At 37.3% G+C, this 115,343-nt stretch carries 101 protein-coding genes and 3 other annotated features (2 of these 104 only partly in view); of the genes, 26 read left to right on the top strand and 75 right to left on the bottom strand.

What is annotated here, in order from left to right; translation table 11 throughout:
* The 5 genes from adhE to IGJ90_RS03265 form a co-directional block, all read right to left on the bottom strand.
* Positions 1–2,595, bottom strand: the 5' portion of a protein-coding gene (gene adhE / locus IGJ90_RS03285) for a bifunctional acetaldehyde-CoA/alcohol dehydrogenase (RefSeq protein ID WP_033626603.1). It extends 3 nt beyond the left edge of the window; only the first 2,595 of its 2,598 coding nucleotides appear in the window; the start codon lies at positions 2,593–2,595; the stop codon falls past the left edge of the window.
* Between the two features lie 156 nt (positions 2,596–2,751).
* On the bottom strand, positions 2,752–3,057 hold the full coding sequence (locus IGJ90_RS03280; protein ID WP_002355774.1) for a post-transcriptional regulator: 306 nt from the start codon (positions 3,055–3,057) through the stop codon (positions 2,752–2,754).
* 261 nt (positions 3,058–3,318) lie between these two features.
* Positions 3,319–3,717, bottom strand: a complete 399-nt coding sequence (yajC, locus tag IGJ90_RS03275; RefSeq protein WP_002383336.1) for a preprotein translocase subunit YajC — start codon at positions 3,715–3,717, stop codon at positions 3,319–3,321.
* Positions 3,718–3,777: 60 nt separating this feature from the next.
* Positions 3,778–4,923: a tRNA guanosine(34) transglycosylase Tgt gene (gene tgt / locus IGJ90_RS03270; protein ID WP_002355772.1), complete on the bottom strand. Its 1,146-nt coding sequence runs from the start codon at positions 4,921–4,923 to the stop codon at positions 3,778–3,780.
* Positions 4,924–5,081: 158 nt separating this feature from the next.
* Positions 5,082–6,188 carry an iron-containing alcohol dehydrogenase family protein gene (locus tag IGJ90_RS03265; RefSeq protein ID WP_002366286.1) on the bottom strand — a complete coding sequence of 369 codons (1,107 nt, stop codon included), beginning with the start codon at positions 6,186–6,188 and terminating at the stop codon, positions 5,082–5,084.
* Positions 6,189–6,358: 170 nt separating this feature from the next.
* Between IGJ90_RS03265 and IGJ90_RS03260 the strand changes: the two genes are divergently transcribed.
* Genes IGJ90_RS03260 through IGJ90_RS03250 form a run of 3 tightly spaced genes read left to right on the top strand, consistent with a single transcriptional unit; the run spans position 6,359 to position 9,707 of the window.
* Complete coding sequence (locus tag IGJ90_RS03260; RefSeq protein WP_002355770.1) at positions 6,359–7,822, top strand: ABC transporter substrate-binding protein/permease; 1,464 nt, start codon at positions 6,359–6,361, stop codon at positions 7,820–7,822.
* Positions 7,815–8,537, top strand: coding sequence for an amino acid ABC transporter ATP-binding protein (locus IGJ90_RS03255; protein ID WP_002355769.1), 723 nt, complete (start codon positions 7,815–7,817; stop codon positions 8,535–8,537). The genes IGJ90_RS03260 and IGJ90_RS03255 overlap by 8 nt, the downstream gene beginning before the upstream one ends.
* Before the next feature lie 15 nt (positions 8,538–8,552).
* A complete protein-coding gene (locus IGJ90_RS03250) occupies positions 8,553–9,707 on the top strand; it encodes a pyridoxal phosphate-dependent aminotransferase (protein WP_002366285.1) in 1,155 nt (384 codons plus the stop codon).
* A gap of 46 nt (positions 9,708–9,753) precedes the next feature.
* On the opposite strand, the gene IGJ90_RS03245 is transcribed toward IGJ90_RS03250, so the two are convergent.
* From IGJ90_RS03245 to IGJ90_RS03170, 16 genes are all read right to left on the bottom strand, one after another.
* On the bottom strand, positions 9,754–10,065 hold the full coding sequence (locus IGJ90_RS03245) for a hypothetical protein (RefSeq protein WP_002366283.1): 312 nt from the start codon (positions 10,063–10,065) through the stop codon (positions 9,754–9,756).
* A gap of 15 nt (positions 10,066–10,080) precedes the next feature.
* Positions 10,081–10,941 carry a hypothetical protein gene (locus tag IGJ90_RS03240; protein WP_002366282.1) on the bottom strand — a complete coding sequence of 287 codons (861 nt, stop codon included), beginning with the start codon at positions 10,939–10,941 and terminating at the stop codon, positions 10,081–10,083.
* Positions 10,931–12,997: a cellulose biosynthesis cyclic di-GMP-binding regulatory protein BcsB gene (locus tag IGJ90_RS03235; RefSeq protein ID WP_002366281.1), complete on the bottom strand. Its 2,067-nt coding sequence runs from the start codon at positions 12,995–12,997 to the stop codon at positions 10,931–10,933. Before IGJ90_RS03235 ends, IGJ90_RS03240 begins: the two co-directional genes overlap by 11 nt.
* A 14-nt stretch (positions 12,998–13,011) precedes the next feature.
* Complete coding sequence (locus tag IGJ90_RS03230) at positions 13,012–14,274, bottom strand: glycosyltransferase (protein ID WP_002355764.1); 1,263 nt, start codon at positions 14,272–14,274, stop codon at positions 13,012–13,014.
* Complete coding sequence (locus IGJ90_RS03225; protein WP_002366280.1) at positions 14,271–15,854, bottom strand: hypothetical protein; 1,584 nt, start codon at positions 15,852–15,854, stop codon at positions 14,271–14,273. The genes IGJ90_RS03230 and IGJ90_RS03225 overlap by 4 nt, the downstream gene beginning before the upstream one ends.
* On the bottom strand, positions 15,844–17,364 hold the full coding sequence (gene wsfD, locus IGJ90_RS03220; RefSeq protein ID WP_025186562.1) for a glycan biosynthesis hexose transferase WsfD: 1,521 nt from the start codon (positions 17,362–17,364) through the stop codon (positions 15,844–15,846). Before wsfD ends, IGJ90_RS03225 begins: the two co-directional genes overlap by 11 nt.
* A 13-nt stretch (positions 17,365–17,377) precedes the next feature.
* The gene (locus IGJ90_RS03215) at positions 17,378–18,586 is read right to left on the bottom strand and encodes a hypothetical protein (RefSeq protein WP_438767567.1); all 1,209 of its coding nucleotides are present in this window, start codon (positions 18,584–18,586) and stop codon (positions 17,378–17,380) included.
* A gap of 81 nt (positions 18,587–18,667) precedes the next feature.
* Complete coding sequence (dnaI, locus tag IGJ90_RS03210; protein WP_002355760.1) at positions 18,668–19,597, bottom strand: primosomal protein DnaI; 930 nt, start codon at positions 19,595–19,597, stop codon at positions 18,668–18,670.
* Positions 19,597–21,006, bottom strand: coding sequence for a replication initiation and membrane attachment family protein (locus tag IGJ90_RS03205; protein ID WP_002366276.1), 1,410 nt, complete (start codon positions 21,004–21,006; stop codon positions 19,597–19,599). Before IGJ90_RS03205 ends, dnaI begins: the two co-directional genes overlap by 1 nt.
* 15 nt (positions 21,007–21,021) lie before the next feature.
* Positions 21,022–21,504, bottom strand: coding sequence for a transcriptional regulator NrdR (gene nrdR, locus IGJ90_RS03200; RefSeq protein ID WP_002381296.1), 483 nt, complete (start codon positions 21,502–21,504; stop codon positions 21,022–21,024).
* Between the two features lie 179 nt (positions 21,505–21,683).
* The gene (gene coaE / locus IGJ90_RS03195) at positions 21,684–22,283 is read right to left on the bottom strand and encodes a dephospho-CoA kinase (protein ID WP_002390402.1); all 600 of its coding nucleotides are present in this window, start codon (positions 22,281–22,283) and stop codon (positions 21,684–21,686) included.
* Entirely contained in the window at positions 22,280–23,122 is an 843-nt protein-coding gene (gene mutM / locus IGJ90_RS03190) for a DNA-formamidopyrimidine glycosylase (RefSeq protein ID WP_002355756.1), read from the bottom strand. The genes coaE and mutM overlap by 4 nt, the downstream gene beginning before the upstream one ends.
* Before the next feature lie 99 nt (positions 23,123–23,221).
* The gene (gene polA, locus IGJ90_RS03185; RefSeq protein WP_002361339.1) at positions 23,222–25,870 is read right to left on the bottom strand and encodes a DNA polymerase I; all 2,649 of its coding nucleotides are present in this window, start codon (positions 25,868–25,870) and stop codon (positions 23,222–23,224) included.
* A gap of 188 nt (positions 25,871–26,058) precedes the next feature.
* Positions 26,059–26,970, bottom strand: coding sequence for an aldo/keto reductase (locus IGJ90_RS03180; RefSeq protein ID WP_002366273.1), 912 nt, complete (start codon positions 26,968–26,970; stop codon positions 26,059–26,061).
* Between the two features lie 68 nt (positions 26,971–27,038).
* Positions 27,039–28,463, bottom strand: coding sequence for a helix-turn-helix domain-containing protein (locus IGJ90_RS03175; protein WP_002366272.1), 1,425 nt, complete (start codon positions 28,461–28,463; stop codon positions 27,039–27,041).
* A 126-nt stretch (positions 28,464–28,589) separates the two neighbouring features.
* The gene (locus IGJ90_RS03170; RefSeq protein WP_002366271.1) at positions 28,590–30,731 is read right to left on the bottom strand and encodes a heavy metal translocating P-type ATPase; all 2,142 of its coding nucleotides are present in this window, start codon (positions 30,729–30,731) and stop codon (positions 28,590–28,592) included.
* A 125-nt stretch (positions 30,732–30,856) separates the two neighbouring features.
* On the opposite strand from IGJ90_RS03170, the gene IGJ90_RS03165 reads away from it, so the two are divergent.
* A complete protein-coding gene (locus tag IGJ90_RS03165; protein WP_025186560.1) occupies positions 30,857–31,555 on the top strand; it encodes a helix-turn-helix domain-containing protein in 699 nt (232 codons plus the stop codon).
* Positions 31,556–31,624: 69 nt separating this feature from the next.
* Here the strand turns inward: IGJ90_RS03165 and IGJ90_RS03160 are convergent, their stop codons facing one another.
* Together IGJ90_RS03160 and IGJ90_RS03155 are read right to left on the bottom strand one after the other, a co-directional pair.
* Positions 31,625–33,631 (bottom strand): KUP/HAK/KT family potassium transporter, encoded by a 2,007-nt coding sequence (locus tag IGJ90_RS03160; RefSeq protein ID WP_002381294.1) that lies wholly within the window; start codon positions 33,629–33,631, stop codon positions 31,625–31,627.
* A 333-nt stretch (positions 33,632–33,964) separates the two neighbouring features.
* Positions 33,965–36,610 (bottom strand): calcium-translocating P-type ATPase, PMCA-type, encoded by a 2,646-nt coding sequence (locus IGJ90_RS03155; protein ID WP_002358801.1) that lies wholly within the window; start codon positions 36,608–36,610, stop codon positions 33,965–33,967.
* 822 nt (positions 36,611–37,432) lie between these two features.
* Between IGJ90_RS03155 and IGJ90_RS03150 the strand changes: the two genes are divergently transcribed.
* Positions 37,433–37,738 (top strand): helix-turn-helix transcriptional regulator, encoded by a 306-nt coding sequence (locus tag IGJ90_RS03150; protein WP_002355748.1) that lies wholly within the window; start codon positions 37,433–37,435, stop codon positions 37,736–37,738.
* Between the two features lie 344 nt (positions 37,739–38,082).
* Here the strand turns inward: IGJ90_RS03150 and queA are convergent, their stop codons facing one another.
* A complete protein-coding gene (gene queA, locus IGJ90_RS03145; protein WP_002366269.1) occupies positions 38,083–39,114 on the bottom strand; it encodes a tRNA preQ1(34) S-adenosylmethionine ribosyltransferase-isomerase QueA in 1,032 nt (343 codons plus the stop codon).
* A gap of 165 nt (positions 39,115–39,279) precedes the next feature.
* Here queA and IGJ90_RS03140 point away from each other — a divergent pair, with 165 nt between their 5' ends.
* The 6 genes from IGJ90_RS03140 to IGJ90_RS03115 all read left to right on the top strand — a co-directional run bounded on the left by IGJ90_RS03140 (position 39,280) and on the right by IGJ90_RS03115 (position 44,754).
* Positions 39,280–40,170, top strand: coding sequence for a ring-cleaving dioxygenase (locus tag IGJ90_RS03140; protein ID WP_002366267.1), 891 nt, complete (start codon positions 39,280–39,282; stop codon positions 40,168–40,170).
* A 626-nt stretch (positions 40,171–40,796) separates the two neighbouring features.
* Positions 40,797–41,990: a betaine/proline/choline family ABC transporter ATP-binding protein gene (locus IGJ90_RS03135; RefSeq protein WP_002355745.1), complete on the top strand. Its 1,194-nt coding sequence runs from the start codon at positions 40,797–40,799 to the stop codon at positions 41,988–41,990.
* A 3-nt stretch (positions 41,991–41,993) separates the two neighbouring features.
* The gene (locus IGJ90_RS03130; RefSeq protein ID WP_002355744.1) at positions 41,994–42,629 is read left to right on the top strand and encodes an ABC transporter permease; all 636 of its coding nucleotides are present in this window, start codon (positions 41,994–41,996) and stop codon (positions 42,627–42,629) included.
* A 2-nt stretch (positions 42,630–42,631) separates the two neighbouring features.
* Positions 42,632–43,552: an osmoprotectant ABC transporter substrate-binding protein gene (locus tag IGJ90_RS03125; RefSeq protein WP_002355743.1), complete on the top strand. Its 921-nt coding sequence runs from the start codon at positions 42,632–42,634 to the stop codon at positions 43,550–43,552.
* Positions 43,553–43,555: 3 nt separating this feature from the next.
* Positions 43,556–44,218: an ABC transporter permease gene (locus IGJ90_RS03120; protein WP_002363261.1), complete on the top strand. Its 663-nt coding sequence runs from the start codon at positions 43,556–43,558 to the stop codon at positions 44,216–44,218.
* Positions 44,219–44,289: 71 nt separating this feature from the next.
* The gene (locus tag IGJ90_RS03115) at positions 44,290–44,754 is read left to right on the top strand and encodes a GNAT family N-acetyltransferase (protein ID WP_174092577.1); all 465 of its coding nucleotides are present in this window, start codon (positions 44,290–44,292) and stop codon (positions 44,752–44,754) included.
* Positions 44,755–44,788: 34 nt separating this feature from the next.
* On the opposite strand, the gene IGJ90_RS03110 is transcribed toward IGJ90_RS03115, so the two are convergent.
* From IGJ90_RS03110 to IGJ90_RS03090, 5 genes are all read right to left on the bottom strand, one after another.
* On the bottom strand, positions 44,789–46,612 hold the full coding sequence (locus IGJ90_RS03110) for an APC family permease (RefSeq protein ID WP_002379167.1): 1,824 nt from the start codon (positions 46,610–46,612) through the stop codon (positions 44,789–44,791).
* Between the two features lie 297 nt (positions 46,613–46,909).
* The gene (locus IGJ90_RS03105) at positions 46,910–48,079 is read right to left on the bottom strand and encodes a cation diffusion facilitator family transporter (protein ID WP_438767562.1); all 1,170 of its coding nucleotides are present in this window, start codon (positions 48,077–48,079) and stop codon (positions 46,910–46,912) included.
* A gap of 220 nt (positions 48,080–48,299) precedes the next feature.
* Positions 48,300–51,005 carry a YhgE/Pip domain-containing protein gene (locus tag IGJ90_RS03100; protein WP_002366264.1) on the bottom strand — a complete coding sequence of 902 codons (2,706 nt, stop codon included), beginning with the start codon at positions 51,003–51,005 and terminating at the stop codon, positions 48,300–48,302.
* A 120-nt stretch (positions 51,006–51,125) separates the two neighbouring features.
* Complete coding sequence (locus IGJ90_RS03095) at positions 51,126–51,356, bottom strand: hypothetical protein (protein WP_002355737.1); 231 nt, start codon at positions 51,354–51,356, stop codon at positions 51,126–51,128.
* Between the two features lie 78 nt (positions 51,357–51,434).
* Positions 51,435–52,187 carry a tyrosine-protein phosphatase gene (locus IGJ90_RS03090; protein ID WP_002366263.1) on the bottom strand — a complete coding sequence of 251 codons (753 nt, stop codon included), beginning with the start codon at positions 52,185–52,187 and terminating at the stop codon, positions 51,435–51,437.
* Between the two features lie 173 nt (positions 52,188–52,360).
* Here IGJ90_RS03090 and IGJ90_RS03085 point away from each other — a divergent pair, with 173 nt between their 5' ends.
* Positions 52,361–53,839 (top strand): helix-turn-helix domain-containing protein, encoded by a 1,479-nt coding sequence (locus IGJ90_RS03085; RefSeq protein ID WP_438767559.1) that lies wholly within the window; start codon positions 52,361–52,363, stop codon positions 53,837–53,839.
* A 52-nt stretch (positions 53,840–53,891) separates the two neighbouring features.
* Here the strand turns inward: IGJ90_RS03085 and lepB are convergent, their stop codons facing one another.
* From lepB to udk, 28 genes are all read right to left on the bottom strand, one after another.
* Positions 53,892–54,641 (bottom strand): signal peptidase I, encoded by a 750-nt coding sequence (gene lepB, locus IGJ90_RS03080; protein ID WP_016630533.1) that lies wholly within the window; start codon positions 54,639–54,641, stop codon positions 53,892–53,894.
* Positions 54,642–54,699: 58 nt separating this feature from the next.
* Positions 54,700–55,026: a hypothetical protein gene (locus tag IGJ90_RS03075; protein WP_002366259.1), complete on the bottom strand. Its 327-nt coding sequence runs from the start codon at positions 55,024–55,026 to the stop codon at positions 54,700–54,702.
* The gene (locus IGJ90_RS03070; protein ID WP_002366258.1) at positions 55,007–56,302 is read right to left on the bottom strand and encodes a hypothetical protein; all 1,296 of its coding nucleotides are present in this window, start codon (positions 56,300–56,302) and stop codon (positions 55,007–55,009) included. Before IGJ90_RS03070 ends, IGJ90_RS03075 begins: the two co-directional genes overlap by 20 nt.
* Before the next feature lie 24 nt (positions 56,303–56,326).
* On the bottom strand, positions 56,327–57,022 hold the full coding sequence (locus tag IGJ90_RS03065) for a hypothetical protein (protein ID WP_002366257.1): 696 nt from the start codon (positions 57,020–57,022) through the stop codon (positions 56,327–56,329).
* Positions 57,023–57,343: 321 nt separating this feature from the next.
* Complete coding sequence (locus tag IGJ90_RS03060) at positions 57,344–57,721, bottom strand: type II toxin-antitoxin system PemK/MazF family toxin (protein ID WP_002355729.1); 378 nt, start codon at positions 57,719–57,721, stop codon at positions 57,344–57,346.
* Positions 57,722–57,736: 15 nt separating this feature from the next.
* Entirely contained in the window at positions 57,737–58,852 is a 1,116-nt protein-coding gene (gene alr / locus IGJ90_RS03055) for an alanine racemase (RefSeq protein WP_002355728.1), read from the bottom strand.
* A gap of 29 nt (positions 58,853–58,881) precedes the next feature.
* Positions 58,882–59,235: a holo-ACP synthase gene (gene acpS, locus IGJ90_RS03050; protein WP_002355727.1), complete on the bottom strand. Its 354-nt coding sequence runs from the start codon at positions 59,233–59,235 to the stop codon at positions 58,882–58,884.
* Positions 59,236–59,865: 630 nt separating this feature from the next.
* Complete coding sequence (gene cshA / locus IGJ90_RS03045) at positions 59,866–61,413, bottom strand: degradosome RNA helicase CshA (protein WP_002355724.1); 1,548 nt, start codon at positions 61,411–61,413, stop codon at positions 59,866–59,868.
* 302 nt (positions 61,414–61,715) lie between these two features.
* Complete coding sequence (locus IGJ90_RS03040) at positions 61,716–63,089, bottom strand: UDP-N-acetylmuramoyl-tripeptide--D-alanyl-D-alanine ligase (protein ID WP_002366255.1); 1,374 nt, start codon at positions 63,087–63,089, stop codon at positions 61,716–61,718.
* A gap of 78 nt (positions 63,090–63,167) precedes the next feature.
* Positions 63,168–64,238 carry a D-alanine--D-alanine ligase gene (locus IGJ90_RS03035; RefSeq protein WP_002355721.1) on the bottom strand — a complete coding sequence of 357 codons (1,071 nt, stop codon included), beginning with the start codon at positions 64,236–64,238 and terminating at the stop codon, positions 63,168–63,170.
* Positions 64,239–64,378: 140 nt separating this feature from the next.
* Positions 64,379–64,825, bottom strand: coding sequence for a YaiI/YqxD family protein (locus tag IGJ90_RS03030; protein ID WP_438767555.1), 447 nt, complete (start codon positions 64,823–64,825; stop codon positions 64,379–64,381).
* On the bottom strand, positions 64,822–65,850 hold the full coding sequence (locus IGJ90_RS03025; protein ID WP_002366252.1) for a hypothetical protein: 1,029 nt from the start codon (positions 65,848–65,850) through the stop codon (positions 64,822–64,824). Before IGJ90_RS03025 ends, IGJ90_RS03030 begins: the two co-directional genes overlap by 4 nt.
* Before the next feature lie 93 nt (positions 65,851–65,943).
* A complete protein-coding gene (locus IGJ90_RS03020) occupies positions 65,944–66,954 on the bottom strand; it encodes a sugar kinase (RefSeq protein WP_002355718.1) in 1,011 nt (336 codons plus the stop codon).
* A 9-nt stretch (positions 66,955–66,963) separates the two neighbouring features.
* Positions 66,964–67,707, bottom strand: coding sequence for a 2-dehydro-3-deoxy-phosphogluconate aldolase (gene dagF, locus IGJ90_RS03015; protein ID WP_002361094.1), 744 nt, complete (start codon positions 67,705–67,707; stop codon positions 66,964–66,966).
* 3 nt (positions 67,708–67,710) lie between these two features.
* Positions 67,711–68,817, bottom strand: coding sequence for a DgaE family pyridoxal phosphate-dependent ammonia lyase (locus tag IGJ90_RS03010; RefSeq protein WP_002366249.1), 1,107 nt, complete (start codon positions 68,815–68,817; stop codon positions 67,711–67,713).
* The gene (locus IGJ90_RS03005) at positions 68,807–69,916 is read right to left on the bottom strand and encodes an amidohydrolase/deacetylase family metallohydrolase (protein ID WP_002366248.1); all 1,110 of its coding nucleotides are present in this window, start codon (positions 69,914–69,916) and stop codon (positions 68,807–68,809) included. Before IGJ90_RS03005 ends, IGJ90_RS03010 begins: the two co-directional genes overlap by 11 nt.
* Positions 69,917–69,924: 8 nt before the next feature.
* Positions 69,925–71,013, bottom strand: coding sequence for a DUF871 domain-containing protein (locus tag IGJ90_RS03000; protein ID WP_002366247.1), 1,089 nt, complete (start codon positions 71,011–71,013; stop codon positions 69,925–69,927).
* A gap of 8 nt (positions 71,014–71,021) precedes the next feature.
* Positions 71,022–71,321, bottom strand: coding sequence for a hypothetical protein (locus tag IGJ90_RS02995; protein ID WP_016633063.1), 300 nt, complete (start codon positions 71,319–71,321; stop codon positions 71,022–71,024).
* A 25-nt stretch (positions 71,322–71,346) separates the two neighbouring features.
* Positions 71,347–72,660: a PTS sugar transporter subunit IIC gene (locus IGJ90_RS02990; RefSeq protein ID WP_002366245.1), complete on the bottom strand. Its 1,314-nt coding sequence runs from the start codon at positions 72,658–72,660 to the stop codon at positions 71,347–71,349.
* A gap of 130 nt (positions 72,661–72,790) precedes the next feature.
* Complete coding sequence (locus IGJ90_RS02985) at positions 72,791–73,486, bottom strand: DUF4310 family protein (RefSeq protein ID WP_002361314.1); 696 nt, start codon at positions 73,484–73,486, stop codon at positions 72,791–72,793.
* 19 nt (positions 73,487–73,505) lie between these two features.
* A complete protein-coding gene (locus tag IGJ90_RS02980; RefSeq protein WP_002355709.1) occupies positions 73,506–74,285 on the bottom strand; it encodes a DUF4311 domain-containing protein in 780 nt (259 codons plus the stop codon).
* Positions 74,286–74,300: 15 nt separating this feature from the next.
* The gene (locus tag IGJ90_RS02975) at positions 74,301–74,657 is read right to left on the bottom strand and encodes a DUF4312 family protein (RefSeq protein ID WP_002355708.1); all 357 of its coding nucleotides are present in this window, start codon (positions 74,655–74,657) and stop codon (positions 74,301–74,303) included.
* A 30-nt stretch (positions 74,658–74,687) separates the two neighbouring features.
* On the bottom strand, positions 74,688–75,044 hold the full coding sequence (locus IGJ90_RS02970) for a glycine-rich SFCGS family protein (protein ID WP_002355707.1): 357 nt from the start codon (positions 75,042–75,044) through the stop codon (positions 74,688–74,690).
* Positions 75,045–75,058: 14 nt separating this feature from the next.
* Complete coding sequence (locus IGJ90_RS02965) at positions 75,059–75,382, bottom strand: PRD domain-containing protein (RefSeq protein WP_025186557.1); 324 nt, start codon at positions 75,380–75,382, stop codon at positions 75,059–75,061.
* Positions 75,348–77,267: a BglG family transcription antiterminator gene (locus IGJ90_RS02960; protein ID WP_104659735.1), complete on the bottom strand. Its 1,920-nt coding sequence runs from the start codon at positions 77,265–77,267 to the stop codon at positions 75,348–75,350. Before IGJ90_RS02960 ends, IGJ90_RS02965 begins: the two co-directional genes overlap by 35 nt.
* 369 nt (positions 77,268–77,636) lie before the next feature.
* Positions 77,637–78,602, bottom strand: a complete 966-nt coding sequence (locus IGJ90_RS02955) for a Gfo/Idh/MocA family protein (RefSeq protein ID WP_002366241.1) — start codon at positions 78,600–78,602, stop codon at positions 77,637–77,639.
* Between the two features lie 101 nt (positions 78,603–78,703).
* A complete protein-coding gene (locus tag IGJ90_RS02950) occupies positions 78,704–79,045 on the bottom strand; it encodes a type II toxin-antitoxin system PemK/MazF family toxin (protein WP_002355703.1) in 342 nt (113 codons plus the stop codon).
* A 168-nt stretch (positions 79,046–79,213) separates the two neighbouring features.
* The gene (udk, locus tag IGJ90_RS02945) at positions 79,214–79,843 is read right to left on the bottom strand and encodes a uridine kinase (protein ID WP_002355702.1); all 630 of its coding nucleotides are present in this window, start codon (positions 79,841–79,843) and stop codon (positions 79,214–79,216) included.
* A 174-nt stretch (positions 79,844–80,017) separates the two neighbouring features.
* On the opposite strand from udk, the gene IGJ90_RS02940 reads away from it, so the two are divergent.
* Positions 80,018–80,473 carry a GNAT family N-acetyltransferase gene (locus IGJ90_RS02940; RefSeq protein WP_002366240.1) on the top strand — a complete coding sequence of 152 codons (456 nt, stop codon included), beginning with the start codon at positions 80,018–80,020 and terminating at the stop codon, positions 80,471–80,473.
* Between the two features lie 36 nt (positions 80,474–80,509).
* Here the strand turns inward: IGJ90_RS02940 and IGJ90_RS02935 are convergent, their stop codons facing one another.
* Together IGJ90_RS02935 and IGJ90_RS02930 are read right to left on the bottom strand one after the other, a co-directional pair.
* Positions 80,510–81,190, bottom strand: coding sequence for a YjjG family noncanonical pyrimidine nucleotidase (locus tag IGJ90_RS02935; protein WP_002366238.1), 681 nt, complete (start codon positions 81,188–81,190; stop codon positions 80,510–80,512).
* The gene (locus IGJ90_RS02930) at positions 81,187–81,969 is read right to left on the bottom strand and encodes a pseudouridine synthase (RefSeq protein ID WP_438767550.1); all 783 of its coding nucleotides are present in this window, start codon (positions 81,967–81,969) and stop codon (positions 81,187–81,189) included. The genes IGJ90_RS02935 and IGJ90_RS02930 overlap by 4 nt, the downstream gene beginning before the upstream one ends.
* Positions 81,970–82,299: 330 nt before the next feature.
* Here IGJ90_RS02930 and IGJ90_RS02925 point away from each other — a divergent pair, with 330 nt between their 5' ends.
* Both IGJ90_RS02925 and IGJ90_RS02920 read left to right on the top strand, forming a co-directional pair.
* Positions 82,300–82,908 (top strand): 50S ribosomal protein L25/general stress protein Ctc, encoded by a 609-nt coding sequence (locus IGJ90_RS02925; RefSeq protein ID WP_002358773.1) that lies wholly within the window; start codon positions 82,300–82,302, stop codon positions 82,906–82,908.
* Positions 82,909–83,159: 251 nt separating this feature from the next.
* Complete coding sequence (locus IGJ90_RS02920; protein WP_002355697.1) at positions 83,160–83,483, top strand: DUF960 domain-containing protein; 324 nt, start codon at positions 83,160–83,162, stop codon at positions 83,481–83,483.
* Between the two features lie 69 nt (positions 83,484–83,552).
* On the opposite strand, the gene IGJ90_RS02915 is transcribed toward IGJ90_RS02920, so the two are convergent.
* From IGJ90_RS02915 to IGJ90_RS02900, 4 genes are all read right to left on the bottom strand, one after another.
* Positions 83,553–86,567: a polysaccharide lyase 8 family protein gene (locus IGJ90_RS02915; RefSeq protein WP_438767548.1), complete on the bottom strand. Its 3,015-nt coding sequence runs from the start codon at positions 86,565–86,567 to the stop codon at positions 83,553–83,555.
* A gap of 114 nt (positions 86,568–86,681) precedes the next feature.
* Positions 86,682–87,482: a PTS system mannose/fructose/sorbose family transporter subunit IID gene (locus IGJ90_RS02910; RefSeq protein ID WP_185946377.1), complete on the bottom strand. Its 801-nt coding sequence runs from the start codon at positions 87,480–87,482 to the stop codon at positions 86,682–86,684.
* Complete coding sequence (locus IGJ90_RS02905; RefSeq protein ID WP_002358771.1) at positions 87,475–88,266, bottom strand: PTS mannose/fructose/sorbose/N-acetylgalactosamine transporter subunit IIC; 792 nt, start codon at positions 88,264–88,266, stop codon at positions 87,475–87,477. The genes IGJ90_RS02910 and IGJ90_RS02905 overlap by 8 nt, the downstream gene beginning before the upstream one ends.
* Before the next feature lie 48 nt (positions 88,267–88,314).
* On the bottom strand, positions 88,315–89,208 hold the full coding sequence (locus IGJ90_RS02900) for a PTS mannose/fructose/sorbose transporter subunit IIAB (RefSeq protein WP_002383065.1): 894 nt from the start codon (positions 89,206–89,208) through the stop codon (positions 88,315–88,317).
* 259 nt (positions 89,209–89,467) lie between these two features.
* Here IGJ90_RS02900 and IGJ90_RS02895 point away from each other — a divergent pair, with 259 nt between their 5' ends.
* On the top strand, positions 89,468–90,175 hold the full coding sequence (locus IGJ90_RS02895; RefSeq protein WP_002366233.1) for a GntR family transcriptional regulator: 708 nt from the start codon (positions 89,468–89,470) through the stop codon (positions 90,173–90,175).
* A 24-nt stretch (positions 90,176–90,199) separates the two neighbouring features.
* On the opposite strand, the gene IGJ90_RS02890 is transcribed toward IGJ90_RS02895, so the two are convergent.
* The 6 genes from IGJ90_RS02890 to IGJ90_RS02865 form a co-directional block, all read right to left on the bottom strand.
* A complete protein-coding gene (locus IGJ90_RS02890) occupies positions 90,200–91,978 on the bottom strand; it encodes a glycoside hydrolase family 35 protein (RefSeq protein ID WP_033626598.1) in 1,779 nt (592 codons plus the stop codon).
* 12 nt (positions 91,979–91,990) lie between these two features.
* A complete protein-coding gene (locus IGJ90_RS02885; RefSeq protein WP_002390979.1) occupies positions 91,991–93,154 on the bottom strand; it encodes a glycoside hydrolase family 88 protein in 1,164 nt (387 codons plus the stop codon).
* Between the two features lie 382 nt (positions 93,155–93,536).
* The gene (locus IGJ90_RS02880) at positions 93,537–94,364 is read right to left on the bottom strand and encodes a hypothetical protein (protein WP_002389771.1); all 828 of its coding nucleotides are present in this window, start codon (positions 94,362–94,364) and stop codon (positions 93,537–93,539) included.
* Positions 94,365–94,367: 3 nt separating this feature from the next.
* Positions 94,368–96,107 (bottom strand): DUF2264 domain-containing protein, encoded by a 1,740-nt coding sequence (locus tag IGJ90_RS02875; RefSeq protein ID WP_163326384.1) that lies wholly within the window; start codon positions 96,105–96,107, stop codon positions 94,368–94,370.
* Between the two features lie 380 nt (positions 96,108–96,487).
* A complete protein-coding gene (locus IGJ90_RS02870; RefSeq protein ID WP_002355684.1) occupies positions 96,488–96,736 on the bottom strand; it encodes a GlsB/YeaQ/YmgE family stress response membrane protein in 249 nt (82 codons plus the stop codon).
* A 106-nt stretch (positions 96,737–96,842) separates the two neighbouring features.
* Positions 96,843–98,474, bottom strand: a complete 1,632-nt coding sequence (locus IGJ90_RS02865; RefSeq protein WP_438767545.1) for a peptide ABC transporter substrate-binding protein — start codon at positions 98,472–98,474, stop codon at positions 96,843–96,845.
* Between the two features lie 147 nt (positions 98,475–98,621).
* Positions 98,622–98,854 (top strand) — a binding site (T-box leader).
* 155 nt (positions 98,855–99,009) lie between these two features.
* Positions 99,010–99,252 (top strand) — a binding site (T-box leader).
* 53 nt (positions 99,253–99,305) lie between these two features.
* On the opposite strand from IGJ90_RS02865, the gene IGJ90_RS02860 reads away from it, so the two are divergent.
* From IGJ90_RS02860 to IGJ90_RS02840, 5 genes are all read left to right on the top strand, one after another.
* The gene (locus IGJ90_RS02860) at positions 99,306–99,950 is read left to right on the top strand and encodes an amino acid ABC transporter permease (RefSeq protein WP_002383057.1); all 645 of its coding nucleotides are present in this window, start codon (positions 99,306–99,308) and stop codon (positions 99,948–99,950) included.
* 12 nt (positions 99,951–99,962) lie between these two features.
* Positions 99,963–100,598, top strand: a complete 636-nt coding sequence (locus tag IGJ90_RS02855; protein WP_438767543.1) for an amino acid ABC transporter ATP-binding protein — start codon at positions 99,963–99,965, stop codon at positions 100,596–100,598.
* 10 nt (positions 100,599–100,608) lie between these two features.
* Entirely contained in the window at positions 100,609–101,442 is an 834-nt protein-coding gene (locus IGJ90_RS02850) for an amino acid ABC transporter substrate-binding protein (protein ID WP_438767541.1), read from the top strand.
* A gap of 175 nt (positions 101,443–101,617) precedes the next feature.
* A complete protein-coding gene (locus IGJ90_RS02845) occupies positions 101,618–102,061 on the top strand; it encodes a DUF2798 domain-containing protein (RefSeq protein WP_438767539.1) in 444 nt (147 codons plus the stop codon).
* Between the two features lie 96 nt (positions 102,062–102,157).
* Positions 102,158–102,382 (top strand): DUF3955 domain-containing protein, encoded by a 225-nt coding sequence (locus IGJ90_RS02840; RefSeq protein WP_002383054.1) that lies wholly within the window; start codon positions 102,158–102,160, stop codon positions 102,380–102,382.
* Positions 102,383–102,436: 54 nt separating this feature from the next.
* On the opposite strand, the gene leuS is transcribed toward IGJ90_RS02840, so the two are convergent.
* Together leuS and IGJ90_RS02830 are read right to left on the bottom strand one after the other, a co-directional pair.
* Positions 102,437–104,851, bottom strand: coding sequence for a leucine--tRNA ligase (gene leuS / locus IGJ90_RS02835; protein WP_438767537.1), 2,415 nt, complete (start codon positions 104,849–104,851; stop codon positions 102,437–102,439).
* A 121-nt stretch (positions 104,852–104,972) separates the two neighbouring features.
* Positions 104,973–105,205 (bottom strand) — a binding site (T-box leader).
* 50 nt (positions 105,206–105,255) lie between these two features.
* Complete coding sequence (locus IGJ90_RS02830; protein WP_438767535.1) at positions 105,256–107,469, bottom strand: autolysin; 2,214 nt, start codon at positions 107,467–107,469, stop codon at positions 105,256–105,258.
* Between the two features lie 316 nt (positions 107,470–107,785).
* On the opposite strand from IGJ90_RS02830, the gene IGJ90_RS02825 reads away from it, so the two are divergent.
* The 5 genes from IGJ90_RS02825 to IGJ90_RS02805 all read left to right on the top strand — a co-directional run bounded on the left by IGJ90_RS02825 (position 107,786) and on the right by IGJ90_RS02805 (position 111,836).
* A complete protein-coding gene (locus IGJ90_RS02825) occupies positions 107,786–108,445 on the top strand; it encodes a DUF1700 domain-containing protein (RefSeq protein ID WP_002381265.1) in 660 nt (219 codons plus the stop codon).
* Positions 108,445–109,470, top strand: a complete 1,026-nt coding sequence (locus IGJ90_RS02820) for a DUF4097 family beta strand repeat-containing protein (RefSeq protein WP_002366219.1) — start codon at positions 108,445–108,447, stop codon at positions 109,468–109,470. The genes IGJ90_RS02825 and IGJ90_RS02820 overlap by 1 nt, the downstream gene beginning before the upstream one ends.
* A 168-nt stretch (positions 109,471–109,638) precedes the next feature.
* Entirely contained in the window at positions 109,639–110,289 is a 651-nt protein-coding gene (locus tag IGJ90_RS02815) for a phosphatase PAP2 family protein (RefSeq protein WP_002355669.1), read from the top strand.
* Between the two features lie 15 nt (positions 110,290–110,304).
* Positions 110,305–111,273: a TIGR01212 family radical SAM protein gene (locus IGJ90_RS02810; protein ID WP_002355668.1), complete on the top strand. Its 969-nt coding sequence runs from the start codon at positions 110,305–110,307 to the stop codon at positions 111,271–111,273.
* Positions 111,273–111,836 carry a class I SAM-dependent methyltransferase gene (locus IGJ90_RS02805; RefSeq protein WP_002366216.1) on the top strand — a complete coding sequence of 188 codons (564 nt, stop codon included), beginning with the start codon at positions 111,273–111,275 and terminating at the stop codon, positions 111,834–111,836. Before IGJ90_RS02810 ends, IGJ90_RS02805 begins: the two co-directional genes overlap by 1 nt.
* A gap of 57 nt (positions 111,837–111,893) precedes the next feature.
* On the opposite strand, the gene IGJ90_RS02800 is transcribed toward IGJ90_RS02805, so the two are convergent.
* From IGJ90_RS02800 to erfD, 4 genes are all read right to left on the bottom strand, one after another.
* The gene (locus tag IGJ90_RS02800; RefSeq protein ID WP_002363221.1) at positions 111,894–112,562 is read right to left on the bottom strand and encodes an ABC transporter ATP-binding protein; all 669 of its coding nucleotides are present in this window, start codon (positions 112,560–112,562) and stop codon (positions 111,894–111,896) included.
* A gap of 4 nt (positions 112,563–112,566) precedes the next feature.
* The gene (locus IGJ90_RS02795) at positions 112,567–113,646 is read right to left on the bottom strand and encodes an ABC transporter permease (protein ID WP_002355665.1); all 1,080 of its coding nucleotides are present in this window, start codon (positions 113,644–113,646) and stop codon (positions 112,567–112,569) included.
* Between the two features lie 138 nt (positions 113,647–113,784).
* On the bottom strand, positions 113,785–114,390 hold the full coding sequence (locus IGJ90_RS02790; RefSeq protein WP_002355664.1) for a TetR/AcrR family transcriptional regulator: 606 nt from the start codon (positions 114,388–114,390) through the stop codon (positions 113,785–113,787).
* Positions 114,391–114,799: 409 nt separating this feature from the next.
* Positions 114,800–115,343, bottom strand: partial view of a multidrug ABC transporter ATP-binding protein/permease ErfD gene (gene erfD / locus IGJ90_RS02785; protein WP_002358756.1) — the final stretch only. It continues 1,226 nt past the right edge of the window; the window shows 544 of its 1,770 coding nt (coding positions 1,227–1,770); the start codon falls outside the window, past its right edge; the stop codon is at positions 114,800–114,802.

The raw sequence follows: 115,343 nt of genomic DNA, 5'->3' as shown, positions 1-115,343 counted from the left end.
TCCTACATAAGCATCTAAGATAATTTGTTTTAGTTCACTAATTAATGGTTCTTTCGGATTTGCAGTTGTACATTGGTCTTCATATGCAAGTTCTGCCATACGATTAACTGTTGTGTCTAATGTTTCTTGTGAGACACCTTGGGCTTTCAAGTTCATGTCAATTCCGACTGATTTACCTAAGTCTGCTACTGCTGTTGCTAAAGCTTCTACTAATTCTGCGGTAGTATTTCCTTTTAAGCCTAAGAATTTTGCAATGTCTGCATAATCAGTATCGGCGCGGAAGTAATCATATTTAGGGAACATTGCGTGTTTTGATGGATCTTTCGCATTGTAACGAATAATATGTGGTAATAAAATCGCATTTGTACGACCATGTGGAATGCCATATTCCCCACCAATTTTATGAGCAATAGAGTGACAAATACCTAAGAATGCATTGGCAAATGCCATCCCTGCCATGGTTGATGCATTATGCATTTTTTCGCGAGATTCCATATCTGGACGTTTCACTGAATTTTCTAAATGATCGAAAACTAACTTGATTGCTTGTAAACTTAAACCACGTGTGTAATCTGAAGCCATCACGGAAACATAAGATTCAATAGCATGTGTTAAAACATCCATACCTGTATCTGCAGTGACTGAAGCTGGCACAGACATTACGAACTGTGGATCAACAATCGCTACATCTGGTGTTAACGCATAGTCTGCTAACGGATATTTCACGTGTGTTTCACTATCAGTAATAACGGCAAATGGTGTAACTTCTGAACCAGTTCCTGAAGTAGTTGGGATACAAACAAATTGTGTTTTTTCTGGTTTGGCAATTTTATATGTCCGTTTGCGGATATCTAAGAATTTTTGTTTTGCACCAAAGAACTCTGTATCTGGGTGTTCATAGAACATCCACATGCCTTTCGCCGCATCCATTGCAGAACCGCCACCCAAGGCAATCACTGTATCTGGTTGGAAATCAACCATCATTTTGGTACCTGCATAAACAGTATTTGTTGATGGGTTTGGTTCAACATCAGAAAATACTTCGATTTTCACATCATTTTTACGTTTTTGTAGCTCTTTACGTACGATATCTGCATAGCCAAATTGAACCATACCTGGGTCACAAACTAACATGACACGTTCAACATTTTCCATTTTTTGTAGATATTGTAAAGAATTTTTTTCAAAGAAAATTTTTGGAGGTAATTTAAACCATTGCATATTATTTCTCCGTTTCGCTACCGTTTTAATATTAATTAAGTTAATGGCTGATACGTTTTTAGAAACAGAGTTTTTCCCGTATGAACCACAACCAAGTGTTAAAGATGGAATCATTTCGTTATAAATGTTACCGATACCGCCTTCTGCTGATGGAGTATTCACTAAAATACGACAAGCTTTCATACGTAAACCAAAAGCAACTTGTAACTCTTCATCTTCTGTATGAATTACTGCTGTATGTCCTAAACCACCTAAGTTTAACATCGCTTCACATAGTTCAAAAGCATGCTCTGCATTGTTTGATTTCATCATTGCTAAAACTGGCGATAATTTTTCTCTTGATAATGGATATTCTGGACCTGCACCTTCTAATTCAGCGACTAAAATTTTTGTGCCTTTTGGTACGCTAATTCCTGCTAATTCAGCAATTTTTTCTGCAGAGTTACCGACAATCGCTGGATTTACTGCGTATTTGCCTTCATTCATCACTGCATCTTCTAGTTTTTGTAATTCATTCGGTTTCACGAAGTAAACATTGTGTGCTTCAAACTCAGCTTTGACAGAAGCATAAATTTCTTTATCCACAATGACCGCTTGCTCAGAAGCACAAATCATTCCATTATCAAATGATTTTGAAACAATTAAATCATTAACCGCACGTTTTACTTTAGCCGTTTTTTCAATATAAGCTGGTACGTTCCCAGGACCAACGCCTAGTGCTGGTTTACCTGTTGAGTACGCAGATTTTACCATGCCTGCGCCACCAGTTGCTAAAACAATGGCAATCCCTGGATGATTCATCAAAGCAGATGTTGCATCAATCGATGGTTGTTCAATCCATTGAATACAATTTTCTGGTGCACCTGCTGCAATCGCCGCATCCCGTACAATACGTGCCGCTTCTGCCGAACATTTTTGTGCGCTAGGATGGAAAGCAAAAACAATTGGATTTCTTGTTTTTAAGGCAATTAGTGATTTAAAAATAGTTGTTGACGTTGGGTTTGTTGTTGGTGTGACCCCACATACCACGCCAACTGGCTCAGCAATTTCCATTAAACCGGTTTGTTCGTCTTTGTTAATTACACCCACTGTTTTATCATGTTTAATATTATTCCAAATGTATTCAGATGCATACATATTTTTGATTGCTTTATCTTCATAGATTCCACGGCCAGTTTCTTCGACAGCCATTTTTGCTAAAGGCATATGTTGGTCTAACGCCGCCATCGCCATTTGATGGACAATGTGATCTACTTGTTCTTGTGTAAAATCTTCCATTGCTTTTAAAGCGACATTCGCTTTTGTTGCTAATTCATCAATCATTGATGAAACATCAACTGTTTCTGTCTTTTCTTTTTTTACTGTTTTAACCATGTTCATCCTCCTAAGAGTTTCATTTTAAAAAAACTTTGTTAACTATTTCACATTCACATCATACAACATAAAACGAATCTTGTAAATAGTTTTTGTGATTTTTTTCACAACTATTTATAATTTTTTTTATCTCAAAAAAAAGACCTATTCTTTTTTCTAGAATAAGTCTTCAATATCATGCCAGTCCCTTAAAGGATTTTTTGATGTCTGTGCCAATAATTGTTGATAGTCAAAAAATTCATTCGGCTTAACCTTCTGAATGTCTTTGCGACAGTCTTTGACAGATAAATGGGTTTGTTTTTTCCAACGATAGGTGAGTAAATAAGTCAATAAATCTTCTTCGTTGATGGAAGAATAACCTAGTTCACGAAAATTTTGGCACTTCTTTTTAATACTTTTATTGAGCATTTTTTGTTGTAACCAACTTAATTTTTCCTTTGTCATGGGCTCTTCTCCTTCCAACCAAGCGAAAGATTGCTCACTTTTTAACTATCTTCCAACACTATAAAAAGGAACCTTTTTTGTAAACTTAATAGTTAAAAAGGACTTAGGACGTAAGTCCAAATGACCTACCTTCCTAGTCCTACATTTTAAGATAAACGACACGAGCGGAATAGGAATTATCTCTTCTTATTGGCTTTCTCGTGTGACTACTGGTCACAGTTTCGCCTTTGAAAAGCCTGTTCCGCTCTCTTTAACCATTAAATGAATCAGTTGATTCGTTTAGTCTTTCTTTTCTTTTGAAGGATCTGATGTTTCAGGAACTTCAGTTACTTCTTCTGTGACTGTCTCTTCAACTTCTGTGACTGGTACACTAGTTACTGCTGAATCATTTGTAACAGCAGTTCCAGGTGTTACAGTTCGAATTGCTGCACGGTCAAATTCTAAGACAATACCTTCGCAATCGATTAAAACTGTTTTTTCGTTGATTTCACTTAAAACACCATGTAAACCACCAATTGTGACAACACTATCGCCAGTTTTCATTGCGTTTAGTTGTTTTTGACGTTCTTGTTGTTGTTTCTTTTGAGAACGTGTCATGAAAAACATCATTCCTCCTAAAAGGACTAATGTAAAAATCATTGTAAATCCGCCACCCATTTGTTTCACCTCACTCTGCATTATTCACACTACTAACTGTATCAAAAAAATGCTTGAAGAACTAGTTTTTTCCTCTAATTTTTAGAAACTTTTTGCATTCGCTTTATTAAAGCCATATTCTTCAAAAAACGCTTGTCGGAATTCTAATAAATTGTCGTCCATAATTGCTTGACGGACATTTTTCATTAAGTCTAACAAGAAGTATAAATTATGATACGATGTTAAACGGATTCCGAATGTTTCATCACATTTAATCAAATGACGAATATAGGCCCGCGTATAATTACGACAAACATAACAATCACATTTTTCATCAAGCGGACGAAAATCTCTTGCATATTGGGCATTTTTAACAACCAAGCGACCTTGTGAAGTCATACAAGTACCATTGCGCGCAATACGTGTTGGTAACACACAATCAAACATGTCAATCCCACGAATCACTCCATCAATTAATGAATCAGGGGCACCTACACCCATTAAGTAACGTGGTTTATTTTCAGGAATTAACGGTGTCGTAAAGTCTAAGACTCGGTTCATTTCTTCCTTAGACTCACCAACAGATAGGCCACCAATCGAATAGCCAGGAAAATCCATACTCACTAAATCTTTAGCACTTTGACGACGTAAATCTTCAAATCCCGCACCTTGAACAATACCGAACAATCCCTGTCTATCAGGATTCGCATGGGCTTTTAAGCCACGCTCAGCCCAACGAGAAGTCCGTTCAATCGAGCGTTTGACATACTCATAGCTTTCATCAAATGGTGGACATTCATCAAAGCTCATCATAATATCTGATCCTAATTTATTTTGAATATTGATCGCTTTTTCTGGAGAAAGGAACATTTTTGAACCATTTAAATGATTTCTAAAATGCACACCTTCTTCTTCGATTTTCCGCATATCACTTAATGAGAAGACTTGGAAGCCACCTGAATCAGTTAAAATAGGTTGATCCCAGTTCATAAATTTGTGTAAACCGCCTGCTTCTTCGACTAAATCTTCACCTGGGCGTAACCATAAATGGTAAGTATTACTTAAAATAACACCGGCACCCATTTCTTTTAATTCTTCTGGTGACATTGTTTTAACTGTCGCAAGTGTACCTACCGGCATAAACATTGGTGTTGGAAATGTGCCGTGAGGAGTAATTAATTCACCTAAACGCGCACCTGTGTGTTTATCTTTTTTTATTAAACGATAACGAATGGCTGGTTCCGTCATTCATTTCCCTACTTTCTACTATAATTTGTCCTCCCATCATCATACTTTTTTTTTATTGAATTTGCAAGGATTTCTCAAGGTTTCTTTTTTCAAAAAAGGATCCTTAAAAAACAGCAACTAGTTCAAATAATTCAAATGAACTAGTTGCTGTTTGGCACTTATTTTGTCGCTGTATATTTTTCTAAATCTTGCATCGCTGTTTTCACAATTTCAGGGGTAATTTTTTGTTTCATATAATGAATCGTTTCGCCTTCTATACAAGCACGTTCTGCTACTTCTTGATACTCGGCTTCAGTTAAGTCCATCTCCATTTCTTTTAAAGAAATAGGCAAACCTAGTTGGTGATAGAAAGGAATCAATTCATCGATTTCTTGCCATTTCTCTTCAATGGCTAATTGAACAAACACACCATACGCCACTTTGTTTCCATGCAATTGTCGATGGCTAGCTGGCAGCAAAGTTAGTGCATCATGAATGGAATGGGCACCCGCTGTCCGACCATAATCATCGCCAAAGCCACCCACCATTCCACCAATAATTAAATTCGTTTCGATGACATCAATAAACGATTGATTTAATTGTTGCTCTTCCATCGCTTTTAAAGCATTGATACTTTCATTTAACAAAATATCGCGACATTTTTCCGCGGCAAAATGAGAAACTTGAATAGGTAACACTTGGACATCTAACTGCGAAATAATCGCATCTGCTTCGTACCATTTAGCTAATGTATCCCCAATACCTGCCACCATTAAGGACCGAGGCGAATGCAATAACACTCTTGGTTCTACCAACACCAAAGCGTTTGCTTGCGGAAAAACGTCATACCGTTCCATTGCTCCATCTTCTCGATACATTACGCTCAATGGCGTGCACGGTGCACAAGTAGCTGCTAAAGTGGGTAAAATAATTACCGGTAACGCCATTTTGTGTGCTATGGCTTTGCCCAAATCGGCCACTTTTCCTCCACCGACAGCGACGATGGCCTCTAAATGATTGTCCAGCACTTGCGCTTCTAACTCTTGCACACGTTGATCTGTACAAACACCTCCATAGTTTTCAAAAACAGCTGTTACTTTTTGAAACGTCGGAAAATACGGTTTTGCCGCTTGCCATGACTCAGTCCCGTGTAAAATGAATACACGATGAATATTTCTGCATAATAGTTGTCCTTCTAATAATTCCCACGAACCAATTTCGCAAAGATACTCTTGTGGTGTCCCTCTCACAATTAATGATTGTTCCATCTTGAAAATCCCCTTCATTTTTGACTTTTGAAAATTTTTTTGAAAAAGTTGTATTTTTTCAACTCTACTACTTTTCCTTTTACATATTCTATGATATGATAAACCACATCATAACACAATAAATTTTTATACATTTATTCGCTTTTTTTGAATATTTATAAAAATAATACAAAAAGGAGTTTACGCAAATGACCAAATGTAAAAAATGGCTACAGACGATTTTACCAATTTTATTCTTGTTGCTCTCATTATTACCTATTAAAGAAACTTTTGCAGCCGAAAACGATCCAGTCTATGACAAAATCATCCAAAAGGGAGAACTAGTTGTCGGCCTATCCGCAGACTATGCCCCTTATGAATTTCATGCAAAAGTAGATGGTGAAGATAAAATTGTCGGTTTTGATATTTCTATTGCTCAAAAAATTGCCGACGATTTAGGCGTTAAATTAAAAATCGAAGAACTAGGCTTCGATGCTCTGTTAGGGGCCTTAAAAACTGGCAAGATTGACATGGTCATCTCTGGCATGTCGCCAACGCCTGAACGATTAAAAGAAGTAGCTTTTTCTCAACCATATATGAACGTTCAACAAAGAGTCATTGTTCGGAAAGAAGACAAAGATAAATTTCATTCCACTAAAGATTTCGAAGGCGTTCGTGCAGGTGCCCAAAAGCAAACGACACAAGAAGAATTAATTAAAACCGAATTAACCGGTGCTGTCCCTACTTCTCTTCAAAAAATTCCAGATTTAATTATGAATCTAAAAAATAATAAATTAGATGCAGTCGTTATGGAAGAACCGGTTGGCGAAGCCTATGTTTCTCAAAATGAGGATTTAGCTTTTGCTGATGTTACCTTTGAAAAAGGCTCAAAAGATACTGCCGTTGCTTTTCCTAAAGATGCGCCCGTTTTGACGGAAAAAGTAAATGCCTCTATTAAACAAATTAATGATCAAAAATTAATGGACGGTTATAAAAAAGAAGCCAATCAATTAATGTTCCAAAAAGATCAAAGCTTTTTACAAAAGTATGGAAAGTTCTACCTTAACGGTGCAGGCTATACCATTTTCCTAGCTTTCATTGGTGTTTTGTTTGGTGCCATTTTAGGGGCATTACTTGCCTTAATGAAGTTAGCCAATTCCAAAATTTTACGTGGCATTGCCATTGCTTATATTGAATATGTTCGTGGCACTCCTTTGCTTGTTCAAATTTTTATTGTCTATTTTGGGACAGGCGTTCTTGGTTTAGACTTATCAAAAGTAGCAGCTGGTTGTATTGCTCTTTCTTTAAACAGTGGTGCATATGTAGCAGAAATTATTCGTGCTGGTATTCAGGCAGTTAATAAAGGACAATTGGAAGCTGCTCGTTCTTTGGGAATGAATCAAAACCAAGCAATGCGATACATCATTTTCCCACAAGCTATTAAAAATATTTTACCAGCGTTAGGCAATGAATTTGTTACAGTAATTAAAGAATCTTCCGTTGTTTCAGTCATTGGTGTTTCAGAACTAATTTTCCAAGCTGGCAACGTTCAAGGAGCAAGTTTTAAACCCTTCCTACCTTACTTAATTGTATCGTTGATTTATTTCGTCCTAACCTTTACTATCTCACGTCTATTAGGTGTTGCTGAAAGGAGAATGAGTACTAGTGATTAACATTAAAAACTTACAGAAAACATTCGGAAAAAATGAAGTACTTAAAGGAATTGACTTAGAAATTGAAGCTGGTGAAGTTGTCGTAATTATTGGCCCTTCTGGTAGTGGTAAAAGTACTTTTTTACGTTGCTTGAACTTATTAGAAACACCAACTGGTGGCAGCGTTGAATTTGAAGGAAAAAATTTATTAGATAAAAATACCAACATTGATCAACTTCGTCAAAAAATGGGCATGGTATTCCAAAATTTCAATCTTTTCCCGCATAAAAATGTCTTGGAAAACTTAACGATTAGTCCTGTTAAAGTAAAAAAAGAAGCCGCTGCCGAAGCCACAGAACATGCTCTTTCTTTACTGGAACAAGTTGGTTTATCAGATAAAAAAGAAAATTATCCCGCTCAACTTTCTGGTGGGCAACAACAACGGGTAGCGATTGCTCGTGCTTTAGCCATGCGCCCTGACGTGATGCTGTTCGATGAACCAACTTCTGCCTTAGACCCTGAAATGGTGGGCGAAGTGCTATCCGTTATGAAAAATTTAGCTATTGAAGGGATGACAATGGTGGTGGTTACCCACGAAATGGGCTTCGCAAAAGAAGTTGCGGACCGTGTCATTTTTATGGATGCAGGAATTATTCAAGAAGAAGGCACACCTGAAGAAATTTTTGATGCGCCACAAAACCCAAGAACACAAGATTTTCTAAGAAAAGTTTTATAAAAAGGAGCACCTGGTATGGATCGCAAGAATATCGCAACACGTTACCAACAACCTACTGAAAATTTACTCATGGATATTGCAACATTGGCGAAAAAGACCCCAAATTTAATCGATTTATCGATTGGTGACCCTGACTTAATTACCGATGAGCGGATTATCGAACAAGCAGCTAACGATGCCAAAAATGGGCATACAAAATATACCGCTTCTGATGGTAGCGAGGCATTCATTGAGGCGGTCATTCAGTTTTATCAGTCACATTATCAATTATCTTTTCAACCGAATCAAGTCCGGGCCACAGTTGGCGCTCTGCACGGAATGTACCTTGCCTTACAAGTGATTCTAAATCCTGGAGATGAAGTGATTATTCATGAACCTTATTTCTCTCCTTATAAAGACCAAGTCCTTTTAGCAGATGGCGTTCCGGTCTTTTTGCCAACCTATGAAGAAGATGGTTTCCAAATTGATGTAGCTCTTTTGAAAGAAAAAATCACGCCTAAAACCAAAGCGATTATTCTAAATTCACCGAATAACCCGACAGGCGCTGTTTTCTCTGAAGAAACTTTCAGAGAAATCGCACAGGTAGCGATTGAACACAATTTATACATTCTTTCAGATGAAGTTTATGAAGCCTTTTGTTTCCAAGAAACGTTTACTCCCATGGCTACGTTTGCTCCAGAAAATACTATCACTTTTGGTAGCTTTTCAAAAGCCTTTGCAATGACTGGTTGGCGTATTGGTTATATGATTGCCCCAGACTATATTAACGAAGTAGCCAAATTAATTAATGAAGGCGTTACGTATTCTGCGCCTACGTTGTCACAGCAAGCAGGAATCTATGCGTTACAACATTTTGACGAATTTGTAAACCCAATCGTTGAAGTGTTCCAAACACGTTTAGAGTATGTGGCCCAACGAGTAGCAAAGATTCCTTTCCTTTCGCTTCATCCAGTCAAAGGAAGTATTTACGCCTTCATTAACATTCAAAAAACCGGACTAACTTCCGTTCCTTTTGTGGAAAAGCTTTTAAAAGAGACACAAGTATTAGTGATTCCTGGAAAAGCATTTGGTGAAACAACGGGCGATGAGTACATTCGTTTAGCCGCAACACAAAATTTAGATTTATTAAAGGAAGCGTTCGATCGAATTGAAAGAATGACCTTTGAATAAAAAAGCTTCTGCATTAGCTAATAATCATAGCTAATGCAGAAGCTTTTTAGATTTCTTCTATCAATTCAATCGCTTGCCCACCAACATGCGGTGGAATCGACATAGTCATCGGTGGCAAGCCCACGACTGTGAAACGGACTTTGGTCCCTTTTTTCAAGTGAGACAGTGGGATACTTTCCTCTAACTGTTCAACAAGTATGTTTAAAATTACCCCATGAGAAAATAAGGGCACAATGGATTCTGGATCACTTTCTGCTTGGATATTTTCTAAATGTAATCGCATTGACAATGGCTGCGTCTCATTTAACACACCAGCCTCTGCTAATTTCCCTGTAAAAACAGCAATTTTTTCAGTCATTTGTTTGCCTCCTTTTTAAACATCATATTGAAGAGAATTAATTCCATCCCCTAAAAATTCTGAAGCGTTGTTAAATTCGGCAGGATCATATTTGGTATAGGAAACTTGTAATGTCAAAGTAATATTCCTTAAGGTTTCAGAATGGGCAAATTTCTCTTGAGCTTGTTGTTTGAATTCTTTTCTAGTAGTGTATCCGTCATCCCCATCGCGGAAAATTAATAACGCCCAAGTTGGCGGTGTGCCGTCGATAAAGTATGGTAAGAAGCGATCATCCGTTGTCTCTTTAATCGCCGCTGTCACGATTTGTAGCAATTCATTTTTTTGTTCAGGACTTAATAAGTTACGAATACTTTCCCAATAGGCCACTCGGATCACGACTAAATATAACGGCGCTTCATAACGTGTAGAAATGTCAGAAAATAAATCGAATCCTTCCTCGTACATTTTTGCTGTTCTTAAATTAGTTACTGCATCTAACGCATTTAACCGTGAAGTTTCTTTACGTAAGCGAATATTTTCTTCTTCAATCGTACGAATTTGATAAGTCACTGCATAGATTGTTAAACAGTAGAGCGGCGGCATGATTAGCCAAAATAATGAGCCATAGCTAAACAAATCATGATAGACATACTGATATACAACATAAGTCAATTGTAGAAAAATAAATATAAGCGAAAATGTTAACCCCGCTGTAATTCCTACAAAATAGGTAACAATAATTAAGATAACTGAAATTAATAGACAACTTAAGTCCACAAAGAAATCATTCGTTCCTAAGGCCATAAAGATGGTTGTGCCGACAACCAAAACAATTCCTGCCAACAAAGTTAAATCCAAAAGTAAGGTCACTCGTTTTTGATTCACTCTATTCCCCACCTTTCAAATTCTTCTTCACGATGAAGAACGCACTTAATCCAATAATGGTCATACCAATTAAGAAGACAAATAGATAAATCATTAATTTATGATTATTGACAATTCGTTTACCTAATGATTCGTTGCTAACGTTGCTTACACGTTTTTTGAAACGATAATCATAGCGACGATAGTTCGGATCAACCACAATGGCATCTCCTTTGTACATAGAAGTATTCTTCTCTGTATTTACTTGTGTAGAGGCTAAAAAGACACCTTGTGATTTAGCTCCTGTTAAGATTAACGCCGCAGCTTTCGCATTATATGGAGAAAACATTAACTGCGCCGTACCGATTTGTTTGCCATAATCTTTTTCAATGCTCAGTTTCTCGTTTGAAACAAAACGTGTGAAGTCCTTATCATAATGGAAATACAACTGATCGTTTAACTTACGAATCATCGGATTATCCTTAGGCGTACCAAAAATAATCAAGTTATGATTTTCTAATGCCGCATTTTTAGGCGCTTTTTTATAATACGTAATCTCACCGACATTACTTTCAGCATAATTACCAATTAAGTTAAATAAATTAGTCAACACTTTAAAATAGTTGTCGTCCATTTTTTCTGGTAATAAAATCGCTAAATCAGCAAAAGAACGGCTTCTGATAAAAATGTTCGGATAGTTATTAAATAATATGTCATTCAGTTCTTCTGTTTGAATAAACGCATTCGAATTATTTTCAATAAAGGCCCATGGAGTCTGCCCATTTCGTAAAACTTCTGGTGATTTAACATTCAAATCAAAAGCAACTTTTAAAACAAAACTATCGGCAATTTCTAAGTTCTTTGGAAATTCGAGATTTAATTCATCACCATTCGCACGAGCAGCGCTTAATTTCTTGCTGCCAATTGGTTTATCATTGGCATAGACCGTCACTAAAGAAGAATCAAAATCTAAGTTTTCAGCGTATTTAAAATGTAAATGCACGCGACTGCCATTGGCATTGTTTCGATCCACTGGTAAATTGACAAAGTACGTTTGTTCTTGGTGATAGGCTCCTTCTAGCTTGTCCCCCGTTGAGGTTAATGGATAATTTCCATCAAATTCTAAAGTTGAACTAAACGTATCGGTATTCTCATCAACTGTTGTCTCTTCTTTATCTGTTTGGGTCATTAATTCATAATTGGCTAAATAACGTCCCGCACGAACAAGTAAGTCCTCATCTTTAGAAGTAGCTACTAAAACATGCTTATCTGGTTGATTGAAAAATTTTAAGACAGCCTGGTCCTCCACACGTTTGCTATCAATTTGACTTTTATACTGATCTGGTAATTTATCATAGCTGGCAATAATCAACTGATAGGGTGCTGACTGTTCTTTGTTCAAAGAAGCCATTGGCAACAATTCTTCTGAGGTAGTAATCAAACGAGCAGCACCAGCTAACGCATGGGTCGCTGCAGCTAATTCTTTTTCCGATGCATTTTCTGGTGTCAAAATAACACTGTGTTTATTTGCAATCGTGTCTGCTCCCACAAAATGATTATAAAAAGAATGAATTGTATTCTCTGGTAATTGTAAATCGTATTGGAAGTTTACGTTAGATCCTTCATACATCGTTAACCAATTTGCCGGAGTTTCAATTAAATTATACATATCGTTTCCTGCCTGATTAATAATTTGGCCCTCAACAGTCAATGTATTTGTCTCTTTAATCAGTTCCAAAGGGATTTCAATCGTCTTTTGTTGAATACCAGTTGTATTTTCAGGACGCCAAGAATAAAACTTCACACCATTCACTGCCACAGTTAAATCTGAAGTCTGATTATTTTTTAATTGTGTGATTTGGTAGGTCATATTGAATGATGCTTTTTTAACGTTCCAATAATCAATTTTTGTAAAATACATGGTGTTACGGACAGAAGTACCTGTTAAAGAGATTGTTTTATTTTGAAAAGGTTGTGTAAAGGTATGGTTGTCTTGTTCTTTGTTTTCGGCGTATACGTTCGGACTTGCGACACCAATCAGAATTGCCAGAAAGAACAACCCTATTAAAGTGACTGTTTTTTGTTTCATTGCACGTTTCCTCCTTATTTAAATCGTTCAGTTTTGTACCATTTTGTTTGTGTTTGTTTATGAAAAACATTTTCTTTAATATACATCACCATGCCATAAGCGGCGACTACTAGCCACATCTGACTGTATGTAATATACATCAAGGCAATAATTAAGATATTCTCTAAAGTCATTTCGCCTTTTTCGGTTGTAATACTGACAAAAGTACTGAAAATAAATAACAAAATCGCTAACAACCATAAGGAATTGCTAAATCCTTGTAAGGTCGTTGTTAAGTAACCAGACATTGATAAAACTAACATGATGTCAGACAAAACGAGCGATGTCATTAAGAGAAAATAAATGGACAAGAAATATAAAATATCAAAACGAATCCGACTCGCTTTAGGATTAAACAATAACTTAGCATTTTTAACAATCACATAAATATTGCCTTTGACCCATCGCGTCCGTTGCCGGAACCAAACAGACAAAGTTTGCGGCTCTTGCTCCCACGTCACTGCTTTTGGTTGAAACTTAATTTTATAGCCCATCATATAGATGCGAAAACTGATTTCTGTATCTTCGGCTAACGCTTTGTCATCCCAGCCGCCAATGGCTTCAATAATACTGCGACGAACAATGAAATTTGTGCCAGGAATCGTGCATAACTTAAATAATTGAAAACGACCGGCTTGTGCCATCCATTGAAAGGCAAGTGTTTCGATATTAATAAAGCGTGTCAACAGGCTTGCATTGCGATTTCTCGTTCTAAATTTACCAATAACCGCGCCGTATTCCTCACTAGCGATTAACTCTCCAACTAAATAACGGAGTGCATTCGGTTCAGGTGTATTGTCCGCATCATAAATGGCAATCACGTCCCCCTTGGCTTGCTTGAAACCAATATTTAAGGCATTAGACTTACCTTTCCCACCTGTTATATTGTCTGTATTAATAATCTGCAAATTTCGATTAACCGCCTTTTTTTGGACGTTAGCTAAAAGTTCAGCACTATTATCACTTGAGTTATCATTAATCACAATAATTTCATAGCGATCTTGCGGATAATTAAAATTCAATAACGCTTCAACTGTCCGCACAATGACAATTCCTTCATTATGGGCCGGCACCATAATTGAAACAAACGGTGCATCTTCGTCCTCTACAGGTGGCGGTGCGACAGGATCTGTTTTTAAATAATAAACATAGCCAAAAATAACTAAGAGAATATTTACAATTAGTAGACTCCAAATAATGATAGTTGCTGTTAACATTACAATGTCAGCAATGGTCATTTGTCTTCCTCCTTATTAATATATTTCGACCGATAATTCTTTCGTCCAATCATAAACAAAATAATCAGGATGATTAAAGTCAGTGTAACAACGCCAATCAAAATATTGTTTGTGATACTGAAAAAGAATGAAAATAACCCTGTAAATCGTTGTTTTTCAACTGTTGAGGCCCCTGTATCAGCCAAACCATTGACAATTTGATTGTTTAAGAAGAACCGATTATTCCGAAATTCGATTTTCTGCGTTTGTGTTTGAACAGTGAAATGTTGATCCGCTTCTGAAACACTAAACACTATTGGTGCTTCTTTGACTTCTTGAATTAGATGATCCACTTCTTTTTTAGAATTTGGAAATGAAAAACTAATGGTGGTCGGCATTGGAAATCGATAGTCATTCGGATTATCTTTATCCGTCCATTCAATCCCCGATAAATAATCATACGGTAAATCAAACAAAGCATTCTTATAAGTGATTGATTCTCCCGTTTGGTTCCGATAAAAAACACGTTCAATCGGCGGATTTTCTCTTAGAATCACTGTATCACTAATTGCTAGACCATCCTCTTGGTATTGAAGGTCTTGATTCCAATATCCTGGAGCAGAAATGCCTACTGGATAGACATGTCTGTCGACCAATAAACTAATCTGCTGCGCCATCAATTGTTTCAAGGCACGTTGGTCATTTAAATCAACATTATTAACGACCGGTGTTTCTAAGAAAATAACCCCCGTCGAAGCAAATGCACGTAACGCATTCGTAAATAGTTTATAAGGTAAAATCGTATTGTTTTGTGAAACGCTCGTACTGGATAAAATATAAGGATACGTGGTTTTAACTAATTCTTCTTGCAAATAGGTTGCCACAGACATATCTCTTAACGGGTTAAAATCAGAAATCGTCAAAAACGGCCGTGACATTTTTTCACTTTCCAGCCATTGACTAATCACGTCCAAGCTTTCTAAAAAAACAGCGCCTTTGCGTTCAAACATTGGGAGAAAAGCATGCCCATTCTCAATTACACCAAATGGATATTCTTCTGGTGCTAATTCTTGTGTTTTTAATCGACCAACTGTCTGACCTTGCGTATTTTCCAGCACAACTGATTGATCTTGAAAAGGCAATACTTGAGAAAAGCGGTTTTTTTCATCTTCTAACCGATATTGACGATGACTTAATTCTTTCCACGTACCGCTAAAATATTGTTTTTCATCGTCACGCATGTTTCGACCAATGTGTAATTGTTTGCCTTTGAAATGAACTCGATCTGCTAGAAAATCAGAGGCAATAACGCCGGCTTGTTCAGGCCAATTCACCATTGAAATCAAACTGTCATAGCCATCATTTAGCAATTCGCCAGGCACATAATCTGACACCGCCACACTCTGAACTTCTACTCCAAAACTCGTCAACACTCGTTGTAAAGCATCCACATCATTTTCTTTTTTCCCAGCAATATTCAAGCTGTCATAGACAAGTAAGACATGTTTACTTGGTGCAGCCAGCGCCGGTTTGGCAAAGCCACAAAAAACGAAAAAGAGTAAGAAACACACCCAGCCAATAAGATATTGTTTATTTTTCAATTCCCTCTACCTCCCCAATGACTTGTGGTGTTGTATCTTGCCACATTCGTTTACCAATAACATCAGAAACAATTTGTAACAAGAGAAAATCTAAAAATACTGAGACTAAAAACAAATGACGTACTAAGTCACTATCCCCATCAATAATAATTGTTGAAATGAAAACAACTAATAAATTAAGATAAATCCCTGTCATTAAAAAAAAGCGAAAAATTAATCTGGGTTCGTTTCTCTTGAGTCCTCTGTATAAACCAATGCCATATAAACCAAACAGGATCACGCCTAATAATAGATAGAAAGCAAAGTTTTTAGGAAAAAAACTGGCTTTAATACGGTTATACACCATAAAAAATTTAGATTGTTCCAGCGGTGCACGCCCCGTCGTTTTCTCAAAATTCCCCACATTATTAGGCTTTACTAAGTAAACATTTGGGACCGCTGAATTCAGTCCGTGCCATAATTCAGATGGATAATTTAAATAATTCAATAACACCCATCCAAAACTCGTTTTATCAAAAAAATCTTTTTTCATTTGTTCAGAAGTTGGTGACACAGGACTGTATTCTTCAAAGTAGGAACGTCCCTTTTGTAACCCATATTGCGGGTTGATTCCGCCCTCTGACATCCGTTTATCTGGAACCTTACTATCCTTCATTACACCGCGCGTCATACTGTGGTAGACATCACGTTCATAGATATCGTTAGGAACGATAAAAGCCGCTAATGTTGTAAAACCAATCAACGCAATTAAAAAGGCCGTCATTGACAATCGTTGGTAACGTTGTGACAAGTAGACAAAAAATCCTAATCCAGCAATAATTACGCCAATAATCAGCAAATATTCTTGGCGTGTTGTTCCTATTAAAAGTACTACTGCTTGTGCCAAGATAACTAAAACTATTCTTCTGAGCCAAGTTCGTGGTTTCGTCACCCGATAAAAATAGACTGAAAATGCTAAGACACTCACAGAAAGTAAAAAACTCGTCGCTTCTGTATAAAAGGAATTAAAATAAATCGTATAGGAGGTATCCCCCAAGATGAAAATAACCAACAAAGAGATAAGATAACTTTTTTTCAAAGACACGCCTTCGGTTAAGCCTCGTACCAGAATATAAATTGACACTAAAAAACAACTAAGATAAACGAAACCTAAGAAACGAATATCGAAAAGTGTCTGACTATAAAAAAGTTTATTAAGCCAAATGGCAACGGTAATGAAAAATTGTTGAGTGGAAACAAAGTGCGTCGTTGTTTCATTAAAATAACGCATAATTGAAAAGTCCTTAACAAAATAGGCCACATTGTCGTAGCTATCACCATTGACACGATAAAGACTATTTGAATTTAACACACGAAAATACTCGCCATTATCTCCCAAGCCATTAATCGGATAAACAAATAACAAAATGCTTGTCACTAACCCAATCCCTAAAACGGCCAAAAGACTTGGAGAAATATAACGACTCAACCATTCAAAAGCCGAGTTCATGTGTTTTTTGATCTTTTCCATGCTTTCACCTCATCTAGAAATCATAGGCCAAAAGAGCCATTAAGTTATTATAGGAATAGACTTGTTTCGTAACTTTATCACCAAATCCTCCATAAATCGGACTGCTTGAATCCATAATTTGAAAATTATTAAGTACTGTAATTGCCGCACGATACAACTCTTTGTCATTTTCGGCAACACCAATTAAAGCCGCTATCGCATAACTGGCTGCAGATTGATTTTTATCCACGGGCGATCCATTTAAATCATACGAGTTAAAAAGCGTTCCTTGCTGAACTTGTTTTCGCACAAAATCAATACTAGTCTGCTTCGCCATACCCACTTCACTTAAATGGACAATCGTTAATAAAGATTCAATAATATTAAGTGTTCCGTTGTTTTCGTATTTATTTGTTTGATGATTAAACTTCGTTTGATAAAGAGGTAAATCATCAGAAATATAGCCATCGTCTATTAATTGGTAATGATACTGCAAGTAGTCTGCTGAAATCCCAAATTCTTTGTATAGATAACCCAACGTAATTAAGTCAATATAAAACAAAGAAGTTTCTGAAGACTGTTGTTTTGATTTACTATCGTAAAAATCAATTAGAATATTATCTTTCATAGAGGTTTTCATAAAACTCTTGCCTAATTTTTTAATTTCTTGATCATACTGATCTGTTTTAAAATGCCCCCCTGCTTCAATTAATGAACGAATGATCCGTAAATCATCAATCGAGGCATTGACATTGTACTTATTGCCTTGCTCGTCAATTCGGTAACTAAATTGGACGCCGTCGTAAAAGGTGCCTTTCGTCTGCTTGTAAAAATTATCAAAACGTCCCTGCGTATCAAAAGCTAAATTACGCAAATATAGACCCGAAGACTCACTTAGCAACTCATGTCCTGTGGCGACATCTTTGCGTTCAGCATCTGGTAAATAATTGGTTAAAAAACCGCCGTCTGTTTTGAGCCGGGTTTCAATAAAAAACTTCAACAAATCTTTGCGTTCAGCTGTTTCTTTTGTGTGAAATTCATGTTTTGTTAAAAAATGTTGTTTGTCTGTCGACATTAAGCGTTGAATTTTTGGATTCACTTTTTCCACCTCTACTTTATAGGATTTTTCTCTAAACAAAAGAAAATATCCTCCCAGAAGCACCACGAATACCCCAATAAAAATCCAAAGTTTTCTCTTCATTGTTACGCCTCTTTTCCTCACTTCTTTATTGTCAGTGTACACAAAAGTACTTGTTTTTGCGAAACTTACGCTACCTCTTCAAGCGCAAGAAAAAAAGCAATCCATAAAAATAAAAGGATTGCTTTAACCGTTTCGTCGATCATTTCCTGTCATCGTAATCTCTTTTGACAGATAACGCACACGTTCCATAATTCGTCTGGCTTTTAGCGGCTCTTGTTCTCCTCGTTGCGTCACGGTTAAATGCTCTTCTAAAGCTTTTAAATCTAGATTGGAAGAGAAAAAAGTAACTAATTGTTCTTGCATTCGGTATTGCAAGATTACGCTTAAAACGTCGTCACGAATCCAACTAGTCATGGATTCCGCACCAATGTCATCAATCATTAATATAGGGGATTTTTTTACTGCATCGAGCTTTTCACCAACTTGATCGCGACCAATGGCTTGTTTCATTTCTACTGTAAATGTTGGAAAATGAACAATTGTCGTAGTAAATCCACGTTCTGCTAAAGCATTAGCCATCGCACCTAATAAGAAAGATTTTCCTACACCGAAGGGGCCTTGTAAATAAAGCCCTTTATGAAACTCTTTTGGTGTCGCAGGATATTCTCTTAAAAATTGCATTGCTTCTGCTAACGCTTTGGCTCGACCTTGAGAAGATGGATCGAAATCTCGTAAATTTGCTTCTCGGACATCTTTTGGCATGTCCATTGCCCTTACTCGATTGCGAATTTCTTCTTCCTTCTGACGGGCGATTAAATCAGCCGTTGGGACATATGTTACATCAATGTAATGAAAATTCAACATTAATCTTGGCTCATAGCCGGGGGCAATCATTGCCGGATCGTTTAATTGAAATTTCTTTTTTTCTTGAACAAATTCATACAGCTTAGCATAACTTTTACGAATATCTTCATCGGTTAAACGCTCTCGGTTTGCTTGTATAAAGGCTTGAACATCTTGATCTTTCAATACTTCGTTAACCAGCTCTTCATATCGTTCATTGATGTCACGCTTCTGGATAATTTTTGACATTTCTTTTCCTACGTCTTCCATCATTGGTCACCTCCTTGGTTTAAAAATTCTTGAATTTGGCGATCTAACTCGGCTTGTTCTTCTGGGGAAAGTTTTGTTTCATCGTTTGGCTGATCAGCCCATTCTGGCAATCGCTCTTGTCGAACAGTTTGGCGTTTCCCTGAATAATTTTGTTGTCGCTGTTTTTGTTTGGTTTGGCTTTGTTTTGCCAATTCTCTGACATGTTCAATTGCTTTTTCTGGTGAATGAATGCCACTTTGTCCCCATTCATTCGCAATTCGATTCACATACTCCGCTTTTAAAGTCGGTTGTTGTTGAATGTTGTAAACATAGTTAATCAAAATATTAATCACACTAGTCGGTAAGCCTGATTTGGCAACCAAATATTTCACTAATGAACGTTCTTGTGGTGTCGTATAGCCGCCTCGACTATTTTTTAAAGCTTCTAAATATTGAATAGGCGGATTCTTTTCACTATCCATAATCATTTGAATATCCAGTTCAGAAAAACCATTCATTTTTAATGAGTTATATCGATACGTTTGTTGCTCTTCCACCGTCAATTGTGCTTGCTTGTTTGTCACTACGTTTGTTGGTTGTGGTTTTTTATCAGGATCAAACGCTTGATGAATCGTTCGCACTAATTCCTTAGGCAAAATTCGACTTGTATAATAGTCAAATGATTTCGAAGCAAAGTCTACCATATCTAACTCATTGATGCCATATAATTGATGAAAAACATAGACTTCTTCTTGAAAACTAGCCTCATCTTCAGGCAGTTGTAAACCTAAACGGTGCAAACCTTCCACAAAATAGTGCCAATCAAAAGAATCCGTTGATACAGAAATTTTCTTCGATTTTTCTTGTTGAGAAAAAGTTTCTTGAATCGTTGTCAATCGGTTCGCTTCGGAAACAATTTGTTCTTCTTTAAAGGCATAAACCTCTTGAAAGCTAGCGGAAACATTTTGATAGCCCTCTGTTTTAGTAGGATGCGGTTGGAACTTTTGCACTAATTGATCAAATTTCCGTTGTCCAACCCGATTAAATAACACTAAAGCTAACACTTCATCTTTAAAAAAACGAGCGGCTGTTTCAGGTGCTTTTAAATAATATAAATAACAATCTCCTAATTCCCGATCTGTTTTTTTATACGTTTCTAGCAACCCAATGCCTTCTAATTTGTAGCAAGCTTCTTCTAATTGTTGGCAACTCAAGTCCAGCAAACTAATTAAATCTGCATGAAACAGCGAGCCATTCTCCTCTGAGTCTGTTGTTTCAGATAACAAAAGCCAATATAAACTAAACGCATTGGCGCCGACAATTGGTTGATATAAAAAGGTTAAAACCTCTTTCTCTTGATCAGAAAGCGGTGAATCAATAACTGCTTGAAAAATATTTTTTGGTTGGATTCTTTGCCGATTTCCTTTCAAAGAAAGACCTCCTTTTTAATTTTCTGAGTCAGGAGAAGAAGATTTTGCTTTGTCGACAATGTCCTGTAACTCTTTCAAAAACACGCTCATATCTTTGAATTGTCGATAAACACTCGCAAAGCGGATGTAGGCAATTTCATCTAGATTGACTAAATCTTCCATCACATATTCACCGATAAGCGTTGTAGAGACTTCATTTTCCCCTAAACTACGCACTCGATTTTCAACATTATCGACAATTTGAACCATTTGTTCCATAGCAACGGGTCTTTTTTCCGCAGAGCGAATGAGCCCCCGCAAAATTTTATCACGATTAAATTCTTCACGATCCCCATTTTTCTTGATCACAAGTAATGGCGCCGCTTCAATTCTTTCAAATGTAGTGAACCGATAACTGCAATTTTCACATTCACGACGACGGCGAATTGCACGTCCATCATCTGCTTGACGGCTATCAATAACACGGGAATTATTATGATGACATCTTGGACAACGCATAACGTTCACCTCTTCTATTCTGTATAATTTTTGTTGCCTATATTATAACATGAAATTGCGCTATTACTAGGTCTTTAGAACTGGTTCTTCGTTGAATCTTTGCCATTTTTTAATAAAAACAAAGACTTTCACTGTTTTTTCTGAAATTTTCAAAATATTTTACGCCATTAAAAAAATATTCACTTCTCTTCAGTTTGTTCCTCTAGCCACTTCTTCACTTGTTGTTCCGTTTCTTCTCTAGTTCCTTGATTATCAAACACGATATCTGCTCGTTCTTTTTTCATTTCAATCGGCCATTGGCTAGCAATTCGTTGTTGTGCTTCTTCTTCTGTTAATTGGTTTCGGGCCATCAGACGCTCTTTTTGAATCTTTTCTGGTACATATACCACAGCAACTTGATCCATGATCGCCTCATAATGAGCTTCATAAAGGAGAGGAATATCAACAATAACAAGGGCGGCTTTCTTTTTAGCTTCTTCAATTTGACGTAAAATTTCTTTTCTTAAAAAAGGTTTCAACGTTTCATTTAATAGCTCTCTTTTTTGAGGATTAGCGAAAATTAATTGTCCTAATTTTTTCCGATCCAATTCACCAGTTGTTAATACTATTTCTGGTCCGAAAGTTTCAACGATTGCGGCTAAGGCTGGTTGCCCTTTTGCAACAATTTCGCGGGCGATAATGTCGCCGTCAACAATTGGATAACCTGCTTTTTTAAAAAGAGCAACAACCGTACTTTTACCTGTCGCAATCCCTCCTGTAATGCCTAAAACTTTTGTCATTTCAATCGACGACCTTTCAATTGTTGGCATTGTGGACAATAATGCGTACCACGTTGTGCCACTTTTGTTTTAACAATTGGCGTACCACAACGATTGCAAGGTAAGCCTGTTTGCCCATAGACATTCAACGCTACTTGAAAAGTCCCTGCTTCTCCTAACGCGTTTAGATAGGTGCGAATGGTGGTTCCACCTGCTTCAACAGCGCGTGCCAAGACGTCAATGATTGCTTGATACAACGTAGCAACTTCCGCAGGTTTTAAGGAATCTGCTGGTTGCTCTGGATGGATTTGCGCTTGCCAAAGTGCTTCATCTACATAAATATTCCCCAAGCCCGTCACTAGCTTTTGATCTAATAGCAATGGCTTAATTGCTTTATGATGCTTTTTCAAGCCTTGTTGAAAAGTAGCTAATTGGAAAACATCTGGTGTTGGCTCTGGGCCCAAAGCTAAAATCCCTTTATATTGATGACCTTGATTCTTAGGAACCAATGTCATACGCCCAAATTTGCGTACATCTAAATAACGTAATTGCGTGCCATCTGTAAAAGTAAACATTACATGGGTATGTTTGGCAATTTCATCATCAGCCTGATGAAATTCATATTTACCTTCCATTCGTAAGTGAGAAATCATATCATTATCAGACAATTTAAAAATCAGAAATTTTCCTCTTCGCTCAATCCCTTCAATCGTTTGACCAGCTAATTGACCTTGAAATACATCAACTTCTGGTGATTCAATAATTCTTGGCCAAAAAACAATGACTTCTTGAATGGTTTTTCCTACAACAAGTTTTTCAAGTCCTTTTCGCACTGTTTCTACTTCTGGTAATTCTGGCATTATTTTTGCTCCTTTATATAAAGAGGTCTGAACGCTTAGATATCAACGTCCAGATCCTACTTATCCTTATTTTATTCATCGTTCTTAATGGGTAAGCTATTATTTTGCTTCATACCATGTTTTTCCCCAACTGCTATCGGTGATAAGTGGCACATGTAAGGAAACTGCGTGCTCCATCACTTCTTTGACGAGTTGATTTAATTGTTCTAATTCTGATTCTGGTACTTCAAAAACTAATTCATCGTGCACTTGTAATAACATTGTCGCTTGTAATTTTTCTTCTTTTAAACGACGCGCCATTTCAATCATCGCAATTTTTAAAATATCTGCGGCACTTCCCTGAATCGGTGTATTAATCGCTGTACGTTCAGCGAACGAACGTAGATTAAAGTTTCTTGAATTAATATCACTTAAATAACGACGGCGATGATACAATGTTTCCACATAGCCTTTGTCTTTGGCATCGCGGACAATCTCTTCCATGTACTGTTTCACGCCTGGATATTTTTCAAAATAGGTGTCAATATATTGTTGCGCTTGCTTTCTAGTAATGCCTAAGTTTTGAGACAAGCCATAATCACTGATACCATAGACAATTCCAAAATTCACCGCTTTAGCTTGACGACGCATGTTAGGTGTGACATCTTCTGCTTTTTCAACACCGAAAACTCGCATTGCAGTGCTGGCATGGATATCTTGTCCTTCCACAAACGCTTCTTTTAAATGTTCATCATTAGAAATATGCGCGAGCACACGTAACTCAATTTGAGAGTAATCAGAAGAGAAAATCAACCAATTATCCTCTCTTGGTACGAAGGCTTCTCTAATTTTTCGGCCTTCTTCTAAACGGATAGGAATGTTTTGTAAATTAGGATCTACTGAGCTTAGTCGTCCTGTTTGTGTCAGTGTTTGTACATACCGAGTATGAATTTTATTATCTGGCTGAATTACTTTTAAGAGTCCTTCAACATAGGTTGATTGAATTTTGGCAATTTGACGATAAGTTAAAATATCTGCCACAATTGGTGCTTGTTCTTTTAGTTGTTCTAAAACATCTACCGCTGTTGAATAGCCAGTTTTCGTCTTTTTGATCACAGGTAAACCCATTTTTTCAAATAAAATAACGCCTAATTGTTTAGGTGAGTTCAAGTTAAATTCTTCGCCAGCTTCTGCATAGATTTTTTCTTCGATTTCTTTCAAGCGTTCTGAAAATTCTACTTGCATTTCTTTTAAGCGCGTGGCATCAACACGGATCCCAGTTATTTCCATATCGCCTAAAATACGAGAAAGTGGTAATTCCATTTTATAGAATAAATCAGCTTGATTCTTTTCTGTTAATTCGCTATCTAATTTGCTTGTTAAAAATTGAATTGCTTTAATCTTACGTGCTAAATGACCAAAGAAAACTTCTTCGTCCTCTGGCAAGCCTTTTTTGGCCCCTTTTCCATAAATGGCTTCATCAGATTGAATCGCATCATATCCGTAATGTTGTGCTACACCTTCAATATCAGCGTTATTGTCATTGGTATCAAGTAAATAAGCAGCCAATAAAACATCAAAGGCAATCCCTGTCATTTTTCCTACATAGCGATTTAACGCAACGTACGTCCGTTTAGCATCGTAGACATTTTTTTTACGTGTCTCATCCATCAACCAATCAATAAATGGCTGACTTTCAAAAACAGCTAAATTATTCGTGGTATAAATCTTCTTGTCGTTGCCCCAAGCAAGGCCGACAATCGGTGACGTGTGATAGTTATCTTCCATCATCTCAACATAAAGAGCCATATCGTCTGTAAACATTTCATTGGTTAACTGATCTTCGACTACTTCAAATAAAATATCTTCCATTTCAACAGGTTCTTCTGTAATGTCCAACTTAGCTAAAAATTGTTTAAAGTCCATTTCTTTATAAAAAGGAACCAATTTTTCTAAGTTTTTCCCTTCATATGCCAAGTCTTCCACATTGACTTCGACTGGTGCATTGACTTCAATTGTCGCTAAACGTTTAGAAAGAAAGGCTTGCTCTTTATCATTAATCAAGTTTTCTTTCATTTTGCTTTTTTTCATTTCATCGATATTCTCATAAACCCCTTCAACTGAGCCATATTGTTTTAACAGCTTAATCGCGGTTTTCTCACCGATTTTCGTTACACCTGGAATGTTATCCGACGTGTCGCCAGCCAACCCTTTCATATCAATAATTTGCTTAGGCGTTAATCCATCATATTTTTCAGCAATATGCTCAGGCGTATATGATTCAATATCGCTAACTCCTTTAACAGTGATATCTACTTTGACAGTGTCCGTCGCTAATTGTGTCAAATCTCGGTCCCCTGATAACACAACAACATCAAATTCATCTTTATCAACTTTGTTGGCTAATGTACCAATAATATCATCTGCTTCATAGTTAGGTAGTTCATAATATTTTACGCCTAAACCTTCTAAAAGTTCACGAATATACGGCATTTGTTCTTTAAATTCCCCCGGTGTTTTTGAACGTCCGGCTTTATATTCTGAATAAAATTCTGTTCTGAATGTGGTTTTCCCTGCATCAAAAGCGACTAAAACATGAGTAGGCATTTCTTTTTGCATTACATTTTCAAACATATTGTTAAATGCATAAATAGCATTTGTATGCAAGCCGTTCTTATTTTTGAATCGTTCTAATGAGTTATGTAGCGCAAAAAATGCACGAAAGGCTACACTGTTTCCATCAACGAGTAATAATTTTTTTTTGGTCATTTTTTTCCCCTCATCTTTAGCAAACTAGTTTCCTTTCTATTTTAACAAAAAACTACAGAATTTGCAGTAGACGGCGATTGCAGAATGAAAGAAAAAGGTATTTGATATAGTTCCTTAGTGACAACTATATCAAATACCAAAATCAATCAGCAATACACGCTGGATCTTCACAAGTATGAGAATCTTTTTTACGGCAAAACATTTCCCGCTGCACGATAAATATCGTACCAATCTTCGCGACTAATCACAATGTCTGCTGCTTTAGCAATTTCTTCAATTCTACCAAGATTCATACTTCCTGCGATGACTTGCATATTAGCAGGGTGGCGCAGAATCCAGCTGCTGGCTAAGCCAGTTGGCGTTGTTTGATATTTTTCAGCCAATTCGCTTAATTTTTGATTTAACTCAGGGAATTTTTCATTTCCAATAAAGACACCTTCAAAATAACCATATTGGTACGGTGACCATGCTTGAATAGTCATTTGTTTCAACCGTGAATAATCTAAAATACCATGATCATAATCAATGCTTCCTGATATTTCCATATTTGTTTGTAAGCCTTGATCCACCATGCCAGTATGCTTGATGCCAAATTGTAATTGATTGGCTAATAATGGTTGTTTAACAGCTGTTTTTAAAAGTTCAATTTGTCCTGGCGTTTGGTTACTTACACCAAAATAGCGAACTTTCCCTTGTTTTTCTAATAAATGAAAAGCTTCAGCTACTTCTTCTGGTTCCACTAAAGTATCTGGACGATGCAACAATAATGCATCGACTGAATCTACACCTAAACGCTGTAAACTCCCTTCGACCGCTTCTAAAATATGTGCTTTCGAAAAGTCAAAAAAGCCTTGGCGAATCCCACATTTCGTTTGTATAAAAATATCTTCACGACGAATGGCACTTTCTTTTAAGGCCTTACCAAAAATGGTTTCGCAGTCGCCGCCACCATAAATGTCGGCGTGATCAAAAAATGTAATGCCATGATCATAAGCAGTTTCAATTACCTGTTGAGGATTTTCAGCACCATTTAAGCGCATACATCCTAAGATAACCGAAGAAACAGTTTCGTCACTTGTACCAAATTGCAGTTGTTTCATTTTAATATCCTCCTCATCCATTCCTCTTACTTCTTCATTTTAACACTATTTAGACAAAATTGGACTTCTTACGGTAGATTCGCTTCGACTTTTTCAAAAAAAGCAGGAGATAATTCCTCTGGCAAATAAACAACTGTCTCAGAAGAAAGCGCTACGTTCATCTGAAACAAATGATTGACAATTAAGAGGTGTGCTTGGTGAAGTTGATACGCTGGTTTTCCATGAATAATTGTAATATTCTTTTTTTCACTGAAATAGCTTTTTATAGATTGCCCCAACGCTTGTTCCTTTTCTGGAGGAAAGTCCGTCAATAGGCAAATAATATATTTTTTTTCATATAAAATCGGGTTAAATAAATCTAGGATGTGATAAAAATAGCAACTCGTCAATTCCCGTTCTTTTACTGAAGTAAAGACTGGATATAGGCGTTTTAAAAGCCTAATAAGTTTTTGTAATCTGTGCCAGGTTTGTTGATAACGAGCAGCGAGTGTTTGTTCCTGTTTATGAGCTGGCAACCATGCTTGTCCGTCTAATAAACTATTCATATGCGTACTTAAAAATCGACATAAATGAATTTCTTGATAATTAAAATGATGTTGTGTAAAATTTCTCCTAATTTCTTTCATAATAAAAATAGCTGTTTTTAAGCATAAACTTTCTATTTTCATTTGCTCATGAATAAAATACTTTCGCGCTTTCTTGCCAAAGCAACCACCAAAATGTGCTTCAAGAATCACAAATAACGCTTTTTGTTCTTTAAGAGACATAAAAGAAGTGCTCAACACTTCCACACGAAATAAATAAAAAAAAGCACTTGTTTGTTGAAATAAATTAGCATTTGGCACTGAAATTCCATGCCCGTCTCGGTACCGTCTCTCCCAAATATAAATTAGCCAACTAAGATGATTCTGTTGTGCCACATTTAAATCCAACTCAAAAAAGGTGATGATTTTCCGAGTCATTTCTCTGTTTTCTTCCAGACAGCTTTCTTGAAAAAACAAATAAAAACAAAGGATTAACTGTCGAATTTGCCATTCATTGCCAGTTAAATCGTAATGTTTTTGACGTACAATAATATCAAAATTAACTAGCCAACGTCGAATATTAGACAGTTTCTTCCGAAGAGTTGATTCCTGTAATCCCAATACCTGGGTCAATTGCGCATAATTGATTCGCTCTTCAATTAGACAACGTAAAATATAAAATTCGGGAATAAAATAACAAAATTTTTGTCTAAATCGAGCCAAGCCACAAACGCATAATTCACGATATTTTACAATTCCTTTGGTCGTTGTATAAATCTTACAAAGCCCTTCTATCTTAAACGTTTCCTGCTTTTTTTCAAAACGTTGAATGTAACAATGGATGGTTTTGTCGCTCACCTTTAGTTTTTCTGCAGCCATCAAAACAGAAAATGTCTGCTCTTGTTGCAGTAAATCCAACAATTCCAACATATTTTTATGTTCAAAAGACAATAATTCCTTGAAATCCATATATCGTCCCCTTTCACTCCCTTGTTATAAGAATACGTCAAATAAGGCAAAAATTTTTTTAAGAAGAAAAAAATAGAGAACAAAAAGTATTGATTACTTTCCGCTCTCTACAATTATATCGAATTATTATTCTGAAATATGCAGTGTCATAGCATTTGCTGCTACAATAATTGTACTTAATGACATCAAGACAGCACCTACAGCTGGATTTAAAACAATCCCAATTGGTGCAAGAACCCCAGCCGCTAAAGGAATAGCGACAATATTGTACCCAGCTCCCCACCAAAGATTTTGGATCATTTTACGTCGTGTTTGTTTGGCTAAATCTAAGAACCTTAAAATATCTTTAGGATCACTATCCGTCAGTACAACATCTGCCGAATCAATTGCTACATCGGTACCAGCGCCTATCGCAATGCCGATTGAAGCACGGGCTAAACTTGGTGCATCATTAATACCGTCTCCTACCATCATGACCTGATGTCCCTCAGTAAGATATTGTTGCACAATTTTTTCTTTATCTTCTGGTAAGAGCTCTGCGTAGTATTCCTTCATTCCTAAATAATTAGCAACTGCACTGGCGGCTGTTTGATTATCCCCTGTTAACATGACTGGCGTAATTCCTTGCGCTTGTAACTCTGCAATAAATGTTTTAGCTTCTGGTTTGACTTTATCTCCTAAAGCAAGCAGTGCGACTAATTGACCAGCGATGATTAAATAACTCAAGGTATTTCCTTGCTCTTGATAGTTTGTTTTAATTGTTTCATCGAAGGTTAACTGTAACCGTGCAACTTCTTTTTCATTGACTATTTTGACTTCTTGGTTTTGAACAGTAGCAACCAGTCCTACGCCTGATAAAGCTTGCAGATTATGGGCTTCATAAGGTTGAACGGCTTGTTTATTTAAATAGTTCATGATCCCAATTGCCAACGGATGATTTGCATTTTTTTCCAATGCCCCAATATATTTAAGTGCTTCTTCTCTAGTAAACTGCTTACTCATTAATTCTAAGCCAGTAACTGTAAATTGTCCTTCTGTTAAAGTACCAGTTTTATCCAGCAACACATATTCAACCTTATTGGCTTGTTCTAATGCATTCCGATTTTTTAAAAGTAAGCCATTTTTAGCAGCAATGGAGGTACTTCTAGCAATCACTAAAGGAATTGCTAAGCCTAACGCATGGGGACAGGCAATAATAAAAACTGTAACCATTCGTTCAAATGCTAGAGACAAATCTTTCGTTACGAGTAACCAACCGATAAATGCTAACACACCTACGAATAAGGCAATATAGAATAACCACTTGGCTACACGGTCTGAAATGGATTCTAGTTTTGATTTTTCCGACTGCGCTTGTTTAACCATCTCCATAACTTTTGACAGGTAACTATTTTCACCCGTGCCAGTTACTGAAATTTCAATCATTCCGTTGCCATTGACTGCTCCACCAATCACGGAGTCACCAATGTTTTTTTCTACTGTTTTTGATTCCCCTGTAACCATCGATTCGTCGACTGTTGTGCTTCCTTTCAAAATTTTACCATCTGTCGGAATTTTATCTCCCGAACGAACAATCAAGCGATCGCCTTCTTGAACATCTTGCAAAGGAATTTCTTCTTCCCCATGTTCAGTCATTCGCTTGACTGTGTCAGGTAACAGTTCAGCCATTTTTTTCAAGGCATCACCAGCATTAGAAATAGCATTCATTTCAATCCAATGGCCTAAAAGCATAATAACAATCAGAGTGGCTAATTCCCAGAAAAAGTCCATCACGTGGGCCTGATTCGTAAAATGATTCATGTAAAACGCATATAGGCTGTAAAAATATGATACCGAAATCCCCATCGCAATTAACGTCATCATTGCTGGACTCTTTTGCTGTAATTCCATTTTAGCGCCACTTAAAAATGGTTGTCCACCATAAAAAAATAGCACTGTTGCTAAAATTAAGACCAACCAATCAGAACCTGGAAAAGTAAATTGAAAAGGTAATTGAAAACCCATCATTGGTGAAAGAACAATAATCGGAATAGCTAAAATCAATGACAGCCAGAATTTTTGTTTAAAATTCCCCATATGCATTGAATGGTCCATTCCCTTCATTCCTTCATGTTGGTGTGACATAGCCATTTGTTCATGCGCCATATCATGATTCATGTGATTCATTTTATCGTGGGACATTGTTGGCTGTTTTTCCTGAGGTTGTTCATGATTATGTTTTGCTGACATATGATCCCTTCTCTTCTTAAGTATTTTCATCTTAAGCATAGCACAAGATGAAAATTGTTAGAAATAATTACTTTTTTTAGTTTAGAAAAAAAAAGAGCCGAATTTTGCGTATGTATATTTTAAGAACACCTTATCCTCATATTTATTACAAAAGGAGTGTTTCAATGAAAATTACTACAAAGCAAGTCGGGGCGCGCATGCGTGAAGCTCGAAAAAAGAAGAAGTACACTTTACGTTATTTAGCCAATAAAATTGGTTTATCTAGTGGAAGTACAATTAGTAACTGGGAATTAGGTTTGAATTTACCCAATAAACGATACTTAAAAAAAATCGCTAAAGCCTGTGACACAACAGGAGATTGGCTACTTTATGGTGATTTCGATCGATTTGTGCGCCAGCTATTAAAAGAAAATTTTCAAAATAAACAACTGCTAAAACCACCTTTTTTTACTCAGTTGATGGTACGTTTATCTGAAGAACAGCTATCCTATCACGATTCCTTAAAAATTATGATTCAAGCGCAAAAGTTACAGCAGTCCTTTTATGCTTTTCCTTTAACAGTAGAAGCCCCCTCTCATTCCCGAGAGAGTATTTCTATTTATGAACCAACAACTGCAGAAGAACAGTCTGACCAATCTTATTATCATCCGTTTATTTTGTCAGAACTCCATGAATTATTTACACATTCTCAAAATCCAGAATTGGATTATTCTCTGATTATCGCTTTTCTTCCTTTGTTAAAAGTAGATCAATTAACTGAACCACAAAAAGAAGTCTTACTGGCCATCTTTAAGCGAATGAATTCCTTTAAAGACCAAACACTTTTAAATGAATTCTTTGTGGAATTACAGTATTTACTCTGATTCTACAAAAAAGATTGAGCCATGTATCTCAAGGACTTAGGCTCAATCTTTTAGTTAAATTTCTTCTATTTATGAACGATTCTTTCGTTCGACTAAGTGCGTTTTCCGTTGTGGGCCAATGATTAAAGGAACGGATTCATATTTGACTTCACTGTATTCCAAGCCAAACCAACTTTCAGGAGAGGTAGTTAAGTTTTTGATAGCTAATTTTGCCTGCATAATTTGTCGATCCCATTTTTTCAGTTCAGAAACGTTAGATAATTCTTCTTGAATTAATACAAATTGGAAATCGCCAACTTCTCTCCCTGGCGTTAATGAATAACGTTGTGGCTGTTTTGGCAAGCGGCCTGTTTTCATCAAGTCATGAACAATTTGTCTTAAATATACATTCACTTCTTGAGAAATATGGAAACCTAAATATAGCTGAACTTGCACAATAAAATCAGTTCCTAACATATCAACAGAATACTCTTGAGTAAAGGGTTCATCTGTTACCTGAACATTAACAAACCAATAAACATTCGCTCGTTTTGGTTGTTTGTCCAAAATCGAATAAATAATATTACGATTAATTTCGCCGTCCACTCGATCGGAGGTTAAAAAGACCACGTTGGTTTGATACATAGGTACAGATGTATCTTCTTTCAAAGCTTTAAGTTGTGGTACATATTTTTCCAACGACACTTGTTCCGCCGTCGCTTCCTTAATCTCGTTGCCGCGTTCCCAAATAATCATGATGCATAACAAGAAGACTGCCATTCCCACAGCAACATATCCACCATGGAAAAACTTCGCAGCACTTGAAAAGAAAAAGACAACTTCAATGGCAGCAAAGAACAAGGAAATTAGATACGCAGACCAAGCTGGAATTTTATCCAAAAGATAAAACAACAATAAAATGGTTGTCATCAACATCGTAATCGTAATCGATAGACCATACGCAGCTTCCATGTGTGTCGATGTTCTAAAAGCCAGCACGATTGCTGAACAAGCTAACCACAAAATTAAATTTACCGCTGGAATATACATTTGACCGATATTGCTCCCAGGATAAATAATTTTAAGTCTTGGTAATAACTTCAATTTAATCGCTTCAGAAACTAAAGTATACGAACCTGATATTAACGCTTGCGAAGCAATCACTGCGGCGATTGTTGCAAAAACAACGCCAAATACGAGAATACCTCGTGGAATCATTTGGAAAAATGGGTTAATTTCAGCTAATGCCTGCATTTCAGGGTTTTCTTTGACCGTTAATAACCACGCAGCTTGCCCTAAATAATTAAGAATCAAACAAATCTTAATATACGGCCAGCTAATGCGGATATTCATTTTTCCTACATGCCCTAAATCAGAATATAAAGCTTCAGCACCAGTTGTAGCCAAGAAAATATTCCCTAAAATAAATAGACCTAATTTATTTTCTGGACTGACTAGTAATTGCAAAGCATAATATGGATTTAATGCACGAATAACCGTCCAATCTTGGCTAAAATTCATTAAACCAATGATGCCTAAAAAAGTAAACCACAAGAACATAATCGGCCCAAAAGCTTTCCCGACCAATTCTGTTCCAAATCGTTGAACAGAAAAAAGAATTAAAATAATCGTCAACGTAATAACCACTATAATCGTTTGGTCATTGCCAAAACGTTCAAAAAATGCCGGAATCCCCCGTAAGCCTTCAATCGCTGTCGTCACTGTCACAGCTGGGGTCAAAACGCCATCAGCCAGTAAAGCGGCGCCGCCAATCATTGCGGGAATAATCAAATACTTACTTTTTTTACGAACCAATGTATAAAGAGAGAAAATCCCACCTTCTCCATGGTTATCAGCATTTAAAGCAATAACAACATATTTAATCGTGGTTAAGATAGTCAATGTCCAAAAAATTAATGAGACCGAACCTAAAATAAACGATTCAGAAACCCGTGCCAAGCCACCATTATCTCCTACAATGGCTTTCATTACATATAAAGGGCTCGTTCCAATATCTCCATAGACAACGCCCATGGCAACTAAGATCCCTGCCATCGTAAATTTCCGACGATCAAACCCCTCTGCTTTGTGTAACACAATACTTTCCTCCTACAAAAGAAATGACTTCGTTTAGTTTAACCAACAGCTCCATAAAAACTTTTAAAACTCTTTATTATATAACGTTTTATATATCTTTTTCATTAGTCAAAAAGCGCTTTTTGACTAACGATGCTACTCACTATAATACGTTTTAAATCGTTTAGCAAGTCTTTTTATTAGAGAATGTTCATCTTAGATAAGAAACCCACCTATTTTGAAAAAAGGAAAATCAAAAATAAGTGGGGCAGCAGTCGAAACGACTGCTGCCCCACTTGCTAACTATTAAGATAATTTTCTGAACAAAGGTAGCTCCTTTTATTCCTGTTAAATTTAAATCACTTCTTCTTCCTCTTCGACTTCAGAGAAATGGAACTTAATCATTTCATTGACGAAAATTGGCACAAAGGATAGGAAAATTGCTAACATCCAATGATTTAAACTAATATGCACTAATCCAAATAGTTCTTGTGTGAATGGTAATAAAGCAATGGTTGTAGTAATTAGTAATGCTAAAACGACCATTTCAAAGAGGGACTTGTTGCTTGATAATTTTACACGGAAAACAGAGTTCGCACTACGAACATTAAAGACATGTAAGATAGAGGAATAAGCTAAGATTAAAAATGCCACTGTTTGTCCAACTTCATAGCTGTTTGAAACATAGGCTGAAACACCTGGTACAAAAGCACCTAGGTAAAAACCAAACAAAGTAATGACTGTGAACACTGCTGCATTAATCCCAATCTTTTGCCACAAGCCTCGTGCAAAAATCCCTTCATTTTTAGGGATTGGTGCCTCATCCATAATTCCTTTTTCTGCTGGTTCTTTTCCTAATGCAAAACCAGGTAACCCATCTGCGACCACGTTAACAAACAACAGTTGAACTGCAGTAAATGGCGCACCCCAACCAAGTAACATGGCAATTAAAACAATAAAAATCTCAGAAATATTACAGCTTAACAAGAAGTTAATGGCTTTACGAATATTTCGGTACACGGCACGTCCTTGCGCAACCGCATCAACAATAGTTGCAAAGTTATCGTCCGTCAAAATCATATCTGAAGCGCCTTGGGCCACATCTGTTCCAGTAATCCCCATTGCGCAACCGACATCACTAGCTTTCAAGGCTGGCGCATCATTCACGCCATCTCCGGTCATTGCTACAACAGCGCCAGAACGTTGCCATGATTGAACAATTCGAATTTTATCTTCAGGGGTTACACGTGCATAAACGGATAAATCTTTAACCCGTTTATCTAATTCTTCATCACTCATTTTTTTCAGTTCTGAACCAGATAAGGCTTCACTTTTATCTTTTAAAATTCCTAATTCTTTAGCAATTGCACTGGCTGTTACCACGTGATCACCAGTAATCATGACTGTTTTAATTCCAGCTTTTTTCGCACGAGCAATGGCGCCCTTACTTTCTGGACGTGGTGGATCAATCATGCCAATTAAGCCTAACAAGCGAAGATTTTTTTCTAAAGCCTCCGATGTAATTTCCTTGGGTGGTTCATCATATACGGCATAACCGACAGCAATAACTCGTAACGCTCGTTTTCCGAAACGATCATTAACAATAGCCGCTTGATCGACATCTCCGAAACCAAAACGAGGTAGTAACACATCAAAGGCTCCTTTAGTAATTGAGATGTACTTTTTCCCCCATTGATGGACCGTAGTCATCATTTTACGTTCTGAATCAAAGGGAATTTCACCAATACGAGGATATTTTTCTTCAAGTTCTTCTTTCGTATGATAATTCTCTTCGACAGCACGAACAATTGCCGCTTCTGTCGGATTCCCTGTAACAGTTAGTTCATCGCCTTCTTTTTCCACAATGACATCTGTACATAAAGCAGCCATTTTCAGTACTTCCATGGCTTCATCGGTCATGGCATCTTCCGTATCCGTTACTTCATCACCACGATGCCATACTCGGCGGACACGCATTTTATTTTGTGTCAGCGTTCCTGTCTTATCAGAACAGATAACATTCGCAGTTCCTAGCGTTTCTACTGCTGGCAATCGGCGAATAATCGCATGTTTTTTAGCCATTTTTTGAACACCATATGCTAAGGTTAACGTTACAATCACGGTTAGTGTTTCTGGTACAGCTGCCACCGCTAAGGAAACGGCTGTCATAAACATTTCAAGAAGCGGTTCTCCTTGCAGTTCACCAATAATGAAAACAATTGCCGCAGCCCCTAAGGCTAACAAACTAATACGTTTGCCTAATTGATTCAAGCGTTTTTGTAATGGTGTTTTTTGCTGATCGCTGTTATTCAGTAACCCAGCAATTTTACCCATTTCCGTATTCATTCCTGTTGCAGTTACTACTGCTCGTCCGCGGCCATTCACGACGGTACAGCCTTTGAAAATCATATTTATTTGATCTCCTAAGCCATCATCGTCATGCCCCACGTATGTAGGATCTTTTTCAACAGGTTCACTTTCTCCTGTTAGTGCTGACTCTTCTACGCGCATTTGAGAAGCTTGAATAAGTCGTGCATCGGCTGTAATCATAGAACCAGCTTCAAGAACTAGAACATCTCCTACTACTAGTTCTTCAGCATCGACTTCGATTACCTTGCCATCTCGTAAGACTGCACTACTTTGCTTGTTCATGTCTTGTAAAGCCGCCAGAGATTTTTCAGCATTTCCTTCTTGAACAATGGCTAAAACAGCATTGATAATCACAATTGCAATAATTAAGATTCCTTCAAAATATTCGCCATGTTCTGTTACGATTGCTGTATAAAACGAAATTGCCGCAGCAACTAATAAAATAATCGTTGTAAAATCAGATAAACTGTGAATAAATTTCTTTAACACAGAATCCTTCTTAGCCTCTTCAAATTGATTGCGGCCATTTTCTTTCAGCCGTTGTTGGGCCTCTTGTTGTGTTAACCCAGTTTCAGTATTGACTGAAACTTCTTTTGTGACAGTATCGACAGTTTGCTTGTAAGCTTCCATCCTATTCCCCCTCTAATTTTTTCTTCCTATATAATAGTGTCTCTATTAAATATAACATGATTTTTTTTGAACACGCAACTTTTTTCATCTTTGGCTTAGCGTTCTCTCATATGTCCAGAAAAAACTGGTATTTTCGTTGTTGCTACAGCAATGTTTCTATTTGATTATGGGAATTTTATGAAAAAGGAAACGAATTCAGCCAAAAAGCAATGGACATTTTTTTCATTTTGTCTGATAAAAAAATAGTTTATTTCTATATATTCAACACAAAAACAACAAAAAATACAATGTTATTTGGTTCACACGATTATTTATTTTACATGTTATAAAATAACCAGAAAAATATTATATTTAATCTTATTAATAAGTGTTATAACTTGCAAACGCTTTCAAAAAGTGCTATCCTTTAAGTGTAAGGAGGACATGCTAATCAATTGGTTGAAGATTTTCTCAGTAGATAAAAATCGGTAAACTCAAAGTTGTTAGAATTGCAAGATTCACCTGTAAACAATACGTGTAGAGTAATTGTTAGTGATAACTCGTATCGGAAAATAGGGAAAGGTTATAGAAGGATGGAGTTTCTATAAAGCATTTACCCTATCTGTTATCACCTAACGCAAGTTATCCACCATCCAAGCGTCGAAACTGTATGAAAACAAGGTTTTAGTTTCACCACATCACGTTCACCTTTTGCTTTACATGTATCGCGAAATGTAAACACTTATTCAACCAATTGATGTCTTCCCGTTAACAAGGCCGAGCTTAAATTTAAGCTCGGTTTTTTCTTTTAGGCAATAAAATATATTTGTATCAAATAATCATATGTGTTATATTCAAGGTGCACATTCTATTTTATCTTCTTTTAAAGGAGGGAATGCTATGCGAAAAAAGAAAAAATCTTCGTTTGAAAGTTCAATTCATGTTTATCGTGCTATGGCTCGTATGACCCAGCAAGATTTGGCTAATCGAGTCGGTGTCTCTCGACAAACAATTATTCAACTGGAACGAAACAAGTACAATCCTTCATTACTTCTTGCGCATGACATCGCGAACGTCTTTGGCGTAACCATTGATGATGTGTTCACCTTCAAAGAAACACTGAATGACGATGTAGAACAAGAAGCCTAAACAGTATAAGCTGTACTTAACAAGACAATTTTTCTGATTGTACTTGGAGTTGCCGAGGTACAACTTAGTACCGGCAATACGAAGAAAGCATTTCTTCGTATTGTTGTTTCAATAATTAATCTTTTCTTACATAAAAAAAGAACGGCGCAACCGTGGTTGCGTCGTTCTTTTTATTCTAAGATTGTCTACTAAGCATTTTTGCTCTAGTAGCGTTTTGGTTTCTAACTTTATTATTTACAGGGGAAGAAAAAATAAAGCACACCTTTACTGTGATTCCAAAAATCACGTGTTTATCATAATATATTTTTGTTTCAATCCCAAGTATTCTGCTCACAAAGTGTCGCTTATTTAATAAACATTGCATCGCCAAAACTAAAGAAACGATATTTTTCCTCAATAGCATGTTGGTAAGCAGCCAATGTTAAGTCTTTTCCTGCAAAGGCACTCACAAGCATCACTAACGTAGATTTTGGTAAATGAAAGTTCGTTGAAAAAGCCTCTACGACTTTAAATTGATACCCTGGTGTGATAAAAATATCGGTCCAGCCACTGTCAGCCTGGATTTCACCATTAAATTTTGTGCCAATTGTTTCCAACGTACGAATAGAAGTTGTTCCAACGGCAACAATCCGACCGCCTGCTTGGCGCACTTCATTTAATTGCTTAGCCGCTTCTTCAGTTAAACGATAGAATTCGCTATGCATATGATGTTCTTCTATATTATCAACGCTCACGGGACGGAATGTTCCTAAACCGACATGTAAAGTTAAATAAACGAGATGAACACCTTTTGCTTTGATCTCTTCTAATAGTTCTTTTGTAAAATGCAAACCCGCTGTTGGTGCTGCAGCTGAACCATTTTCTTCAGCATAAACCGTTTGATAACGATCTGGGTCATCTAGACGTTCTTTGATATATGGCGGCAATGGCATTTCTCCTAACGATTCTAAAATTTCTAAGAAAATACCATCATATTTAAATTCAATGATTCGACCACCATGTTCCAACTCTTCTTTAACCACCGCTTTTAGGCGACCATCGCCAAATTGAATTTCCGTGCCGACTTTTGCACGTTTCGCGGGTTTAATCAAGGTTTCCCATGTATCGCCTTCTGTATTTGTTAAAAGTAAAACTTCCAAATGACCGCCTGTTTCAGGTTTTTCTCCATATAAACGGGCCGGCAGTACCCGTGTATTATTCATGACTAATGCATCCCCAGGCTGTAATTCATCAAGAATATCATGGAAATGTTTATCCTCCATGGCCCCTGTTTCTTTATTTACAACTAATAATCGTGAACTAGCGCGATCTTTTAGTGGGGTTTGAGCAATTAATTCTTCTGGTAAATCAAAATCAAAATCTTCTGTACTTAGCATTTCCGTCACTCTTTCTACTAGTTTTTATCTTGGTTATTCTAACACTTTTTCTTGTTTCTGGCTATGTCAGCCTTCTGAATCAAACTAAATAGTTGTCAAAAAATGTCAGAAGCACTATACTTACTTTAAGTAAGTATACATAGTTATTTAGAGGAGGAACTCAAAATGCATGCTCAATTTCATCATGTTTCACTATTAGCGCGTCATGGTCAAGAAAACCAATCATTCTATACAAAATTGTTAGGCTTACGCTTTGTCAAAAATACCGTCAATCAAGACAACAATCGCATGCCTCATTATTTTTATGGCGATTATCAAGGCACACCGGGAAGCTTAGTAACTTTTTTTATCGTACCCTTATTAGGCAACCGCTATGAAGAAAAAAATTATTTAGCCACGATTGGCTTAAAAATTCCCCAAAACAGCCTTTCCTTTTGGGAACAACGTTTAACAGAAAACAAAATTCCATTTAACAAAAAAGAAAAGAGCCTCCATTTCAGTGATCCAGATGATACGCATATTATCCTGACAGAAGTTCCTGAAAATCCATTAAAAGAAACACTCGTTGTTTCTAACGACATTCCAGCAGCGGTTCAAATTATCGGTTTGACCTCTACGGAATTTCATGTGCCAGATTCTGAAAAAACCTTGGCCTTTTTTGAAACATTTCTTGGTTGGCAAGCAGTTGGCAATACGATTATTTTAAGTGAGACGGAAAGCTTTTCTGTTCATCAAACAACGTCGGATAAAACAAGCCGAATGGGGCGTGGCAGTATGGATCATATTGCTTTTTCTGTGGCTGATGATGAAGCATTACAAGAACTACACACGCGCGCTTTAGCACAAGGCTGGGAAATTGAAATGTATGTAAGTCGTGGATATTTTAAAAGTTTATACATTCGTGAACCAGGCGGGAATCGGGTTGAATTTGCTACTTTGACTCCTGGTTTTACATTGGATGAGCCTCTGGAACATTTAGGGGAAACATTGGCTTTACCGCCTTTTTTAGAACCAAAACGGACTGCAATTGAAGCCAACCTCTACAAAGACATGTAACCAACGCTTTAGAAAACAACGGAAGACGGACGTAATAATCGGTGACAAAGTTACGTCCGTCTCTCTTCCCCTATGTTTGAATGTTTGAACAAGAGAATAAAAAATGACCTTCAGATTTTTCTGAACGTCATTGCACATTCCATAAAAAGCATCCTTCGTTCTTCCACTTCTTACTTCTAAAAAAAACTGGTAATTTTTTCAAAAATTCAGTAAAATAAAAGTGATCAATGGTTTCCATTGATTGAACGGGCAACTTGATGGTCCACTTGCACAGGTGACTATTCAAGGCTTCGTGATTTAGTTGCCGCTAAATCATGAAGCGCCTTTTTTTATTTTATTCCCTTGTTCTCTTTCCATTCTAATGAAAAACTCAGCTCCCGTCAACTTGCTACAAAGGATACTTTTCTTTGTTATAGCGGCTTTTTCCCCTTCTCAGAACACTCTTTTTAACATCTTGTTTCGTTCAGACAACTTTTACTAAACAATAGTTGTCTTTTCTTTTTTTTAGAACGAATTAAAAAATTTTTACCGCCTTCTTTTTCCCATTAAAAATAGATTACATTTGTCGAAATCGCATTTTTATAGCATACTAGTAATAAGATACATTTTCAAAATATTTAGTTGAGGTGAGTAAGTTGATAGAATTTCAGCATGTATCAAAATTTTATAAAGGCGGAAAAGTCGCCGTTGATGACATTAATTTGTCTTTCGATAAAGGTGAATTTATCTGCTTCATCGGAACAAGTGGTAGTGGAAAAACGACATCAATGCGGATGCTTAACCGCATGACTGACCCTTCAAAAGGAAAAATTTTAATTGATGGCCAAGATATTCAAAAAATCAATCCTGTAGAGCTACGTCGCCAAATTGGCTATGTCATTCAAAATATCGGCTTGATGCCTCACATGACCATTCGTGAAAATATCGTTTTAGTGCCTAAATTATTAAAAGTACCTGTGGAAGAACGCAATAAGATAGCCGAAAAAATGATTGATTTGGTTGAGTTACCACGAGAAATGTTAGACCGCTATCCCAATGAACTTTCTGGGGGACAACAACAAAGAATCGGCGTTGTGCGGGCTTTAGCTGCCAATCAAGATATTATTCTAATGGATGAACCTTTTGGTGCTTTAGATCCTATCACCCGTGATTCATTACAAGATTTAGTGAAAGATTTACAAGAACGTTTAGGAAAAACGATCGTCTTTGTTACTCATGATATGGATGAAGCGTTGAAATTAGCAAATAAAATTGCCATTATGAGCGAAGGCAAAGTAATTCAATTTGACACACCAGATAATATTTTACGTCATCCAGCCAATGAATTTGTAGAAGAACTCATCGGAGAAGATCGCCTATTACAAGCCAAACCTGATTTCACCACTGTTGATGAAGTCATGTTAAATTCAGCTATTACTATCACGCCGGAAAAATCTTTACAAGAAGCGATTAAATTGATGCGTGAAAAACGGGTTGATACCTTATTAGTTGTTGATAATTCCCATGTGCTTAAAGGCTTTATCGATGTTGAAACATTAGATCAGCAACGTGGCAAAGCTTCTAGTGTCGGTGATATCTTGAATAAAGATGTCTTCTTTGTTCAAAAAACCGCTCTTTTACGTGATGCTTTACAAAGAATCTTAAAACGTGGCTTAAAATATGTGCCAGTCGTTGATGAACAAAAACGAGTGGTGGGCATCTTAACACGTGCTTCCCTTGTTGACATTGTTTATGATGTTATCTGGGGCGATGAAACAACGATTAGTGAAGCTGTAGAAGCAAAACAAAGCGAGTCCGAAACTGATAAAGAGGAGGCGTAAGCAATGAGTAGCTTCTTTCAAGAATATGGATCAGAAATGATTTCAAAAAGTATTGAACATATTTATATTTCATTCTTTGCACTTTTATTAGGGGTCGCTATCGCTGTGCCCGTTGGCGTTTGGTTAACACGTTTGCCCAAAGTAGCCAATATTGTCATTGGTTTAACAAGTGCCTTACAAACGGTTCCTTCGTTGGCTTTATTAGCTTTGATGATTCCAATTTTTGGTGTCGGCAAAACACCCGCTATTATCGCGCTATTCATCTATTCCCTTCTACCTATTTTAAGAAACACGTATATCGGAATGAAAAATGTCGATGAAAATTACCGAGATGTTGCTAAAGGCATGGGCATGACCAATTTACAGTCTATTTTTAGTGTTGAATTACCCATTGCCATGCCAACAATTATGGCCGGCATTCGTTTAGCTGCTGTCTATGTCATAGCTTGGGCTACACTGGCTTCTTATATTGGTGCAGGCGGTCTTGGTGATATGATTTTCAGTGGATTAAATAACTATCAGCCAGAATTAATCTTTGGCGGGACTATTCCGGTAACTATTTTAGCGCTTTTAGCAGATGTTCTTCTTGGATTATTAGAAAATCGTTTAACGCCAAAAGCTTTAAGGGAGGGCGAATAATGATGAAAAAGAAACTCAAGTTAAGCTTACTCTTCTTAAGCAGTTTACTTTTATTGGCAGGTTGTTCTTTACCTGGTCTCGCTTCAACTTCTGATGATAACACTGTCGCCATTACAGGTGGGATTACTTCAGAAGCGCAGATTTTAGGGAGCATTGTAGCGGATATGGTTGAGCATTACACAGATAAAAAAACAAATGTGATTAACAACTTAGCCACTACTACCATCAATCACCAAGCAATGTTAAACGGAGATGCCTCAATTTCTGCAGCTCGTTATACTGGTACTGACGTGACTACTACGCTGGGCTTACCAGCGGAAAAAGACCCTAAAAAAGCGTTCAATCTAGTTCAATCAGAATTCGAAAAACGTTATCAACAAACTTGGTTCCCTTCATATGGGTTTGAAAATACTTATGTATTCTTAGTTACAAAAGAAACGGCTGAGAAATACAATTTAAAAACAGTCAGTGATTTAGGGAAAGTCGCAGACAAATTAGTTGCTGGTGTCGATACTGCGTGGATCACACGTGAAGGCGACGGTTATGAAGGCTTTAAAAAGGAATACAACTTCCAATTTAAATCTATTTTACCAATGCAAATTGGCTTGGTGTACGATGCAGTCAACGCTGGAAAAATGGACGTTATCTTAGGTTACTCAACAGATGGCCGGATTGGTAGTTACGATTTAGTCATGTTAAAAGATGACAAGCGCTTCTTCCCGCCTTATGATGCCGCTCCTGTGGTTAGTGACAAATTATTAAAAGAAACGCCGGAAATTAAAGATGTCTTAAATCGCTTAGATGGTAAAATTTCTACCAAAAAAATGCAAGAATTGAACTATCAAGCAGATAATGATTTAATTGAACCTGCTGTCGTAGCCGAACGTTTCTTAAAAGAAAATAACTATTTTGAGGGGGAGTAACAGATGAATAATATGAATTTATTCCAACAATTTATCTACTATTTCCAACAAAATGGCGGCTACGTCTTTCAACAATTTTTACGTCACTTTTTAATTTCGATTTATGGCGTAATCTTTGCTGCAATTGTCGGGATTCCTATTGGGATTATGATTTCACGTAAACGTAGCTTAGCCAACTGGATTATCCGTTTAGCGAACATTATCCAAACAGTACCAGCTTTGGCAATGCTTTCGATTTTAATGTTGGGGATGGGCTTAGGTGTCAACACGGTGGTTGTAACGGTCTTCCTTTATTCTCTCCTGCCAATTATCAAGAATACGTACACTGGCATGATTCAAGTGGATCGCAATATTTTAGATGTTGGTAAAGGAATGGGTATGACAAAAGTACAACTTCTTTATATGGTCGAGTTACCTTTATCTGTTTCAGTAATCATGGCAGGTATTCGAAATGCGTTAGTCGTCGCAATCGGGATTACTGCGATTGGTGCTTTCGTTGGTGCTGGTGGTTTAGGGGATATTATTATTCGTGGAACCAATGCCACAGATGGTGCTTCTATCATTTTAGTCGGTGCCTTACCAACAGCCTTTATGGCGATTATCACAGATTGGGTTCTAGGGATTATTGAACGTCGTTTAGACCCAGCTAGCAAACATTCCAATTAATAAAAAATACAGAGCAGATCCAACATTGTTTCTTTTCAATGGGATCTGTTCTTTTATCTAGGAGATTAATAATGTCTAACTATACTATTATCGATTTAAACCAACAACCACACTTAATTCCGTCAGCTGCTCAATGGTTTAGCCAAAAGTGGCAAAACCCCGCTGAAGCGTATCAAGCAAGTATGCAGGAAATGCTAACTAGCGAAAACCACGTACCACATTGGTGGGTCTGCTTGAATAAACAGCAGGACATCGTTGCAGGCGTGGGCGTAATTGATAATGACTTCCACAATCGTGCAGACCTTACACCAAACCTTTGTGCATTGTATGTCGAACCAACATTTCGTCACCAAGGCTTAGCAGGAATTCTTTTAACAACAGTTGGTGATTTTCTAGCTAATTCTGGATTTAAAAAGCTTTATTTGCTCACAGACCATACTACTTTTTATGAAAGATATGACTGGGAATTTTTGACCATGGTAACCACCGAAGAGCAGTCTTGCGCTAGAATTTATCAAAAACAATTACGTCAATAAAAAAATCTGCCATCAAAAGATGGCAGACTTTTATTTATTTTTTCAAGTGATAACTATAGGTAGCCACAATAATATTTTCCCGCCACGCTAAACGAATCCGCAAGCGTAAACTTGTTTGGTTATGCAAAATATTTTGCCAACGTTTATTTGGTACAAATTGTGGTACTAAAACTGTTGTACTGTAGTTATGCTTCGTGGCATTTTTACTAACCAAATCAACATAACGTAAGATAGGATTTTGCAGTGAACGATACGAAGAATGGACAATTGATAGACGAACGTCCGGGAAGTGTTTTTTAAACTCTTCCTGAATTTCTTTTTCCTTCTCAACATTTTCATCCATTGAGACATGCATGGCAACAACATAATCGCCAATGGAACGCGCATAATTCAAGGCGCCGACATTTGCCTTGGTTACGTTCCCTACTAGAACAATAACTGTATTCCCATCAAACTCATGCAACTGTGCCCCGTCTTCTAAACGTAGCTGTTCCGCCACATTTTTATAGTGAGTGTTGACCCGATAAAATGCATAAATCAACACTGGCATAATAATAAAGAACGGCCAGATGTCCCCTAATCGATAAATAAACAAAATGGCGATAATCGCGAAAGAGATAAAGGCGCCGACAATGTTAGCAATTGATTTTGGCAACCAATTTTTAGTTTCTTTTCGCCATTTTACAACCATCCCCGATTGAGACAAAGCAAACGGAATAAACACACCAATTGAATACAATGGGATTAAACGTTCTGTGGAACCTTGGAAAATCAATAATAAAACAATGGAACCAGCAGCTAAAGTTAAAATACCATTTGAATAGCCTAAACGGTCGCCACGATCCATATACATATGCGGCATAAACTTATCTTTGGCTAAGTTATAAGCCAAAACTGGAAAGGCTGAGAATCCTGTGTTAGCGGCAACCGCTAAAATTAAGGCTGTCGCAAACTGTAATAAATAATATAAAATATTTTGACCAAAGACCGCTTTCCCAATTTGTGAAAGAACTGTCACTTCTTCTTTGGGCACAATCCCATACCAATAGTTAATAAACGTAATCCCCACGAAGAAGAACCCTAAAATCGTTGCCATTAACGCTAACGTCCCAGCAGCATTTTTTGCTCGTGGTTTCTTAAAGAATGGCACTGCATTACTGATTGCTTCGACCCCTGTTAAGGAAGAAGAACCAGATGAAAAAGCCCGTAAAACTAAGGCAATAGAAATTCCTGGAACCACGGCTCCTGGTAAAGCTGTCGCATTCAATGGCTGTGCGCCAGTCACAATTTTAAATAGCCCAACAACAATCAGTAAGGTAATAATTGCGATAAAACTATACACTGGCAACATTAAGAACGAAGCTGATTCTCTCAGGCCCCTCAAGTTCATTAAGGTAATCAATATCACAATCCCAATAGAAATTGCTACTTGATGACCATATAACGCTGGAATCGCCGATATAATCGCCTCTGCACCCGCTGAAACTGAAACGGCTACTGTTAGCATATAATCGACTAACAACGACCCACCAGCCAATAAACCGGCATTTCTGCCAAGGTTTTCACTACTAACAACGTATGCGCCGCCGCCATGCGGATAAGCATGAATAATTTGTCGGTACGACAATGTTAAAGAAATAAGTAAAATAATAACAAATGCAGCAATTGGTAATGAATACCAAATCGCAGCCGCCGACAAAGTAACCAGAACCACCACTATTTGTTCTGTACCATACGCAATGGATGAAAGTGCATCAGAAGATAACAACGCAAGCGCTGCAAATCTGCTTAATTTATGTTCATCATTTTCGGCTGATTTCAATGGTTTCCCAATGAACAGTCGTTTTAAATCCGCCATTTTTTTCTACTCCTTTTCTCTAGAGTGACCCGCTCACTTTTTTCATTATTTTTTATCAAACAAATCCATATGCTACGCTTCTCACAATGAAAAGTCAATTGATTTTTGTTACTGAAAAAGATAAAAAAATCACCATCTTTTTTTAATCAGACACTCATTTAAAGTCCCCCGCTTCCTTTATCTTATCAAGAGAATCCAGATAACAAAAGGATTTGCATTCTCTAAACAAAAAAGCGAGAGCTAAAAGTCTATTTGACCTTTTGGCTCACGCTTAAAAACTTAGTTAATTATTCCCTTTTATTGTAACAAGTACGTATGATCGAAGGTAATTTCCACTTTATAACGACCAATTTTTTCATAAACTTGCCGCTGAATTTCCACACCCAGTTCAAATTCAGATAATTTTGATTCTGTAGGCAAAACCAAGTCGAACAAAATCTTCGGCTCTTCGCCATGGGTAACTAAGCGGATATCATGGACTTTTAAAGACGCATCAAAAGAACGAATAATCTTTTTGATTGTTTGATGAACAAATTGTTGTGTTGGGTCATACAAATTCACTGGATCAATATGACAAACAAGGTTAACATCTAATTCTTCTTTAAACTTCGCTTCAATCGCATCGATTGTCTGATGGGCTTTATTTAAATCCCAGCGATCATCAATTTCAATGTGAACAGACGCAAACGTTTGGCTGGGACCATAATTATGAATCAGTAAATCGTGATATCCTACAATTGTTTCTATTTTTGATAAGACATTCTTCATTTCATCAATTTCTGTTTGGCTCGGACGCATGCCCATCAACTCATTAATAAATTCGCGAATTAACTGCAGCCCACTATAAATAATATATGCAGCAATTAAAAAACCAATATATCCATCAATTCGCAAACCAGTGACGCCTTCAATAAATGCAGAAATCAAAACAGCTAATGTAGTATAAACATCATTGAAGCTATCCTTAGCAGAAGCAACTAATGCTTGAGAATCAATTTTTGCTGATACTTTTTTGTAAAACAGCCCTTGCCAAATTTTAATCCCAATTGACAAAGCTAAAACAGCAAATAAAATGGGTGTCACCCTGATTGATTCTGGATGCAGGATACGATCAACGGAGGTCGTTAGAAACTCAAACCCAATAAACGTAATCACTAATGATACAAGCATTCCACTAATATATTCAAAACGTTCATGGCCATAGGGATGTTCTTTATCCGCTGGCTTACCAGCAATATAAAAACCGACTAATGTTAAAACTGAAGAAATAGTATCGGACAAGCTATTAATGGCATCTGCCATGATTGAAACACTACCTGAAAGCAAGCCAATCATAAATTTACTAACGAATAAAAATAAATTAGAAACAAGCCCAATCCGCCCGGCAAAAGCACCGAATGCTGTTCGTTTTTCCAATTTACGACGTTCAATTTTTTTCTCATATCGTTGAAGCAATGCTTGAATCATTTTACAACCCCTACCCACTTTTTATTTCTTAAAAAAATACTATAAAACCTTTTTATGTATTTGTACACAAAAAACCTCACTTTCTGAGGGAGATTTTATTATTTAGCATTGCCAAAAAGTCAAAAGCAAGAGCCCCCAAAACTTCTTTGTTAGGGTTGCCTTGAAAATAAAGAAAAACAAAAAGCCGAAAACGCTAGAGACGTTTTCAGCTTTTTGTTTTTTAATGGAATAAATGGCTCTTTTGTGCTAAAGCCGCAAATTTTTTCGATCTGTGTTCCAGATGTGGATAAAGAATTGCACCGCCAATACTAAATACGACTGAAATCCCCACCATAATCCAAATTGCAAACCAAGCATTTGGCCAGTAAATGCCTCCTGCTGATTCCCTTAGCAAGTTCACGGCATGCGTAAACGGCAAGAACGGATTAATCATTTGGAAGAATTTACCTGAGACTTGAATTGGGTAGTTCCCACCCCCACCAGAGATAGATAGTACCAAGATTATTATCGCAATTCCTTTCCCTACATTGCCAAAGAGAGCAACAAGCACATAAACCATTATCATAAACGTAATGGCAATCAATACCGCAAACCAGACGCTATACGCTGGATTACGAACATCTACGCCTAACGCAAAGTAATTACCTAAGGTTACAATCAGTGCTTGACCAATCCCCATGACAATGAAGGTAAACATCCGTGCTGAAAATTGTTCCCGTTTAGAAAAGCGTTTTTTATCTTTTCCTTCAAGATAAACATCCGTTGTCGCAACACTTGAGAATAATACAGCGCCAACCCATAAACACAAAGCTGTATAGAATGGGGTACTTGCCGAACCATTATTAGCAATCGGATAAACAGCATGTTCTTTGACTTCAACTGGTTGTGTAAAGAAGTCACTTTCTTTATTGGCATCTAATTTTAGTAATTTAAGAATTTCGCCTAAGTCAACTTCTTTTTCACCTTTACGGATTGCATTCGCTGCTTTGTGTAATCCTGTTTTGATATTTGGCCAATCATTAATAATTAGTTCGTTGGCTTTGTCTAAGGCCGCTTCAACATCTGGCATTTTCTCATTGACTGTTTTCAAGGTATTCGTTAAATCTTTTCGGATACCTGGATAGTCATTTTGCATAAAGGCTGCCGCTTTGCTGACTTTGTCTTGAATGACTGGTAAATCGTTTTTATACAAATCAGCACCACGATTAATGCCATTGACAATGGTTTCCATATTACCATTCAACATCGTATTCGCATCATGAATTTCTTGTTTAATTGCCGGCATTTCGGCTTGATATTTTTCTAATAAAGAAATCGCATTAGTGACCGTTTGACTTGTTGAGCTCAATAATCCTTCAAAGTCAATTTGTTGCGCTTTGTTTAGTTGGCCTTGAGCGTTTTGGATGGTACTAATTAGTTTGTTTAAAATGGTTGAAACGGTATTACTAATTCCGTTTACATCAACACTGCCCACAATACTAGAAATATTAGTTGCCATTTCGTCAATCTCATTTAAATAATTTTGTACTCCAGAGATATCACCCGCTTGGACTAAAGCATTTAATTGATTCAAGCGATTGCTAAAATCTGTTAATAAATCATTTACATGGCTTAATTGAGCAATCGCACCATCTAAGTCATGATTACCAGCATTTTCTTGGAGTTGTTTCATAAACGCAATAATGTCGTTAATTGCTTGCTGTTGCCGTTGGATATTAGTTGTGAAATCTTGTACTACTTCATTAATATGTTGTTTTTCTTCTGGCGTTAACTGTCCATCATCTAACGCTTGACGAATAGTCGCGACTACAGAAGTTGTTGTTGTAGCAACTTGCTGGATAGATTTCAAAGTCACTTCAACGCTATTCGTAATGCTTGGTAACGCCTCTTGCAATTTATTAGCGCCATCTAATGTGACATTCCCTAAATCATTGGCTTGATCACCTAGTTTACGAATATCTGGTAACGCCGTTTGGACTTGTTGAATGATTTCTAATCCTTGTTTTGCTTCTTGGATTCCTTCGCTCATTGTTTGTTCCACAGAGGCAAAGTCTTCATCAATCATAGCAATTTGTCGGCCAGCGTTTTGAATTTCTGGAATTTTTTCTTGTAACGTCAAAATAACACTAGCTTGTTCTTTGATGCTTGGCATTTTGCCATTTAGCTCAACAATCTTCTCTCCTAAAGCATCAACTTCAGGTAAATATTTCATCGCATCGTTGGCTTTCGCTAATTTTTCTTTTAGCTCAGGCATCTTACCATGTAAGTCTGTGACTTGTTTTGCGTACGTATCAATGGTTCCAATGTTGGCATCTGTATCTAAAATCATGCTCTTAACTTTTTGAATGCTAACCATGTTTTTATCAATATCATAGCCAATATCATTGAATGTTTTGATTAACGTACTACTTGCCGTTTTAATGAATTCTTCCGAAATTTGTGACTGAATGGAAGAAGCGCCTTTTGACGTAATTTTCGGCGCAATTGCATTAATTTTTTCGTTAATTGAGTATTCAATTTTAGGTTTATTGATATCACCAGAAGTAAAACTTAGCAAATCTTTGGAAAAATCTTTAGGTAAATAAATCCCGGCAAAATATTTTCCTGATTGGACCCCTTTGTCTAATTCCTTTTTCGAATCAACAAAACGCCAACCTAATTGCTTGTTTTTCTTCAAGTTTTTCAAGACTTCATCACCAATATTGACCGATTTATCTTGAAAAGTTGCTGTTTGGTCATCACTATAGACCGCTATTGGTAACTCTCCTGTATTTGAATACGGATCCCATAGTGCTTTAATGTTAAACCATGCATATAATGATGGAATAATCATTAAGGCAACAATCAAAAATGTTGCTACTGGGTTTTTAAAAATTCTTTTCCAATCTAAAATAAATAGTTCCCATGTATTTTTTATATGTTTCATAAAATCACCTGCTTTTTTTTGTGCCTGAATAACTTTAGCATAAAATACAAGAGAATAACAAACAAAAGCTTGAATGTTACGACACATTTTTAAAATGTCGTAAGTTCAAGCTAAGATTGTTTATTTCATATTTTTAGAAAATTCCGAAACGACTTGTTTAACTTCATCAATGGCTTCTGGTTTTAAATAAGCCAAAAGTTTTGGTGCTTTTGTCATCAAGTACATTTTATCTAGTTTGCCTGTTTGTTGGCGTTCAAACATTTCTGCAAGTAGCGCTTGCATTTTTTCTTTTTTATCTTCTTTTGTTCGATCTAGTATGAACGTTAAGAATTGTTCTTGTCCTTCTTTCATTCCCTATCCCTCCTTACAAACAGATTCTTTTCTATTATAAAACTTCTTTTTTAGAAAGGATAGTCCTTTTTTTAGGATCTATGATTTTGTATACAGACTTAGCATGTCTTTTTTGGCGGATAAAGGTAAGCCGAGTCCCTCTTTTAAATAGCCCTCTACCGAACCAAATTCTTTTTCAATCGCCTGTAAAGCGGTCGCTAAGTACTCTTTTTTCACATAAAGCAGCGTTTCTAATTGTTGAATTTCTGCTGGAGGTGTTCCATTTGCTTGGTACTGTGCAATAATTTGCTCGTTAGCAGCTTTTCTTTGCTCGTTCGTCTTTAAATAATCTTCTAAAATATAAGAATGTTCCACACCTAAAGCACTTAATATCAAGGCTGCGCCGATTCCTGTTCGATCTTTTCCTGCGAAACAATGAAATAAAATAGCTTCCTGTGGATAACTTAAAAAGTTTTCAAAAAATGTTTGGTAACCTTTGCGCCCCGAATTGGAAAGAACCATTTCTTTATAAGCCATGTCCATTGCTGCATCGGGTGAACCAACCGTTTTAAGCATTCCTTCTAATGAAGCGGTCTGCGCCTGAATATCGGCCAAAATGTCTATATGTAAATAGTTGGTTCCTTGAATTGAATCATCTGGTCGTTCTTGCGTTTCTGCTGCACTTCTAAAATCATAGATTCGTTTAATTTGATAGTCCTCTACCAGTTTCTGTTGATCCGCTTGTGCAATATTGACGAGTTCACCACTCCGAAAAAAATGCCCTGTCTTGACGGATGTACCTTGTTGCGTTGGAAATCCTCCAATATCTCTAAAATTTACTACGCTGTTCATGTTCTGTCACTCCTTCATTTTAATTATTTTGTTGTCATTTAAATACTTTGTTTTTTCTTTTTATTTCTTTTTCTAAATGATAATAAAAAACACTTCAAAAAACAATCTTTTTATCAGTTGTTTATTGCCATTTTATCATAGATACAGTATTCTTAAAAGAGAGGTGAGCAACGATGTTAAAACGAGATTTTTTAGAAAAACCGTATGATTATATGAATGATATTCTATTGTTCCTATATAATAATAAAGGCCAAGCGACACGAAATGAATTAGTAGATTTTTTCAATATTAGTTTACCAACATTGAATGAGTATCTTTCTTTTTTAGAACAATTTTTGAAAGAAGAGCAACTTCAAGAAAGCCTCACCGTGACTGTACTAGGTGATACCCTTTATCTAAATAAAGCACCAACCTTTTCCATGAAAGCAATGATCATGTTGTTCTTGAATAAATCTATTAAGTTTCACATGGTTCAGCAACTCTTTCATAAAAATAAAATAAATGGCGGGTATTTTCAACAGAATTATGCCATCAGCTCTGCTACCTATTATCGAAAAATCGTTGAATTAAATGACTTACTCAATGAGTTTAATTTATGTATCAAACGAGGAAAACTTATCGGCGAAGAAAAACAAATTCGCTTTTTCTTTTTTAATTTTTTCTGGTTTATCTTTGAAGAAAAAACAGATTTAGAAAAAGAACTGGCCAATCAATACCTAGGATTAATCGAGATATTACAAGAAATCCCCAGAATTACCTTTGACCATACAGAAATTCTTCAAATTAAGCTTTGGATGAAAATTTCTTTTCGTCGTATGGTTTTAGAACCTCTGCCAACGATTAGTCCGCATGATGTCCAACTCGATCGACCTTTATTTGAAGAAATTAATTTATCTATACATACATATATGAAAAGAATCGACCGTCCATATACAATCAATGAAGCCTATATGTTTTATGACTTTTTTTGTTCCATGCATAATTATTCTGCGAATGCTGCTTTCGCCTTTCGTTTAGCAAAACAACAACGAATTGAAAAAACGTATCTTAACGAAATGAACCGGGTCATTTTAACGTACCTTAAAGCACGTGGTTATTTATCCCATTACGTGCTGCCTATTCGGCTATTTTATATTGAAAATTTACTTTTCCAATTACATGCGCAACTCTATTATTTTTCAGGATTTATTTTACCCTTTGATTATTGGACGATTCAGTCACTTTTGAAAGTCTTACGTCATCCTTTTAGCGAAAGTGAAGTTTACGAATTAGTGGAGATCGCTACAACGAACTTTGCCACAGAAGCCACTACTTCTAAGTACCAAAATCAATTTACTGAAATTAATTATACGCTTATTTTGAATCACATTGCTGAATTAAATGAAAAAAAAATAACCATTGGCGTTTATCACTCACTGAGCAGTGCTTATAGCGAGTTGGTAGCACAAAAAATACAACAGAGTATCGTTGGAAAATATCCGCTGAAAATTGAGCCTTACAACGCAGAAAACCATTATGATTTGCTTTTAATGAATACCAATAATGAACCGCTCGTTGCCCAGTATGACCATTACTATATTTTTTCGGATATTAGTAATCGTTATGACCTGCAATCAATTGAAAAAATCATTCAATTGTTATTGGGCAAATAATCTCCAAAAAAAAGCTTAAGTACCCTACTCTCAGATGGCTGACTTAAGCTTTTTATTTTACTTTCCCTATTTCCTTAAATGGCGCCATTTTAAATACCACGATTCCTTCAATCGCTTGTATCTCGACAAAGCCGAACGTACGACTATCACTTGAATGCGTACGATTGTCCCCTAAGACAAAGTAATGACCGGCTGGAATCTTCTGAAACAGGCGAAGTTGGGCTGCTGCTTCTTCTGATAAGTCAAAACGACTGGCATTCTCAGGCAGTGCCTCATTATCGCTTGCTATAGGTTCTTCTGAAAGATAAAGTTTTCCCTCATTTACCCAAATTCGATCACCAGGAACCCCGATAATTCGCTTGACGTACGTACCTTTGCTAGCTAGCGGTGCTTTAAATGCAATCACATCGTACCTTGTTACTTGCTTCGTCCGTTGTACTAAGACTCGTTCCCCTGCATTAAGTGTCGGCTTCATGGATTGCCCAGCAATTGGGTAGCTAGATGTCTTTAACACAAAAAAGAACACAAAAATGGCGAAAAGAATAGCTGGCATAAAAAATTTAACGACTTGGATGCGTTGTTTCTTTTGGTAGGCTTGCCGCTTTTTTTTAATCTCTTCAGCAGTCATTTTTCTTTTTGGTCCTCTTATTGATTGATGGTTATCTGTTTGCTCAAGCAAATATTCCATTGCTGTGTTAGCATTTTGCTTTTTTAGCTGATATGTCGCAGGCAACTTTTGCTTCAAGAAGGCGCGCTTAATGTGGCGAATTGTTCGCATAACTGGCTTTATCCATTCTTCCATCGTTTTCTTAAAAGGAAAAGCTTCTTAAATAAACTTTTCCTTTCTTTACTCCTTTTTTCTATTTGACTAATTGCGTTCCTTTTTTTATATAACTACTACGTAACTGGTTCTCCTTCATAAACTGATTCAGTGGTTTCTGCGCATCTTGTGCCAGCTCCCAGATACTTTGATTTGCTTGTACAAGATATTCGCTCTTCTCTGTTACTATGTTTTTCCTGATAAGCGGTTGCCTTAGTGACTGCTCTTCCTTTGAGACAACAGCAGCCTGTAATCGTTCTGCAGAGCCACTTAGTGTAACAGCTAAAAAAAGGACCCCGAGACAATGTAGTTTCCTTGCTCCCATTAACTTTTTACTGACCATTTTATTAATAGTTATCTTGTTCAAGACGTGTCAGTTTAGTTAAGCGTTCCTCTAATTCGCGATAAATCTCAAGTACTTCTACTTTTGACGCTTCGACTTCATTCGAAATACTTTTCGCTCGATTACCAATATTTAACATTTCTAATTCTGCAGAATTGATTAGGTGTTTTGCTTCTACTTTCGCTTCATTAACAATCCGATTAGCTTCTTTTTTGGCAGAAACCATCACTTCGCCAATTTCTTGTTGCGATTTTAAAGCCTCTTCTTGTAATTGCTGATTTTTCATTAATAAATCGTTAATTTGCTGTTTTGCGCGTAGCAGTTCTGTTAACTGCTCACTACTCGGTTCAATATTTTTTGAAACGGCTTTTAGCGTCTTCAATTCTTTTTGAACTTGTTCTAAATTGTCTTCTTTGGCCTCTACTTCTTTTCTTAGAGCAGCTAATTCTCCTTCGTAAACTTGCTTTTCAGCAAGATGTTTGTCATTGACACCTTGTAGTCGACCTAGTTTTACTTCTGCTTCATTTTTTTGTTGTAAACTATTTTGAAGCTCATTCTTTAACTCCTCCATGCGTTGTTTCACAATCACTTCTTGTTGGGCAGCCTCTTGTAAGGTTTGTTTTTCGGCTTCTACTTTTTGTAATTGTACAGTTAGTTTTTCAATTTGTTCCTGCAATGCTTGTTGAGTCGTTGTGCTTTCTTCTAATTCTGTCGTTAACGTTTCTACTTGCTTTTCCATTCCTGTAATATCTCCTTTTTTCTCCAACTTTCCTTTTTCTTCTGCTAACTGGTTGTGTAATGTCTGGATATGTTGTTGCTGTTCAGCCGATTCTTTTTCTAATTCTGCCACTTGCTGCGTTAATTCACTTTCTAAACGTTCCATTTGATTATGTACAGTGGTTAATTGTTTTTCTGCGTTTTGCAGATTTGTTTGAAGAGTGGTAGCCTCTGTCGTGGTTTCACTGTTCGTTTCCAGTTGCTCTTCCAATTCAAAAATTTCATGTTCCTTTTGATTTAGTGTTTCAAGTAATGCCTGATTTTTTTCTTCTAATGCTTGTTTTTCCGTTTCTTGTTGGTTCTTTAATTGCTCATTTTCTTCTTGAAGTTTTTTAAAGGCTGTTTCTTTTTTCTGATAGTAGGCGAGCCTTTCTCTTAACGTCGCCATTTCTTTTTCCTGTTGTTCCGGTTTGATTCCGCTAATTATTTTTTCTGGTTCGAATCCTGGCTGAAAAAAGACTTCTTTTTCAAGCGTATCATCCGAAATATCTTTAATTTTTTTGATTAAACGTCTTTTTGTCATATATATGTCCTTTCTCTCGTCCTTTTAACTAATCACGACAGGCTCCAAATTTGTTTCCAACGTCTCACGAGCATACGTATCAATGGATTTGACAAGGGTTTGCTCTTGATCTCGATAAGTAAAATTAAAATCAATCATGGTGATTTCTTTGACTGAATTCAACGCTGCAATAAGTGCTACAATATTGTCTTGGCCTGTTTGAAATTCATGGTAACTTAAGCCAACTGAAAAAACAGACAGTGTCAAGGTTTGTGTTTTTTCACTTCTAATCATTGTGATACTCGTCTCTCCGAGGTAAGGACGCCATTCACGCGCTAATTGTAATTCATAATTAGTCAAGACTGCGGCCGATTCTGCCGAAACAGCTTGCTTCCAGGGAAACTGATTTAAGGCTGTTTTTTTAATCGCTTGTTTTTTTATTTTGTCACCTTGAGTAGATTGGCCCTGTGCCAAACGCTCGATCCGCTGTTCCATGCGGATATTTCGTTGATTTAATTGATAATATGTATAAACAATTCCTAACAATAATACGCTAAGTAGGCAAACACTAAACAATAAATAAATCATTAAACGACTATTTTTCTGATACTTATAGAAATTTATTTTCCTCTTTAATGTCCGGTCCTCTGAATCCAGTTTTTCGACAAGTAATCGCAAATACAATTGATAGCTTACAAATAAAAATAAGCAACTACTCATTAAAAGTACAACAATCATCATACAAATATAATCTCCTTTATGTCATCACTCGACAATCAAAACTTTTAAAATCACCTGTTACGCTCTTTAAAAACTCTATATAGTATTGATTGTAACATTCCGTTTGAGCCTTGCCAACAACTTTATTTAAAATAAGATGATAAAAATTTGGATTTTATATTTATATTTTAATTTTTTAAATACAAAACAAAAAAACAAGAGAGATGCCACTTGGCTATCCCTCTCGCTTTTACTCAAACTATGTTTAGCAAACCAAATTCAATCAGTTGCTTTTTCAAAAATCCAATTCGTCTTTGTTGATTTCATAGTAGCTATCGTTCTTTATGTAGCTGAATTTGCTTTTGCTGGGGCTGAATCGCTACTAAGTCCAACACTGATGCCTAAGGCACGATCAACTTCTTCCATAATATCAAGTCTCAAATGACAAACTTTTTCTTTCAAGCGGCCCTTATCGATTGTTCGAATCTGCTCTAAAAGAATCACTGAATCTTTTTCAATGCCTGTTTCATCAGAATTAATCCCGATATGTGTTGGCAATTTTGGCTTTGCCATTTTGGCTGTGATCGCCGCAACGATAATCGTTGGGCTAAAGTGATTACCTAAGTTATTTTGGACAACAAGGACAGGTCTGACGCCACCTTGTTCCGAGCCCACTACTGGGGAAAGGTCTGCAAAATAAATATCTCCGCGTTTGACCATAGTGGAACCTCCTATCTAGTTATATTCTCTGGGGATTCTTTGTGAGAAAGTACATGCAACTTCATAATGAATGGTTTCTAATTTTTCGGCTACCATTTGTAACGTATTTTCTTCATTGCCATCTTTTCCAACTAATGTAACGACTGAGCCGACAGGAACTTCTTCTGCTAAACGAATCATACATTGATCCATACACACTCGTCCAACGATTTCGCAACGCTTGCCATTCACGAGCACTGTAAATCCTTGGAGATGACGCAACCAGCCATCTGCATAGCCGATTGGCACTGTCCCAATCCATTCTTCAGCTTCAGTTACGTAGGTTTCGCCATAGCCAATCCCTTCACCAGCCGCTAAGCGTTTTACATGGATAAGTTCACTGGTCAACCGTAAGGCCGGCTTTAACGCATAACTTGGGGCCAGCTTATTACCTGAAGGGTTCAATCCATACATGGCTACTCCATAGCGAATCATGTTTCCTGGCACATCAGGATGCCATAACGCTGTCGCACTATTGCTAACATGGACATACCGTGGTAACTCTTCTAAAACTGCTAGAACAGCCTTAAAACGCCCTGCTTGTTTTTCAAAATAGCTTGTATCGATTTCATCAGCTGTTGAAAAATGAGTAAAAATCCCTTCCCATAAAAATTCTTTGTGGGATTGAACAAACCGCACTGCTTGCTTAGTCTCTTCTGGGGTTAAAAAGCCAATCCGTCCCATGCCAGTATCGACTTTTAAGTGAACACGTAATGGCGTGTTACTCTCAGGCGTTAGTTGTTGAAGAGCAGCTTCTAACCATTCTTGTGTAGCTACCGTTACAGACAAATCATATTGAATCAACAAAGGTACATAAGCTAAGTCTACCACACTCAAAATTAAAATGGGGTCCTGAACACCTGCTTCTCTCAATTCAATTGCTTCATCCAATAAGGCGACACAAAAACCTGTCGCGCCACCTTTTTTCGCCGCTTTGGCGGATTCTACGGCGCCATGCCCATAGCCGTTCGCTTTTACAACCGCAAATAAAGCGGTTCCTTCTGGCAAACGTTGACATTCCTTTTGGACATTTTCAGTAATTGCCTGCGTATCGATATGTAACCGTGTAGGACGATGCCATCCAACGACCATTGTACATCCTTCTTTCTTCGTTGCTTCTATTATTCGCTTTCTAAAACAATTTGTGCAATCGCCATAGTATCTGTGTGCGTAATCGAGACAAACACTTTACCATTATGGGGCGAGTTTGCTACGTATGGTGCACCTGTTTTTTCAGTCAGCACCTCAATATCTTGTAAACCAACTTTACCAATCCCTGTGCCCCATGCTTTAGAGAACGCTTCTTTACAAGCAAAACGACCAGCTAAAAATTCTATTTGACGTTTTGTAGATAACTTTTCAAAAAGGGTCAATTCGTTAGGTGTTAAAACCCGTTGAATAAATGATCCTTGTTTTTCAACAATCGGTTTTATCCGACTTAATTCTACTGCGTCAATACCAATTCCCTTTATCATTTTCCGCCTTACTTCCTATTTAATATAGTTACTCCGAATTACCTTTCATTTTAACAAAATTTCAAAATTTTTCCACTGATTCGCTAAAAAAATAAAGAATGTTTTACAAGATCCTCACACAAATTGAAGTACCATACGTTTTCTTCCTATTTACATTTTTATAAAATTTTTCTGAATTTTTATAAAAGTAAGACAACAACTAAGAAGCATCGGAAAAAAATCAGAAAACTAAGCGGATGTTCTGATATTTTATAGAAAATTTTGGCTACTTATGGGAGAATAAAAAGAAAAAGGAGAAAAACGTATGACTTTAACTTCTCGGCAAAAAAAGTTACTTCGTTGCGCCCTGTTTATTTTTACTTTGTTGCTCTACATATTTCCAATCTTCTTTAAAAATCCCAGCCTATTTTTTCTCTTGCAACTGGTTTGGATCGTAACCATTCATTTGCTACAACAAAAACTGAAACTCTTCAATCTAACTTCCCCGTTGAAAACTTGGATGATTTTGGCGTTTTTCTTTTTTATATCATTTTGATGCCTTTTTTACTTTTTTTGAGTTTTTCTATTTAACGATTATCTACCAAAAAAGAGCGAGTATTCCGTTCATAGACGGAACACTCGCTCTTTTGATTATTTGGCGTTTTCGCGAATGACGAAACCACGTTTTTTATCGTTATGACGTTTGCCGCCACGTTGATCTTTATTTTTGCGGTCGCTATTTTTGTAATTACGGTCGCCATCTTTATGGTTTTTGTTGCCACGATAGCTGCCACCTTTACCATTGCCACCACGGTTACGATTACGGTTGTTCCCACCGCCACCACCACGGCCATTTTTGTTAAAGCCTTTTTTATTTGAAGGCAATGGACGTTCTGGGGTAATTTTTACAGGAACCGCATCTGCTGGATCTTTCGCTACTGTTTTTAATAATAACGCAGCTAAGTCTGTCGCTGAATATTTTTCTAATAACGCTTCAGCAGATTCTAGATATTTGTCTAAACCATTTTCTTCTAGATCACTTTCGATGGTTTCAACAGCTGCACTTAATTGTCCTTTAAATGCTTCTTTTTCGGTTGGTGGACGTAATGGTGTCATCCGTTTTTTCGTTAGGTTTTCGATGACATGTAAGTAACCCATTTCGTTTGGTGTTACAAACGTCACAGACATACCGCCTTTACCAGCACGACCTGTCCGACCAATACGGTGAACATAACTTTCTGGATCTTGTGGAATATCGTAGTTATAGACATGGGTGACACCTGAAATATCTAACCCACGTGCTGCTACATCTGTTGCCACTAAGATATCTAAGTTACCATTTTTGAATGAACGTAAAACGCTCATCCGTTTTTGTTGTGATAGGTCGCCATGGATGCCTTCTGCTTTGTAACCACGCGCTTCTAACCCGCGGGCAAGTTCATCAACACGGCGTTTTGTCCGACCAAAGACAATGGTCAATTCTGGGGTTTGCACGTCTAGTAAACGTGTCATAATGTCAAATTTTTCAAAGTCTTTTGAACGTACATAATATTGATCAATTAAATCAGCCGTCATTTCTTTGGCTTTAATCTTCACATGTTCTGGTTGTTTCATGAATTTCACGCCAATATTCTTGATTGCTGGCGGCATAGTTGCTGAAAATAGAAGTGTTTGACGTTGTTCTGGCACTTGTGAGATGATTTTTTCAATGTCTTCCAAGAAGCCCATGTTTAACATTTCATCTGCTTCGTCTAAAACTAATGTTTCAACAGTTTCTAATTTCAAGGTACGACGGTTAATATGGTCTAGTAAGCGTCCTGGTGTACCTACAACGATATGTGGACGATCTTTTAGTCCACGGATTTGGCGACCGATATCAGCCCCACCGTAAACGGCTTGGACGCGAATCTTTTTATCGCGGCCTAAACGGAATAACTCTTCTTGTGTTTGGATAGCCAACTCACGGGTTGGTGCAATGACTAATCCTTGAATAACGCGGTTGTCTGCGTCAATTTTGTTAAGCATTGGTAAGCCAAAAGCAGCGGTTTTCCCTGTTCCTGTTTGTGCTTGTCCGATTACGTCTTTTCCTGCTAACGCTAACGGAATTGTTTCTGATTGAATAGGGGTTGCTTCCTCGAAGCCTGCGCGTTCTACCGCTGATAATAATTCTGGCGCTAAACCAAGTTCTTTAAATTTCAAATGATATCCTCCTAGATTTTGTTTCGGAAAGAACGATTTCTTCCTAGTTTCAGGTGTCTTCACTTTCAGTTGTTAAAAAGAAATCCATTATAGTGTGCCAACTATTTCTTCTTTCCTGATTTCACCGAAAAATTCACCTTATGGCATTAGAAAAGCCAAACGTGGTCGTTCAGCTTCACATTTATTATTAAACATAGAAATAGATCTATTTTATTTACTACGATTCAATTTTTCTCGTCATCTTCCGGCAATAGGTCATTCTATCATAGAATCCTATTTTCAGCAAGTTTTATGAAACTTATTTACTTTTCCAAAAGTGCATCGATGACTTCACGAAGTCCCATCCCGTTACTTCCCTTTAAAACCACCATATCTTCTGGCTGTAAGACTTTTTTGACAGCTTCAATCAACTCATTTTTTTCTTCTTTTTTAAAAGAATGAATGTTAGCTGGTGCATAGGTTTCTTGCAATTTATCAGCTAAATAAGCCATTTCAGAACCATATAAAAAGACTTCTTCAATCGCATCTGGGGCTAAATGCTGCGCCATTGCTTGATGCATGCTAGCAGAATCAGGACCTAATTCCAGCATGTCTCCTAAAACAGCAATTCGTTTTCCTACTTTGGACATTTTGCTAAAACTGTCCAGAACAAGACCCATAGCTGTCGGATTGGCATTGTACACGTCACTTAAAATTTCGGCACCATTCGCTGCTTTCAGCCATTCTGTCCGATTCTTTGTTAGTTCCGCTGTAGCCAACCCTTTTTGAATCTCACTATCCGTTAATTGGAAATACCGACCAATACCAATTGCGATTAATGCATTGGTGACATTATAGGTTCCTGGCACTGGAATCGTAAACGTCATTTGTGTATCACTGATTTTGAATGAGGTTTGCTCTTTGGCTTCATTTGTGACGATTCCTTGAAGTTGACTTTCCTGGCTAAAACCAAAAGTAATCACTTGTTGCGTGACTTTTTCCACCAATGGTTCTAGCAAAGGTTCATCGCTTGGCACAAATAAACTACCGTCTTTGGCTAAACCATCTACGATTTCCATTTTTGCTTGTGCAATGCCTGCTCGTGAGCCTAAATTTTCCACATGGGCTTCGCCAATCATTGTGATGGCAGCAACTTCTGGCTGAGCCAGATTGGAAAGGAAAGAAATTTCCTGAGCATGATCCATGCCCATTTCTAAAATCAGTTTTTCTGTTTCATCAGGCATGTGTAAAATAGTATAGGGTAAGCCAATTTGATTATTGTAATTGCCTTGCGTTTTGTAAGTCACAAACTTTTCAGATAACACAGCAGCAATCAAATCTTTAGTGGTGGTTTTTCCATTACTGCCAGTCACAGCGATGACATTCGGTTGCATTTTATTTAAATAATAGGTAGCTAATTTTTGCATAGCAACCAGTGGATCAGTAACATGCAAAACAGGCAATTGTTGCGGTGCATCGACTAAATCCTGTCCCCAAAAAGCGGCCTGACAGCCATTAGCCATGGCACTCTCAATAAAACGATGACCATCATTTTCACCTTGTAAAGGAACAAAGAGATTTCCTTTCACAATTTTACGACTATCAAATTCAATGCCTGTTAAAGGAAAATCAGGCCATTGTTGCCAATCATTACTGGCTTCAACCGCTTGCGCTACTTCCCAGAAGGTTAATTTCATTATGTTTTGCTCCTCTGACACAGGGACTGGGACATGCCAAAGTCTTGTCATGTCCCAGTCTTGTGTGATTTTTTCTTCTTAGTTATTATAAAATTCTTGGCGTTGTTTAAAACGATTCAAAGCTAACTGAATCAATTCCTCAATTAAATCACTGTATTTCAAGCCCATATTTTCCCATAGTAAAGGGTACATACTAAAGTCAGTAAAACCAGGCATGGTGTTCAATTCATTCAGGAATAATTCGTTTTTGCTTGTTAAGAAGAAATCACAGCGACTTAAGCCACTTCCATCTAACATAATATACGCTTTTTTAGCGTATTCTTGCGCTTGATGAGCTACTTCTTCTGGAACATGTGCTGGGATTTGCATTTCAATCGTGTTATTGATGTATTTTGCATCATAATCATAGAAAGCGACATCTTTCACCACTTCACCAGGTAAAGTCGTACGGACATCTTCATTTCCTAAAATGGCTACTTCAATTTCACGTGCTTCAATCCCTTGTTCAACAATTGCTCGGGCATCATAACGGAAAGCTTCTTCCAATGCTTCTTGCAATTCTTCACGATTTTCCGCTTTGCTAATTCCGACACTAGAACCCATATTGGCAGGTTTAACAAAGACCGGATAGATTAAAGAACCTTCACATTTTTCAAAGACTTCTTTTGGATTTCCTTTCCAGTCACTTCTTAAAACTGGCACGAATGGTACTTGTGGAATGCCAACAGTTTGTAAAAGATATTTCGTCATGATTTTGTCCATTGCGTTAGCACTAGCTAAGACACCTGCGCCTACATAAGGCATATTAATGGTTTCCATGAATCCTTGAATTGTTCCATCTTCACCATTTGGCCCATGTAACACAGGGAAAACAATCGCTTCTTCTTCATAAATTTCCGAAGGACTGATTCGTTTTCCTGAAAATTCGCCTGTTTCTTCAGGTGTTTGTGCCCAAGTTAAATGTAAAACTTCTTTATTTTGTGGTCGTTCAGATAAAAGAGGGCCTTTTACCCATTGACCGTCTTTACTAATAAAGACTAACTGTACTTGATAATATTTATAATAGATTGCATTTAAAACGGAATATGCAGACAAAACAGACACATCGTGCTCTTCACTTCTGCCGCCATACAACAAAATAATCTTCAAATGCTTGTCCTCCTAGTTTCTTTCCTGTCTTTTAGAAAAAATTATTTTTCAAATTATCCTTACTTATTTTAGCATAAAACCCAGTTTCATAATAGAAGCAAATTTAGTGAAGGAAAAATTCTTTGCTTGCCTTTTCCTTACTAAAGACTCCGTTCCACCAGCTCAATAAGTGCTTGTTTAAACGTTGTTCTATCTTGGTCTGTAAAAGGTTTAGGTCCTTTCGTTCGGCCACCTTTTCGCCGAATTTGGCCACTAAAATAGCGTTGTTCTAACAATCCATCAATATTTTCTTTCGTATATTGATAACCTAGTTGATGTAAAACTGACACTCCCTTTGGCAAAACCAAGGAAGCTAAGCCATAATCTTGTGTAATTAAAAGATCCCCTTTTTTTATTAACTGCACAATTTTAAAATCAGCAGCATCCGCTCCTTTATCAACATACACAAAAGAGACATTTTCTGGATAATCTTTTAAGGAATAATGATCTACACTAGTAACAATCACCACATCCAAAGATTTCTCTACAGCGACTTCAATAACCGTCTCTTTCACAGGTGAACCATCGCCATCGACAAAAATTTTCATTCATTTCCCTCGCTTCTTCCTTGCTCTAACCATTTGGGATGACGTTGAAAGTAGTGTTGTAATTCGTCAAAAACGACTTCTTTAACCACTTCATATAACTCTGTATTTCTTAAAATGGTTTTCGTTGCATCCGTGTAGCGGGGCTTTGGTATCGTAATGGCTAAAACAAAATCAAATTCTGCTAAAAAACTATCTGCTGTCACAGATAATGAGTAATGTTGCTCCTCTAAAAATTGATTAAAGGCGGCCACTACACCATCAAGAAAGCCCTCATAGTGGGTTCCGCCAAGACTGGGATAATGCCCATTAACAAATGTTTTTTGCACTTGCGGCGCATGATTTTTACTCAAAATAAATTGAACAAGGGCCAATTCTGTTTGCTTGGCTTGAATAATCGGTGCAGCTTTTCTAGTTAATGGGTTATCTTTTTCAAATAAATAATTACTTAAACCTTTAGGGTAATAACAAAGATTTTTTTGTTCCTCTTCTTGTGTTAAGAGAATCTTTAAGCCTGGATTCAACATGGTAATCTGTTGACATTGTTGTAAAACACGCATATAAGAAAGTGATTCTGTACCAAAAATTTGCGTATCTGGCCAAAACAAGACTTCAATTCGTTCCTGGGTTTCTTCAATAGGTAATAATAATCGTTTTTTCAATTGCCCTTGATGGTAAATAAAAATAGTCCGCTGTTTTTCTTGATCGATACTGATTCCTACTTGTTTTGAGAAGGCTTGTAAAACAGATAAATACAGAAAAGGTGGTTCTAAATCGACTTGCTTTTGTTCAAAAACAAGCGGTCGTGTGGAAGATACCTGAAAAGAGATTTGTTGACGCGATAACTGTATTGCAATTTTCCCTTGATTCTTTTCAATGAAAAACTCTAATAAACCGTTAATTGTCTGAACAAGTAAATTCTCTAAGCCGACTAAGCCAGTCGTTCCAATGAACGCTTCTGGTCGTTTTTGAATCCGTTCAATAAATTCATCATTTTCTAAAACTGTTAAAAGATGTGCAACACTCATCCTGCTGCCTCCTTTGCAATCTGTTTCTTTTAATTATAATGAAAAAAAGACCAGAAGAAAAGCCACACACGACTTTTCTTCTGGTTTTCTTCTTTAACGAATTAAATCAAGATTCGGATGCTCAAGAACGTGATTCACTTGTTTGACCGTTGTCAAAGGAATATCTCCTTGAATCGTATGTGCAAGGACCCCATTGACTGTGGCAAAGGTAACTGCCTTTTCTAACGACCAATTTTGGCTATAGCCATATAAAATCCCCGCCGCATAAGCATCACCAGCACCAATTCGATCAAGATTAAGAAGCGGTCTTTTTTCACTCTGTTGGTACTCATTTTGGGTATATAAATACCCACTTAAGTAGTTTTGATTTTGGGAATGACTTCTCGTTGTCCCAGCAAACCATTCCAAATTGTATTGAGACATGAAACGCTGAATCAGTTCAGTTTCTTGTGCCTCACCTTCTAAATCTTCTCGCGGAATGAAACCTAATAGCTCGACCAAATCACGACGACTGCCAAAAACAATATCACAATAAGGTAAAATGCGTTCGTACTGTTGACGCATAAAGAGTGCGCTATTTGCTGTATTCAAACTAGGTCGATAATTAAAGTCAAAACAAACTTTCTTTTGATAGGCATGCGCCTTTTGAGCAAGTATCAAAGCAGCATCACGAGTTTTTTCAGTTAAACTTAACGAAATACCACAAATATGCACCATATCTACTTCCGCTAAAAAGGCCTCAAAATCGTAGTCCTTCGCCTCGCTGATGCCAAAAGCACTCTGATGGCGATTTTGATAAGTTACTTGTGTGGGGCGGATTCCATAACCCATTTCTGCAAAAAAACTACCAATATGATCGCCCTTTTCTCCTACCCATTGATCTGAAATTCCTAACTTTCTTAGCGCTGCTTTGCCAGCTTCACCAAGACGATTGGCAGGTAATTTCGTAATCAATGCTGTTTCTAGTTGAAAATGAGCCAAATTTGCTAAGAGATTTACGCCAGTCCCTACAAAGTTCATTCTTAACTGCTCTGTTTGTTCTAACATTAGATACTCTGGCGGAGTGAAACGAAGCATGACTTCACCAAACGCAGCAATTTTCATCTTTGCCACCTACTTATTCAATGTGTTTTTCATCATGGTTAGTAACGTTTTCACGTCTTCTGTTCTAGTGTCCCCTGTTTCTTGATCAATAATTGAGCTGTAGACATGAGGAATGATTTTTTTAACGCCGGCATCCACCGCAATTTGAACAATTTCTTCAAAGTTTTCTAAATCAATGCCCCCTGTTGGCTCTAAATAAAAGTCATACTTGGCACAAGCTGCTGCTACTGCTTGGTATTCTTCTTTGTGAGCCAAGCCTTTCATCGGGAAATATTTAATGGAACTGCCTCCCATGTCTTTCAACAATTTGATAGCGGTTTCGATAGGCACTTCCGCCGCTGGCGCACCAGAGCTTAACGGACCTGTCGCAATGTTGACATAGCCAACTTTGCCTGTGGGTGAAACCAAGCCATTAATCACTGTTTCGTCTTGACGAAGTAAGGCCCGCGAAGCGCCGACACCTGTGAAGACTTGGTTCACGTGTTGCGGTTGTAGAACTTCTGATAAGCGAGCCACCATTTGACTTTGATTAGGATCGCCAGCCCCTAAGCCGACAGATAAAGCGTTGTTGGTTGCTGCTTGGTATTTTTTCATATCGTCAATGGCTGCTTCATCGGTTTCATAGTTTTTTGAAAGGACGCCTAACACAACATGCCCTTCTGCTGCTTCATAACAGGCTTGGGCATTTTCTACTGAATTGGCTAAAACATTTAAACAAATGCGTTCTTCTAAATAATTAGGTTTTAATGACATGGCTTATTTCTCCTTTGTGTCCATAATTTCTTGTAATCGTTGCACGATTTTGTTCATTTCTTCTTGATTGACAGAACGAATGTCAAATTCAATGATGCCATTGTTGGCTTGATATTCTCGCGTATAAATGGCTGGACTTTCTGCTTTTAACGCTTGGATGACTTCCTTAGCGGTTTTTCTGCCGTCCACTTTGACACTGGCGCGATAAATGTCTCGTCCGGCGCCATCCTGGACGATTTTAGCGGTTAAATCTGACAGGTTGTTGATGGCTTCAACAAACGGTTTTAAGCGTTCTTGCATCGAAGCCCCTGATTCACTGCCATGTGCCAAGTATTCTTCCACTGCTTGCGTAAAGCCCAAGATATTGTCTTTGCCAATTTTCATTGCTCGACCAATGCCTTTGCCTTGTAGGCGCACCCAGTCAATGTATTCTTTTTTCCCGACCACTAAACCAGCACTTGGCCCTTCAATGGCTTTGGCGCCGCTGTAAATCACCAAATCAGCACCTGCTTCGGTGTATTTGAAAAGATCTTCTTCTGCTGCCGCGTCAACAATTAGCGGCACCTTGTGGCGTTGCGCCACTTTGGCCGCTTCGGCCACCGTCAGCATACCTTTTTGCACGGTATGGTGGCTTTTGATGTATAGAATGGCCGCTGTTTTTTCAGAAATCATCATTTCCACGTGTTCTGGACTGCACATGTTGGCGTAGCCAGCTTCCACCACTTGGCCGCCGCCTTGCACTACCATAACTTCTACAGGCGTGCCGTAGTCCACGTTGTGCCCTTTAGGTAAAACAATCTCTCGCTGTTCAATTTTTTCTGTATAAGGATGATACGCGTGGTACAAGCTGCCTTTTCCAATCAAGGCAGCCACCGATTGAGCAATCCCCGCCGAAGCCGAGGAAACGATTTGGGCATCTTCTACCTTCAACAAGTTGGCTAAAAAGGCCCCTGTTTGCACACTAAGTTCACTCATTTCAAAGAAATGTTCGCCGCCGAATCGTTGAGCTGCTAGGACTGCCTCCGAAACTTTGGAGACACCTAGAATGGTCATTTTGCCAGAAGCATTAATGACTTCTTTTAAGTGGAATTTTTCGTAACTAATTGTCATAGATTTGTCCTCCAATAATTGTTTTGATTGGGCGAATTTGCTCTTTGGCTACTCGTGTCAATCCATTAGAATCAGTCAATGTTTTTTCTTCTGCTTGAATCGTGAAAATCGTTAAATCAGCATCTTTACCTATTTCCAACGTGCCTTTTTGCGTTAAATGGAAATTCTCAGCAGGAGCCTTGGTTACCTTTTCAATAATTTCTGGCCAATCATAGCCAACCACACGGAGTTTTTCCATCGTTGTGGCTAAATCATAAACAGGACCATTTTCTCGGTTACGGATGTAGATATCTGTGCTAATTGATGCAGCTTTCATTCCCTCGCGCAACGCTGTTTCAGCTACGTGAAAATTGAAACTATCCGTACCATGCCCGATATCAAATACGACCCCTTTGTTGTACGCTTGCCAAGCGAAATCTTTTATTTTATCCGTTGCTTGGTCTAAGATGCCATTTTCTTTCCCATTAAAACAATGGGTTAGGACATCCCCTTTTTCCATCAAGGTTAAAATTTCATCTAAATGAGGCGGTGCTGATCCAATGTGAACCATTAAGGGAATTTCTTGGTTTTCTTGCTGAATCTGTTTGGCCAATTCTAAAGGCGTAATGCCGTTATCGCCAATAACGGTCCTACTCATACGGGCTTTAATCCCTACAACAAAATCTGGTAATTCTTGAATCGCTTTTTTGACTAAACTCGCTTGTACTTTACTTAAATCTGCGAGTTCGTCCTGAGCAACGATGCCCCATTTAGAAATATTGACTAATCCAAAAACATTTGTTTTTGCTTGCTGCGCTAAGTCATAAAATTCATGAATGTTTTCAGCACCTGTTGTCCCAGCATCAATCACTGTCGTAACACCCTTTTTGACCCCAATTTCATCTGGATAATCATAATAAAGAGCCATTTTTTCAAAACAATGAACGTGATCATCTATCCAGCCTGCGGATACATAAGTACCTGGTTCTAAGTGGATAGTTTCTTTTGCAGAACCTGAAATAGTTGCTGCAACAGCCGCTATTTTTTTCTCTTTAATTGCAATTTCAACAGGCATACCATCTACTGTCTGTCCATTTTTTATAAGTAAATCGTAGTCCATATTCTTCCCTACTTTTCTATAAATCTAAATTTTGTCCAAGGCTTAATGAATTCTAATAATACAAGCTCTTCTTCTATAATACGCCCTACTCGATTTTTGCGTGAGTCTTGATGTGGTTCTAAAACGACTTGTAATTCATTTTTGTATTTTCCAAATGCATCATTTCCCACAACAACATCTCCAGGTTGTAGCATTGCTTGATTATCATGTGGGGGATTAGCTTCATTTTTATATTTTTTACGCACTTCTGTGGAACGAATCATCTGCTGAGTGATATCTCCACGGCGAAAATGTTGATTTTTTGTTACGATTTCTTTTTCAATTTCAGAAGTCGCTTCTTCAAAAACAATGGTCAATTCTGTTTGATAACGATTCAACTGACCCAATACTTCTAATTCTTCGTTGGAAGCATAAGCATTTCCAATAACAACATCATCAATTAAATTTGTTGCAAATAAATGTTTAGCTTGAACAGTGACTGGCAACTGTCTATGCATTTCTAAAGTAGGTAGCCCATCATTCACATCCCAAGGACCAATTTCACCTACCTGTGATGAAATAAAAGCAGCTGTCCGAATACCTTCCTTTTTAAAACGGATGCTACATTTTTCAAAGAAATCATACGGCAATGCAGTTCCCGCTTGTGGATAAAAGTTATGACAACCATATAAGAAAGGTCGATTCGCTTCATACGTCAAAATGTTATCAAGATAAGCGACATCATTACTCATATTCAACTCAATAGCCACGCCGAATGGATTAAACGTCAACATGGCTTCTTTATTTCCATCAAAACCTGTATCCAACCGAATCCCATCAGCTCCTAATTCGCTGAAAAAAGTCAAATCATCATATGAAATTTCCAATTCATCAAAGATACTTGGAACGACATCTAAAATTGTTTCAAATCCTAAATTTTTCGCATAACTAATTAATTCTTTAAATTTTTTCTGAACCGCTTCTTTGCCATCGGTCACTTCTAACATACTCATAAAAATTCGAGTAAACCCACATTCGCTGGCTTTTTTTAAATACGCTTTATCTTGATTGATATCACTATGATCTGGATAAACTGATACACCTAATGCTCTTTTCATCTTCGTTCTCACACTCCGCTATTTTCAAATTTATTTCGAAATTTCCAAGCAATCACCGAGCTACACAGGATTGTTGTAGAGCCAACGAGCAATACTGATTGATTTAGAAATCCGCCAATTATCATGGAAAGAGTAATACAAACTGCCGTAAAAACCAACGTCTTTACCAAACCAAATTGATAAACAACAGTAGGCAACTGCCCTTTTTCTATAATAATTTGACTAACGATAAAAAAGAAAATGAACCAAATAATCATCTTATACGCTCCTGACTTTCTTCTCTGACTTAGAAGGGGCAGGATATTCATATCAGAACACCCGCCCTAACATTTTTTAATTTTTCGCTGCTTGTTCAGCTGCTAATTCTTCTGCTTCTTTATCCAATTGTTGTTTTTCATAAACTTTGAAAAATGGATAGTAGATAGCCATTGTAATTAAGAAGTTAACAATCACTAATACTGCGGCCGAAAAACTCCAATTGGTACTCATCCAAGCAGCAATTGGTGCTGGAATTGCAAACGCTAAACGTGCAGCCATCATCGGAATTATATTAGCGACTGTTAAGAAATAAGATAACGTTGTGGTAATTAACGGTGCCACGATAAACGGAATACCTAAAATAGGATTCATTACGATAGGCGTTCCGAAAATAACTGGTTCATTAATATTAAACAAACCTGGTAAGAACGATAAACGGCCAAGACTTTTCAGATACGTTGATTTAGAAAACATCATTAAAACAACTAAAGAAAGCGTAGTTCCAGCGCCACCAATCCAGATAAACCATTGTAAAAACTGTTCTGTAAAAATATTAGGTAACTGATGAACGTTTGCGCCATTGGTAAAAGCTTCAAGGTTTTCTGCAATCGACATATCCCAGAAAGGACGAATAACTGGGCCCATAATCGCTGGACCATGAATCCCTAAAACCCAGAAGAAACAGATTAAGAAGACTGTTAGTAAGCCGCCAAATAAACTGTTACCAGCAAGGATACCTTTAAGTGGCATTAATAACGTACTCAAGAAACCATTCAAATCAAAACCAATTACGTGGCGAATAACCCAGAATAATAAAAGAATAACTGCTCCTGGAATTAACGCAATAAATGAATTTGACACTTCAGGCGGTACGCCATCTGGCATCTTAATCATAATATCTTTTTCAATAAAGAAGCGATAAATTTCAACAGATAACAGCGCTGTTACAATCGCACCAAATAAAGAAGCTGAACCTAAATTTGCTAAATTAATATAGCGCCCTGCTGTAATGACGTTGTCAACATCTTCAAAGACACGTGTTGGTGGTGCCGCTGTTACTAAAAAGGCCATTAATGCTAAAATTCCGCACGTCAAAGAGTCAAGCTTATAACTTTTGGCCAATGATGAAGCAATCCCAAATGTTGCATAAAGTGCAAGTAACCCCATCGTATAGCGGGAAGGAATATCTAAAATTGCTTGATAAGGTTCAATCAATTTTGTGTATACCTCAATTGGAATATTTTGAAAAATTGTAAAGAATGAGCCCACAATTGTTAAAGGCATCGTTGCAATTAATCCTTTTCTAATCGCTGTCATATGGCGTTGAGAACCAAATTTATTCGCAATCGGCATTAACTTAACTTCCATCCACTGTACAAAACCATTCATTTGTTAATTCCTCCGTTCAACTAATAAAAATAATAATTATTTCGCATTTATAATAACATAGTAACATTATAATGTAAACGCTTATTCTTATTTACGACAGAGAAAGTGCAAAACAAAAGGCTTTTTCTGATTATAAAGAAACCGGGAATATTGCACCAAAAATCATTGCGCCTAAAATTGCGCCCCCAGCGATTGGTTTTTTCCAAATGTAAAAACCTAAAGCTCCTAATGTGGCACCAATCCCAATAGGAATCGAAGCACCTGCCGCACTCAAAATAATTAACGGGCCTAAGAAACGTCCTGAGGCATTACCAGCCCCCATCATCACATCCGCACCAAAAGTGGAATTTCCTTGATTGATAGTAAATTTCCGAATCAACACAATTACGCCACCAACCGCTAACCCTAGTAGCGCACCTGTTAAAAGTGCTAAGCCAAAGTTTTCTACAGGTGCTTTAATACCCATGCTGAGGAAAATTGCAGGTACGCCAATCCCGATCCCCGTTAAAATTGAGCCACCTAAATCTAAAATCCCGACTAAAGAACCTTCTAAAATTCGTGCAAACAGGAAACTTGCACCGAATGCTGCGGCAGCGCCATAAGAACCACCATCTAAACCAGCTTTTAGCATCGCAACAATTGAAACTTCATTAAAGGCGCCCACACCATAAACTACATACATATGTGTTCCTGCAAAAATTGCCGCTGACATAATCCCGACTAAAATGGGAAAGCCCCAATCAGCATACCAAAAACTTTTGCCTTTTAAACCTTCTTGAATTTCTTGTTCTTGTTGTGCCCATTCATTTTTTTCTTGCTGTTCCATCTATGAGACCTCCTTTTTTCTATTTAACGGTGAAGACATTGTGTAAATTATTTAACCATTGAGGAATAGACAAGCGGAAACTTTCGATCATTTCTAAGTCGAACCCTCGGAAGAAGCCACTTAAAATAAATAATAAGATAATGGCACCAAGCATGCCGCGTGTCATTCGGGTCCACCCTAAATCATCGACACCTTTACCGATTAAGATCCCTAATACAACTCCTGGGACAGCATTGCCCATGACTAATTGAGATAATCCGCCAAATAATGTTCCCCAGAAACCCGTCCGTTTTCCTGCATCTAAAGCCGCTAGCCAGAATAAAACAGGCATCACAGTATTGATTAAAATCGTTGCTGCAGGTACCAACACCGCAACTGCTGTTACTTGTAGCGATTCTGGAATTGCTGCAGCTGTACTATTTAAGAAAGCCACAGTCGCCATTCCTACAAAGGCCCCGACAATCCCCATTTTTTTGGGATTATGCATCGTTTTAGTGACATCTTTATCCTTTACCAATAAAATCGCTGCAGCCCAGTTAGGCACAATCCGGTGGGTCACATCTTGTGTAAAGGCCCCTGCTCCGACGGCCGAAGCCCAAGCATTAAAGAAAAAACCTAAACCAAAAGAAAAGTGTGATGCTGGATCTCCTTGTGCCGCGTTCATTTCCCCTAATGTTCTAAATGCCCCTAAACCTTGTGTTTGTGGTGCATGAAACATCCGAGCAGCGCCTGCGCCAGCTGCAAAACCTAGTAAACCACCAATAAGCAATGACTTCAGCAAAATGATTACAAATTCCATTCCTTCTTCCTCCCTTTATACGCCTCTTTTTGAAAGAAACGGAACTACTACTGCGTTCGGTTCTTTAATTGTTTCTGTTAAAAAATCAACTTCTTCGACTGCAATGGCTTGGATTTCCACTTCTACAGCTAGTTCGACATGATAAATCACTCTCTTTCTAGGAAAGAAGAAGAACAGAAATTTTTCTGTATAAACTTGTTCTTTTGCCTGACGAATAGTTACTTCTTTCGGTTCAATCCGGATGAGGACCTCTGTTGTTTCTTTTAATACTTTTTTTGAAACATCATTCAATGCACTTGCAAAAGCTTCATTCTTCTTATTACCTTTTCCAGAAACAATCACGGTTTGTGTTGACCGTTTTGTGGCATCCATAATTACCGCTCCTTTCTAAGTTACTACTTTCTATGCTCCGTGTTTCTTAATAAATGCTTCAGTTACTCGTTTACCAAGTTCTTCCTGATCCATAAAACCAAATCCAAGAACAGTTTTCCCATCGTTAATTGCTGTTACCCCTTCTTCGATTGATCGCATGCCATGTCTTTCGGGATACCCGTATTTAGTAGCAGCCGTTAACGCCCCTGCACCACCACTGCCACAGAAAGAAATGCCTAAATCTGCCTTTTCTTGTTGCATCACATCTCCTAAACGCATATCAGCGCCCATTCCTGGAACAACAACCGCACGACCACCGGCTTGCTCCACTCCTTTTGCAACATTTTGTCCTTTTCCTAAACGATCTGCAATAACTACTGTAATCATAACTTTTCCTCCTATTAATTGTTTTGTTTAGCAACTTCAAAATGAACAGCTAAAACATACCATTCATCTTCTGATAACTGACCAATTGCTTCTGTTGTTTCTTGTGCAATTTTCAACGTTTCTGGTGTTAGTTCCGTAAATAACGTCCGATCAACACCAGATAATGTCGTTCCTTCTCTTGAACGATTCAGCATCTCATTGAGATGGTTAATCAAAATCGTCCACTGTAATTCCGTTGGTTCAATTTTTGCTTCTGCTAATCGCGCACTGGTTTGTTTGATAATCGATTGTAGCTTTTCTGGTTCAGCACTTTGTCGAATGATCTCCTGTGCTTCCATTGCTAGTTCCATCCTCTTCCTCCTTTGGTTGTTCTAAATAATTAAGTAATGCTGAAATTTCAGCATGATTGACAGGTAACTCATTTTTAGCAAATAAACATTCAATTTGCCGAATTTCTTCTTGCCTTTCATGAGATATTTCTCTATTACAAGGAATCTCTTCGTATTGTTTATTAAACGTAATCCGATGTGTCATTAATAAAACGTGAAGTAAAAAGGCTTCTTGATATTCGCTCAGTAACTTTGTTTGAAACATTCGTTTTAACTCTTCATAAATAATATACGCTTTTACTAACAAATCTTGGCTTTGTATCCGTTCATTTTTTTCAATTACATCAGATTTCGTGGAGCGAGCGGTACCTTTTCCTTGACGTTTCCCTAATAAAATTTTATCGACCTCTTCCCGAATCAAACTTAAGTCTGTGTCCGTCAACAATGGACTAACTTTAATAAATGGGTATGTCATTTCTTCAATTGGGAAAATACTCAATACCAAATCAGGCTTTTCTGCTTGAATCACTTCAGTTGCATTTAAAACAGAAGCAAATCCTGCGAGTTCAACGTTTGGTACTTCCTCTAAAATTTTTTGTTCAATTAAACTGGTCACACCTAAGCCCGTCGAGCAAACATACACAATCCTAACAACTTTAGCTTCCTGCTGTTGTCGTTCCTGAGCTGCCAAAAAATGCAACGCAATATATGCGCAGAAAGAATCGTTGACTAACAAAACAGAACGTTGAATTAATTGTTTACAGGCACTTTGAATAGCTAAAAATAACGCTGGGTGTTTTCCTTTGATTTCTTCAGAAAACGGATTGTATTCATTAATAAATAAATGTTTCTTTGTAAAACGTAAGGACAGGTGTGCAAACAAGTTCGTAAATAATTGGCGATCATTTACAAAAGGATAATTCAGCTCTTTTGAAACGCTTTCAATCACTTGTTTTGTTAATTGAACCATATCTTGCCGTTGATGGGTTCCGAATAAATCACTATAAATATAAAAATATTCATCCGCTAATAAAGGCAAGTCATACCGTTCAAACACCTCTTGTAAAAGTAAAAGTGGTACTTCGTTCCGTTGTTCAAAGCGTGTTTTTTGCGATAACACTCGGTAAGTCCCAATTGTATGTGCCATCTGCATACGTGCTGCGGCAATTGCCACTCTCAACGTAATAGATAATATTTCGGCATAATCAAATTGATTTTGATCGAGTGGATTAATTAAATTTCGCATTTTTTTCAATGCACTACGATAACAACCTTGAAACAATGTCCCTGACCCAAATTTAATTTTAGGGATTTTTTCAGCCCCTTTTGTCTTTGTCACATAGTTCATAATTTGGTAAATATCGTATTCTGTAAGTTCTTTTTGAGTGATAAATTCCATCAGTAAGCGTACATTGCTTTCTTCACCACTGATTGTAAAGCCTTGCCGTGCTTGGCGAATTAAGGTTAAATCATATGCTTGCAGCAACCGTTCGACCTGTTCCAAATCACTGACAATTGTGTTTCGACTCACTAATAATTCATCTGCTAGCTGCTGTGCCGTTAAGTACCCTTTGACTGACAATAACTGAAAAATCAATACATTGACTCGTCTTTTTTGATCAGGATAGGTTTCAAATCGATCGACATCGATAATTTCATTTTTTAACAGTAAGCGTTTAGAGTCAGGTAAATCTAGCCAGATTCCCTTATTTCGTTTTGAATAAAGTGTCTCATTGTGCTGTTCAAACCAAGCACGAATATCTTCTAAATCATACTTAATTGTTCGAACGCTGACAGTAAAGTTCTCAGCTAATTCTTGCGTGGTAATACTCCCTTCCAAATCCAAAAGCATCAATAAAATATTTATCGCTCTTTTGGACAACAACACGGTCATGCCTTGTCACCTCTTTTCTTTTCCCTTTACACTTAAAACTATAGCGTTATTTTATCTGTTCCACAACACAAAAAAGTTGCACTTATAAAAGTGCAACACTTCTCTTTTCATACAAAAAAATCCCTTAACAGTTACTACTGTTAAGGGATACCACACTATTTATTTGCATAAATAGACAGAAACCTTCTCCACAAAAGTATTCTGTCCGACACGTTACAAATCCGGTAACTGATAGCCGTACTATCTGGTGTCGTTGTGTTTGACAATCACTAGCCGTCAAAACGGAATAGCCGAAGCTATCTGATTGAGTCAACTCGTCGCATAAAACACACTTTAACACAGAATAGTTTGGATAGCAAGTGATGGTAATTATTCGTTATCAAACCATTCTTGATAAAAACCTTCAACAATTTTAACGGTTGCTATCGTTAATTCTTTCGTCATTACGGGGCTAGTTAACTTTTTGTCTTGTAAACATTGATTCACATGATTGATTTCATACGTAAATTCACTAGTGAATTGTTCAGACCATTTGACAGTGTTGCCTTGAGCATCTGTATAATAAGCACAATCTGTTTTCCAGAAATTAGGAATAACGATTTGCCCTTTCGTCCCACAAATGGTCATTTCACTAGGTATCTTTAAACCAACATTAATAAAAATATTGCCCAGCGTCCCTTCAGCAAATTTCAAAGCTAAATTACATTGACTATCCGTCGCTCCTTGCTGATACGTTGCGGTTCCCGTAACCGCTTGAATCTCTTTCCCTAATACGTATTGTAAGTATTGTAATGGATAACTTCCTGAGCCATGAAGCGCTCCACCACCCGCTTCTCTCGAGTAAAACCAGGGAATATGATCCACATTGGGATAGGCAGTAACTGACTGAACCCATAAAATTTCTCCCAATCCCCCTTCTTGAATCGTCGCCTTTACTTTTTGAGTAATTGGTAAAAAGACAGACTTCTGAGCTTCCATTAGAAAAACCCCTTGCTCCTGTGCGATTGCGAAGAGTTCTTCTGCTTCAGCAGCATTTAATGTAAATGGTTTTTCCAGTAGGACGGGTTTTCCTTGTGATAACGCAAGCTTAGCTGCTGAGTAATGTCCTTGATTATAGGTGGGAATATAAATAATATCAATTGTTTCATCCTTACATAACTCTTCATAACTGCCATAAGCCACCGGAATCGCTAATTCTTTAGCCATTTTTTGAGCATTGTCTAAACGCCTTGATGCAATCCCGCGCACTTCAGCTTGCGCGCTTTCTCGAAGCCCTGCTACAAATCTTGGGACAATTTGGGCAGTACTCATAATTCCATAACGAATTTTATCCATATGATCGCCTCCTCTTTCACTATACGAGAAAAACGAATATTTGGAAACCATTTCAACAAAAAAAGAAACCGTTTCCCCAAAACGATTTCTTTATATGTAAATTAACGGATACCAACGCTAACTTTTAAAGCTTGATTGACCTGTTCCATCTCTTCACGAGAAAGTTGACAAACCTTGTGTAGCATTCGTTCTTTATCCAATGTTCGAATTTGTTCTAACAAAATAAGTGATGGCGTCCTGCACTCGTTATGGGGAATTTCGATGAGGACTTGCGTTGGTTGCAGCCGCTTGCTTACGTTACGGGTAATCGGTGCAACAATCAACGTTGGACTAAATAAGTTACCTTTGTTATTTTGAATAATCAGGACAGGTCGAATCCCACCTTGTTCAGAACCAACAACTGGTGAGAGATTCGCATAAAAAACCTCACCTCTTTTTATCATTCAGATTCCCTTCCCTCCTTTTCCTTTAAAAAATTATAGCATATTGTTTCTTGCAATATTTTCAACTTTTTAGCTATCCCTTAAAATATTTGATAAAACCACCCTTTAAAAGTCAAAAAAAGCTTAAACAGTCGACTCTGATATAGAGACGGCTATTTAAGCTGACTATTACATTTTTGTTAAAATACTATCCACTTTTGTATTAATTAAATCAATAGCGACGTGGTTTTCGCCACCTTCTGGCACAATGATATCTGCATAACGTTTCGTAGGTTCAATAAATTGGTGATACATGGGCTTCACGACTGTCAAATATTGTTCAATCACAGAATCCAACGTACGGCCACGTTCTTCCATATCACGCTTGATTCGACGAATAATACGGATGTCATCATCTGTATCCACATACACTTTAATATCCATTAAATCCCTTAAGCGGCGATCTTCTAAAATTAAAATCCCTTCAAGGATAATTACTTCTTTCGGTTCTTGGATCACCGTTTCTGTACTTCTTGTATGCGCAACGTAGTCATAAACTGGCTTTTCAATGGCTTGATAGTTTAACAGTTGTTCAACATGTTGAATCAATAAATCTGTATCAAACGCAAAAGGATGATCATAATTGGTATTTAAACGTTCTTCAAAACTCAAATGGCTCTGATCTTTATAATAAGAATCCTGTTCTAACATCATAATTGAATGATCGGGAAAATTATTAAAAATCGCACGGCTAACACTGGTTTTTCCGCTTCCTGATCCGCCAGTAACACCAATGATAATTGGCTGACTATCTTTCATGTATAAACCTCTTTCTTTTCAAAAACTTCATTGTCTTTTACTATTATAATGAAAACTCTGAAGAATGCCAGACCTTTTCCAAGACTTTTCATGTGATTTTTATCTTCTTATGAAAAATCTGCCCACACTTCTTTCAATTACAGTATACTTATCAATAAAAGGAGAATCCTACCTATGATTAAAAAAGTCAAAAAAGAAGCACTTACAACTGCGCATTACGCTCTTCTTTATGAGGCAGATCCCTCAAAAAAAATGGTGGCAGATTACATTACCCGCGGTATTTGCTTTGACTATCAGACTGAAGAACTTCAAGGAATTTTAGTCCTGTTGCCGACTCACCCACGGACATTGGAAATCGTAAACATCGCTGTCTCAGAAGAAAGCCGAGGGCGGGGCATCGGGCAAGAATTATTACATTTTGCCATTGATTTTGCCAAAAAAGAAAAGTATGATTACTTGGAGATTGGGACTGGGAGCACAGGCTTTCAACAGCTATATCTCTACCAAAAAGTCGGTTTTCGAATGACACATATTGAACCAGATTTTTTTATCCATCATTATGATGAGCCCATTATAGAAAACGGCTTGCCTTTAAAGGATATGGTTCGCTTACGGTTACATTTAAGTTAAAATAACAACATTTCCTGTACAGGAAATGTTGTTTTTTTAATGCCCAAGAATTGGTAACAACTCATCTAGCTGTTGAATCGTATAATTGGGTTGAATTGTTGGTGTTGCTGGAGCGGAGGTCGGATTGAGCCAAACAGTTTGAATTTTCGCTTGTTGGCCTCCTTGAATATCTGAATGCAAAGAATCACCAATAATCATTGTTTTTTCTCGACTAAAATTAGGAATCCGTTCAAAAACAAAATCAAAATACTCTTTCATCGGTTTTTGATAACCCACTTCTTCTGAAACAAAAATATCTTTAAAATAAGGCATTAATTTCGACTCTTCCAACCGACGATACTGTGTTTTTGCCACTCCGTTTGTCACAATATATAAATCATAATGGGGTGCTAATTTTTCCAAGATACGTTGACTATTGCCAAGCAAGTCATGTCCTTGACTTAAATATTCTCGGTAGTTTTCTCCCATTTTAACGCTATCAACTTCTCGATTAAACGCGTCAAACAATAAACCAAACCGTGTATCAAGGAGAACATCTTTTGTTATTTTTCCTTCTTCAAATGAACGCCATAATCCTTGATTAATTCGGTGGTATGTTGACTCGACTTCAGATGTAAATGGTACATTTTCTTCTTCAAATAAGGCATGGAGCGCCTTCTTTTCAGCCAATTTAAAATCTAACAATGTATCATCAACATCAAAAAGCAATGTTTTCATTTCCGTTCCTCTTCTCTTTTCAAATTACTCGGTAACGCTTTGCTTGTTTGTTGTTTTTCAATAAAAAAATAAGGCAATAGCAATTGTAACTCTTTTCTTGTTAATGAACGATAAGCACCTAAAGGTAATTGCGGATCTAGCCGCAACGGCCCCATAGTTTGACGTTTTAAAGCAGTCACTTTTTTCCCCACAGATAAAAACATTTTTTTCACTTGGTGAAATTTTCCTTCTTGAATAGTCAGGAAAACATGACTCTCCGTTTCAGTCGCTGCAAGAACAGTTATTTTTGCTGGCTTACATTGAATGCCTCCTTGCAAAACAATCCCATCTTTAAATTTAGCACAATCTTCTGCAGAGACCAAACCATTGACTTTCACTTCATAACATTTCGCTACTTCTTTATTTGGCCGAATTAATTGATACCCTAATTGTCCATTATCTGTTAATAGAAGTAACCCTTCCGTATCGCCATCGAGTCTGCCCACTGGATAAAGACCAGGGCGTCTGTCTTGTGGCGCAATCAAATCAATAACTGTTTTTTTAGATGCATCTGAGACAGCGCTAACCACACCTTTTGGCTTATTCAACATATAGTACACATGGGTCTTATGCGAAATTAATTGTCCTTTTACTTTAATCATTTGTAATTGCGCATCGACATTTTGGCTTTCATTTAAAGTCACGATGCCATCCACAGTGACCTGCTTGCCTTTGATTAATCGTTTCACCGTTTTGCGTGATCCAAACTGAAGTTCTTCTAGTAATTTATCTAATCGCATTGTTCAGCTCCATTCTGGTATAAGTATAGTGGAATCCGTTAAAGATGAAAAGTGGAAAAAGGTAATTCCTTGACGTATAAAAATATAAGTGTTACGGTTAATAAGTAAAGTAAATAAAGGTTTCTCAAAAACAGCGTAATGACCTGGGAGAGAACAACGATAACAATGAACCATTCCCATGAGTGTTGCCTGGCAATATTTGTGGGGATTTTTTGATTATTGTTAGCATTTTTCTAGACAAGAACAACTGAAAAAAGAGTTTCTTTTTTCCATTATGTTTTGTTTCTGAGTTTAACCAAATCACTCATTATTTCAAGGAGGAATTAGGTTATGTCAGTACAATTAGAAGTTAAAGAAAGAGCTATCCGTCCACGTTCACTAAGAAATCAGCTACGTCACGAAGGGAAAGTACCTGCCATTGTTTACGGTTACCAAATTGAAAGTACACCAATCTATTTTGAAGAAAAAGACTTATCAAAAATTTTACGCGAACATGGTGCTAACACCGTTATTAAAATGACAGTTGATGGGAAAAACATCAACACATTAATGTCGAAAGCACAATTAGATACCTTTACTGGTCAAATGCTTCATGTTGAATTCTTATCTGTAAATATGAAAGAAACAACAGAAGTCGAAGCAGAAGTTCAATTAATTGGTGAATCTGCAGGTGTGAAAGCTGGGGGTACCTTAGCTCAAAACTTGTACACTGTTTTAGTGGCAGCCACACCAGATAAATTGCCAGAATCAATTGAAGTAGATATTACAAACTTAGAAATTGGTGATGCTCTTACAATCGCTGATTTACCTGAACACAAAGACTATGAAATTTTAACTGATCCAGAAGAACAACTAGTTGCTATTGTTGAAGCACAAACTGCTCCTGAAGAAGAAGAAGGAACAGCTGCTGAAACGACTGAACCAGAATTAGCCGAATAAAGAGTACACTTTTGTTCAGCTGATTCTCTTAAGTTTTAGAAATGGGATGTACGTTGAAACAACGTACGTCCCATTTTCTTTTTACTGCATGTCTTGATTTCTTCACATAAATGATGACACCTGCAAAGCTAGGAAGCTACAGAGGAATATTAAATTTTTGCTAATCTACGCAATATTTTCAAACGAAACAATTTCTTTTTTTAAAATTTGCAGTATACTAAAAGTAAGTAAACAAAAAGGAGGTCATCCATATGTTTGAACGTTTTGATAGTGACCGTAGCCGCTATGCTTCATTAGGTGTTGTTTCTAGCTTACCTAGTGGCTTAATTGATAGTATTTGGTTGATTATTGACTTAAATCTAAAAGGGGTTATCCCTTTAAACGACTTACTTCACTTTGATTTGTTGAACAATAATGGCAAAGTGACTGTCCATTTTTCTCAAGAAAATAGTTCAGTAGAAATGGCCATCGACTTACCATTTAGTTATTCTACGGCATATCCGTCGCGAATTTTTGCTTTTGATGATGGCCATCGTGAAACGATTTTATTACCTGCAGAAATGTTAGAATCTTAAATAATTTCTACAAAGTAGCCTCAAATTCCAGTTTTAATCGGAATTTGAGGCTACTTTAATTTCTTTTAGTTATTCTACAATAATTTGTTTACTACTTCCTACGACATTTTCAAAATTAATAGTAAAGGTTTCTGTTGCATCATCATAAGTGATTCCGTCACTTTGACTAATTACTGTGCTGTAATTTTTTGGTATTTTTAAAGTCAGTGTCTTAGTTGTTTGTGTGGGATCAGAGAAAGTATACGTTTTTTGGTGTTGTTGTGTCTTTCTCATTAAAGAAATAGCTTTATTTGAGGTAATCCCTGCTATTGTACCGCCAGTTTCTGACCAAATGTTAACCCCAAGATAGCCTTCTTCTTCTTGCTTAACTGCTTGAATTTCTTCTGTATTTGAGAGAACTTCTACTGTTTTTTTGGCAGCATATGTTTTTAAATCAGTTTCATCGATTCCTGGTAAAACTACATAAGCATAATGCTCGTTCGTTGGGTGTTGACCATGTTGAATCGTAAATGTTCGATAATCACCTACATATTCTTTATCACTTGCAAATGCTTCATTAATTGCTTTATAGGTTCCTTTTCTAGTTTCACTTTTAACATTTACCGTTGTTTCTTCTGGAAAATAATAACCCATATTAGCATTGGAATGATCCGACTTTAGTAATAACCATTGTTTTTTACTCGTTTCATTTTTCTCATGAATCTCCCCAATATTTGATAGCACTTGATACTGATACGCATCATTTAACAAACGATTATCAACAACTGTCTCAATCGAAGCTTCTGTATCCCCTTTAATTCCTGCGCCTAATGCGATAATTTGCCCATTTAATACAAACCAAGATTTTTTAGCTTGTAGGTTCATAGGTAAAAGTTTCCCATTATTTTTGGTCCCGTCTTTATTAAGAGCCATCCCTACTACTGCCTGATTTTCTGACGTTACTCCACCAACCCATTGCTCTTTCGATGTGATTGTTGTAAATGCTGAAACTTCATCTGCCAAAGAAATGGTATCTACAGTTGTTCCTGGTAGTCGATAGGGATCTACAGTTGGCCAATAGCTGGAATTAAATTGCACCTCGTCATCATTATATACGTACATCATTCCGTCACCAGTGTGCCAGCCACGTTTATTTTCTTTATTCCCTGCTTCAAAAGATGCAGTGCGCTTTGAATACAAGCCTAGCCCAAACATATAACTAGGTGTGCGTTGGACAAATCGATCCATCGAAGCATAAAGTTTCGTGCCTGTAAAAGGAAGTTGCCCTCCCGTAATTTCTGGATTAGTTAAAAGTTGCATAGTCATCTGTAAATCATTAAAATCACGAGCATTCGTCAAATAATAATCTGGGTTCTCCTTCATCCAATATTTAACGGCTTCTTGAAATTTCTTTTGATAATTATTAGGGGCAAATTTAGCCACAATTAATAAATTATACATGGTAGTTGAGCCATAGCCTGTTTTTCCAACTGCTGGGGCTCTTGAGATGGAACGGCCATTCACAGTTGGTAGCATTTCACCTTTATAAATCAAAGGAAGAAAGGCACGATCAACATTTTCAACAAATTCTGTCACAAGAGTTGCATCCATTTGAAAAGATGAATCTGCTGTAATGGCCAAAATTTGTCCAACCCCTTTCACCAAAACATTGCCATACGAACCTGTATAAGGAATGTTATTGTGCTGGATAAAAGAACCATCTTGGTAAAAACCATCACCTTTTGTGACTAATTTAAATACATCGACGATACTACTGGATGCTTGGTTAATTTTCCCGCTATCCTTTTGTAAAATTCCTAACCCCAAAACAGTTAAAGCTAAGTCCGTTCGGTTCGCTCCTGATGTCACAAAATTTGGGATAAAAGCTAAATCCACAAACGTTCCTTGTGGTTTTGTATACAACTGTTTAAACGGATCTGGGACATAACTGCTCAGCGCATTTGTATAGATTTGTTGCTTTTCTGGAGAAACTTTATCCTCTAAAATCATTAGAATATTAAGAAACTTCTGTGGCACACCAATTTGCCAGTCCCACCAATTTCCGTGGTACTTTTTCCCATCATACCCTTTTTGCGTTACCATAAAATCTAAGCCATCAATAATGGTTGCTGCCAATTTGTCATCTTGGTAAAGCGTACTCCCCTTCGTTCCATAGGCTAACGCTAATTTTTGCAATTTGGTAAATTGAGTCGTTAAATCAGCCGATGGCGTATTGCCAGGCTCTAGTGGCCATAAATAGCTGCGGTTCGGCTCTTTATTCATCGTTTGATCGAGTTCTGTTGCTTCATTGGAGATTTTTTGGACGTAGTCTACAAGCGCTTGGTTAGTTGAATCATATTCTTTGGAAACAAGCTGATTTCGCCATTTTTCTTTTAATTCTCGGTATTCTGCAGATGAATCGATAACAGGAATGCTACCAACGGGGCCACTTTTCATAGAAATGATATTCAGCTTTGATAGATTACCAAATAGTCTAATTCCTACAGCCCCCATCCAGTCATCATTAATGGACGTACCATCAGGATAATGAACCTCTTCATTTTCATAAAATAATTGATCATTCAGAAATGTTTGAATTTTTTTCCCATCATAGCGAACCAGCAGTTTATATTGTTGGCCACTTAGTAATGTTGGCCCCGGAATATTAGTTAGCCATTTACCGCCTGGTTGTCCTAATTGCCAGCGGCCGTCACGATTATAAGCAAAAGATTGCCATTGACTCGTCTTTTGTTTATCTCCGCGAAAAACCAATCCGAAGTTACTTTGTCCTTCATATAAAAAGGTTAGTTCAAGATCTCCTGAAGATTGTTCGCGTGCATCAAGATTGATAGAGACAGATTCTAGGTTTGTCCCTTGCTTCGTGTTTGCGATCCATAAACCAGCAGAATCATTCTTTTTTTCTGCTGTTCCCACCAAATCTTGCCAATGCCCAACTTGATTGGGGAAATCTGAAATGTAAGAGGGTTGCTCAATCGTTTGGCTCGCTTCGTTTTCTTCTGCAAAAGTAAGGGTGGTTCCCATAAATCCACTCGTCAAAGCAGTAAACAGTCCGACCAGCATTACCCATATTTTCCTGTTTTTCATTCTTTCTCCTCCTAAAAAATTATTGTAAAACGCTTACATACAAATCAGAGAAAAAGAGTGAAGAAAAATACTTTCTACACTCTCCGACTCTCTGAAAATCACTTAATATACTTTTTACGCCAAAATACCAAAGGCACTCAAAACAATCGATAAAATTAAAATAATCCAAATCACTCGTGTGGAATTTAATTTCTTTTGACCTAACATCCAATAAGTCAAAAGAACAAGTAAGATTGGAACTAAGGAAGGCAAAATCGCATCTAACGTATCTTGAATAACTAATTCGACCCCGTTCTTTTTATAAACAAAAGGAACTGTCGCCTTGATAACTGAAGGAATTAAGGCACCAATCACAGTCACACCAAGAACAGTTGCTGCATTCGTAAAGGCAGATAACTTGTCTTTTAAGGTCGTCACTAGTTTGACCCCTTGCTTATAACCAAGTGGTAAGAGCGCGGCCCGACCAAACAATAGTGCAATATTTGCAATAATCCAAATAACACAGCCCACCACCGAACCATTTTGAGCCAGTGTCCCTGCAACAGAGCCGAAAATCGTCCCCCAAATAACGTGGAATAAAGAGTCCCCAACACCTGCCAAAGAACCCATCAGAGCTGTTTTTAGCGCAATAATTGTTTCTTTCGCTTTATAGCCATCTTGCTCTTCAATCGCAACATCAATCCCCATAATTAAATTCCCAAAAATAGCATTGGTGTTAAAAAATTGATTGTGTGTGCGCATCATATCTTGAAATTGTGCTTCATCATGACCATAGAATTTTTTTAAAACAGGTAAGATGCCGTATAAATATCCTGAACTCATCATACGTTCATAGTTCCAGTTTAATTGGCTTCCTAAAATATAACGCCAGCTAATTGCATTTAATTCTTTTTTTGTCAGTTTAGGCTTACTCATCGCCGTCATATCCTCCTTCAAAATCACCATTTCCTGTTGTTGCTTGTGTCGTGCTTTTTGCCCCATCACGTTTAAATACAAGCATCGCTGCTACCATCCCAACTATCGAAACACCTAACATTGGAACTTTTAAATAAGCCGCTAAGAAAAAGCCTAATAGTAAATAGGGGATATATTGCTTCGTTGGCAAGTAACGTAATAAAATCCCTACACCGACAACAGGTAATACCCCTCCAGCTGTTTTTAAGCCCGTCATTAGCCATTCTGGCATGTTATCGGTAATCGTTGTTACTACAGCATCCCCCGCTAATAACATTAATAAAATCGGAATGGCACGAGACAGTCCCCACAGAACAGAACCAGATAAAACTAAGCGTGGAATCCGTTTTACTTGCATCTTATCAATCGCTTTATCGACACTATGAAGTAAAAAGACATTACAAAAACGGGCGACTACATCTAGTTGCAACATCAACAGAGAAACAGGAACAGCTAAACCAATGCCATACTCCGCTCCTTTTCCAGAGATTACAGCGAAAGCGGTTCCTAAAACAGCCCCTGTGAAATAATCAGGTACCGATGCTCCACCAAAAGCAGCAATTCCTAAACGCATTAATTGAAGAGTGCCGCCAACCATTAAACCAGTTTTTAAATCTCCCATAATCATTCCAGAAATCATTCCAGCAATAGCTGGTTGCGTCAACGTATTTGAAATAAGTGAGTCATTAATAGCAATAAACGCATAAATAGTAATTAAAATAATTTGATACGCTGCTAAATGCATTGAAATTTCCTCCTAAATTTAAAAATATTCTTTCTTAGTCTGACAGTTTTAGCCGCGTAATTTTTTCATAAAATCAACGACTGGATCGTTTGGAACTAATTGGGCTGTCACAGTGACGCCTTTTGAAGCGATTGTTTCAAAAATTTGTTCTTCTTCTGGTAAAACTTGAATACTTTTTGTTACTTCGCGTGCTCCTTCTTTGTAACTCATATTCCCAACATTTACAGTTTTGATAGGTCCTTGCGCTTCGATAAAGCGGAGCACATCTTTCGGATTTTTAAATAATAAAAATAAACGCTGTTTACCATATTTTCCTGATTGAATATTTTTAGCGGCAGCCTCTACTCCAAGAACAGATAAACGCATCGAAGAAGGCGCTGCCATTCTCAAAGATGATTTTTGTAAAGGATCTGTAGCCGCCTCATCATTGGCTACAATTATTCGCTGTGTACTAAGACTTGTCGACCAAATTCCCGCTACTTGTCCATGAATTAACCGTTCATCAATCCGTGTGTTTACAATATTTTCTTTTCCAGCATATTGACTATAGTTACTTAACTCTTTTTCTTTGCTGGCTTCTGAAATCTCTTGTTCTGCTTGATTCATCCCAGCTTTTACATCAACAATATTTTCTTGTGCTAAACAAACTAATTCTTTAATCGAAGCCTGTTGATTAACCACTGCTTCAATCACAACAGAGAGCGTCATCCCTGCAATAATTTCCACTCCGTCAACGTTCAAATAATTCTTAGTTGCCACGTTACATGGCGTTCCTCCTAGTAAATCAGCAATAATCAGTGTCGTACCGTTAAGGGCTTTCATTTTTTCATTTAGCTCTTTCTCAAATTGAAGATTGTCACTATCTGGTCGTAATGAGACTGTATGCACGTGTTCTTGCCGACCAACGATCATTTCTAAGCTAACTTTGACGCCTTCAGCCATGCTACCATGACTAATTAGTACAATGTTTTCCACGAGTTTCCCTCCCTAGATGTAGGTGACCCTACTTAACATGTTATGTTCTCTACGAACTTACTATAACACATACTAAGTTATCCGTAAACCTAATATCTTAATATATTGAATTTTTTTTTTGAATTCTTTAAATAAAAATTGTCTTTCCTCTTTTTCAAAGTGTTTGCTAAAGGCTAGTTAACATGTTATGCTTAATTCATTCGATTACTAGAATGGAGGCAATCGCATGTTACCTAAATATGAACAAATTAAACAAGACCTTTTACGTGAAATAAAAAATCATACCTTTATTCCTGGTGATAAATTTTATTCTGAAGCCGATATTAAACGAAAATATGCTGTTAGTTCTATCACAGCTGTCAAAGCACTGAATGAGCTAACCAGTGCAGGTTACTTGTATCGTATCCAAGGAAAAGGGACCTTTGTTTCGAAATCAAAAGTTTCTCAAAATGTAAAATTTTCTGATATCGAGTTGCATTCTTTAGACTCTGAAAAAGTTAAAGTCCTTTCAATTGAAGAAGAAAATCAAGCCGAAATTTTAAAGGAATTAGGCTTACCAGCTAACGCTTCTTATTATAGAATCAAGCGTGTACGCTATTCTGAAGATACACCCTTTCTCGTACATATCACACATCTTCCCAAAAAGCTTGTTAAAGAGCCGCTCTCAAAGGACCTCACAGCTTATGCAAGTGTGTATGAACGAGTCCGTAAAGATTTTTCAGTAGACCTCTTCTCGTTGGCTTCTGTAGAAACAAATGAAATTGTCTTTCCCGAAGATGCTGAGTTATTGAATTTACTTCAATTAAGTTTTCGTGAACCCGCTGTTAAACAAGTTAAACATTCCTATCTCGCAGATGGTAGTGTTGCTGAATATATTATTAGTTATAAACATTGGAAATATTTCAAAACCAAAATAGAAGTAGAAGCCGAATAAATTTCAGCTTCTACTTCTATTTTTTTAGTCTATGATTACTTGATTCGTAAATTTCAAGTACTCAATGTTAATTCCCTCTGTTTCAAAAATTACTACTTCATTTTGTCCTTGCTGTAAAAATTCTTTGGGACAATACAGCGAATGAATGGGTCCTATTTCCCAATAACGACCTAGATGATGGCCATTGACCACAACGAATCCTTTGCCGTAGCCTCGACAGTCAATATACGTGTCTGCTAGCTGTTCTAATTCAAATGTTACTTGATAAAACGAAGGCTGCAATGGATTTTTTCCAGCTGTGTAATCAATCTTGGCTAATTGCTCTTGTGAAAAAGTTAAGGGATAGTGTTGATAGCCTTGGTGAAAATGAATGTCTTGCATCACTCCACCTCGAATTCCTTTACTTTGTGTGGGATTATTTAATTTAAAGCCATAATTAACGCGACCTAAGTTTTCCACTAAGATATCTAACGCAAGTGTGTCTTTTTCAGTTTGCCCTGAAATCAGTAGCTCTTCTCCCACTGTCTCTTGATATTGGGTAGCAGCTAAATCTCCATCTACATAAATGTGTAAACGATCACTGGCCTCGACCACTTTTAGTTTATTTTCATGATGATAATTTTTTAAATCAAACGAATAAAGCAAGTAGCCATAGCCTGAGCCAGCTTCTTCCATACTTAATGGATACACGGTGGTCTTCGGTGTCATCATTTGATCTTTTACTGCGAATAAGGATACGCTAGCAGTTACTGGAAAGCTTCCCAAATTTCCCAGTTTTTTCGTGCGTGGTTGTGCTTGCCAAACTTCTGGACATACTTCTTTAATTGCTTTTTGAACGGCATAATATTTTTCTGTTGGTTCTCCTGCTTCTGTTAATAAAGCATCATAATCATAGCTAGTGACTTGAGGTAAATCTTTTGCACCTCGCGCCGAACACCCGTTATAAAAGCCGAAATTTGTTCCTCCATGAAACATATAGAGATTTAAAGAACCCACTGCCAGCATATCTTTTACTTCCTTCGCCAAGTCGGTACCTTCTCGCTGAATCACTGGTTCGCCCCAACGATTGAACCACCCATCCCAGTATTCCATGCACATCAATGGCCATTTTTTACCATGACGAGTCATAAATTTTTTCAAAACGGCAGCATTTTCTTTCGAATGACTACCAAAATTTCCTGTCACAAAAACATCCTCTTCAATTAACGTCCCCGCATCCAAAACCTCTTCCCAAGCGCCATCAGATGTAAAAAGAGGAACCTCAATCCCCAGTTCTTCCATTATCTGCTTGGTTTGTCGCAAGTACGCTTTCTCCATGCCATAGGACCCATATTCATTTTCAACCTGCATCATGATCACTGGTCCACCTTGTGTTATCTGCAGTGGTGCTAGTTTAGGCAATAATACTTGAAAATAGTTACGAACTTTAGTCATAAAAATAGGATCTGTCGAACGTAATCGCACGCCTTTTTCTTTCAAAAGCCATGCGGGTAAGCCACCAAACTCCCATTCTGCACAAATATAAGCCGAAGGACGCAGAATAACTAGTAAATTCAGTTTTTCTGCCAAGCGGACAAATGCTTCAATGTTTTTCATTCCTTCAAAATCGTATACGCCTTCTTCTGGTTCATGAATATTCCAAGGAATGTAGGTTTCTACTGTATTAGCTCCTAAAGCTTTCAGATTATAGAGGCTATCTTCCCATTGTCTAGGTGTCATTCGAAAGTAATGAATCGCCCCGCTAATAATTTTTATTGGTTGTCCATTTAATAAAAAGTCTTCTTTAATCTCAAACGTTTGCATCATTTTTCCCCTTTACCAGTATCTTTGCCATGATGGTTTTGCTAAACGCATTAAGGCTTCCATGTAAAAATAATCGCCCCATAAGTTGGGTTCATCAATCCCTTTTCCTTCTGCATGTGCGTAAACACCATGGAGTAGCAGTCCTTCATTTTCGGAATCATTTTGCGTACGATAATATTCTCCTAATTGATAAATCATTCCTTTGGCAAGCTCTTTCGCTTGAGGAAAAGCCTGTAGTTTGTCTGCTTCCAATAAACCACATGCCGCAATTGCCAGTGCCGAGCTATCTTTGTCAGATGGCATTTGGTCATTAAAATCAAAATCCCAATAGGGAATTAAATCTGCTGGCAAATGAGCTAGAAAAACCTCCACTATTTGTGGATAAATTTCCGGAAATGGTTGGGAATGGAGAAATGTTTCGTTTAGGGGAATCCCTAAAATTGCCCAACTTTGGCCTCGTGCCCAAATGGAAGTATCACTATGTCCTTGATGCGTAGCTCCATGTTTTGGTTTGCCTGTTTCTGGATCAAAATAATAGGTATGATAAGTTGTCGCATCGGATTTAATCACCGTTTTCATTAACGTATGATAGTGACGTGAGGCAATTTCCTCATAAACCCTATTTCCAGATAATTTAGTTGCTTCAAATAAAAGCGGTAAATTCATTAATGAGTCGATAATTAATCGATATTCTTTGGGATCACCATAATGGCCCCACGCTTGAATGAAGGAGCCATTTTCTTGGAATCGTGCTGACAATACTTCAGCGGCAGCTAGCACTTCTTGTTTACAGCGCTCATCACCGGTAATTTTATACCCAGCACCCGCCGATAGACTATATAAAAAACCAATGTCATGGTGGTCCAAAACAAAATGCTCCTCTAATCGTTGTTGAAAGCTGTCAATATTTTCCATTGCCAGTAAACGAAATTTTTCTTGGTGAGACCACTCATATGCCAGCCAAAGCATGCCTGTCCAAAAGCCATTGGTCCAATCATCGTTAGCTTTGAGACGATATCGACCATTCGTAGCACAAGCTGAAGGAAACTGCGTTCCGAAACGCTGCATATTTTTAGCAATTTTTGAAACGCATTCATTTAATTGCGTTTGAATCCATTCATCTGTGACATTTTCTCCTAGAGAGATCAGTCTTTGTTTATTTTCTTGACTACACATCTCCACCACTCCTTAACTTGTTAACATATTAACTTATTGTATTATAACGTAAAAGAAAATAAAAAGCGACCTTTCTTGATTATTTCTCTTAAAAACAAGAGCGTGGGACAAAAATCACTTTGGATTTTTGCTCCACGCTCAAAAACTGATAAACGGCGGGAACAGAACCAACACTACGCGTTGCTCCGATCTCAACAACTTCTAAGAGCTAAAGCTCTAAGAGTTGAAGGTCCTTCGGAAATAAGCCGAAATTGTTGAGAATCACGAAGAACGTAGTGATTCGATGATGAACAATACCTACTTGGTCTCCAAAAATCAAAGAGAAATTTTCGGAAATTTCTTCTTATTTCTCAGAGCTAAACGGTTCTGTCCCGACCTCTTGTTATTTATTCCGACCGAATACTTCAATTTGGGTCAACGCTGGAAACGGAGAAGAGTCCAGCGCTTTTCGTAAGCATTTTAATGTCAAAGTTTGTGTTGTTTTCATTGGGAACTTTATTTCTTGAAAACAGGCGGTATTCGTTGTGGCAACTACTCGTTCCTCACCATCTGAAAAAGCTAAAGTGACTTCCTCCCAATAGCTATCATGTGGGTAATCCGCCCGAAATAGCAAGCGGATCCAGTCCGTTTCTACAGGCCTGCCAAAGTCAATCGTTAACTGTGCCTCCTTTTGCTGGTTAATTCCCCAAGAAGCAAATGGATACGAGCCATGAGAAAGGTTACCAAACTTAGAATCAATAGCATTTTTCGCAAAGAAAACAGCATCGTCTCTCGTTTCAACGTTTGCATACGCATGAGGATAGGCTCCTGAATATTCTTTTTGGTCATGTGTATTCATAGAAAGATTTTGATAATTGTCTTTTTCAAACGTGTGCGCTTGTCGAACCATTATTTGGTGCCTTGCTGAATGAAAGGCCGTATCAACAAAAGCTTTTCGAGCAGATTCTTCTAATGGAATTTGATATTCCCAAACTTTTTCTTTTAGATAAATCAATGAAGGAGCCAAAGTTTCATCTAATTGAACCATCAAATAAGGGGTAGCCCCTGTATAAGTCACTACAATTTTATCGCCAACTTGATAAAGGTACTGTTTAATTGCTAATACCGCTAACGTGTCTCCCTCCGCCACGAGTGGCGCTTCTGGCTTCTCGTGATCGATTCGGCCAGTAATAATCTGATTGTCTTTATTTTTCAATTCGATTTTTATCATTTTTTATTCCTCCCTTGTCACACCACCTACCAAACAAATCAGGCGATGCGTTCCTATTGGTAGCTCTTTTTGCAAATAAGGTAAACTTGTTCTTGGGAAAAACAACGATGTATTGGGTTCAGGTTGAAGAATACCTGCGTGGTCATACCCTTCAATTGCAACTATTTGCGAACACAATTCTCCTGAATCGACTCTAGCCCACTCTTTACCAAGTTCTTTTTCTGAAAATTTTCCAAGTAACGGTAGACTGAATCCTCCTTCGCGCACTTTTAATGGAACCGATGTCACTATTTCATGTACTCTAACATGCCATTCCCCAAAAGGATAAATGGTTGTTTCAATTTCTACTTCTTGAAAAGGTAGCCATTTATAATAAACTTGCTCCTCTGTTAAATAAAAATCATGAACTTTCCCTTTAACACGAAAATATTCACCATCACGAGAAACAGCCAATACGTTATCAAAAGCCCCCTCCTCATAACGCGCACCAGCTTTGGGAACGCTAAAACCAAAGCGGCTAGAATAGACAAATTTACTATATTTAGCCGCAGCATGTGCTTGATTTTCAAGCCATAGTCCTGCAGGATAGCCGAGGACATGCGTTTTCATTTTAGGATGGATTAATAACATGTTTCCCTTTTCTATCAAACGCTTTTCTTCTCGTTTTATCGCCAGCGGTTCAGCACGCCAAAACGGATGGTCTTGATCCACTGCGAGCAACAAAAATGTTTTAAAAGCCCAATACGGAGAGCCTGGTGCGTTATAACCTTCTGCCATTACTAAATTTTCGTAATGATAGCCAATGGACAACCGACCATCATAAGTGAAAATAGTCTGTTGCATCCAACAGTGTAAATGTTTTGCTAACAGCGTTTTTATTTGTCCCCAAGGTAAAGCCTCTACTTCTGCAAATATCAAAGCTGCGAAAAATGCTCCTTGAGCAAACCGATACGTTTGACTACGTCCGTAAGGTAACGCTTCGCCCTCCTCATCAAAATAGTACAGATAGTCTTGCGCGAACATAACGGCTCGTTCTGTAAAACGTTTCGCACGAACAGGATCTCTTTCTCGCATAAATTTGACATAAATCAAACTATAATAATGAAAAGCAAACGAAATATAATAATCTCTTTGCGTAGTTTTACCATCCATATACCAACCATCACCTAAATACATGCGTTCAATCAACGCCAATTCTTCCTCTAGTTCCGCTTGGTTAATCACTTGTCCACATTCCTCGAGTGCCAAACGAATGAGCACTTTGAAAAACGTCCAATTATTTTTAGGAATTTTACAACCAAGTGCTTTATTTAACCAAACCATGATATTTTCTTGCTGTTTCTCAGAAAAACAGGCCCAAAAATATGTCTTATGAAGCAATAAAGTTAAAGATAATGCTGCTGCTTCCACAATATATTGATCATAATCAACAATATCGCCCCAATAATCTGGGGATGACGGATCAGTTCCTGCGATTAATTTTTCCACATAAGCATCTCTTAAAACATCATCTTTACAAGTAACCCAATACGGTCCAATTCCCCATAATGGTCGAATGAGCGCTTCCATTTCAGCATGTTGCTGATCATAGACAGCACCACTGGACCCAAAATTCACGCCAGGTTTTTCTGATGTTAAAATAGCCGTTTTTAAAGGTGTCATGATTGTTTTAAAAGCTTCCAAATACGCTTCTCTGGTCAAAAAAAGATTACTTTTTAACGATTCCATGCTTTTCGCCCCCATTAGTTTAATTCAAAGAATAACAAGGGCACTTATTTTTTTCAACTATCGTTTAATGAATAAAACGGCGTATTATGAGAGCAGAATTTCACTTCCCTTGAACTTAACATATTAATTTTCTCTTTATTTTTGTTGAGCCTTGAGCTATTCACTTTATCCAACAAAACTTCCTTTATCAAAAATGAATAATAAATGAAAAATAAGCAGTCTAACGCAGGAAATTCTCATAATAAATATTTGAAAAAAAAAAAGAGTCTATGACAAAAATCCAAAGAGATTTTTGTCATAGACTTAAAATATGAGAGAAAAGACATCAAAAGTAATGGTTTGATCAACCTTCACAAGTTTTATGATGCTTTTCAAGATATCATTTTGATACAATTTTACGCCTTGCGGTTTACAATAAAAGAGTAAATAGCGATACAGATAATCGCTCCTAGCAACGCTGAGATAATTGGAAACCCGCCGATGACTGGTCCTAAAGAAGGCAACAAGAGTGATGCTACCCAACTTCCTAAAAAGCCCACGATAATATTTCCAATAATGCCACCTGGCACGTCTTTTCCTAAAATTGCGCCAGCAATTGCGCCAATAATTCCTCCGACAATTAATGCCCATAGAAAGCTAAACATTTGAAAAACCTACCTTTCATAGTTGATTTTTTTAGTTAATTTTCCTACTTTAAGGATAAAACAGAAAGCAGACTTTTTCAAAAGATAGGACTTTTCAGAAGTCAATTTATTCTTCTACATAAGCTAAACGATAGGATACTGTGCGACCAAAAGAAAATACTTGCAAGCCTTGTAATCGATCTGATTTCAAGTAACCAATGGCTCCTTGGAATAATGGTAAAACACCGGCATCTTTTTCAATTAATGTTTTTTCTAAACTTAGTAATTCATTCCAGCGTTTTTCAGGTTCATTAGCGTAATCTTTTCTAACTTTTTGGAGACCCGCATCATACGCTGAATCGTTATAACCAGAAGTATTTAAGCCACTTTTCGAGTCATAAAATTCTAAAAAATTAATGGGATCAGCATAGTCAGGTGTCCATGTTCCAAAGGCTAAATCGTAATTACCTGCTGTTTGTAAATCCAAACGATTTTGCAAAGGCAATGATTTTAATTTGATTGTTAAACCTGGTAAATTTTGTTGCAATTGCCCTTGAACAAATTCAATGGTTTTCTTGGCAATCGCTGAATCCGCTGAGATTAGTTCCAATTCAATTTTATCTTTGCCCAACTCTTCTTTCGCTTTGTTCCAGTTAGCTTGGGCTTCTTTAATATTATATGGCAATAAATCACCATTTTCTTTGCGGAAATCTTCACCTGTATCTGGATTTTTTGCAAAATTAGCTGGTACAAAACCATTTAAAGCTGTCGAGCCATCTCCTAAAATTTCTTTTGCAAAAATTTCTTTGTCAATCGCTTGTAAAAAAGCTTTTCGAACATGTTCGTTGCCGGTAATTTCACGGCGATGATTTGGGCTTAAATAACCCACCATGGCTTTAGGTACAAAATGCGCTTGTTTTGACTCTTTATACTGAAGTGCATAAGTATCTGCTAAAACAGTGTAATCTAAGTCGCCATTATCAAAAAGATTGGCTCCTGTGCCAATTTCTTTCACTACTTGAACATCAATTTCATTCAATTTTACGTGTTCTTTATCCCAATAATGATTATTCTTCTTCAATTTCCAAGTTTCGGAATTGCCATCCCAGCCTGAAATTACAAACGGCCCATTGCCAACAAAATTATCTGCAGAAGTCCCATAGGCAGTACCTTTTTCTTTGGCAAAGGCTTCATTTTTAGGCATAAAAGGTGTTCCAACTAAGACTTGGGCTAAATAAGGAATTGGATTTTCCAATGTTAGTTCTAGTGTCTGGTCATCGATTGCTTTGACACCAAATTCTTCCATCGTGGCTTGTCCTTCCCGCACCGCACGCCCATTTTTAAAAATATCCATTTGATTACTGCTACTTGAACCATACGCTGGATCGACCACGTTTCTAAACGCAACTACAAAATCCCCTGCTTTAACTGGATCCCCGTTTGTCCATTTTGCTTCTCGTAACTTGAATGTATAGACTAACCCGTCTTCACTAACTTGTGGCTCTGCTTTCGCCATAGCTAGCTCAGGATCTCCGTTTTTATCTTGTCGATACAAGCCTTCAACTACTTGACCAATCATATCGGAACTATAGACATCTGTATAATGAGCGCTGTCTAATGTCGAGAGTTCACCACCAGATGCGACGTTAATTTTCTGTGTAGATGCTTCATTCGAGGTCGTTTTCGAACCGCCACTTCCACATGCTGCTAAAACCAAGCCCAGTGCAACAAGTCCGATTAACCACTTTTTCTGTTTCATACCAAAACTCCTCCTTCTGTTCAAACAACTTACTTACATTTTACATGATTTTCCATACATTTGTCCTTTTTCAGCACTTACTTTTTGAAAGAAAAATATTTTTTTAAGAATAAGAGTTGACAGATATTTTTTCTGGTGGTACAGTATTGAAAAACAGAGAACAGAAGAGTAACTGTTTCCTTTAGTGAAGAGAGTCTTTGGTTGGTGGAAAAAGACGTAAAGAAACAGCGAACCACATCTGGGAGTTGACTTTTTGAACCCTTAGTAGGAAAGTCCGGGACCACTCGTTAACAGGCGAAGTTATGAACTTCATAAGGTTCGTGTTGCGAAACACGAATAAACTAAGGTGGAACCACGATAATTGATTATTCGTCCTTTGGCTAGTCAGCCAAAGGACTTTTTTGTTTTTTTAGATGCGCTTTTCAAACTGAGAGAATGCCTCAACTGCTCAAGTCTGTTGTCCCCTTTTCTATGTGCTCAATGGGATACGCTAGAAAAGCAACAGGTTTTCTGTTCCGTTCGAACAATTTCATACTTACAATCAAAGCTTAGGACATAGTAATTTAGCTCTTCCTTTACAGAGACTTTTTCATTGGCTGAAAGAAAAAGATGGATTCTTCTTTACTCACACCTAAAAGATGTTTTTCTGAATCCTTTAGTAAGAAAAACCGGTGACTCTATCGTTAACAGAGAGTAGTTGTCAACGCAACTACATAAGGCTTATCTTGTGAAAGATAAGTAAATTGAGGTGGCACCACGAATGCGATTCGTCCTCTTGGCTCACAGCCAAGAGGCTTTTTTGTTTTTTAATAAAAATTGTTGGAGGAAAAAATGATGGATTATATTTTAGAAATTTTACCTGCTTTAGTTAGCGGAGCTGGCATGACACTGAAAGTCTTTTTCTTTACACTCCTTGGCTCGATTCCACTGGGGATCATCATTGCCTTTATTTTACAAAGTTCGTTTAAACCTTTACGTTACTTAATTAACCTCTACATTTGGTTAATGCGCGGCACTCCGCTATTGTTACAATTAATTTTTGTTTTTTACGGCTTACCATTAATTGGTATTGTCTTTGAACGTTACGATGCAGCCTTATTCGCATTTATTTTAAATTATGCTGCGTACTTTGCTGAAATTTTTCGCGGGGGGATTCAAGCAATTCCCCAAGGTCAATATGAAGCTGCTAAGGTTTTACGTTTAACACGTTTTCAAACAGTCACCCGGATTATTTTGCCACAAGTTGTTAAAATCGTGCTGCCTTCCGTAGGAAATGAAATTATCAATTTGGTCAAGGATACTTCTCTTATTTATGTTCTTGGCTTAGGCGATCTTTTACGTGCTGGTAAAATTGCGATGAGCCGCGATGTTACATTAGTGCCATTAGCTTTAGTGGGAGTGATTTATTTACTCTTTACGGCAATTTTGACTGTTGCTTCTAAGAAAATTGAAAAATTCTATCAATATTATAAATAGGAGGACTCTACCATGTTAACTATTAAAAATTTAACCAAACATTTTGACAACCGGACCATTATTGATCACTTAAATTTAGAAATTCCAGAGGGTAAAATTTTAACGATTGTTGGTCCTTCAGGCGGCGGAAAAACCACTTTACTTCGTTGTTTGGCTGGTTTAGAAACCATTGATTCTGGTGAGCTTTTGTTGGCTGGTGTTCCTTTCAATCCTGCTGAAATGGACAATGCCGATCAAGTGGTTGGGGTCGTTTTCCAGGATTTCCAACTTTTCCCTCACTTATCAGTTTTAGAAAACATTACCTTAGCACCTACATTAGTACTAAAAGAAGAAAAAGCAAAAAGTCAGCAAGAAGCTTTAGAATTACTGGAAAAATTGGGCTTGGCTGGTAAAGAAAAACTCTATCCGTACCAACTTTCCGGTGGACAAAAACAACGAGTTGCACTTGCTCGTGCCTTAGCAATGAAGCCAAAAGTTCTTGGGTACGATGAACCAACGAGCGCGCTAGATCCAGCTTTACGCCAACAAGTGGAAGAAGTTATTTTAGATTTACGGAAACAAGGCATGACACAGATTGTCGTGACCCACGATATGGCTTTCGCTGAAAAAATTGCAGACAACCTTTTGACGGTTGCCCCCGTCCAATAGAAAGGAGTTTATGATGAAAAAGAAATATTCTTTAGCCTTGCTGGTTATCTGTTGTAGTTTACTCCTATTTGTAGGTTGTGGTAAAAGAAAAAGCAACGAAGATCAATGGACACGGATTAACGAAGAAAAACGGATTATTATTGGCTTAGATGACTCCTTTGTGCCCATGGGTTTTCAAGATAAATCAGGCAAAATTGTCGGCTTTGATGTCGACTTAGCCAAAGCGGTTTTTAAACTTTATGGCATTTCCGTTGACTTCCAACCGATTGATTGGTCTATGAAAGAAACAGAATTACAAAATCAAACCATTGATCTTATTTGGAACGGCTACACTAAAACGAGCGAGCGGGCCGAAAAAGTTCAATTCACACAACCCTACATGACGAACGACCAAGTACTTGTTTCTTTAAAAGAAAAAAACATTGCAACAGCGAGCGACATGCAAGGCAAAATTTTAGGGGTTCAAAACGGCTCTTCTGGCTATGATGGCTTCGAAAGTCAGCCCGACGTTTTGAAAAAATTTGTTAAAGACCAAACGCCTATTTTATATGACGGCTTTAATGAAGCTTTCTTAGATTTAAAATCTGGCCGAATTGATGGGCTCCTAATTGATCGCGTCTACGCCAACTACTATCTTTCCCACGAAGATAATTTAAAAAACTATACTATTTCTCATGTCGGCTATGACAATGAGGATTTTGCTGTGGGCGCCCGAAAATCAGACAATCAATTAGTCCCAAAAATCAATACTGCCTTTGAAACGTTACGAAAAGATGGCACCCTTAGTAAAATTTCTCAAAAATGGTTTGGAGAGGATGTTACAAATAACACAAAAATAAACTAAATAACGAATAAAAAGGTGTACTGCTGACTTAGTACACCTTTTTATTTGAATCAAATTCTTAGCAAATTCTAACTTATGAAGAACTTTTATTTTTGCTACACTAGTAAAAGTCGAGAGAATTTGTCCTTTTCTGCCTAGAACAATCATTACTCTCAATAAATGAAAGGAGAAAAAAATGCCTACTAATAAAAAAGAAGGAATGCTTTTTACTACGTTAATGTGCTTTCTGATGGTTTTCGGAATGAGCATCTATAATTTATTATTGCATGGAGAATTTTCATTGTACGCCTTATCAAAAGGTTTGCTTCCTGGATTTATCGTTGCTTTTATTTTAGACGTTTTCATCGTTGGTGTCTTAGCTAAGAAAATCGCTTTTTCTTTACCCTTTAATCAAGAAAAACGGCTATTACTTATTCTGACCATTTCGAGTCTCATGATTATCGGCATGGTGACTTGTATGTCTTTATTTGGCTTATTAATGAAAGGCCAGACGTTGTCACTAAGTGCGTATTTCCAAGCTTGGGGCCTGAACTTTATTGTTGCCCTTCCTTATCAATTGCTGATTGTCGGTCCCTTTTCACGTATGATCTTAACCAATTACCAACAACGACAAACTTAGAAAATAGATTTCTTATCTAAGTTTTAACAGTTGCCTAAAAAAAAGTTAACCTTTTTGATTTATCTTAGTGATAGTTCATTAAAGGAGGAACTGAAGTTGAAAAAATATCGTATTAGCTTATTTCTTGGCTTGATTAGTCTTTTATTATTTATGATCTCTATTTTAGTTGGATCAACATTATCTAGCGATGGACTTTTAAAAGAACCCGCCTTTTTCTGTACGCCGCTCGGTTACTTTTTTCTCTTCATCGCCTTGCTTTCGGTTATAACAATCACATGTAAAGAACATATGAATCAAAAAGGTAAAACAAAACAACCTTAAAAAGAGCCTGACGTTTTGATACGTCCGGCTCTTTTTTTAATAAAAACATATAACTTAATTTGCAACAATATTTACTAATTTATCTGGAACAGCAATCACTTTGCGCACTGTTTTTCCTTCAATAAATTCTTTAACAGCTTCATTGTTCATTGCAATTTGTTCTAATTCTTCTTTACTTAACCCACGAGCGACATTTTGTTTGCCACGTAATTTTCCGTTCACTTGGAAAACTACTTCCACTTCATCTTCTACTAAGGCTGCTTCATCATAGGTTGGCCAAGGGACATAAGTTAAACTTTCCTCGTTACCTAAAATTTGCCATAGTTCTTCACCAATATGTGGCGCGATTGGCGCAAGTAATTGGACAAATCCTTCCACATATTCATAAGGTAAGGCATCCACTTTATTGGCTTCATTCACAAAAACCATTAATTGAGAAATCGCTGTATTAAAGTGCAAGTTTGCCATATCTTCTGTCACTTTTTTAACCGTTTGGTGATAAACTTTCGTTAAACGGCCATCATTAATTGTGGTAATTCGGTCACGCATTTTGCCTTCTTCATCAACAATCAGACGCCAAACGCGATCTAAGAATTTACGACTTCCTTCTAAGCCATTTTCATTCCAAGCAATGGAAGCATCTAATGGGCCCATGAACATTTCATAAAGACGTAACGTATCCGCACCATATTTAGCCACCACATCATCGGGATTTACAACATTGCCACGTGATTTAGACATTTTTTCGTTGTTTTCTCCTAAAATCATACCTTGGTTGTATAATTTTTGGAAAGGTTCTTTGGTAGGAACCACACCAATATCATATAAGAATTTATGCCAAAAACGAGCATAAAGTAAATGTAGCACCGCATGTTCGGCACCACCAATATAGATATCAACTGGTAACCAACGTTTTAATTTTTCAAAATCAGCAATTTCATTTTTATTATGAGGATCAATGAATCGTAAGTAATACCAAGAGCTTCCAGCCCATTGTGGCATAGTATTCGTTTCACGTTTTCCCTTCATGCCAGTTTCAGGGTCGACAACATTGACCCATTCATCAATGTTTGCTAATGGCGATTCCCCAGTTCCACTTGGGCGAATATCCGATGTTACTGGTAAACGTAGAGGTAACTCAGATTCAGGAACCGTTGTGGTTGTTCCATCTTCCCAATGGATCACAGGAATTGGTTCACCCCAGTAGCGTTGACGAGAGAATAACCAGTCACGTAAACGATAAGATACTTCTTTTTTCCCTACGTGATTTTCTTCTAGCCACTCATTCATTTTAGCGATGGCTTCTGCTTTGTTTAATCCATTTAAGAAATCAGAATTGATATGCGGTCCATCCCCTGTATAGGCTTCTGTTGTAATGTCACCACCTTCGATTACTGGTAGGATATCAATGCCAAATGTTTTCGCAAATTCGTAATCCCGTTCATCATGCGCTGGGACCGCCATGATTGCGCCTGTGCCATAGCTTGCTAAAACATAATCGCCAATCCAAATTGGAATTTCTTGGCCATTGACCGGGTTTATCGCATACGCACCTGTGAAAACACCTGTTTTTTCTTTTGCTAAATCCGTTCTATTTAGATCAGATTTTTTTGAGGTTTCTTCAATATATGCTTCTACAGCTGCTGTTTGTTCAGGTGTCGTAATTTTTTTCACTAGTTCTAGTTCAGGAGCTAGAACAGTATAGGTTGCACCGAACAAGGTATCAGGACGGGTTGTAAACACCGTGAAACTTTCTTCTGTGCCAGCGACTTTAAAGGTCACATTGGCTCCTTCAGAACGTCCAATCCAATTTCGTTGCATATCTTTAATACTTTCTGGCCAATCAACAAGCTCTAGATCTTCTAATAAGCGATCTGCATAAGCAGTAATTTTCAGCATCCATTGACGCATTGGTCGGCGAACCACATCATAACCGCCACGTTCACTTTTTCCATCAATGACTTCTTCATTTGAAATAACAGTTCCTAGTTCAGGTACCCAGTTAACCGCAACTTCTGCTTCATAAGCTAACCCTTTTTCATATAATTTTGTAAATATCCATTGTGTCCATTTGTAATATTCAGGATCAGTGGTATTAATTTCGCGATTCCAATCATAGCTGAATCCTAGTGAATTAATTTGGCGACGGAATGTTTCGATATTTTTCTTAGTAAATTCAGCTGGGTCATTTCCTGTATCTAACGCATATTGCTCTGCTGGCAAACCAAACGCATCCCAGCCCATTGGATGCAACACATTATAGCCTTGCGCACGTTTCATACGTGAAAGAATATCGGTTGCTGTATAGCCTTCCGGGTGACCTACGTGTAAACCTTGTCCAGATGGATAGGGAAACATATCTAATGCATAAAATTTTTCTTTATTTGGGTCGTCCAATGTATTGAAACAATTGTTCTTAGCCCAATATTTTTGCCATTTCTTCTCAATCTCTTTGTGATTGTAGCTCATGTTATTCCTCCTAGTAATATAAAATTTTTCATTCTTAAAATTTGCCACCTGCAGCCATTGTCACTATTCTGACTTAAACTAGCCACTTAGTGATAAAAAAAAAGTCCTATAGGAAAAATTCCTATAGGACGTGAACATACAAATGCAACGTGGTACCACCTAAATTCGTCAAAGAAACGGTCAGTCACCGTCACCTTAACCTCAAACGTCTTAACGATCGTCACCGACTTTTCCTACTTGGTTTGTTCAAAAAAGTAACTTAAAGGCGAGTTCAAAAGCTTCTGTACGTATTTCCACCAGCCATACGCTCTCTATCACATGGTTCTTTCTACTATTCCTTCTCATTGTTTTTTTCTATTATAAGACTCATGTTACCAAAGATAGCTATTTTTTTCAATCTTAAATTAACCAACTTTTAAAGTTTGACCAATATACATTGTATCCCCGCTTAAGCCATTTAATTGTTTGATTTTTTGGATGCTGATTCCGTATTGCATTGATAAGCCCCAAAGTGAATCACCGCTTTTAACTGTATGGCGTTTGCCTGATGCACTATTTGTTGAAGAAGCATTGCCACCTGCAGAAGCGCCTTTTTTCACGATGATTGTTTGACCAGCAAAAATTAAATCGCCTTTGATCCCGTTCCATGAACGTAGATTAGCAACACTCACGCCAAACTGTGCAGAAATTTTATTCAGCGTATCACCTGATTTAATCGTGTAGGATGTTGTCGCACCGCCACCATTATTCGTAGGCTTGTTCGTATTCGTTGAACCTGAGTTGGCACCTTTTTTCACGATAATCTTTTGACCAGCAAAAATCAAACTACCGCTGATGTTATTCCAGGCTTGTAAGTTAGCCACACTAACACCGAATTGTGCAGAAATTTTGTTCAAGGTATCGCCTGATTTAATCGTGTAGTACGTATTCGTTCCTGATTGATTATTGTTAGAACCACCATTGCTTGAGCCGCCGGTGTTACCTGAATTACCTTTTTTCACAATAATTTTTTGACCAGCGAAGATTAAATCGCCAGAGATGCCGTTCCATGAGCGTAAATTAGCAACGCTCACGCCATATTGCGCGGCAATTTTGTTCAAGGTATCGCCTGATTTAATTGTGTAGTACGTATTCGTTCCTGATTGATTATTGTTAGAACCACCATTGCTTGAGCCACCAGTGTTACCTGAAGCACCTTTTTTCACGATGAGCTTTTGACCAACGAAAATTAAATCGCCAGAGATGCCATTCCATGAGCGTAAATTAGCAACGCTCACGCCATATTGCGCGGCAATCTTATTCAAGGTATCCCCTGATTTTACAGTATAGTACGTGTTCGTTCCTGATTGATTATTGTTTGAGCCACCGTTGTTTGAGCCACCAGTGTTACCTGAAGCACCTTTTTTCACGATAAGTTTTTGACCAACGAAAATTAAATCGCCAGAGATGCCGTTCCATGAGCGTAAATTAGCAACGCTCACACCATATTGCGCGGCAATTTTATTCAAGGTATCCCCTGATTTTACAGTATAGTACGTGTTCGTTCCTGATTGATTGTTAGAACCGCCTGTTCCTGGATTAACTGTTCCGCCCCCAGTATTTCCACCAGAAGATGGTGTATCATATTGAGTTAAGTTATATGCGGCAATGACATTATTTAATTTAGCATTGTAGCTAGGATCTGTCGCATAACGACCTGTTAACCAAGCAGTTGCATCGCGGTACGAGCTTGTATTGCTTTTCCAAGCCCCAGCATAATAGTAAACGCCCGCTTGGAAAGAAGTTGTTTTTAGCACGTGCGCATTATCTTGGAATGATTCCATATAAGAAGGATATTTACGGAAAGGTTCTTTTTTCACTAACCATTTGCCGTTTAAATATTCCCATGTATCCATATAGACAGATTGTCCATTGTAGCTGCCTTTAATCCCAAATAAGTTATAGTTTGGTGCCTTAGATAGCGTACTTGCTCCCCAACCACTTTCAACGATTGCTTGAGCCATCATCACTGATGCATATAAATCATTGGCTTGCGCAATAGGTTGTGCACAACGAGCTAACTCGGCAATAAATTCTGAAGGACTTTGCGTCGGTGATAACGCTGAAAAAGTTTGCGCAGAAGCTACTCTAGCTTCGGGTACTTTTACTTCATCATCTGGTGTAACCGCAGGCGCTGCTTCGGACTCGATTGTTGAAGGAGCTACTGGCGCGATTTCTGCTACTGAAGAATCAGTCGTTCCTGATTCCACAGGTGTAGTTGAATCAACTGTTGGTTGCTCGGTACTTGGTGTTGTTGGTGTTTCTTTTGATGATTCAGTTGTCGATTCAGTCGTTGTTGACGAATCCGTTGTCGGTTGTTCCGTAGTTCCTGGCGTAGTTTCTGTTGTTGGTGTCTCTACTAAGCCAGTTTCCGTAGTAGGTGCTTGGGCAACTTCCGCATTTGTTGGCTGCTCTTCTGTTGCCTCAGCAGTCACTGGTAGTAACGCAACGGGCGTTCCTACAGATGAAACAATTAACGCCGAGCTGAATAAAGTAGTGCTCTTCTTCCATTGTACTGGCGTTTTCTTTCTTTGTTGTGCTTTCCTTCTTTCGATACGTGACATTGATTCTTTCTTCATTGATACGTCCCCAACTTTCCTTTTTTAACTTATATGTAAATGTAATTTTTTAGTTTTGTTATTATAACAAGTATACCTTTTTTTCTGGCGAATTAAAAACACTTCAACAAAATTTCATATTACTGTAACTAGATTGTAAAGAAGTAATGTTTTTTAACATGGATTTCCTCTCTTGTTACTACTCGGAAAAAAACTGCGACTTTAGTTGTAGATGCTTCTTTACCTTAGTCTGATTTTTTTAATTCCTCTTGTTATTCGCCCAAAAAGAAATTATAGTTTAAGATGAGAAATGAATCGTGTAGAAAGAGGGAGCGGAATGAATAAAGAACATTTTATTATTGAGCTGAAAATTTATTTAAAAGCATTAAATCCAAAAGATCAAGCTATTATTCTTGCGAAATACAAGGCGTTATTTGATGCTCGTGTTGCGGAAGGCGAAACAGAAGAACAAGTGGCAAAATCATTGGGGAAACCACGGGTTATCGCAGAAGAAATTTTAAAAGAACAAGGCATTGAATTGACGGAACGAAAAATTGAAAATAATGGCTGGCAAGAAATTCCAGCGGCTACACCTGCTTATGATCATCCCTATGAAGAAGAATCTGAATTTTACTATGATAATGATTCTCCATACTATCAACGACCACAGCATCGGCCGTTAACCCGATTTTTCCAAGTGCTTGGTATTTTCTGTTTAAATTTTTTCTTCATGTTTTGGGTTATTTTAGGGATTGCCTTAATGTACGTCGGTTGTGGCATTGCCGGAGCTGCAACTTTATTTTCACCAATTTATGGTATTTATAGTGTCATTACCCAAGCAAATGCCGCTTCCTTTTTCCAATTATCTATGAGTCTCTTTTTATTTGGTGCATCAATCATTGGTTGGTTACTGTTTCTACCAATTTTAAAATTTTCAGCACATGTCTTTAAGCGTTATTTCCAATGGAACATTGCTGTTTTACGAGGTGATATCTAATGAAAAAAACAACAGGGATTCTCTTATCCATTGCTGTCTTAGCGATGCTAATTGGTGGATCTGGCGCCGTCTATTATTACAAGCAAGCGGAAAAATCAGTCACACCGCTAAAAGAAAGTTATACACTAAAAAATAAACAAGCAGGCGAAGAACTTCACTTATCCTTAAAAGGCAAAGGCCCTTATACCATTTATAAAACTGATAGTAACAAAATGGGATTACGATCACCGAATAATGCCTTTTATTCAAAAGCTGAAGGCACTTTAGATGTCAAAGAAGAAAAAAATAAAATAACAGCAACCATCAATACCACTCGTACACAAAACCAACCCGAGTTGTCATTTTTTAATATTGGCATTTTTAGTGACTTCACACCGAACGTGAGTGTCCAGATTCCTAATAATGTGAAAAAGTTAGTAATTGATGGCTCAACCCATTCACAAGTTTCATTGAATGCTTTTAACGTAGACGAATTAACAACTAATCTACCAAATTCTTATGTTAGTCTATCGGGTGTTAAAGCCAAAAAAATGACGCTTAACTCTTCAGATGGTATCTACCTTTCAGCGGATACTTCCGCTAAAAAAGCAACAGTTGAAACCACTGACGGCGATATAACGTTGGATTCAGCCTATTTCGATGAAATCAAAAATACTACTATTTCTGGTGATATTCGAGTGCAAAATGCTCGTGGAAACATCCAAGCAACAACGACAGATGGCGATATTAGCGTCTATGATTTCAAAGGAGAAGCTAACTTTTCAAGTGAAAATGGTGATTTTTCTTTAGACATGCCTGCTGTGCCTAAAAAATTAACTGTCGCTCTTGTCCATGGAGATATTTATGTAAATTCTGGAGAAATTTTGCGTAACATTTCAATCAAAGGGGAATCAAAATTAGGCGATGTTCAACTTTTAAACAAAGAGCGAACATCTTATAAGAATGGTCGTGCGGATACAGAGTTTAACCTTTCTAGCGAATTCGGCGATATTACCGTTGATACTCCTGATGATGATAATCAATAACCATGCACCATTTAAAAAAGTTCTGGCACCACAATGAGAGATTGTGGTGCCAGAACTTTTTTAATATCTGTATCCCCTCCAAATCAGGCAATGAAATTATCTTTTAATTTTTTACCCTTTTGATGGTATAATACGGATTGTTGCGATTAAATTTTGAAAGGATTTTTTATGAAAAACAAACTTTATTATCAATTTGCAGGTAGTTGTTTTCTTTTAGTATTTATGTTTTTAGGCTATGTTGTTCGTTTTTATCCAACCTGGCTCAAAGGCTTTGATCAAACGATTACTTCCTTTGTTCGTCGTCCTTTTCCACAGCTAAATAACTTTTTTATTTGGTACACCAAATTTGCCAATTCATTGACGATTATCATCTTAGCAATCGTTGTCATTGCTCTGTTTATTGTTTGGAAATATTATGCTGAAGCATTATGGCTCTTTATTAATACTGCCTTAATTGCTGGCGTAGGTAATTCTTTATTAAAATTATTCTTTATGCGCCAACGTCCTACTTTGGAGCATTTAGTAACTGAACATACGTATAGTTTTCCTAGCGGACATGCTGTAGGAAGTACCTTGTTCTACGGCACTATTTTATTGATTCTGCCAATTTTCATTAAAAATAAAACGGTCCGCCTTTGTGTGCAAATTTTACTAGGTATTGGGATTTTCATGATTGGGGTTAGTCGAATCTATTTAGGTGTCCATTTCCCTAGCGATATCTTAGGTGGTTTTTGTCTTGGTTTAGCTTGGTTGTTATTAAGTTACCCTATTTATTTAGAAAAACGCTTTGTTTGGCGATTTCAAAGCAAACAACGCTAGAAAGAAGTCTTGATTATGCAAATTTTTCCTTATTCAGATGATCCAAATAAACGCTATCACACTTGGAACTATGCACTTCGTCAACAGTTTGGTGAAAAGATTTTTAAAGTGCCAATTGATGGTGGCTTTGATTGCCCCAATCGTGATGGGACGGTTGCCAAAGGTGGTTGTACGTTCTGTAGTGTTTCTGGATCAGGCGACATGATTGTTGCACCTAGCGATCCCCTGCCGCTTCAATTTCAAAAAGAAATCCAATTGATGCATCAAAAATGGCCAACTGTCGATCAATACATTGTTTACTTCCAAAATTTCACCAATACACATGCGCCCGTTGACGTTATTCGTCATCGGTTTGAACAAGTAGTCAATGAAAAAGGTGTCGTTGGTTTATCCATTGGTACCCGTCCTGATTGTTTGCCTGATGAGGTAGTGAACTATTTAGCCGAATTAAATGAACGCTTTTATTTATGGGTAGAGTTGGGTTTGCAAACCACATTTGAGGAAACTAGCGCTGCCATTAATCGCGCTCATGATTATCAGACATATCTAGATGGCGTGGCTAAATTACGGAAACACGGGATTCGGGTCTGTACACATTTAATTAACGGGCTACCTGGTGAAACACCTGCCATGATGCGCGAAAATGTGCGGCGAACTATTCAGGATTCAGATATCCAAGGGATTAAACTGCACTTACTTCATTTAATGACAAATACCAAAATGATGCGGGATTATAATGAAGGACGCTTACAATTGATGAGCAAAGAAGCCTATGTTTCAGTGATTTGTGATCAGTTAGAAATGATTCCACCCGAAATTGTTATTCATCGCTTGACAGGCGATGCTCCCTTTGAAACAATTATCGGACCGATGTGGAGCTTGAAAAAATGGGAAGTTCTCAATGCGATTGATGCGGAAATGAAACGCCGCAACAGTTATCAAGGAAAATATACTGTCATTTCAGGAAAGGAAGTTTTCAATTAATGCTACAAACAGCCCTACATTTTAGTCACCAACTTTTAAAAGAAGTGGTGGAACCTGGCGACTTCGTCATTGATGCAACAATGGGAAATGGTCATGATACAGCATTCTTAGCAGAGCTGGTTGGCCCTTCTGGTGAAGTTTTCGCCTTTGATATCCAAAAAGAAGCGTTGATCAATACAGAACAAAAGTTAACAGAACTTAATTTACTCCCACAAACTACGTTATTTCCATTAGGACATGAACATCTTCATGCTGTCCTAGATGAAGAAACAGAAATCACTGCCGCTATTTTTAACTTAGGCTATTTACCTAAAAGTAATAAGAAAATTATTACAAAACCCGCTACGACTAAACAGGCGTTAGATGGGTTACTGCCTCATTTGGTAAAAGGGAGTCGCATTATTTTAGTCGTTTATTATGGCCACGAAGGTGGTTCAGAGGAACTTGATTTGGTCACGAATTACACGCAAGCCTTACCACAAGATGTTTACAGTGTCTTACGTTATGAGTTTATCAATCAAAAAAATCAGCCACCTGTTCTTTTCTGTATTGAAAAGAAATAAGAGAACATGGTCGGATTGTCTCCAGCAATCCGATCATGTTCTCTTTTATTTGTTTTGTTACTCTGTCAATTCACCATCACGAATACGAACCACTCGATCACAGTATTTCAACAAACGCTCATCATGTGTCACCATGATAATCCCTTTATCTTTCTCTTTAGCCTCTTTCGCTAGTAATTGGACAACATCAAACGCCTTTTCTGTATCTAAACTAGCCGTAGGTTCATCTGCCAAAATTACGTCTGGCTCATGATACAATGCACACGCAATGGCTACCCGTTGTCTTTCCCCACCAGAGAGATCACGAGGATAACTATTTCGTAATTCTTTTAAACCCAACGTCTCTAACAATTGCTCTTTTAATTCACTATTTTTACGTGACTTATCAACTTTTTCAATTAAGTGAAATTGATCTTCCACTGTTAAAAATGGCACCAAATTAGAGCTTTGTAAAATAAAGCCGATTTTTTGAAAACGTTGCGCCAAACGTTGCTTTTTCGTTAACTTATTTAGTGATTGCCCGCCAACAATGACTTCACCACTTGTCGGTGCCTGTAAGCCAGCTGCAATCGTTAAAAAGGTACTTTTACCAGAACCAGAAGGACCAATTACTGCGACAAATTCACCTGGCTGAACCGCAAAAGATAATTCTTTTAACGCAATCACTTCTGTATGTTTTTCACCATATTTTTTATAAATATTTTTCATTTCTAAAACATTTGCCATGTCTCTAACCTCCAATCGCGATTAACGGATCAATTTTAGCAATCGTTCGAATTGAAAACGCCCCGCCAATTAATGCAGATAAAATCAATAATACACTAAACAAAATCATGCGTGGTCCATTAGTTGCATAAGGCATTGCTTCTGGTAAAAAGAGCACGGTAATTCCCGTTAAAGCAAGACCAATCGCCACTCCTAGAACAGCCAATAAAGCGGTTTGTAGCATGACTGCCTTTGCTAAGAAACTAGTTGGCACCCCTTGAACTTTTAAGACACCGAACATTGCTGTTTTCTGTAAAGTCATCACAAAGATAAAAATACCGATAATGAACGCTGCAATCACAATCAAGAAATAAATCATGCCATCCAAGGTCAAGTTTTGAGCGCTGTATCCTGGCAGTTTTTCAATAAAATCTGAAATTGAAAGAACTTGACTGTCCTTATTAGTCGTTTTAACTTCCGCGTTGTCCTTGCTGCGAACAATGAAACCATTAACCATTTTGGCCATTGCTGGATTGTCACCATATTTAATTGACCGCCAAGTATCCAGAGAAGTGTAAATAACTGGCACAATGTTATAGCTACTTTTAGAAATAAAGCCGACAATTTCTAATTGCTCATCATATTTCCCTGCAGTTAATTTGTCGCCAATTTTAAATCCTTGATTTTTCAATGTTTCTGAAGCAATCACTTGATTTTTATCAGTAAATGCGTTTCCTTCAATCACTTTTGGCATTAAAAAACTTTCTTTTTCAATCCCAAATAAGCTAACATTCGTTAATTCAGCCTTTTTGTCATCTGCTGGGCGGATGGCTAAAGATTGTTGACCAATCGGTGCAATTTTGCCTCCTGAAATCGTTTCTTTCACGTTTTCATCTAACACTGATACATTTAAATTACTATTGGCCTCTTTTGATAAAACCACTTGATTCGCTTGCCATTGATCTACGGCTAAACGATTTCCTTGAGCTAAACCGTTCGCTAAACCTGACAAAATAAAAATTAACCAAGCAATCAAGACCATTACTAAGACTACAAGGACGTACCGTCCTTTTGAATACTTCATTTCATTAAATCCTAAAAACATGAATGGTTCACCTCTTTCTTCTTTTCGAAATAAACTATATCACTTATCAATCGATAAATCAATAATTATTTATCGATTGATAAGTGAATTTTACAAAAAAATAGAGAAGTCTGTTTTTCAACAGGGCTTCTCTATTTTTTATTTGTGACTTTTCAGAACGCCATGTAGCATAAATTGAATAAATTTTTTGACATCGTCATCCACTGTTTTTCGCTGGTACGTTTTTTCAATACTTAATAATGCACTAACGTTATATAAAATAAACCGAGTTGCATCATCTACACTGATGCCCTCTTGTAAGCAATTGGTTTCAGGTTCACTTTCAAAAATAGCCGCAATATTATTGATATAGGTTTTTTTGAAAATTTGATACAGCGTACGATTGTAATCAGGGCCCATTTCTTGAAACATGTCGTTCAACATTAAGAAAAGATTGGTCGGATGTTCATCTAACAAAACTTTGATTAATTGATAAAGTTTTTCTTCTACTGATGCATTTCCAGAAACAATTGGGACTAATTCTTCCTGAACACGGGACGTTAATTCTTCAATCACAGCTAAATACAGTTCTTTTTTATTTTTAAAATGGTGATAGAGATTCGGTTGGGTAATGTTCGCTTTTAAAGCAATTTCACGAGTGGAGGTATTTTTGAACCCCTTTGTCATGAATAATTCAGAAGCGACAGACAAAATAATTTGCCGTGTACGTTCTAAATCAGCTTTGCGTTTATTTGGCTTTTCCATGGTTTTCTCGCCCCCTGCTGCTTTTTATTTTAGCATATTCTCCGACAAGAAACGAGAGACCTTTATACAAAAAACGAAAAATATACAATCAATGTGCCTGCTATTTGGAGAAGAACCGCGCAATAATACCACCGCTTCAAATGTATCAGCCAGCCTTTTTCGCCCCCAAGATAAATCAACTACTGCAGTCCATATAAAAAACTATTAGCCAAAAACCAAAAAAGTAGTGCCGATTTTGTCCATCGATTCTCTCTGAATACACTCAGTACAAATAAAGTATTTAGCACCAAAAACGTGCGCCGTAATTGCCGTACATTCCTCATTTTTTCCATTGACATTTCTCCTTTTTCTATTTAGCATAGCAAAAAAAGAAGCAAATGAGAATGACTCATTTTGCTTCTTTTTCAACTTATTCAAAAACAAATTGATTTTTATAAAGTTCCGCATAGAATCCATCTTGTTCAACTAGTTCATGGTGGTTGCCTTCTTCAATGACTTCACCGTCTCGTAAAACAATAATCCGATCCGCATTTAGAATCGTTTTCAAACGATGGGCAATCACAAAACTGGTGCGCCCTTTAATTGCTTCGTCCATCGCTTTTTGGATTTTGGCTTCTGTTACTGTATCAACATTACTTGTTGCTTCATCCAAAATTAATAATTCTGGATTGGTAATAATCGTTCGTGCAATACTTACTAATTGCTTTTGTCCCGTACTGAAAAGGTTATTCTCTTCCGTAATCTCAGTATCGTAGCCTTGCTCAAGATTTACAATAAATTCATGGATATTCGCTTGTTTCGCTGCTTGAACAATTTCTTCATCCGTGGCCTCTGGCTTACCAAAAGCAATATTCTCACGAATTGTTCCTGAAAATAGAACGGACTCTTGCAAAACAATGCCTACATGTGAACGCAAGCTATCTAAATCCATTTCACGAATGTCCACACCATCA

Origin of the sequence: Enterococcus sp. AZ129 (genome assembly GCF_051714505.1) — a bacterium.
In the GTDB taxonomy this organism is placed as follows: Bacteria; Bacillota; Bacilli; order Lactobacillales; family Enterococcaceae; genus Enterococcus; species Enterococcus faecalis.
Note: the sequence above shows the minus strand (reverse complement) of the source record. Positions and strands in the feature narration are given on the sequence as shown.

Bases quoted from the DNA above. Each gene is read 5' to 3' on its own strand.
- IGJ90_RS02845 (WP_438767539.1), top strand. From the start codon at position 101,618: ATGCCTACTAATAAAAAAGAAGGAATGCTTTTTACTACGTTAATGTGC.
- nrdR (WP_002381296.1), bottom strand. From the start codon at position 21,504: ATGCGTTGTCCAAGATGTCATCATAATAATTCCCGTGTTATTGATAGC.
- IGJ90_RS03030 (WP_438767555.1), bottom strand. From the start codon at position 64,825: ATGAAAATTTTTGTCGATGGCGATGGTTCACCTGTGAAAGAGACGGTT.
- IGJ90_RS02810 (WP_002355668.1), top strand. From the start codon at position 110,305: ATGCAAATTTTTCCTTATTCAGATGATCCAAATAAACGCTATCACACT.
- IGJ90_RS03065 (WP_002366257.1), bottom strand. From the start codon at position 57,022: ATGATGATTGTTGTACTTTTAATGAGTAGTTGCTTATTTTTATTTGTA.
- IGJ90_RS02820 (WP_002366219.1), top strand. From the start codon at position 108,445: ATGAAAAAAACAACAGGGATTCTCTTATCCATTGCTGTCTTAGCGATG.
- IGJ90_RS02850 (WP_438767541.1), top strand. From the start codon at position 100,609: ATGATGAAAAAGAAATATTCTTTAGCCTTGCTGGTTATCTGTTGTAGT.
- tgt (WP_002355772.1), bottom strand. From the start codon at position 4,923: ATGACGGAACCAGCCATTCGTTATCGTTTAATAAAAAAAGATAAACAC.
- IGJ90_RS02960 (WP_104659735.1), bottom strand. From the start codon at position 77,267: ATGACCGTGTTGTTGTCCAAAAGAGCGATAAATATTTTATTGATGCTT.
- dagF (WP_002361094.1), bottom strand. From the start codon at position 67,707: ATGTCATTAAAACCTAATTATTTAGAAGAACGCATTTGTTTAAATGTT.
- IGJ90_RS02925 (WP_002358773.1), top strand. From the start codon at position 82,300: ATGTCAGTACAATTAGAAGTTAAAGAAAGAGCTATCCGTCCACGTTCA.
- coaE (WP_002390402.1), bottom strand. From the start codon at position 22,283: ATGACAAAAGTTTTAGGCATTACAGGAGGGATTGCGACAGGTAAAAGT.
- IGJ90_RS03070 (WP_002366258.1), bottom strand. From the start codon at position 56,302: ATGACAAAAAGACGTTTAATCAAAAAAATTAAAGATATTTCGGATGAT.
- IGJ90_RS03140 (WP_002366267.1), top strand. From the start codon at position 39,280: ATGCATGCTCAATTTCATCATGTTTCACTATTAGCGCGTCATGGTCAA.
- IGJ90_RS03025 (WP_002366252.1), bottom strand. From the start codon at position 65,850: ATGAGTGTTGCACATCTTTTAACAGTTTTAGAAAATGATGAATTTATT.
- lepB (WP_016630533.1), bottom strand. From the start codon at position 54,641: ATGGAAGAATGGATAAAGCCAGTTATGCGAACAATTCGCCACATTAAG.
- IGJ90_RS02910 (WP_185946377.1), bottom strand. From the start codon at position 87,482: ATGAGTAAGCCTAAACTGACAAAAAAAGAATTAAATGCAATTAGCTGG.
- IGJ90_RS03250 (WP_002366285.1), top strand. From the start codon at position 8,553: ATGGATCGCAAGAATATCGCAACACGTTACCAACAACCTACTGAAAAT.
- IGJ90_RS03130 (WP_002355744.1), top strand. From the start codon at position 41,994: ATGAGTAGCTTCTTTCAAGAATATGGATCAGAAATGATTTCAAAAAGT.
- IGJ90_RS03090 (WP_002366263.1), bottom strand. From the start codon at position 52,187: ATGAACAGCGTAGTAAATTTTAGAGATATTGGAGGATTTCCAACGCAA.
- IGJ90_RS03010 (WP_002366249.1), bottom strand. From the start codon at position 68,817: ATGACAATTAGTTACGAAAAATTCCACTTAAAAGAAGTCATTAATGCT.
- udk (WP_002355702.1), bottom strand. From the start codon at position 79,843: ATGAAAGATAGTCAGCCAATTATCATTGGTGTTACTGGCGGATCAGGA.
- IGJ90_RS02865 (WP_438767545.1), bottom strand. From the start codon at position 98,474: ATGAAACAGAAAAAGTGGTTAATCGGACTTGTTGCACTGGGCTTGGTT.
- IGJ90_RS03235 (WP_002366281.1), bottom strand. From the start codon at position 12,997: ATGAAACAAAAAACAGTCACTTTAATAGGGTTGTTCTTTCTGGCAATT.
- wsfD (WP_025186562.1), bottom strand. From the start codon at position 17,364: ATGGAAAAGATCAAAAAACACATGAACTCGGCTTTTGAATGGTTGAGT.
- IGJ90_RS03245 (WP_002366283.1), bottom strand. From the start codon at position 10,065: ATGACTGAAAAAATTGCTGTTTTTACAGGGAAATTAGCAGAGGCTGGT.
- IGJ90_RS02935 (WP_002366238.1), bottom strand. From the start codon at position 81,190: ATGAAAACATTGCTTTTTGATGTTGATGATACATTGTTAGATTTTAAA.
- IGJ90_RS02800 (WP_002363221.1), bottom strand. From the start codon at position 112,562: ATGGCAAATGTTTTAGAAATGAAAAATATTTATAAAAAATATGGTGAA.
- IGJ90_RS02950 (WP_002355703.1), bottom strand. From the start codon at position 79,045: ATGATAAAAAGAGGTGAGGTTTTTTATGCGAATCTCTCACCAGTTGTT.
- IGJ90_RS03105 (WP_438767562.1), bottom strand. From the start codon at position 48,079: ATGATTCAAGCATTGCTTCAACGATATGAGAAAAAAATTGAACGTCGT.
- IGJ90_RS03230 (WP_002355764.1), bottom strand. From the start codon at position 14,274: ATGACCATTGCTGACATTGTAATGTTAACAGCAACTATCATTATTTGG.
- IGJ90_RS03265 (WP_002366286.1), bottom strand. From the start codon at position 6,188: ATGAAGGGGATTTTCAAGATGGAACAATCATTAATTGTGAGAGGGACA.
- IGJ90_RS02790 (WP_002355664.1), bottom strand. From the start codon at position 114,390: ATGGAAAAGCCAAATAAACGCAAAGCTGATTTAGAACGTACACGGCAA.
- IGJ90_RS02830 (WP_438767535.1), bottom strand. From the start codon at position 107,469: ATGAAGAAAGAATCAATGTCACGTATCGAAAGAAGGAAAGCACAACAA.
- IGJ90_RS02985 (WP_002361314.1), bottom strand. From the start codon at position 73,486: ATGGAACAGCAAGAAAAAAATGAATGGGCACAACAAGAACAAGAAATT.
- IGJ90_RS02895 (WP_002366233.1), top strand. From the start codon at position 89,468: ATGTTACCTAAATATGAACAAATTAAACAAGACCTTTTACGTGAAATA.
- IGJ90_RS03175 (WP_002366272.1), bottom strand. From the start codon at position 28,463: ATGGATTTCAAGGAATTATTGTCTTTTGAACATAAAAATATGTTGGAA.
- IGJ90_RS03165 (WP_025186560.1), top strand. From the start codon at position 30,857: ATGAAAATTACTACAAAGCAAGTCGGGGCGCGCATGCGTGAAGCTCGA.
- IGJ90_RS03180 (WP_002366273.1), bottom strand. From the start codon at position 26,970: ATGAAACAACTGCAATTTGGTACAAGTGACGAAACTGTTTCTTCGGTT.
- IGJ90_RS02915 (WP_438767548.1), bottom strand. From the start codon at position 86,567: ATGAAAAACAGGAAAATATGGGTAATGCTGGTCGGACTGTTTACTGCT.
- mutM (WP_002355756.1), bottom strand. From the start codon at position 23,122: ATGCCAGAATTACCAGAAGTAGAAACAGTGCGAAAAGGACTTGAAAAA.
- alr (WP_002355728.1), bottom strand. From the start codon at position 58,852: ATGGTCGTTGGATGGCATCGTCCTACACGGTTACATATCGATACGCAG.
- queA (WP_002366269.1), bottom strand. From the start codon at position 39,114: ATGCTAAGTACAGAAGATTTTGATTTTGATTTACCAGAAGAATTAATT.
- IGJ90_RS03110 (WP_002379167.1), bottom strand. From the start codon at position 46,612: ATGGCGGATTTAAAACGACTGTTCATTGGGAAACCATTGAAATCAGCC.
- IGJ90_RS02885 (WP_002390979.1), bottom strand. From the start codon at position 93,154: ATGTGTAGTCAAGAAAATAAACAAAGACTGATCTCTCTAGGAGAAAAT.
- IGJ90_RS03150 (WP_002355748.1), top strand. From the start codon at position 37,433: ATGTGTTATATTCAAGGTGCACATTCTATTTTATCTTCTTTTAAAGGA.
- acpS (WP_002355727.1), bottom strand. From the start codon at position 59,235: ATGATAAAGGGAATTGGTATTGACGCAGTAGAATTAAGTCGGATAAAA.
- IGJ90_RS03125 (WP_002355743.1), top strand. From the start codon at position 42,632: ATGAAAAAGAAACTCAAGTTAAGCTTACTCTTCTTAAGCAGTTTACTT.
- IGJ90_RS02940 (WP_002366240.1), top strand. From the start codon at position 80,018: ATGATTAAAAAAGTCAAAAAAGAAGCACTTACAACTGCGCATTACGCT.
- IGJ90_RS02825 (WP_002381265.1), top strand. From the start codon at position 107,786: ATGAATAAAGAACATTTTATTATTGAGCTGAAAATTTATTTAAAAGCA.
- IGJ90_RS02805 (WP_002366216.1), top strand. From the start codon at position 111,273: ATGCTACAAACAGCCCTACATTTTAGTCACCAACTTTTAAAAGAAGTG.
- IGJ90_RS02975 (WP_002355708.1), bottom strand. From the start codon at position 74,657: ATGGATGCCACAAAACGGTCAACACAAACCGTGATTGTTTCTGGAAAA.
- IGJ90_RS03020 (WP_002355718.1), bottom strand. From the start codon at position 66,954: ATGAAAATTGCTGCGTTTGGTGAAGTCATGCTTCGTTTCACTCCGCCA.
- IGJ90_RS03095 (WP_002355737.1), bottom strand. From the start codon at position 51,356: ATGAAAGAAGGACAAGAACAATTCTTAACGTTCATACTAGATCGAACA.
- IGJ90_RS03005 (WP_002366248.1), bottom strand. From the start codon at position 69,916: ATGGACTACGATTTACTTATAAAAAATGGACAGACAGTAGATGGTATG.
- IGJ90_RS02930 (WP_438767550.1), bottom strand. From the start codon at position 81,969: ATGCGATTAGATAAATTACTAGAAGAACTTCAGTTTGGATCACGCAAA.
- IGJ90_RS03000 (WP_002366247.1), bottom strand. From the start codon at position 71,013: ATGAAAAGAGCATTAGGTGTATCAGTTTATCCAGATCATAGTGATATC.
- IGJ90_RS03155 (WP_002358801.1), bottom strand. From the start codon at position 36,610: ATGGAAGCTTACAAGCAAACTGTCGATACTGTCACAAAAGAAGTTTCA.
- IGJ90_RS02920 (WP_002355697.1), top strand. From the start codon at position 83,160: ATGTTTGAACGTTTTGATAGTGACCGTAGCCGCTATGCTTCATTAGGT.
- leuS (WP_438767537.1), bottom strand. From the start codon at position 104,851: ATGAGCTACAATCACAAAGAGATTGAGAAGAAATGGCAAAAATATTGG.
- IGJ90_RS02980 (WP_002355709.1), bottom strand. From the start codon at position 74,285: ATGGAATTTGTAATCATTTTGCTGAAGTCATTGCTTATTGGTGGTTTA.
- IGJ90_RS02965 (WP_025186557.1), bottom strand. From the start codon at position 75,382: ATGGAAGCACAGGAGATCATTCGACAAAGTGCTGAACCAGAAAAGCTA.
- IGJ90_RS03115 (WP_174092577.1), top strand. From the start codon at position 44,290: ATGTCTAACTATACTATTATCGATTTAAACCAACAACCACACTTAATT.
- dnaI (WP_002355760.1), bottom strand. From the start codon at position 19,597: ATGGAAGACGTAGGAAAAGAAATGTCAAAAATTATCCAGAAGCGTGAC.
- IGJ90_RS03120 (WP_002363261.1), top strand. From the start codon at position 43,556: ATGAATAATATGAATTTATTCCAACAATTTATCTACTATTTCCAACAA.
- IGJ90_RS02995 (WP_016633063.1), bottom strand. From the start codon at position 71,321: ATGAATATCCTGCCCCTTCTAAGTCAGAGAAGAAAGTCAGGAGCGTAT.
- IGJ90_RS02905 (WP_002358771.1), bottom strand. From the start codon at position 88,266: ATGCATTTAGCAGCGTATCAAATTATTTTAATTACTATTTATGCGTTT.
- IGJ90_RS03260 (WP_002355770.1), top strand. From the start codon at position 6,359: ATGACCAAATGTAAAAAATGGCTACAGACGATTTTACCAATTTTATTC.
- IGJ90_RS03100 (WP_002366264.1), bottom strand. From the start codon at position 51,005: ATGAAACATATAAAAAATACATGGGAACTATTTATTTTAGATTGGAAA.
- IGJ90_RS02990 (WP_002366245.1), bottom strand. From the start codon at position 72,660: ATGAATGGTTTTGTACAGTGGATGGAAGTTAAGTTAATGCCGATTGCG.
- IGJ90_RS02890 (WP_033626598.1), bottom strand. From the start codon at position 91,978: ATGCAAACGTTTGAGATTAAAGAAGACTTTTTATTAAATGGACAACCA.
- polA (WP_002361339.1), bottom strand. From the start codon at position 25,870: ATGACCAAAAAAAAATTATTACTCGTTGATGGAAACAGTGTAGCCTTT.
- IGJ90_RS02875 (WP_163326384.1), bottom strand. From the start codon at position 96,107: ATGGGGGCGAAAAGCATGGAATCGTTAAAAAGTAATCTTTTTTTGACC.
- yajC (WP_002383336.1), bottom strand. From the start codon at position 3,717: ATGCAGAGTGAGGTGAAACAAATGGGTGGCGGATTTACAATGATTTTT.
- IGJ90_RS03085 (WP_438767559.1), top strand. From the start codon at position 52,361: ATGTTAAAACGAGATTTTTTAGAAAAACCGTATGATTATATGAATGAT.
- IGJ90_RS02900 (WP_002383065.1), bottom strand. From the start codon at position 89,208: ATGGCTGAAGGCGTCAAAGTTAGCTTAGAAATGATCGTTGGTCGGCAA.
- IGJ90_RS02955 (WP_002366241.1), bottom strand. From the start codon at position 78,602: ATGGATAAAATTCGTTATGGAATTATGAGTACTGCCCAAATTGTCCCA.
- IGJ90_RS03170 (WP_002366271.1), bottom strand. From the start codon at position 30,731: ATGCTTAAGATGAAAATACTTAAGAAGAGAAGGGATCATATGTCAGCA.
- IGJ90_RS02880 (WP_002389771.1), bottom strand. From the start codon at position 94,364: ATGATAAAAATCGAATTGAAAAATAAAGACAATCAGATTATTACTGGC.
- IGJ90_RS02970 (WP_002355707.1), bottom strand. From the start codon at position 75,044: ATGATTACAGTAGTTATTGCAGATCGTTTAGGAAAAGGACAAAATGTT.
- IGJ90_RS03040 (WP_002366255.1), bottom strand. From the start codon at position 63,089: ATGAAATTAACCTTCTGGGAAGTAGCGCAAGCGGTTGAAGCCAGTAAT.
- IGJ90_RS02795 (WP_002355665.1), bottom strand. From the start codon at position 113,646: ATGTTTTTAGGATTTAATGAAATGAAGTATTCAAAAGGACGGTACGTC.
- IGJ90_RS02855 (WP_438767543.1), top strand. From the start codon at position 99,963: ATGTTAACTATTAAAAATTTAACCAAACATTTTGACAACCGGACCATT.
- IGJ90_RS02815 (WP_002355669.1), top strand. From the start codon at position 109,639: ATGAAAAACAAACTTTATTATCAATTTGCAGGTAGTTGTTTTCTTTTA.
- IGJ90_RS03060 (WP_002355729.1), bottom strand. From the start codon at position 57,721: ATGGTCAAACGCGGAGATATTTATTTTGCAGACCTTTCCCCAGTAGTG.
- IGJ90_RS02870 (WP_002355684.1), bottom strand. From the start codon at position 96,736: ATGTTTAGCTTTCTATGGGCATTAATTGTCGGAGGAATTATTGGCGCA.
- IGJ90_RS02860 (WP_002383057.1), top strand. From the start codon at position 99,306: ATGATGGATTATATTTTAGAAATTTTACCTGCTTTAGTTAGCGGAGCT.